This window comes from Faecalibacillus faecis (genome assembly GCF_003024675.1).
GTDB lineage: Bacteria > Bacillota_I > Bacilli_A > Erysipelotrichales > Coprobacillaceae > Faecalibacillus > Faecalibacillus faecis.
Window position 1 is genome coordinate 57,672 of sequence record NZ_PYLP01000001.1, and the last position, 115,343, is coordinate 173,014.

A 115,343-nucleotide genomic window follows, 5' to 3' on the forward strand; every position below is an offset into this window, starting at 1 on the left:
TTTCAAATAAGGCAAATGAAAAAGTTCCAGGGTTATCAAAAGGAATTATGGTAAAGAAGAATCATTATAATCAAGGGATTTGTGATCACACGGTCTTAATTGAATTTGGTGGTCAAAGTAATACCAAAGAAGAAGTACAAAATACAATAGAAGTAATGTCACAAGTAATTAAGGAGTACTTACAATGAAAGAACTTATTATTGATTTAACGATGGTTGGTCTTTTGTTGTTTGGCATGAATGGTTTACTTAATAATCATTATATTCAAAATGAAATGGTTTCTAAAAATATTGTTGCTTTTGAACAAAATGTCAAAAAACAAAAAGAAATAAAATCAGATGAAGGAAGTTATGATGATTTACAAGATAATACGCTTTCTTTAATTGTTAAAAAAATCAGTAAAATATGTATTCAAATAATTCAAACAATTGTCTTGCTTATCTCGCAATTTATTAGTAATATCTTATAGAAGGATGTGAAAAAAATGAATCAATTAAAAATCGTATTTATGGGAACAGCAACATTCTCAGAAGCTGTTTTAAAAAATTTAATTCAACACGATTACAATATCGTCCAAGTTGTTTCACAACCAGATCGTCGTGTTGGAAGAAAAAAAGAACTTAAAATGCCAGAGGTCAAAGTGGTGGCTTTAGAACATGATATACCGGTATTTCAACCACAACGTATTAAAGAAGATTATCAAGCTATCTTAGATATGCAACCTGATTTAATTATTACAGCCGCTTATGGACAGATGATTCCTCAAGAAGTTTTAGATTGTCCACGTCTTGGATGTATTAATGTACATGCTTCCTTACTTCCTAAATATCGTGGTGGAGCACCTGTTCATTACGCTATTTTAAATGGTGATGAAAAAACAGGAGTGACAATCATGTATATGGTTAAAAAGATGGATGCAGGAAATATTATCTATCAAAAAGAAACACCTATTTCTTACGATGAAACTGTAGGAGAACTTTATGATCGTTTATCAACTTTAGGAGCTGAAGCAATTGTTGAAGCAATGCCAGCTATTATTGAGGGAACAAATGCATCGATTCCTCAAGATGAATCTAAAGTAACGTATTCTCCAGTTATTTCAAGAGAACAAGAAAAAATTGATTTCAATAGACCAGCTATCGAGATTTATAATCATGTAAGAGGACTAAATCCTTGGCCTGGAGCTTATACAACGTATCAAGGAAAAACAGTAAAAATTTATCAAGGGCTTGTACATAATTGTCCAAATGCTATGACACATCACGCACACCAAGAACCTGGAACAATCGTGAAGATTTTTAAAGATGCTATTGGTGTAAAGGTACAAGATGGGGTTTATATTATTACTGAATTCCAATTAGAAGGTAAGAAACGTATGCTGGTAAAAGATTATCTTAACGGGCATAATATTTTTGAAGTTGATCAAAAGTTTGAATAGCGCTGAGGCGCTATTTTTTATATGTGACAACTTTTCGATAACCTGTTTGAAAATCAACTTCATTTTCTAAAGTTTCATGATTTTTTAAATGTTCAATATTTCTAATAACAAGCTCTGTATAATAATTACGAACACTTTGCCAAACAAAACCACCTGAACTATGAGGAGTAATTAAAACACGATCATAGCTCCATAAAGGTGAAGTTGCAGGTAAAGGTTCTTCTTCTACAACATCTAAACCAACACCATAAAGATACCCTTGATTTAATACTTCTATTAAATCTTCATTACTAATGGCACTTCCACGACCGACATTGATTAAGACAGCATCTTTTTTCATTTTTAATAATTTATCTTTGTTAAAAAGATGAATTGTTTCTTTGCTTTGTGGAAGTGATAAAATCACAAAATCACTTTGTGGTAAAATTGTATCTAAATCATTGATTGTTGCGACTTCATCAACATAAGGAAGCTCCTTTTGGACTCTTCTTTTAATAGCGGTAATATGACAATCAAAGGCTTTTAGTCTTTTCGCAATTTCATAGCCAATATCACCATAGCCAACAATACAAACACAACTATGATAAATTTCTTTTCCTTGTTTTGAAGGACGCCAATTTCCTTCCTTCATTTGTAAAGCATACGTTTTTAAGTTTTTACAGAAAGTAATCATCATACCAATAACCTGTTCACTGATGGCAATCCCATAACTTCCACTGGCATTGGTAAGTTTAGTGTTTTTATTTAAAATTCCTTTTTTAATATATTGATTGCTCCCTGCACTATTAAGTAAGATAGCTTGTAAATGTGCTTGATTTAAATTTAAATCAAGATGTGGATTTCCCACAATGACATCTGCTTGATCAATATCTTCTTGAGTTGGTCTTCTAGAAATAACAACTGTATCATTTATAAAATATTCTTGGATTTTCTTACTTTCAGCCTCTTGTAAAGGGGCACACACTAAGATTTTCATAAATCCACCTCCAAGTACATTTTATCAAAAATTATTTTTTTTCGCCAATTGGCACTAAAAGACTTGTTTTTACTTTCTTCAATACCATAACTTTCTTTTGGCTGGTACTATGTCAAGATTTTTTAATATCGCTTGAATGTTAGATGAATGTTCATTCTTCTTTAAAAGAAGACTATTTTTTACCTTATGGGATTGTTTGTAAGAAAAATTCTTCTCAAAAAATGGAAGAATTTCTTTCTATGATTGAAAAGATTCTCTCGAAGTTATGAAAGTGTTTTCAAAATAAAATAAATTATAGTAAAATAAGATTAGATTGAAATAAAGGGGAAATGACAATGAGAATGGTTGATTTAATAGAATATAAAAAGAATAATGGAGAATTTAATCAACAACAAATTCAATTTATTATAGATGGTTATGTTGATGGAAGTATTCCTGATTATCAAATGTCAGCATTATTAATGGCAATTTGTTTTCAAGGACTTACTGCAAAAGAAACGGCAATGCTTACTCAAGCGATGGAATATAGTGGAGATATTATTGATTTATCTAAAATTGAAGGTGTTAAAGTTGATAAACATTCTACCGGGGGTGTTGGTGATAAAACATCTCTTGTATTAGGACCTATCGTTGCGGCTTGCGGTGGTAAAGTAGCTAAAATGTCAGGGAGAGGTTTAGGACATACCGGTGGAACATTAGATAAATTAGAATCGATACCAGGTTTTAATATTTATGTATCAGAAGAAGATTTTATTCAACAAGTCAATGATATTGGTTTAGCTATTATTGGACAAAGTGCCACACTTGTACCCGCTGATAAAAAAATTTATGCTTTACGTGATGTAACAGGAACGGTTTCATGTATTCCTTTAATTGCTTCATCTATTATGTCTAAAAAACTTGCCAGTGGGGCAGATACGATTTTATTAGATGTTAAATATGGAAATGGTGCTTTTATGCAAACATTAGAAGATGCCAAGAAACTCGCTCAAACCATGATTGATATTGGAAAACATTGTCATAAAGATACACGTGCAACCATTTCAAGCATGTCACAACCTTTAGGAAATGCAATCGGCAATAGCTTAGAAGTTATTGAAGCAATTGAAACCCTCAAAGGAAAAGGACCTCAAGATTTAGAAGAACTTTGTTTAAAAGCAGGAAGCACAATGCTTGTTCAAGCAAAGCTTTATCAAGATGAAAGTCTTGCTTATAAGGCTTTACAAGAAGTGATTTCTGATGGAAAAGCTTTAGAAAAACTTAAAGAAATGGTTCAAAGACAAGGTGGAGATGTTTCATATATAGAAAATCCTGAACTATTTGAAAAACCAAGTGTTATAATGAAAATAACTTCAAAGAAAACAGGTTATGTTCAATCGTTAGAAGCAAAGAATTTAGGAATTGTTTCAATGAAATTAGGTGGTGGTCGAATGACAAAAGATGAAGATGTCGACCATGCTGTAGGACTTGTTTTAAATAAAAAAATAGGGGATCATGTAGAAATCGGTGAAACGTTATTGACTGTTTATGCCAGAAATGAATTAAGTCAAGAATTATTGAATGAAATTTATCAGAGCTATACAATTGTGGATGAATTTGTCGAAAAACCTATTTTGATTGAAGAAATCATGAAGTAAGAGGTAAGGAAAATGAAGTATGTATTTTTTGATATTGATGGAACAATTCGTGGGAAAAGTAGAGAAATTACAAAAAGAAATAAAGAAGCTATTCGTAAATTAAGAGAAAATGGACATAAAGCTTTCTTATGTACAGGAAGAGCTCCTGTTTCGATTACACAAGATATTTTAGATGTAGGATTTGATGGTGTTATTTCTGCAGCGGGAAGTTTTATTCAAATTGATGGTAAGTACATCTATGAAAACTTTTTAGATAGCAAACTTTTACAACAAGCCATTGTTTTATTTTCTAATGCACAAGTTGGCTTTACTCTTGAAACGAAAGATGAACTTTTTCAATCAGGTTATGCTAGAGAGTATATGGAAAGAAGACAAATCAAAGATACACAAGCTAATCCAGAATTAGCTCGTTTCTTTGAAAAACGTAATCAAGCTTTTAAACCAATTACTGAATATGATCCTGGTAGAGATAAAGTGACTAAAATTGTTTTTATTGCATATGATAAATATGCATTGCTTGATACAGTACCTCATTTAAGTAAAGATTTTAATGTCGTTGTCTTTTCTAAACCAGAAGATGATTTTATTAATGGGGAAATTATTTCAAAGAACTGTACGAAAGCAGATGCCATTGAAAGAGTGATTGACTACTATCATGCAAATATGGAAGATACAATTGCCTTTGGTGATAGTATGAATGATTATCAAATGCTTGAAAAAGCAAATCAAGGAATTGTTTTTGAAGGAGCCAAAGAAAAGCTTTTAGATATTGCTTATGATACTTTTAAAGATCCTGATCAAGATGGAATTGCTTTAAGCTTAGAAAAACTAGGCTTAATATAGAAAGGATAGGTACGTATGGGAAATGTACTACTTGCAAGAATACTTGAATACTTTAACGGAACATTGTTTTTAGATGATAATTATCGTTTTTGTGTATTCTTTATTGAAAATTATATAGATTTTTATAAAATGACATTGGAGGAAGTTGTTGAAAAATCAAAGATTTCTAAAGATGCAATTTTGAATTTTTTAAGTCATTTAGGATTTGATGATTATACGTCTTTCCAAGATAAGCTTTATGCCGATGTTATTTTAAGACAAGATCAAATTCGTTCAAGAATGCTTGGCTTAAAGATGGATGATCTTTTTAAACAAGTTCATTTATGTGATGATAAAGAAAAATTTATTGAAGATTTAGATCATATTTGTCATGACATTTCAACGTCTAAAAGAATTGTGATTATTGGGGCTCTTTATCCAATTTCTATTGCAGTTGAATTTCAAACGGATTTGATTACTTTTGGAAAACCTGTTTTCCAATATCATTCTTTTGATACACAATTGGATCTCAATAAAGATGATTATGTTATATTTGTTTCGGCAACAGGAAGAGCTTATGATGCTTTCATGAATGATCATCAAGATTTTGATATCAACAGATCTCAATTCTTACTCATTACACAAAATAAAAAATATAAGAGTCAAATTGGGGATGAACGTGTGATCTATGTTGCAAGTTCAAGACATGATAGTATTGACTTTAACTATCGTTTGATGACAATTTTTGATATCATGCGAGTAACGTATTATAAAAAATATCATTTTATTTAAAGGGGAGGATGTTATGAATATACTACTTTCAAGAATTTTAAAATATTTAAATGGCACATTGTTTCTTGATGATGCGTATCGTTTTTGTGTATTCTTTATCCTTCATTATCAAAACTTTGGAGATTATTCGTTAGAAGAAGTCGCAAATGAATTAAAGACAACACCAGAAAGTATTTTAAACTTTTTAAAATATTTAGGTTTCTATGATTATCAAACATTTGTAGAAACTTATTATAAACATAAACGAATACGTCTTGAACAGATTGAAGAACGTATGGAAAATCTCAATATTTGTACGTATGTTGAACGCATTAAGGTTTCTAATGATAATAAAGAATTTTTAAAGAAAATAGAAGAAGTCTGTACAAAAATCCATGAATCAAAACGAGTAATTCTTGTAGGGGCTCTTTATCCTATGTCTATTGCGGTAGAATTTCAAACAGATTTAATTTCTTTTGGGAAAACAGTTTTACAATATCATACGTATGATAAAGATATGATTTTTAATGAAAATGATTATGTTATTTTTACTTCTTCTTCAGGAAGGTCTTTAGAAGGCTTTATGTATACAAGAACAAATCTTTCATTACAAAATACGACATCTTTGCTTATTACCCAAAATCCAACCTATGCAAGAAGGAAATTAACTACAGATACGATTCAAGTACCAGGAAGGTTTGATGGTATTAACTTTAACTATCAAATTATGACGATCTTTGATTTAATTCGTGTGATGTATTATCAAAAATATATTGAAAAACAGGGATAAACTGTTTTTTTAAGGAGAAGCAATGAAACAAAAAATACTCAATTATCAACCTTTTAATGAACAAGAAGAAAAAGATAAAGAACTTTTACTTAAAGTGATTGAACAAAAAGATGTTCTAACACGTAAAAATACAATAGGGCACTTCACTGTTTCTTGTTGGGTTTTAAATCAAAGTCATGATAAGGTTTTAATGTGTTATCATAAAATTTATAACTCTTGGTGTTGGCTTGGAGGACATGTTGATGGGCAAAAAGATTTTAAAAAAGTGGCATTAAAAGAATTTCAAGAAGAAAGTGGTTTAAAACATGTTCAGTTTTTAAAGGATGACCCTTTTTCAATTGAAGTTTTAACTGTTAATGGACATATTAAAAATGGAGTTTATGTATCCAGTCATCTCCATTACAATATTACCTATTTAATGGAAGCCGATGATCAAGAAAAATTGATTATTAAAGAAGATGAAAATAAAGGATTACAATGGTTTGACTTTGAAGAAGCTCTAAAAGCTTCTACAGAACCATGGTTGGTCGAAAATGTTTATAAAAAATTAAATAAAAAAATAGAAAAAGGTTATCATTAAACGATAGCCTTTTTCAAATTTTCTAAATCTTCTTCATTTGGATGATTTAGTGCTTCATAGTAGTTTTCAATAAGTAAATCAATATTTTTTGGTGCCTTGTCACTTTCTTTTAAAGAAAGATAACGTTGAAGAACAGAGTCAGGCATCTTTCCTTGACACATAAAACTTCCAACAACTTCATTGGTTGAATCAATGCTTTCTTTCACTTTATTTATAATACGTTTAAAATATTCTTCACTTTTTCCAAAACCAGCAGTTCCAAAGAGAAAGATTTTTTGATGATGCAATGTTTTTAAATAATCTAAAGTTTCTTGATTGGCGTTTCCTTTATCTGTCCAAAAACCAACATAGATTGTTTTTGAATCATTGATATTGTCTTTTAAAAAATCTCCAAGGAGTTTGGTGTTTCCTGTTTGACTAAAATAATGAATCATCTTTTACAACTCCTTCAACTTTTGTAATAGGCATTGCAAAGGCAATCCCTATATTATGTTTTTTTAAACCGCCCAAAGCTTTATCAATTGTATCAAAAACAAGATCTGTTTGTTCATCATTAATAATGAAAAACATTGTTTTACTATCAGGACGTGCTTGTTCAAGGAAAAGTCTTAAAGAACCTAAGATATAACTTTCATCACTTTCTTGAATATAAGAAATCATTCCCTGAGAATCCATAATCGTTCCACCGCTTACTCCTGCTTTTTTTAAACTTGTTAATAAATTTTGTAAAAGTTCCGTTTTATGTAAAACAACAAATACTACTTGCATAATTGTCACCCCTCAATGTTATTGTACACTGATTTTAGTTTTTAAAAAAGATATTTCTCAAAGAGAAAATTATTTAAAAGTTTGAATGTGTTGGTAAAGAGCACCAATTAAATTAGCGTCATTTCTAAATTTACAAGGAACAATTTCAGGATGATAAACATCAAAGTGTAGATTATCAAAAATTTCATTCATATTTTTATTAATGAGTTCAATAAGTAATGGTTGTGCAGATATACCACCACCAATAGCCACTTTTTCACAATCAAAAATAATGTGTACATTAAAGATTTGAGTTGCGACTTCCTTGGCAAAAGCATCGATTCCTGCAATGACTTTTTCATTACCCTTATTAGCCATTTCAAAGATTTCAATTCCAGTATATTCTTTGTCTGTTTCAAGTGCCTCTTGAACACGTTGTAATAACCCAGAAATACCATTTCTCGTACACCAAGCATGATTCCAAGTAAAAGGATCTAAGTTGTTTGTTTTAATAAAAGAAAATTCACCTGCTGAAAAATGTTTTCCTGTATGAACTTTATGATCTTTAATCAAACATCCACCAATTCCTGTTCCTAAAATAACCACAGCGCCATCTTGAATATCTTGGAGATTTCCAAAACCAATTTCCGCATTGGCGGCACATTTAGCGTCATTACCAATTGTAATGTTTGTTGGACAACGCTTCTTTAAAACTTCTACAGTTTCTAATTTATCAATATAACGTAAAGCACCACCAGTATATTGATAGCCTCTTTCAGGATCAATGATACCAGGCATAGAAAGAGCCATGCCATCGATCTGATCTTGAAATTGATCATAGATTTTTCCAATTGTTTCAATAAAGTTTTCAAGGGTATCCATAGGAGTTGGTACACTTGATTTTTCTAAAATAGTTAAATCTTCTTGCAATAGCGCATATTTGATGGCACTGCCACCAACATCTAATGTTAAATATGTTTTCATAAACTTCCTCCCAGATTACTATTATATAATAGAAGGAATGAAATGGGTATCATTTTTGTTTATTCATATCTTTTAAACAAGGCCCTTCAATAAGTTTTCCATAACAATCAAAAACAGATTGATGACAGGGACAATGCCATATTTGATTTTTTTCATCAAAAGAAAGTAGACCTTTTAAATGAGGACAGTAGGGAGAAAAATAATGATTAATACCTTGCCTATCTAAATAAACAGCATAGAGTTTATGATTGATTTTCATTAATCCTCCTTGACCTCTTTGTAAATTTTTCTTGGTATGAAAATGAAATTTGACATAACCAAGATAAAGATGATGAAGCATTTGTTTCAAATATATTTTAGAATAACTTAAAGAATAATAATGACAAGAAAATAAGGAGAGATAGGCATTATCGTTATTTAAATAAAGATCTTTAATGATTTTAGACGCTAAAAAAGAATTTGTCATACCCCATTTTTGAAAACCATAAATAAAATATTCATGTTCTTTATAACGCCCCATATAAGGAATACCTCTTAAAGGAATCGTATCTTGTGCAAACCAGTCCTTACTCTTAGAATTAATAACTAAAGCATGATTTTTTAAAGGACGATAACTTTCTGTAAGATCAATAGAGAGTGTACATTGATTTCCTGTTCTTTGTTTTAAATCAACACTTTCTAAAGATTGAAACATTTTTAAAAAGTAGAAACCTTTTTTTATAAAAGGATAACGCGAGGCATGAATGAGATCTTGGCAGATAATACGATGTCCTTGTACATAGACAAGAAAATCGTTTTTTCTTTTTATGATTTTTTCAACACGACTATGTTCATAAAATTGAACATTTTTCTTTTGACAACATTCCACAAGATGATAGAGATATTTTAAAGGATGAAAAATGTATTGATGATGCAAACTGATTGTTTTTAAATGTTTTTGATTGTCAAAAACGGTTTCACCAAAGAGTTGTAAATAATGTTGTTCTTTTTCAAGTATTCCAACATTTTTTAAATCATCGGTATATAAAGACATCGTACATTCTTTTAAACAACAATCGATTTTTTCTTTTTCAATTAAATCTTTAATACCTTTTATTGCTTCTTTTTGACTTTGATAGTAGAGATAAGCTGTTTCAATATTATAATGTTTTACAAGTTTTTGATAAATAAGACCTTGTAAAAGAGTAATTTTAGCCGTTGTATGTCCACTGGTATGACTACCTAAAAGATTCTTTTCAACAATAGTTATTTGTTTACCTGTTTCTTTTAATTGATAAGCGCATGAAATGCCGGATAGACCACCACCGATAATAAGAATATCGGTTTTTATATCTTTATTTAATTGTTTAAAACAAGGATGTTGACTTGTCTTTTGCCAATAAGATTCATTCATAAAATCACCTGTTTTATTATGAAACAAAAACGCATTTTTTATACAGGAAATGATATAATAAGCAAAAAGGATAAAAAAGATTTATAAATTTTGGAGGTATACATGAATATAACAGTTTATTTAGGGGCAAGTAATGGAAATGATCAAAACCTTACTTTAGCGGCAAGAAAACTTGGAAAGTGGATTGGTGAAAATGGACATACACTTGTTTATGGAGGCTCTAAATGTGGTTTAATGGGAGAATTGGCGGAAAGTGTATTGAAAGCAAAGGGAAAAGTCATAGGTGTGGAACCACAATTTTTCATTGATGCCGGTTTTGATTATCCTAAAATAACACAATTAATTGTGACACAAGATATGAGTGAAAGAAAAACAAAAATGATTGAATTAGGGGATGCTTTTATTGCTTTTCCAGGAGGAACAGGAACTTTAGAAGAAATTACAGAAGTCATGTCTAAAGTCTCATTAAAACATTTAAAGACACCTTGTATGCTTTATAATTTAAATGGATATTATGATGATTTAAAGAAACTTTTAGATAAGATGATTACTTTTGATTTATCCTCTAAAGAAAAACAAGAAGGTATTTATTTTGTGGAAAATTTAGAGGAAATAAAAGAAATATTAAAATAAGAAGATGTTTCTAAAAAAGAAAATCGATGAAAATGATTTTCTTTTTTTACAAAATCAACTACAATAAAGGCATTGGAGGATTATTATGAAAGTACTAGCAAGTGATTATGATGGAACATTATTATTTAATGAACAATTTAAAGAAGGGGATTTAAAGAAAATCAAGGAATTTCAAAAAGTAGGCAACTTATTTGGTTTATGTAGTGGAAGACCTTTTAAAGGCATCTATGAATTTTGTAAGCCTTATATTGATTTTGATTTCTATATTTTATGTACAGGGGCACTTGTGCTTAATAAAGAAAGAGAAGTTATTTATAAAAGTACGATTTCTAAACATTTATTACATGAATTTTATGATTGTTATCAAAAAGATTACGATATTTTCATTCAAGCTAATATGCAAATTTATACATTTTTAAAAGAAGATTTAGGTTCAATGGTTAGACAAGTTATTACATCTTTAGATGAAGTGGAAGGAGATATTTATGGTTTATCCATGAATGCAAAAACGGATGAAAACGCGAGAAAAGTGTGTCTTGATATTGAAGAACATTTTCCTGAATTAACAGCACACCAAAATAAAGAATTTATTGATATTACTGAAAAAGGATGTTCTAAAGGTTTAGGAATTTTAAAATTAAAAGAATTAATGCATTTAGAGGAAGTTGCCGGAATTGGGGATTCGTATAATGACATTCCTATGTTAGAAACAGTGGATCATTCTTTTACTTTTCCAACATCACCAGAAAGTTTAACATCGATTGTTGATGATGTGGTTGATAGCGTGGAAGAAGCGCTTGATATTTTAATGAAAGAATAATGAAAATATTACAACAACTTAAAGAAAATCATTATACTGAATCAGAACAACAAGTCATTGATTATTTATTAGATCATTTAGAAGATTTAACTTTACTTTCAATCAATGATCTAGCAAAAAAAAGCTATACTTCAAATGCAACGATCATTCGTTTATGTCATAAAGTAGGCTATCAAGGTTATCGCCAATTTAAACTTGCTTTATTACAAGAACTTGAAGCCAATAAATATATGGTAAGTCAAGTAGACTATACAACCCCATTTCAAATCAATGAAACAAGTGATCAAATCATTCAAAATATGTTTTCTCTTTATCAAGAAAGTATTCAACAAGTTTATCATCATTTATCTATTAAAACCTTAAATAAAATCGCAACATTGATGGTACAAAAGAAAAGAGTTTTTATTTATGGCTATGGCGATAGCCAAATAACAGCAGCAAACTTTATTAATAAACTTGCAAAGCTTAATTTATTTCCTATCTTAGCAACTCAATATGGGGAAGAAATCTATATTTCCAAACAATTACAGCCAGGAGATTTTGCTTTGTTTATCTCTTATAGTGGAGAGAATACATCCCTTTTAGAATGTATGAAAATCTTAAATAAAAAAGGAATTCAAACAGCTTTGGTTACTGCTAATCTTCAAAGTCCACTTGTTGTTTATAGTCAATATCAAATCATTATTCCTGACTATGAAAAACAAAATAAGATTGCAACATTCTATTCTCAACTTGCCTTTATGTATATCTTAAATAATTTACATGCACTTATTTATCATCTTAAAAATAAGTGAACCAAAAGTTCAGTTTAACTGAACTTTTTTTCATTTACTTTGAACCTTATTTCCACAATGATGAACATCTCTTAAATAAAAAAAGAAGATATGATATAACAAAAGTGAGGTGAAAAAGATGACAAAAGAAGAAGTCTTACAATTAGAAAAAGAACTTTCTTTTCAAGAATTCAATAATCATGATGTTTATCAATTAGGACAAATCATTGTTAATCATATTGAAAAGAATCAATTGAAAAATGTTAGAATTCGTATTGTTTTAGAAGGAGATATTGTTTTTCAATATTTGATGGATGGTAAAAAAGGAGTCGTTTGGCTTGATCGTAAACAAAAAACAGTTGAAAAATATGGACATAGCAGTTATTACATTTATTTAGAAAATGAAGAAAATGGAACATATCAAGCAGATGAAAAAGATGAAAGTTTCGTTATTTGTGGGGGAGGTTTTCCTTTGATTATCCAAAATGAATTAAGAGGAAGCATTCTTGTTTCGGGGCTCGCACATGATGAAGATCATCAAGTCATTGTTGATTGTTTAAGGAAAATAAAAGATGAAGGCTCTTGCAAGTGATATTGATGGAACGCTTGTTTTCAATCAACAAATAAAAAAACAAGATAGAGAGGCTATTGAAAAGTACCAAAAGGAACATCTATTTGGTGTATGTAGTGGAAGACCACGATGTGCCCTGTTTGATTTAAAACAGTTAAAACTAGATTTCTATATTCTTTCTTCAGGAGCAGTGATCTTAGATAAAGATTTAAATATCATTCAAGATTTTCCAATGAAAAAAGAAATCGTTCAACAAATCTTTAATGAATATCATCAACATGCACAAATCATCTTACAAACAGGAAATGCAGATGTTTTTTATGCAACACTTAAAGAAGATTATAATCCTAAATTAAAAGTCATTTCTTCTTTTAAAGAAGTAGAGCATGAAATCATCTATGGTATATCGCTTATTTTTAAAGATGACAAAACGACTAAGAAAGTATGTTTTGAAATTAATCAAAAATATCATGAGGTCGAAGGTTTTCAAAATAGAAACTCTGTTGATATTGTAAGAAAAGGATGTTCTAAAGGAACGGGAATTAAAATCATTAAAGATCATTACCAATTAGAAAAGATGGCAGGAATAGGGGATTCCTATAATGACTTACCAATGTTAAAAGTCGTAGATACAGCCTTTACTTTTAAAACATCCCCTCAAGAAATACAAAAACAAGTACATTATTGTGTTAATGATATTGCAGAAACAATAGCGTTATTGGAGGTAGAAAAATGAATTTTGGAATTATAGGTTATGGAAACATAGCGCGTAAGTTTGTTAAAAGTATTACTTATACTAGTGGGGGAAAAGTGCATGCCATTGCCTCACATTCTTTAGATGAAAACGATAGTTACTTACAAAATCATCCTTTAGTTAAACTTTATCGTGATTATGAAGAACTTTTAAAAGATGATGATATTGAAGCTGTTTATATTGCAGTACCCCACTTTGAACATAAAAAGTGGATTATAGAAGCCATTAAACATCATAAAGCGGTTTTATGTGAAAAACCACTTGTCTTAAAAAGTGAAGATATTGATGAAATTAATCAATATGTTAAAGAATATCAAGGCTATTGTTTAGAAGCTTTTAAAACAAAGTTTAATAATGGGTTTAATCATTTAAAAGAAGATTTAAAACTGATTGGAAAATTAAAATCAATTGAAGCAAACTTTTGTTTTGATGGGACAGATAAAAAAGATTCTTACTTGTTTGATCTAAAACAAGGGGGTGCTTTAAATGATGTAGGAAGTTATGTCGTTGGTTTTGTCCTTGCTTTAGTGGATGCACCAGTTGAAAGTGTTGAATCTCATATTGAAAAAGAAAATGAGATTGAAATGAATTTTAAAGCAACTTTAAATTTTAAAAATGAAGTTCAAGGAAAAGTAGAAGGTTCAATTAATTATAATAAAGAACGTTATGCTTTAATTAAAGGGGATAAGGGGGAAATCTATGTTCCAATGTTTAACCGTGTGGTTGAATATACAATTCATTTAGAAAATGAAGTTATGCAAAAAACATATCCAATTGAAGGAGACGATATGACTTTAGAAATACAAGCTTTGATTAATCATAATCAATCAACACATACATTACATGATTCAAAAAAATTACAAGAAACAATTGAAAGAATAAGAGAGGAAGCAAAATAATGAAACTAGGAATTTTAGGAACAGGAATGATTGTTAAAGATGTTCTTACCATGTATCACGAGCTAGGTGTTGAAAAAACTTATCTTTTTTCAACAAAAAAATCAAAATCACAAGCATTAGAACTTATGGAAAAATATCATTTAGATAAAGTTTATACAGATTATGATGAATTACTTCAAAGTGATGTTGATACAATTTATTGTGCTTTACCTAATCATCTACATTATGAGTTTTCAAAAAAAGCTTTAGAAAATGGTAAAAATGTCATTATTGAAAAACCAATTACAGCGAATAGTAAAGAATTAGAAGATTTAATTGAAACAGCCAATAAAAAGAATTTAATGATTTTTGAAGCTATGAATTTACATTACACACCTGCTTTTCTTTCATTAAAAGAAGATTTAAAGAAATTAGGAGATATTAAAATTGTTTCATTTAACTATTCGCAATATTCATCAAGGTATAATGCTTTTAAAGAAGGAACAATTTTACCAGCCTTTGACTTTCATAAAGCTGGTGGAGCTTTAATGGATTTAAATGTTTATAATATTCATGCTTTAATCGATTTGTTTGGGAAACCTGTTTATCATAAATATATGGCAAATATTGAAAAAAATATTGATACAAGTGGGATGATGATTTTTGATTTTGAACATTTTAAAGCTTTATGTATTGGGGCTAAAGATTGTAAAGCACCTTTAATGAATACGATTCAAGGAAATTTAGGGGCAATCGTTGTTAAATGTCCGTTAAGTCAAATGACAGAATATGAAATCTGTTATAACGATGGGACAAGTGAAGTAAAATCTTTTGAAAAGAAACATCGTTTAATTTATGAATTTAAAGAATTTATGAGAATGATGGAAGAAAAGGATGTTAAAAAACAAAAAGAAATGTTAGATCTTTCTTTATTGATTTCTAAATTAATGGAAGAAGGAAGAATGCAAGAAGGGATCGTGTTTGATAATGATAAATAATAAAATTGTTTTAGGATATATTGGAAATGGAAAAAGTACCAATCGCTATCATTTACCTTTTGTTATGCAAAGACTGGATAAATTCATCGTTAAAACGATTTATAATCCACGTATCCATCATGATGTATGGGATAAAATTGAAGGAATCAACTATACTGAAAATCAAGATGATATTTTCTTAGATGATGAAATTGATATGGTTGTTGTTTGTACAGGTCATCATTATCATTATGAATATACTAAAAAAGCACTTGAACATAATAAACATTGTTTATGTGAAAAACCCTTTATGGAAAATAGTCAGCAAGCTAAAGAAATTTTTGCACTTGCGAAATCAAAAGGACTTTATTGTTCAGCTTATCAAAATAGAAGATATGATAGTGATTTTTTAACTGTCCAAAAAGTCATTGAATCAGGAAAATTGGGCGATTTATTAGAATTAGAAATGCATTTTGATTACTATCGCCCTGAAATACCTGAAAGTGTCGATCATTTTGATCCAGCAATGTCTTATTTATATGGACATGGTTGTCATACTTTAGATCAAGTTATTTCTTACTTTGGAAAACCTGATGATATTCATTATGACGTAAGACAACTTTTAGGAACAGGTCGTATGAATGATTATTTTGATTTAGATCTTTATTATGGAACATTAAAAGTATCCGTTAAATCAAGTTACTTTAGAGTAAAATCAAGACCATCTTTTATCGTTTATGGTAAAAAGGGAATGTTTGAAAAATATAGTAAAGATCGCCAAGAAGAACATTTAAAACTTTTCCATATGCCTATCAATAATGATTTTGGAAAAGATTTGCCTGAACATTATGGAACTCTTACTTATTATGATGATGAGGGTATTTATCACGAAGAAAAAGTTCTAACAGTTGACGGCGACTATGCGCGTGTGTATGATGGTATCTATGATAGTATTGTAAATGGTAAGGAACAAGTCATCCAACCATGGCAAACAATTCTACAAATGGAAATGTTAGAAACAGGAGTAAAGGATTTAAAATAGTATGAAAAAATATTTTTTCTTTGATATTGATGGAACATTGACTGATTTAAAAACACATCAAATTGTCCCAAGTGCGAAAGTTGCTTTAGAAAAGCTTAAACAAGCAGGTCATTTTGTTTGTTTAAATACAGGAAGAGCCCATTATAAAGCAGAAAAAACAAGAAAAGAATTTAATTTTGAAAATATGGTATGTAATGGTGGTAACGGAATTGTACTAGATGGCATTTTAAAAGAAAATATTCCTTTAGATAAACAAGGTGCCTTAAAAATCATTCAAGAAGCTAAAGAAAAAGGGATTGGTTATTTAGTAGCAATCAATGATAGTCAAGAAGTCTATGGTGAAAATGATTTATTTATTCAACAAGTAGGCTATCGTAAAGAACCAACAACCTATATTTTAGATCGAGGTTTTGATTATAAACAAGTAGAAAACTTCTATAAAATCTATCTTGCTTTAGGTGAAAAAGAAGAAGCTTCTTTTCAAAACAAAGATCAATTAGGTTCATTACGTTTTGAAAAAGAATACTTAATGTTTCAACCAGATAATAAAAAAGGCGGTATTTTCAAAATGATGAAAATACTTCAAGCACCTATTCAAGATGTGGTTGTCTTTGGCGATGATTATAACGATCTTGATATGTTTGATAAAGATTTATGGACAGGCGTTGCTATGGGGAATGCTTGTGATGCTTTAAAAGAAAAAGCAACATACATCACAGATCAAAATGTAGATGATGGTATTTATAATATCTGTGAAAAAATGGGTTGGTTTTAATAAAAAATGAAGGAACCGTAATTATGGTTCCTTTTAACATAGAAAAATATATTTTTTATACTTTTTTATTTTGATTGACGATGCTCTACAACCTGCATCAATTGTCACATTATTTTTAGCTCGTACCAGGCTAGGAGTCCAATCACCTTCCCACGGTTTGACTATCTACATCAATGATTGTGTAGGTAAACCAGTAGAATCGTATGTGTTATCTACCACACCCTAGAACTAATAAGTTCAATTATATTTTTGGAGATATCTCCTATAATAAATTTGTTTCATATTCAATCATTATGTCGTTACATTTCAATAACTTTTTTGACCTCTTAATCATGAAAATGAACCTGTTGATCAAGTTGAATTTACTGTATAAATCCTTCTTTATATAATGAAATTACAATAAAAAAAGGAGGTTTTATCATGTTAGAATTAAAGAATATAACAAAAAAATATGATGAAAAAATTATTTTTGAAAATTTAAATGTTCAATTTAATAAGACGAATACAATCAATGGGATTATTGGAAAAAGTGGTAGTGGAAAAACAACATTATTTAATATCCTATTTGGTTTAGATAATGATTACGAAGGTGTATATACCATAGATGAACAAGATGTTAAATTATTTGATTTAAAAAAGTGGGATGAAATAAGAAGAAACGAAATACACATCGTTTTTCAAGATTTTAAGCTTATTGAAAATTTTACAGTCTTAGAAAATTTAATACTCACACTTAATTGTAAAGAAGATGAAGCAAAAGATGCTTTAGAAAAGTTAGATATTTTAAGTTTAGAAAATACAAAAGTAAAGAATATCAGTGGTGGAGAGAAACAAAGACTTGCCATTGCAAGAGCACTTATAAAAAATCCCAAGATATTGTTATTAGATGAACCAACTGGAAACCTCGATGATGTTCATGCTGCAATAATTATGAAATGTATTCAATCATTAAAGAATGAACAGATGATGATTTTTATTATTAGCCATGATCAACGAGTAATAGATTATTGTGATAATATTTATGTTTTAGAAAATAAAACATTAAAATTAGAAAAAGAAAATAAAGAAGTTGTTAGTTCATATTCAAAAAAATCAACACTAGAAAAGATTAAAAGTTATAATATTAAATACGTTTTAAAGGCAATGCAAAGAAATAACAAAGATATTATTATAAATTATATACCGGTATCTATTATTTTTATGTTATTCATGACGATATTTCTATTCTTTTATAGTATTTCCATTAATGATCTTTATGAATTCTATTCAGGTATTGATAATAAAACAATTTATGTATCAACAACGCATTATACAAAACAATATCTCAATGAATGTGCAAAAAATAATTATATCATTATTTCAAATGATGGAACGAGAATCAGTTTTTCAAATAAAGATTTAAAAGATGTAAAAAATATTTTGGGAGTTAATGAAGCTAAATTATATAATGGCAATGTAGAAACAAGTGTTGATTATAAAGGAAATGAATTAAATCTAGTATTAGATAAAAATTCATTTTCAAGTAAAGTCAAGAAAACAAAGAGCTATGTCCATTTTCCGGATAAAGTTCAAATGGAGTTTAAAACATTAACAGTTCCTTATCCTTATATTAAGCATTATAATCCAAAACATATAGAACTTCTTTGTGGGAATTACCCAGTAAAAAATGAAATTCTTATTCCTGATTTTCTTGCTTATAGTTATCTTAAAAATGAAAATTTAAATACATTAGTTAAGCAATCAATTGAATTACCAATTATTGATGAAAAAAGAAATCAAGTAAATCAAAAATATAAAGTATCAGGTATCTATAAAACAAATTATGAAAATAATATTGGATTAACAGAATATATTTACACAAGCTATCAAAATTATGATTTTTTAGATCTTTTCCAAACTCAAGAAAGCTATAAAAATCATGTAAATGATTTTAATCAAGAAAATAAAATCCATGATATTCAAAAAACAGTCTTTAAAGATTATGATTCTTATTTAAAAGCTATTGGAACAGGTCTTGATGATATGATTATTGTTTGTAAATCAAAAAACGATGTAAAAAAAGTCACGAAAGAATTAAATAAACTCTTTCCTCATTTAAGATTAATGTCCCAATATGAATTTAAAAATGGTGAGTTTGGAGAGTCTTATATTCGAACGGTTTTAATCAACATAGGCATTATTGTTTTAGTTGCTTTGATATTGGGAATTATTATTTTATTTTTAAATAAAGGTTATATTCGAAAGCGTAATAAAGAATTGGCGGTTTTATATGCTTTAGGTAGGTCTAAAAAGGATGTCATTATTATTATTTTATTAGAACATTTATTGATTTCAACAATTGCATTTATTGTAGGATATTTTAGTTTATGGATGATTAGAATACTTTATTTGAGATATGTTTCAACATTTAATTTTTTATCATTGATGTTTAATGAGAAAGTAGTTCTTTATATTTATTTATATATTATTTTAATGACATTTATTTCTGTTATTTTTTCTATTCATGGCATTAATAGAAAAAAACTCAATGAGTATTTAAAATAATAACTAAAAAGAGTCATATTCAGTTATCGACTCTTTTTAATACAATTAATAAACTCGTATTACAATCATCTATGTCTTTGATTGTTACGGTGTAAGAATTCGCATTTAAGATTTTTTCTAGATGATTTGTAATTTTCTTTTCATTAATTGTTGTAGATGAAAATACAACTTTAAGTAAAAGATAATTTGTTTCACTTTTAGATTTCAATATGATTATTTTATTATCATTTTGACAAGATAAGCAAGATTGTATTGTTAATGTTAAAAGATAGTCAAACAACTGTAGTTGTAATTGATAATCTAAATTATTAAAAGAATTACTTTCGATATCTGTTTTAATATTAATATTATTATCAATAAGTGTTTGTAAATGATTGTTAATCACATAATTTAAGACAAGAGATTGACTATAAATTGCATTGAATTCTTTATAGGTTGTTTGAGTTAATTGATTTAATATTTCTTTAGCATTTTCATAATTTTGATTATCAAATTGAATATTAAGTTGACTACATGTATGAAGTAAATCATGTAAGAATTTAAAATTATAATCATAGTGTTGTTGTAATAATTCATATTTTGAATTAAATAATTCTTTTTGTTTTTTCAAAGAAATATAGTTGGTTGTAAGTAACGTAATGATAAATAGCAATAAATTTAACACAGGAATACTTAGTAAATCAAACAAATCTGTTGTACTAGTAGATAAAAAATAACTACAATCAATATCTCCAAACCAAAGAATTGTTAGAATAGGAAATATAAAAATAAATTTGATATATTTTAATGAATATAAACGTTTTAGATTTTTTAAAATGTAAATATAAATACTTATAAAAAACAAAATAAATAACGCAGCTAGAATAATTTCATAATTAAAAAATGTTTGAATATGAAAAATAAGGAATTCAAATGATATTTGAATAATATAAAACGGTATAATAATGAGTGCTTTTTGAATAAATGATTCTTTATATAATAAAAAATAAACAATAAAATATAAGAATAAAATAAATAAATATTTCAATTCAATAGTTATAAAAACTAAAGGGATAAAAAATAAAACAAAAATAAGCAAAGATTTTGTTTTGTTGTATTTTGGTGATAAAAAAGAATGAGCAAGATAAGCTAATAAAAGAAATGAAATGATATTAGAAAGAATAATCATAATGTGGCCTGTAATAGATCTATATATTTTGTTTCAAATTCTTTTTTATAATGTCTAGATAAAGGAATCATTTCACCATTAGTCATTTCTATATCTTTTTTATAAAGAGCATTGACGTATTTTAAATTAACTAAAAAAGCTTTATAGGGATAAGCAAAATGATAATCACTAAGCTTATCATACCAGTATTTTAAGGTACAATTGGTAGATAGTTTTTTTCCATCTACTTTATGAATCATTGATTTACGATCCGTAAATTCAATATAAAGAATATCTTTAATATAAATCTTAGAATCATAAATTTTCTTATCAAAAAAATAGTTTTTATCTTTTATATAATTTTTTATAAAACCATTCATTTCTAAATCAAATTCATGTTGATTGATAGGCTTAATAAAATAACGTTCAGCATGTATTTTATAGCCATCAATAGCGTATTTAGAATAATTAGTTGTAATGATAATATGACAATGATGTTCTATTTTTTGAAGTTCTAGACCAAGATTAATCCCATTTTCTTGACCGAGTTCAATATCTAAAAATAGAAAGTCATACGAATCAATATCATTTAATAATTCATCTTTATTTTGACATATAGTGATTTGATAAGAAATGTCCTTATTCTTAAAGAATGTTTTTAGGCAATTTGTTAAATGTTCTCTATCTCTTTTATTATCATCAAATATAAGTATCTTCATTAATTTATTTTCCTTTCACTCTATTATTTTATCAAATAATGAAGGTGTTTACTATGATGTAAAATTAACTATGTTATATTAGATTTTATAACTTTAGAAGTATATTATTTCATTTTGAATAAAAATAGAGATTGTATGAATATTATTTTTGTGGAAGAAGTCTATATTTAGGATTATAAACTTAATTTAATAGAATAGATAATTTTTTGAATGTTTATTAAACATTCAAAATCTTACGAAAAACAATATACGGAAATCTTCGATAAGTTATTAAATGATGATTGTTTAGATGGAATAAAGAAAACAATTGAAAAATAGAGTGCAAAAGCACTTTTTCTTTTACAAGGAAAATAATGGAGTTTAAATGGATTGTTTTGTTAAAATATAGATATATAAATGATACAATAGAGGTAGGTGATTTTATGAGATTAGAGTTATTAAGTTATGAAAATACAAATTTACTGCCTGGATGGAAGCCTTATTTTATTTATTTAATTATGGTGGATCATCAAGAAGTAGGACGTATTATTTTAAGAGAGGGAAGTAGCTTAGAAAGATATTATGATGGACACATTGGTTATTCGATAGAAGAAGAATATCGAGGACATCATTATAGTCGTGAGGCATGTTTGTTGTTGTTTGAGATTGCTAAGGAAAAAGGATTTAAAGAATTGATGATTAGTTGTTCTCCTGAAAATTTAGCTAGTAGAAAGATTATTGAATCATTGCCTTTTCATTATGTAGAAACAAAGACAGTACCTAAGGAGTTAAGAAAATACTTTGATCAAGATGATTATGTTAAAAGAATTTATCGATTAAATTTGGAGGAATTATGAAATTTATACATTTAGCGGATCTCCATTTAGGAAAGATCATTTATCAAAATAATTTAATAGATATTCAAGAAGATTTATTAAATCAAGTCATTGATTATATGAATGATCAAGACATTGATGTCTTAGTGATTGCTGGGGATATTTATGATCGAGCAGTTGCCTCAAGAGAAAGTATTACCTTATTGAATACTTTTTTATCAAAATTGATTTTAAAGTATCATAAAAAAGTATTAATGATCACCGGTAATCATGATAGTAGTGAACGTTTAAATTTTGCAACTTCTTTACTTGTAGATCAAGGGCTTTATATTGTTTGTTATCCTGAAAAAGAAATAAAACCGATTATTATTGAAGGTGTTTATTTTTATTTGGTTCCTTTCTTTAAACCTTCTTATATACGTTATTTGTATGAAAATGATGATTTAAAAACATATCAAGATGCTTTTGCTTATTATTTGAATCAACAAACCTTTGTGGAAGATCATTCAAAAGTTTTAGTAACCCATCAATTTATTGCCGGAAATAAAGAGGTCGTAAGAAGTGAAAGTGAAGTTATCTTATCAGTAGGTGGCAGTGAAATCATTGATGTAGATTTATGCAAAGGTTTTGATTATGTTGCTTTAGGACATATTCATGCGAGTCAAAAAATTAAATATGACTATGTACGTTATGCAGGAAGTCTTATGAAATATTCGTTTGATGAAGTCAATCAAGTCAAAGGCATGGTAGAAGTAACTATTGATGAAAAGGGAGTATGTAGTAAAATTATTCCTTTGAAACCTAAAAGAGATTTAATAAAACTTACAGGTAAGTATGAAGCTGTACTTCATTATCCTAATAATGAAAATGATTTTATAGCGGTAGAACTTTTAGATAAACAAATGATAGGTCATGGTTATGAACGTTTAAAAGAAAAATATCCACATTTATTACAGCTTACATACAAGAAGTTAGATATAAAAGGAGAAAATCATACAGCTTCATCCTTAGATATGGATAAAAACAGTCCATTAGATATTTTTAAAGAATTTTACGAAAAAATGAAGGGAGAAGAAATGGATTCAAAAAGTCAAGAAATCATTGAAGAACTACTAGAGGAGGATGCTCTATATGATGCCCATTAATTTAACCTTATCTGCCTTTGGTCCTTATCCAAATCAAATCAACATCAATTTTGAATCTTTTCAAGAAGATGGCCTGTTTTTAATTACAGGTCCTACCGGCAGTGGAAAAACCATGATTTTTGATGCTTTGATTTTTGCTTTATATGGTAAAACCAGTGGGCAAATGCGTCAAAGTGATAGTTTAAGATGTGATCATGCTTTAAATGAAATTCCAACTTTTGTTGAGTTGACATTTTCTTTACACCAACAAATTTATACAATTAAACGAAGTCCTAAGTATTATTTAGAAGGAAAGAAAACACCAAAACAACCCACTGCACTTTTAACTTTACCAGATGGTAAAATGGTTGAAGGAGTTAAAGAAGTGACAAGTAAAGTTATTTCTTTACTTGGCATTGATGAGCATCAATTTAAACAAATTGTGATGATTGCTCAAGGAGAATTTACTCAATTGATTATGGCTTCAAGTGATGAAAGAGAAAAAGTATTAAGAGAGTTATTTCATAGTGAAGTTTATCAAAGAATCGAAGAAAAGCTAAAAGAACGTTTAAAAACATATCAAGATCAATACTCTTTATTACTTAATAAAAGAAAAGATTATCAAGAAGAATTAAATATCGAAGAAGATGGAGATGTCTATCTTGAGCGAAAAAGAAAAATAATTCAAGAACTGGAAACAAGAATTCAAAAACAAGAAAAACAAAAAGAAGAACTTAACCAACAAATACAACTTTATCATCTTCAAAATCAACGTTTACAAAATTTAAAAGAAAACAAAAAACGTTATCAAGACTTAATTTTACAAGAAAAAGATTATCAAAAGCTCTTTAAAAAAATTCAATTACTTAAAAAAGCTAAAGAAACAAATTATGACTATCTTTCTTTAAAACAACAAGAAGCAAAAATCAATCAAATGAAAAACAAACGGGAAGAAACGTTACAAAAATATCAAACATTAGAAAAAGAGAGTCAAGTTCTTGAACAAAAATATCAAACATTGTCTTTAAAACAACAAGAAAATCAACAACTTTTTAAACAAATCCAAGAACAAAAACAATTAATTGAAGCTGTCTTACAATATCAGCACTATTATCAAAACTTACAAGAATTAAAACAAACATATCATCAACTCAAAAAAGAAAATACGTTGTTCAACCAAAAAAAAGAAAAACTACAAACATCCATTGAAAGAGACTTAGAAACGATTCAAAGTGAAAAACAAATCGAAACAACATGTAAATTACTACAACAAGATTATCAAAAAATAAATAATCAAAAAATTAAAATACATCAACTCTCTCAATACTATGATGAACTCTTACAAGCTATAGAAAAAAGAAGTGATTTACAAGAAGAATATGTTCATCTTGAAAAAGAAGTAGATGATCAAAGAAAACATTACCAACAATTAGAAAAACTCTATTTCAGAAAACAAGCAGGAATCTTTGCAAGTCAATTAAAAGACAATGAACCTTGTCCTATTTGTGGTTCCTTGTATCATCCTCATCCTGCTTTACTTGAAAAAGAAGATATTTCTAAAGAAAAATTGGATCAACAAAAGAAAGTTGTAACACGCTTTGAAAACAAACTTCAAGAACATGTACAACAGCTTCTTCTACAAAAACAAAAAATAGAGATGAAACAGCAACAAATCAAACAACTTTCTACTGAATTAGAAATAGAAGATGTGGATAAAGAAAGTTTTATTAAAGCTTTAGATGTTATCTCTAAAGATGAAAAGGAAATGAAGAAAAAATATCTTCAATATCAAGATGAGCTTAAATATATTCAAAAGCTTAAAAAGAGTGTTGAACTTTCACAAAAAGATATGGTTGTTTATCTTCAAAAGGAAGAAAAACAAAAACATCAACTTGAACAGCTTCAAATACAAATTCATCAGCTTTCTGGAAAACTTGATGATACCAAAAAAGTTTATGAAATGAATCAACTTCAAGATCAGCTACTAGAATTTGAAAGAAGTTATCAAGAAAAAATAAAAGAAGTAGAAGATCTTCAAAATAAATATACAAAGTATAAAGATTTATCTATTCAATTACAAACCCAAATTAAAAGTGATCAACAACATGTTTCTTTAGAACAAAAGCAACTAGATTTATTTAATAAAAATTATCAAGAACATCTAAAATCTTTTAAAGATGAAGAAGAATTTCTTCATTTAAAAGAAGAAATTGATCAACTTAGTCAAAAGGAAAAAAGTTATCAAGATTATCAAATGACTCTTAATTCATTGAAGCAACAAATCACTTCTTTAGAAGACGAAGTGAAAGACACAAAAGAAATAGATTTTTCTTCTTTAGAAAAACAACTTATTGAATTACAGGAAAAACTTAAACAAAATCAAGAAATCTATGAACAAGAAAAAATCAACTTTACACTTAAAGAAAAATTGATTCATCAAATTGAAACCATTAATAAAAAACTTGAAAAAGATGAAGAAATTTATCAAAGATATTTAGATCTTTATAATCTTTCAAGTGGTAAAAATGAAGCACGTGTTTCTTTAGAAAGATATGTTTTAGCGACGTATTTTGAACATATGTTGCTTTATGCGAATCGTATTTTTAAACAATTGACACAAGGAAGATATCAATTGATTCGTAAAGATGAAGCAGAAAAAGGAAGAAAGCAACAAGGTTTAGAATTAGATGTATTTGACCAAGAAAGTGGACAACTTAGAGGAATTAAGACACTTTCAGGGGGAGAATCTTTTAAAGCGGCTTTATCACTTGCTTTAGGTCTTTCAAGAATGATTCAAGAATATGCAGGAGGTATTGAACTCAATACGCTCTTTATTGATGAAGGATTTGGTTCTTTAGATAGCCAATCATTAGATCAGGCAATGAATTGTTTGATGGAACTTCATCAAGATAATAAGCTTATTGGGATTATTTCGCATGTTAGTGAACTGAAAGATCGCATTGATCGTCAAATTATTGTAGATAGAAAACAAAAACAAAGCGTGATTCATGTGAGATAACCTTGCGTGTTTGACGTTTCTATAGTAAAATAGAAAAGCATTTATGAGGAGGCAAAAAAGATGGCAAATAACAAGAAAAATGATGCAATTACAGCTAGAGATGTTGACTTTGCTAAGTGGTATACAGATGTATGTCGTAAAGCGGAATTAATGGATTATAGCGGTGTGAAAGGATTTATTATTTATCGTCCGTATGGTTATGCAATGTGGGAACAAATTCAAAAACATATGGATAAAAAATTTAAAGAATTAGGACATGAAAATGTTTATATGCCGATGTTGATCCCTCAATCTTTATTACAAAAAGAAGCTGATCACGTAGAAGGATTTGCGCCAGAATGTGCAGTTGTTACAAAAGGTGGATTGGATGATTTAGAAGAAAACTTAGTGATTCGTCCAACATCAGAAACTTTATTTTGTGAACACTATGCAAAAATTGTAAATTCTTATCGTGATTTACCAAAATTATATAATCAATGGTGTTCCGTTGTTCGTTGGGAAAAGACAACAAGACCATTTTTACGTGGTTCTGAATTCTTATGGCAAGAAGGTCATACAATTCATGCAACAGAAGAAGAAGCAAGAAAAGAAACTTTACAAATGTTAGAAGTGTATCGTTCAACAGCACAAGATCTACTTGCAATTCCAATGGTTACTGGACGTAAAACTGAAAGTGAAAAATTTGCAGGGGCTGAAGAAACATATACAATGGAAGCTTTAATGCATGACGGAAAAGCTTTACAATCAGGAACATCACATTATTTTGGCCAAGGATTCGCCAAAGCATTTGATGTTAAATTCTTAAATAAAGATAATAAACAAGAATATGTTTATCAAACTTCTTGGGGAGCATCAACACGTTTATTAGGTGCAATTATTATGGTTCATGGGGATGATAATGGACTTGTATTACCACCAAGAGTGGCACCAATTCAAGTTATGATTGTTCCAGTTATGCAACATAAAGAAGGGGTTTTAGATAAAGCTTACGAATTAGAAGCACAATTAAAAGCAGCTGGATTACGTGTTAAAGTAGATGCAAGTGATAAAACACCAGGTTATAAATTTGCGGATGCTGAAATGAGAGGAATTCCTGTAAGACTTGAAATTGGTCCTAAGGACATTGAAAAAGGACAATGTGTTATCGCTAAAAGATTAGATGGTTCTAAAGAAACTTATGCTTTAGACGATGATTTAGGTTCAAAAATTCATACTTTATTAGATCAAATTCATGATGAAATGTATGCAAAGGCTTTAAAATTTAGAGATGAAAATATTAGAACAGCACATACTTATGATGAATTTAAAGAAATTCTAGAAACAAAAGCAGGATATATTCGTATGATGTGGTGTGAAGATGATGCTTGTGAAGCAAAAATTAAAGAAGACACAGGTGCCACATCAAGATGTATTAAAGAAGATGAAGAACCATTTGGTGATGTTTGTCCAATCTGTGGAAAACCAGCTAAAAAAGTAGTTTACTTTGCAAAAGCTTATTAAAAGTATATTTTATAGTCCACTACTCAATTGAGAAGTGGGCTTTTTTCTTGACAAAAAATAGAAAATCATTTATCGTTGATATGTCAACGGTAGGAGGGACTATGAATCTAGCACGTTTAATTTCTACAGTACATAATCAAAAAAATAGTTATATGAATGGTTATTTAAAAGCACTTGGTTTATCTCATGGACAAGCGATTACTCTTAAAATTATCCATGAAGAAAACTGTATTAAACAAGATGATTTAAATAAAAGATTACAAATTGATAAAAGTGCCGTCACACGCATTTTAAAGACATTAGAAGAAAAAGGATTAATTGTTAAAACAAGATGTGAAGATGATAAAAGAAATCAACATATTGTTTTAACGGATGAAGGAAAAAAACTTTATCCTTCTATTAAACAAATTGTTTTACAAACAGCAAATGAAATGTTGGAGGGAATTGATGAAAACCAACAAAAACAATTGGAAAAATTATTATTAAAGATGAAAAAAAATTTGGAGGGAAAAGATGAATAAGAGTGATAAAATGGGAACCAAAAAAATTCTACCTCTTCTTGTAGAATTTTCGATACCTGCGATTATTGGGATGTTGGTTAATGCCATCTATAATATTGTCGATCGTATGTTTATTGGCAATGCTCCTGAACTTGGATCTGTTGGCTTAGCGGGAATTAGTATATGCTATCCTGTAACACTTGTTTTAATGGCTATTTCTTTAATGATTGGTATGGGTGGCGCTACACGTTTTTCCATCGCCTTAGGACAAGGTAAAAAAGAAGATGCAGGAATGTATATGGGAAATGGATTGACACTTACGATTATTTTAGGATTGATTTTCATGATCTTAGGAAACTTATTTCTTGATCCAATGTTAAAAGTATTAGGTGCTTCTAAAACCGTACTTCCATATGCAGAAAGTTATTTAAGTATTATTTTATACGGAGCAGTTTTTCAATGTGTGGCAATGGCTGGAAATAACTTTTCTAGAGCACAAGGAAATCCTAAAAATGCGATGATTTCTCAATTGATAGGAGCTGGTTTTAATATTCTATTTGATTATATTTTAATTTGTATTTTTCATATGGGAATGGAAGGTGCTGCTCTTGCAACAATTGGAGGGCAACTTTTAAGTGCTCTTTGGCAACTTGCCTTCTTATTTGGCAAAAGAACGCTTATTACTTTAAATATGTCTTTATTAAAACTTAACTTCTCTGTTTCAAAACAAATTATTCAAACAGGAATTCCAGCATTTTTAATGCAAATGTCGAATAGTGTTTTAAATATTATTCTCAATGCTTCTCTTGTTAAATATGGTGGAGATTTAGCTCTTAGTGCTATTGGTATTGTTACAAGTATTCAAACATTGATTCTTATGCCAATTACGGGATTGATGCAAGGACAACAACCATTGATTTCGTATAACTTTGGAGCAAGAAAGATAGACCGTGTCAAAGAAACTTTAAAATATGCAATTGTTGGAGCAACGGTTATTGCTGGTATCGGATTTATTGCGGTACAGTTTTTTACTAAAAATATTGTTTATCTATTTAATAATGAAGAAGATGTTGTTGCTTTATGTAGTCATGCTTTGCATATTTGGTTTATTTGTTTACCAGTCATCGGCGCACAAATTATGTGTGCTAACTATTTTCAAGCAATTGGTAAAATTAAGATTTCAAGTGTATTAAATCTTTTAAGACAAGTAATTATTTTAATTCCATGTATTCTTATTTTATCAACAATCTTTGGTTTAGATGGTATTTTTATGGCAGTACCGATTGCAGATTTTTCAGCGTTTGTGATAACGATTGTTTTATTAAGTTGTTCTTTAAAAAAAGAAATAAAAATGAGTTAATGATATGAACTGATTTCATATCATTTTTTTTGGACTAAGCATCCATTGAAGAAGAAAAAAAGGAAAGCTAAAATAATGATAGATAAAAATTAAATTGCCATGGTTAGAAAACACACAAATTGTCTTTGATAACATGGTACAATAACATCAGAAAAACTCCTTATAAATATGATAAACAATACAAACAAAAAGCGATGTATGAAACCTTAATAAAAAAAAATTATATAAGGAGGAAAGATGATGTGCATTAAAGAAAGAAATGTTAGTGACAGTACCTGTAAAAAACTACTTAGAGATAAAGGATGTTTTGCAGATCTTTGTAATTATGCTTTTTTTCAAGGAAGACAGGTCATTCAACCTGAAGAACTTGTTTCAAGAGAAAATGATCTGTCGACCTTGATAGGAAAGGTCGATAAGCCAACAGAGATCAAAAGATATCGAGATGTGGTAAGAAAAGCAAGTATTCATGGAGAGTATGTGATTATTGGAGTTGAACATCAAAGTACTTTTGATGAAAAAATGATCTTTCGCATACTCAACTATGATGCAACGATTTATATCAATCAGGTTGAAAGTAAACAAGAAGTCTATCCAGTAGGAAGCTTTGTGTTCTATACGGGAGATAAAGAATGGAAATCACCAGAAACATTGAAAGAAACATTGAAAAATATTCCACCAGAGATGGAACCTTATATCAATGATTGGAGATTACCTGTTGTCGAACTTAAAACAATAGATGCAAGAAAACTTATCAATCAACGATTAAAAGAAATTGTAGAAATCAGTCAAAGCATGTTTGCAGGAAATTATGATGATTTAAGAAACAATCGTAAAATCGAAATAGAAAACTTCATGATGGCGGCAACATTTACACGTACGAAAATTAAAAGAGAAGATTTACCAGAAGGAGATGAAATCAACATGTGTGAAGCAATGGACAGATTATTTCAAAGATTTGAAAATCAAGGAATGGAAAAAGGAAAAATAATAGGATTTGAAAAAGGAAAATCAGACACTTTAAAAGAACAACTTAAAGTAAAACTAGGAACCTTATCAAGACCTTTAGAAAAACAACTTACAAATACATCGCTAGAAAAACTAAATGAACTTACATTAAATATATTTAATGTAACAAGTGAAGAAGATGTTTTAAGAATTATTAATTAAAAAGAAAGCTGATTGAAGGATGTTTTATTTCAATCAGCTTTTTCATATAAAAATCTTATTTAATTTTTTGACAACGAATTGATTCGATGACAGGTTGATTTTCTTTTGCGACAGTTCCATTATTATCTTCAACTTGAACATCATCACAAATTTTATCAACAATATCCATACCTTCATAAACATAACCAAAAACAGCATATTGACCATCTAAATGAGAAGCTGTTTTTTGAACAATGAAGAATTGAGAAGAAGCACTATCATTATCTTGACTTCTTGCCATAGAAAGGGCACCACGTGTATGTTTTAAAGGATTTTCAACACCATTATCAGAGAATTCTCCTTTAATTGTTTCCTCGCTTCCACCTGTACCATCTCCGTTAGGATCGCCACCTTGAATCATAAAATCTTTAATGATTCGATGGAAAGTTAAACCATCGTAGAAATGATTCTTACAAAGATTTACAAAGTTTGTAACAGTAATTGGTGCGGTATCTGCATCAATTTCAGCATAAATTGTTCCATAATCTTTTATTTTAATTTCTACTTGGTAATTTCCTTTTAATGTTTTTGTTTTTTTTGTTTTTTCTGTTGTTTTACTTGAAGAACATCCAACAAGAGAAACAACAGTTAATAAAACAAAAAAGACTTTCATCCATTTTTTCATTTATTTCACCTCGTCTCTATTATAACAAAGATGTTTTATGAAAAAAAGGTACTCAAGTAAAGGTCAATATGTTAAAATACTTGAAAGAGGAAGTAGAAAAATGAGAGAAAAAAGAATTGTATTAGTGAATGATGTTACCGGTTTGTCACGTTGTTCAGTAGCTTGTCAATTACCAATCATTTCTTCTATGGGGATTGAAACAGCTTTTGTACCAACGGCAATCTTATCGATTAACACGTATCATAAAGATTTTTTCTTTGATGATTATACATCAAAGATGAAAGATTACATTGAAACATATAAAAAAATGAATATTGATTTTGATGGTATTTGCAGCGGCTTTTTGGGATCTGCGAAACAAATTGAAATTGTTAAAGAATTTTTCAAAGATTTTAAAACAGATAAAAATTTTATTTTAGTTGATCCTGTGATGGGTGACCATGGAAAACTCTATCCAACTTATACGCAAGAGATGCAAGAAAAGATGCGAGAATTAATGCCTTATGCGACAATTGTCACACCTAATTTAACAGAGCTTTGTGCTTTGATTGATGAAACATATCATGAAACAACGTATAAGGAAGAACTTTCAAGAATGTGTCAAAAATTGAGTCAAATGGGTCCACAATATATTGTCGTGACAGGAATTTCTGTTGACGATCAAATCTTAAATTTCATATATGATCATGGGCATATTGAAATGCTTTATGTAAAACGTATAGGAGAAGATCGTAGTGGTACAGGAGATGTCATTTCAGCAGTCATTGCGGGAAGTTATTTAAAAGGGGAGAGCTTTTTAGAAGCAGTTAGAAAATCAACAGACTTTGCTTCAAAATGTATTCAACATTCTGTTGATATTGATGCACATCCACATATGGGATTATGTTTTGAACCATTATTAAAAGAATTGGGGGATTAAGATGATTTTATACACATTATATAAAAATAGTTATATTGATATTGCACATTTAGAATCAACAAAAGGAATTACATGTTATGTGAATTCTACAAATCGTTGTACGTGTTCGTGTACTTTTTGTTTAAGACAAACAAAAGAAATGATTGAAAATAATTCATTATGGTTAAAAAAAGAACCAACTGTTGAAGAAATTAAAGCGGAATTTGATAAGTATGATTTAAACGATTTTAAAGAAGTCGTTTTCTGTGGATTTGGTGAACCGCTTATGCGCCATGATGATTTAATGCAAGTAGCGAAATACTTAAAGGAAAGAAGATCGGATTTACCAACACGTGTTAATACCAATGGGCTTTCTTCTCTTTATAATAAAAGAGATATTACACCTGAATTTAAAGGTTTATTGGATACGGTTTCAATTAGTTTAAATACAAGTAATAAAGAAGAATATTATAAACTTACACGTAGCCAATATGGAATTGACTCTTTTGATGAGCTTTTAGATTTTGCGAAAAAATGTAAACCTTATGTTTCTAAAGTTGTTTTAACAGTTGTTGATACGACAATACCGCCAGAAGAAATTGAACAATGTCAAGAAATCGCTGATAAAATTGGGGTTACTTTACGTGTAAGACCCTTTGAAAGTTAGAAAGGAATTAAACATATGATGCAATTATCACGTGAAGAGAGAATGCTTCACATAGGAAAAATGACAAATGTTAGAGATCTAGGGGGATATGAAACGCAAGAAGGATATTATACAAAATCACATAAATTTGTAAGAAGTACTTGTCCAAGTGGAATTAGTGAGGATTTAAAAGAAAAATTTTATGACTATGGTATTCGTACCGTTATTGATTTAAGAAGTGATTATGAACTCGTTCATCAACCTCATAGTTTAAAAGATTATAAAGATATGGAATATTATCATATCAATTTATTACAAAATGAAAATATGTCTGTTTTACCAGATGATATTAAAGATTATCAAGATTTAAGTGGTTTTTATATTTTTATGATTGAAGCTAATAAGAAACAATTTAAAAAGGTATTTGAAATCCTTCTAAATCATCCTTATGATTGTACACTTTTTAATTGTTCTGCAGGAAAAGATCGTACTGGAGTTCTTGCTTGTTTACTTTTAGATCTTGCGGGATGTCATGAATATGATATCGTGAAAGACTATTCAGAGTCTTATGAAAATAACATGAAAATGATGAAACAACTTGAAGAAATGTTGCCAAAGGAAGAAGAAAAATTCTTAGGTTCAGATCCTCGTGTGATGATGCGTTTTTTAGCGTATTTAAGAGAACAATATGGAAGTAGTAAAGGATATTTATTAAATATTGGTCTAGATGAAGATCAAATAGAAGAAATTAAAGAAAATTTCATAATTTAGAAGAAAAAATGCCTCCACATGACGAATAAATAAGTGGAGGTATTTTTATGAAAGCAATCACTTATAAAGAAAAAAAAGAAGAATTAGAAAAGATATTTAGAGGATATCATCAAGCACAAATGAAATTACAATATTTAAAGGAAAAAAGCTATTATCCAAGTATTCAAATGGATACCATACGAGAAAGAAAAAGCTATTATCAAGATAAAGGAACACAGTGGATTGATTCTCTTTATAGCAAAGAAGAATTAGAAAAAGCAATTCAATCTTATGAATTTATTTTAAGTTGTTTAAGTGAAGAGAGTCGGCGTATTATTGAAAAAGATTTTCTCTACAAAGATAAAAAAGATTGGTGGGTTTTGTACTATTCTAGAAGTACATATTATCGTTTGAAAACAAGAGCGATGGAAGAAATTTTATACTATTTTAATTGTTTAGAAAGATCATGAAATTTAAATAGAAGGCAAAAAAGAGCCAAAAAAGATAAGAAAGGTTTAAATAGAAAGCCATAATATTTATATCTTTAAAGGTATAAAGCATGTAGATGACGGAAATAATTAAGATTATTAATATTAAAAGAGATAAGAAATAATTTTGTAGATTAAAGAAAAAAAGAGGCCAGGTAAAATTAACTAGTAATTGAAAGCCACAAAGAATCAATGCCTTTTCTTTACTAGATGAATGACTTTGGACAATAAGATAACTTGAAAAACCCATTAAAAGATAAAAAATTGTCCAAACAATAGGAAAAAGCCATACAGGTGGATAAAAAAGAGGTTTATTTAAGGTTTCATATAAAGCTATGGAATCTTTTGTGAGAAAACTACTTAATCCACCTACAAGTAAAGAAATTAAAAGACAAAGAATCAATGTTTTTTTATTCATAGTATCACCTAATTAATTATATCCTTAAATCATTTTAATATGCTTCTTGCATATATATTATTGGAAAACATGTGATATAATAAATTTATCTGTTAGAAAAAGAGGAAAAAATATGAAATTAGTAAGTTGGAATGTTAATGGAATACGTGCTTGCCTGCAAAAAGGGTTTTTAGAAAGCTTTAAACAATTAGATGCGGATATCTTTTGTGTACAAGAAACAAAAATGCAAGAAGGACAAGCAGATATAGCTATTGAAGGCTATTATCATTATTTAAATAGTGCTGTAAAAAAGGGCTATAGTGGAACACTTATTTATACCAAAAGGAAACCAATACATGTTTTTTATGGGATGAACAAAGAAGAACATGATCAAGAAGGACGTTTGATAAGTTTAGAATTTGAAGATTATTATGTCATTACGTGTTATACACCTAATAGTCAAAATGAGCTTAAACGTTTGGATTATCGTCAAGTTTGGGAAGATGATTTTTTAGAATATTTACTTTCACTTGATAAACCAATTATTTTATGTGGAGATTTGAATGTTGCTCATCAAGAAATTGATTTAAAAAATCCAAAGGCAAATCGTAAAAATGCAGGATTTAGTGATGAAGAAAGAGCGAAGATGACACAACTTTTAAGTCATGGTTTTATTGATACCTATCGTTATTTATATCCTGATGTAGAAGGGGTGTATTCATGGTGGTCTTATCGTTTTAAAGCGAGAGAAAAAAATGCAGGGTGGCGCATTGACTATTTTATCGTTAGTGATTGTTTAAAAGATAAGATTCAAGAAGCCACAATTGAAACAACAATTATGGGAAGTGATCATTGTCCAGTGACACTTACAATTGGTTTATAGGAGGTGGAGTATGCTTATTGAAGCTGTTTATTTATCACCGCTTGTTTCTTTTTCAATTATTGCCCTTGTTATTGTTTTTTCAATTTTCGGGTATTTTTATACAAAAACAAAATATTAAAAATGCGCTTTAAAAGCGCATTTTTTGTCCTAATTGAATACTTCTTGCTAAACGGAAAGCAGCTTTGTAAACATTGACTTTCGCATTTTCTAAAGCCTCATCAATGTCACAACAATGATCTACACAACTTTCAATAGTTGTAATGAAATCATAAATATCTCCTACTGAACTTCCAATAGAGCCAACAATACAAACGGTTTCAATTCCTTGTTTTTTTGCTCTTTTAGCGACACCTGTTGGGACTTTTCCATACATTGATTGATGATCGATACGTCCTTCACCACTAATAACAAGATCACAATCTTTGATGACATTATCAAAATCTACAATATCTAAAACTGTTTCAATACCACTTTGTAAATGAGCTTTTAAAAAAGTCATTAAACCAAAACCTAAACCACCTGCAGCACCAGAGCCAGGGAAAAGGCTATAGTCTTCATAGCCTTCTTGAAGACAAATATCTACTAAATGTAAAAGCCCTTGGTCTAAAAAAATGATATCTTCTTTTGTGGCACCTTTTTGTGGACCGTAAATAGCACTCGCTCCATCTTTTCCACAAAGTGGATTAGAAACATCACACATAACAATGATTTTTGTTTCTTTGATTCTTGGATCTAGATTTGTAGAATCTATCTTTTTGATAAAAGGAAGATTTGCGGGAATTGGTTCTAGGGCTTTATTATTTTTATCTAAAAAACGTATTCCTAGATAATGGGCCATGCCTAAACCACCATCATTGGTTGCTGAACCTCCAATACCTAAATAGATTTGACGACATCCACGATTGAGGGCATCTTCAATTAATTCACCTGTTCCAATGGTATTCGCTTCTCTAATTCTTTTTTCTTTAACTAAAGGAAGCCCAGAAGCACTAGCCATTTCAATAATCGCAAAATTATCTATAAGCCCATAACTGGCTTCAATTTCTTCATTGAGAGCATTATGACAAGCTATTGAAATATATTTTCCATTTAATGATTCAACGATTGCTTGAACGGTTCCTTCACCACCATCTGCCATCGATAGGGTTTTAAAAGAAATATCCTCAAAAACTTCTTTAAAACCTTTTTGGATATATTTAGATACTTCCAAGGAAGATAAACTTCCTTTATAAGAATCACTCGCAATTAATATTTTCATAAAAACCTCCTAAATGACCACATAACGATGAATGTGTAAATAATAAACAATAGCTTCTACTTCATAGTCAGGAAACATTTGTTTCATGATTTTTTTATAATAATACATTTGCCCTTGATGAAGTTCTTCTAAAGTTTGTATAGAACTTTCTTTAGAAATTGTATCCGTTTTATAATCAATAATTGTAATTTTATCTTCATTGATACATAAAACGTCAAAGATTCCATGAATAATTTGGTTATTTTCATTTAATAAAGAAAATTCTTTTTCTTTATAACAATGTTTACTTTCTAACATTAATTGATAAACATTACTTTCCACAAAACTTTTTAAATGGATTTTATAATTATTTAATAACTTTTTTGCATCTTCATTAAAAACGTCACGTTGAAGTGTTTTTTCAAATGCTTCTTCAAAATTGAGATTCTTCTCTAAAGGAAATAATTCTAAAAATAAATGAACAAGGGTACCTCGATCCGTTGCTTTAAAAGAAGAATCTTCAATTTCATCATCTCTTTCAAAATAACGATTACCATCATCTACAATAGAAGTAACCGCTACTGTTTTATCAAAGTCACCATGACTTTGATAAACAAAAGCATTGTTTTTTAAATAAGTTTCTTCATCTTTCTTCTCTTTTAAAGAAGTAGGGTAGATATATTCATCAATTGTATGCGTATCAATAATTGAAGTATGAAACTTAGAATGACAAGTATTAAGTTGCATTTGTTTTTCTTGATACAATTGTAATTGTAACGCATTATTTTTTACTTCCGCTAAATCATAACTATTTCTAATCTTTTCATCAAATAAAGAGAGATCGATACATTGTTGAATAAAATCAGGATGACGAATCAAAGCCAACATGATCCAATTCAACATTTGGTTGGATTTGCGAATGGTCGCCGGTAAAAGATGATGTGAGGCATCTAAGGCGGAATCAATGACTTGTTTTTGCCATTTTTCAATCATCTTAAGTTCTTTTAAACCACCTGTTAATATGAGTTTTTGTGAAGCTCTGGTAAGAGCGACATAAAGAATACGCATTTCTTCATTGATGGTTTCATTATCAAGGATTGTTGAAAAAATACCACGTAAAGGATGCGAATATTCAACCAATACATTTTTAAAATCACCTAAATCTTGCTTTTGATGAGGGTTTAAAATCATACCTAAATTTTTATCTTGAATTAATGGGGCTTTGCCATCTGCAAAGTTGAATTGATGATTCATTTGATTGACAATAACAATAGGAAACTCTAAACCTTTTGATTGATGAATTGTCATAAAAGTGACGGCATCTCCATCACTTGAAAGCGTAGCAGGTTTGTAATCAATTCCTAAAGTCATCGTTTGCGTAATTTTTTGTACGATTTGGTAAAGTGAAAGATTTTCGTCTGCTTTCAGCATTTCAATGAATAATTGGATATTAGCATAACGTTGTTTTCCGTTATAAAGAGAACTAATAAACAAATCATATTCATTTTCTTTAATAAAGCTTTCTAAAACTTCATAAACAGGATGATTTTGGGCATATTCCTGTATTTCATGATAATACTTTAAAAAATCGATAGCTTCTTGATCATTTGCTTGTTTTAAAGACTCATACATGGATGTTTTTTCTATTTTATGAAGATAGAGCCAATTTTCATCAAAATGGGTCTTTGTATAATTACCTTTAAGTAAAGAAATCAAAGCAAGATCATCTAAACAATTATCTAAAGCTTTTAAAAAATAAACACAATCAAGAATTTCATTACTTTCAAAAAAGCCTTTTGTAAGAACAATAAGATTAGGAATAGAAATAGCATCAAAAACCTTTTTATAAGTAATAAAGTTAGCCACATTACGCATTAAAACAACAATATCTTTATAACTGGCTAAACGCTTTCCTGTATAAAAATCAAGTTCTAAATGACCCACCATTTCATGGATTCTTTTTCCAATCATTTTCGCTTCATATTCAACCATATCTACTTTTTCTTCTTCAGGTTTTAAAACGAGCATGATTTCACTATCAAAACGTTTTTCTTGATCTAAACGATGCATTGCTTGTTGAAGTTTTTCTTCATTTTCACACTTTTCTTTTCTTAAAAAATCATAATTAAGTTGTGCATGAGGGTCGTTGTCATATTCTAAACCACCATAACGTTGATCCATGATGGCATTAAAAATATAGTTAATACTATCAAGGACAATTTTATTAGAACGGTAATTGAATTTTAAATCAATACGTTGATTATCATCTTTAACACCATAAGTAAGATATTTTTCATTAAAGATATCTAAATCGGCTTTTCTAAAACGATAAATGGATTGTTTCATATCACCAACCATAAAACGATTGATTTCAGGCATTTGATAACGTGAAATCAATAAAATTAAATTTTCTTGAATTTCATTGGTATCTTGATATTCATCAATCATAATTTCATGAAATTGTTTATAAAGCGTTTGAGCAACGCCATTAGATTCACTTAAAAGTTGTAAAGTATATTGTTCCAAATCATTAAAATCAAGATAAGAAAGTGATTTTTTATAAGCTTGATATTCTTTTTGAAATTCTTTTAAATATTTTAAATAGATTTTTAAATGATGAGATGAGATTTTTAAGATTTCACTGAGTTCTTCAATAGAAGAAGGCATACACTTTTTATAAGCTTTACCAAATGTATTCTTTGTTTGATCAAGTAAATCTTTATAGGTTTCTTTAATAGAATCATCGACATCTTTATAACTGGCTGCGCGATGTTTTTCGATCTCAAGGTCCATTGAAAAATACTTTTCTTGATCAAATAAAACTTTTAAACTTTGAAAATAACTTTCTAATACTTGATGTGGTGAAGGAAGTTTTTTCGTTTCTTCAAAATAAAATCCTAGACCATAAGTTTGACAATAATCTTCCAATTTTAAATAATTTTCATAAGCTTCTTGATATGCTTCATGTAAAACTTTCTTTAAAGGTTTTTCAATTGGGGTTCCCTCAATTGTTTGTTCATTGATAATACGATCATAAAGATTAACTTCAATTTCTTTTAGATAATCATTAAAATGATAGACCGTGTGTGAAAGATTATCTAATTGAAAGAGGATTTCTTTAAAGGATTCAAATTGATATCCAGTATAGTTTTCTTGATAAAATGTATAGAAATCTTCTTTTTGGACCCATCTTTGTAAACATTGATTTAATATGTTTTCTTTGATAAGTGTTGGATTTTCAATAATTTCAAACTTTGAATTTAAATGAATCATATACCCATATTGACTTAATAAATCACTACAAAAAGAATGAAAGTTTGTAATATAAGCATCATTTAATAAAAGCTTTTGTTTTTCTAAATGTCCTTTTAAAGAAGCATCACAAACTTGAATTCTTTGATCTAAACTTTCTACTAAACGTTGTTTCATTTCTAAGGCGGCTGCTTTGGTAAAAGTCAAAACAAGTAAAGAATCAACATTAACATGATCATCTTCAATTAATGACATCATACGATTGACCAGAATTTTTGTTTTTCCTGAACCAGCAGGGGCAGAAACAAGAATTGAACTCCCACGACTATAAACCGCTAAATTTTGTTCATCGTTTAAACTTTTATCTTTCTTCATTTTTACCTCCTAATTCAATTTGATGATCTTCATTATAGAAAATATCATAGTTACAAATTGCCTTATAATGACAAAAACGACAAGGATTGATATGCATATCAATCGTTGGATTATCACTACGTGTTGGATAAATACGAATATCTCCAGAAATCATTTGTTGGTAAAGACCTTGAATGTGTAAAGTGATTTCTTGTAAAAGTGTATTTAATTCATCATGAGAAATGATTTTTGCGTTATTATAAGGGCTACCATCTTTTTTAAGTTTAACTTGAATAACAGAACTTTCTTGCTCCATATCATGATCAATTTCTAAATATGTTTCATCAACACTATAACCATCCATTTTATAGAGCTTAAAAAAGTTTTCAGGATATTGTTTTTCTAAAATAGATACATCACTTTTTAACATTCTTTTCCTTGTGTTGAAATATAAAACCGCACCTTTATCATAGCTTTTATTCTTTGATAACATTTCTAAATAAATCAACATCTGCATATTAAATCCTAAACGTGCCAAGTCTAAATTCAATTCTTTATTTGATGATTTATAATCAATCACTTTTAAATAATTTTGATAGAGATCCACACGATCGATAAAACCTTTTAATTCAATATCTTGAATTTGATCATAAACTCTTTCTTCGCAAACCGATAATTCAAATAAGCCTCTTTGCATCTGTTTAGAAAGTACAAGAATGGTATTATAAAGATCATCTTCAACTAGTTTTAAAAAGAATTGATTTTTAGGTAAGGCGTATTTCTTTTGAAAATGTTCATTTAAATATTTTTGAACACATAAATGAATATCTTCTTTTAAATGATCAAAGCTCTTCGCTTGATTATTATTAAAATAAAAATAATTCTTTTCTAAAACATAATGGACAAGGGTACCAATTTCATTGCTTTGTATTTTAGAATCATTGATTTGATCAACTTTCAATATATACTGTAAGTAATACTTATATGGACATTGATTATAAACCTCTAATTTACTCGCTGAAAGAGGATTATGTTGATAATCAATTTGTAGAGGAAGTACTTGATGATGCGTTTGTTTATAAGTCAGTAATTGATGATTTAAAACAAGTAGATCTTCATCTTGATTTCCACATAAATAATAGTTTTCTTTTAAAGCTTGATGAATAAGGGCATGCTTTTTAAAAACAGGTATCTCAACGAGTTTTGTCAGTTTTTTGATAATGGATGAAATAACTAAATCCCCACCATTTAAATCTCTTAATGCGTAACTTAAAACTATTTTTTCATGATGAGATGAAAAAAGATGTTTTAAATCATTTTGATGTTCTTTTAAGTCATCATAGGTTGTTGGATAATTGATGGCGAGTGCTTCTTGATTTAAAAGCAAATGTGTATTTTTAAATTCTTTAGGAACAATGGTTTCATTGAGTCCTAAACAATAGATATATTGAATTCCTAAAAGTTCGCTATAAGGTTGATTATAATTTAAAAGATAAATACTGTCATAATTTTCTTTAATAAAATGGGTTTTAGGAGAAAACATTTCTTCAAGTAAATTCATATATTCTTTTAAAGAAAGTGTTTCGCTTCCTGACAAATCAATGCTTGAAAGAAAAGCATAAACTTCTTCTGATTTATTAAAAGAAGCTTCTATAAAAGTCTTTAAAGAAAAGGAGTAAGTTGTAAGATTGGCTCCTTGAATCTTTAATACAGCTTCTTTTAAAGTATAATAAGCTTTATCATCAATAAAACCTTGCGATTTATATTTATTTTTTAAATAAGAAACATATTGAAAATCTTGAAAACCTTGTAACTGATAAGAACTTAAAGCATCAAGAAGATCTTCTTCATTATGACTTAAAACATAACGTAAAAGCATCATGACAGTTTGAAAAGTTTTATTAACAAGTGTTTCTTTTTTATTATAAGCAAAACCAAATTGATCAAGAATACGGCATAAATGGCGATAATAATCATCATTTGGATAATAGATAGCAAAATCACGCAACGTATGATTTGAAAGCAATGTATTGATATCAAAAACAACTTGTTTGACTTCCTCTTGAATTGTTGATGCTTTTAATAATTGGTAGGGATGTAAAAACGTACTTTTTTCTTGTAAAGAATCAAAGAGATGATTTGTGACATAACCGGTATAATCATCCATTTTATTTTCTTGATTGTCTTGATAAAGGAAGACATGACCATACTGATCAAGTTTTTGTATGATTTCTTGATTTTTTGAAAACTTATTTTGATTCGTCAAAAAATAATAACGATCGTGGCATTTTTCATCAATTAAAGAAAGAATAAGATCATGAACTAAGAAATGTTTTTGATCAAATTGTTGGTATAAATGAAAAAGTGTTTTGATTTTATCTTGTGAAAGGCGTGGTAAATCTTTGTCAGTTTCTTTTAAAGAATAGAGATAAAAGTTTTTAAAGATTTCTAAAATCTCTTTAGCCATTAAAACATGATTAAGACTATGATGAAATAAAGAAGAAGGATCTTCCTTATTGAGTTGCATAATTTCTAAGATATTTTCTAAATTGGTTTTTTGTTTAAAATCTTGATGATATCTTTGAAGAAGTTTTTGATAAAACGTTGAAAGTGTCATGATTTCAATATTAAAGAGTGCCTTTGTTTGTTTTAAAAAGATTTCTTCATAATATTTAGGATCATCAACGATAATATAATGAAGAACAAAAGGATTTTCTTTTGCGGATATAAGACAATCGTTAATGATTTGTTTCATTGTTGAACTATAGTGATTTGAGTTATAAATATGCATAATGTCACCTCTTGTTTTATTTTATCATAGATAGCTCTAAATATTTAGTGAAAAACTATATTAAAAGGATAAAATAGGGTGTTAAAAAAGAACTGCAGAGCAGTTCTAAATTTTTTCTACTTCATCAAGCCATATTTGAACATTGGCATCGCTTGGCATACGCCAATCTCCACGAGGAGAAAGAGCAACCGAACCAACTTTTGGACCATCAGGAATACAGCTACGTTTAAATTGTTGGCTGAAGAAACGCCAGTAGAATAAGCGTAACCATTTTTTGATAGTTTCTTTATCATATTTGTCTTTAAAAGCAAGTTTTGTCTTTTTATAAAGTTTACATGGTTCATCACCAAAACGCACCATATGGTAAATAAAGAAATCATGAAGTTCATAAGGACCTACGATATCTTCCGTTTTTTGAACAATTTTATCATCTTCTTGAGGAAGAAGTTCAGGAGATACGGGTGTATCTAAAACATCTTGTAAGATTGTTTCAAGAACTTGTCCTTGATAAAGAGATGAAACATAATCAACAAGATAACGAACAAGTGTTTTTGGAACAGAAACGTTTACAGCATACATTGACATATGATCTCCATTATACGTCGACCAGCCTAAAGCAACTTCACTTAAATCACCGGTTCCAATCACTAGTCCACCAATTTGATTGGCTTTATTCATTAAGATTTCTGTACGCTCACGGGCTTGAACATTTTCATAAGTGACATCATGAACATTTTCATCTTGATCAATGTTTTTAAATTGCATTCTTACCACATCTGCGATATTGACTGTTTGACTTGTCACGCCAAGTTCTTCCATGAGACCTAAAGCATTGTTTTTTGTACGTGATGTTGTGCCAAAACAAGGCATAGTAATGGCATAGATATTCTTTTTATCATAACCAAGTTTATCAAAAGCCATCACACATACAAGAAGGGCAAGGGTCGAATCTAATCCCCCTGAAATGCCAATGACAACTTTATCAATATGCGTTGCTTTAAGCCTTTGCATTAAACCTCTTGTTTGGATTTCAAAAACTTCTTTACAACGTAATTCTCTTAATTTTGGATTACTTGGCACAAAAGGATGAGGATCATAATAATGATTTGTTTCAATATCAATTAAATCCATATCAAAATAGACATAATCATAATCATGATGTGATTGATAAGTTGTCATTTTTCTTCTTTCGCTGACAAGTTTTTCAACATCTAAATCACCATAAATCACTTCAGCATCAAAGCCTGTACTTTCACTTACAATCGTTCCATTTTCACAAATTAAATGATGCCCAGAAAAAACAACATCCGTTGTACTTTCACCGCTTCCCGCATTACTATAAACATATCCGGAAACAAGTTTTGCTGATTGCATTGAAACAAGGTTTCGACGATAATCTTTTTTAGCTGTTAATTCATTGCTTGCGGATGTATTACAAATAACAGTTGCGCCATTTAAAGCAAGTTCATTACTTGGCGCATTAGGAAGCCATAAATCTTCACAAATTTCGACTCCTAAAGTAAAGCTTGGCAGATTTTGACAAGCAAAAACCACTTTACGTCCAAATAAAACGATTTGTCCAAAGAGTTCAATTTCAATATTATCTTCAAAACAAGGTGTAAAACGTCTTCCTTCGTAATATTCATTATAATTTGGAATATGATATTTAGGGACGATTCCTAAAATACTTCCATCATATAATACAGCTGAAACATTATATAAGTTGTTTTGATAATGGAAAGGTAAACCAATAACGACAATTTGTTGATGTCCTTTTGTATCTTTCATAATTTCTTCTAATTGAACAAGACATTCATTTAAAAGACGATTTTGTAAGAAAAGATCTTCTAATGTATAACCACTTAAAACAAGTTCAGGAAAAACAACGACTTGTGCTTTTTTTTCACGAGTTTCTTTTAAAACTTTTTTGATTTCATTAGCATTATGTTTTACGTTGCCAATAAGTGTATCAATCGATGCACTGGCAACTCTTATATATCCATCTTTCATAAAATTCCTCCATTTGCCCTTATTATAACAAAAACATAATTATTTTAGCATATCATTATGCAAAATATTCAAAATCTTTATAATAAAAGAAGAAGGAGAAATTTATGAATACATTATTATATCCATTATTTGGAACTTTATTTACTTTTTTAATGACAACATTAGGAAGCGCTCTTGTCTTTTTCTTTAAAGATGAGGTCAAATCCTTTTATCAACAACTCTTTTTAGGCTTTGCGGCAGGCATTATGATTGCTGCCTCTGTTTGGTCATTATTGATTCCTTCCATGGAAATGGCAGAAGCGAATGGACAAAACAGTGCTCTTATTTTAGGAGGAGGCTTTATTATAGGTGCTCTCTTTTTACTTTTTTTAGATCATGTAATTCCTCATCAACATTTAAATGAAGATAAGCCAGAAGGTCCTAAAAGTATGTTAGGAAAAAATACTATGCTTGTTTTAGCGGTAACCCTTCATAATATTCCTGAAGGTTTTGCGGTAGGATTAACTTTTGCGATTGCGGCAAGCAATTCAAGTATTACTCTGGCTTCCGCATTTGCTTTGGCACTAGGAATTGGATTACAAAATTTACCAGAAGGAGCAGCGATCTCCCTTCCTTTAAAACAAGGAGGAATGTCACGTACAAAAGCTTTTGTTTATGGAAGCCTTTCAGGAATTGTTGAACCGATTGCAGGAGTCATTGCCGGTTTTACGATACATATTATGCAAACGATTTTACCCGTTTGTTTATCCTTTGCAGCTGGAGCGATGATGTATGTCGTGGTAGAAGAACTCATTCCTGAAGCACAGCTTGGTAAACATAGCCACGTTGGAACTTTTGGGGTTTTAAGTGGTTTTGTGATCATGATGTTGATGGATATTTTTTTAGGTTAGGAGTGATGAAAATGTTTTATTTTTTGTTTATGATTTTGATGTTTTTTGTTTTTGGAAAATTATTTTTCTTTGGGTTAAAGGCAGCTTGGGGACTTTCAAAATTTGTTTTAACGATTATTTTATTACCAATTACTTTAATGATGATGGTTTCAGCTGGTTTAATTTATTTTGCCTTTATTTTATTGATTATTATAGGAATTATAAGTTTTTTTAAAGTAAATATCTAAATGTCAACTGTCAGTTGACAAAACGAAAAGCAGAGTTGGTAGTGCTTTTTGGATAATTGTTCTATGATAGAAACAGGAGGAAAGTTATGAACTTATCAGAAAAAATAATGCTATTAAGAAAAAAACAAGGGTGGTCACAGGAAGAATTGGCGAATCGTTTGAATATCTCAAGACAATCCATTTCCAAGTGGGAATCCGGTCAATCACAACCAGATATTGATAAAATAATTTTACTTAGCCAACTGTTTCAAGTAACGACAGATTATCTTTTATTAGATCAAGAAAATGAAGAACATCGTCAAATAGGAATTTATTTATCTTTGTCACAAGTACAAGAATATTTGACTCTTAGAAAACAATCATCTTTAAAAATTGCCTTTGCAACTTTTCTATGTGTGATTTCACCTATTCCATTAATTGGTCTTACAACGTTATCTCAGTATCAACGATTTCACATGACAGAAAATTTGGCTGTAAGTCTAGGACTTAGTTTTTTAATTATTTGTATCACAATTGCGGTGATTCTTTTTTGTTTATGTGCTTTTAAAGTAAAAAAATATGAGTTTTTAGAAAAAGAAGATTTTTCTCTTGGAAATGGTGTGAAAGAATACGCATTTAAAGAAAAAGAAGAATATCAAGATCGCTATCATCGTTATCAAATTATAGGAATTGTTTTATGTATTTTATCCGTTTTACCTATTTTTATCTTTTTAAATTATGAGTTTTTAGAAAGTATTGCGGTATGTATTCTATTATTCTTTGTAAGTATTGGTTGTTTTTTTCTTGTTTTAGCGGGAACTTATCAAAATGCATTAGATAAGATTTTACAAACAGGGGATTATACCCCTAAACAAAAAAAGAATAACATTTTAAAATCTAAAATCAGTACCATCTATTGGCTTGTTGTGACCGCTATTTTTCTTTATTATACCTTTGGTAAAAATGGTAACGGACAAATGCAATATAGTTGGATCATTTGGGCCATTGCAGGTGTTTTATTTGGTGTTTTGATGATCGTTATCGACTTAATCAATAAAAGAAGGGATTAAGATATAAGTCATTGGACTCATTATTTTATTTGTTTTTTATCTTTGTTATTTCGCTTTTAGCGATTATTATGTTTCATCTTCAAATTAAATATGTGGAAGAACCATTTTTAAAACAAGAATTTAAGGAACAATACCTTCAATATTACCAACAAGTTAATCGTTATATAGGAAAAAGGACAGGTTTTAAATAACTTGTCCTTTATATGTTTTCTTCAATAAAATGTTCATATTGATTCCAATATTTTTGATAAATCCGTTTCTTTCCATCAAGACTTATTTGATACATTCTAAAAATAACTGGAATATTTTTAGGCATCCAGTGTTCCTTGTAAGAATAACAATAATGCATACCTGATTTTTTCATAACATGACCGCTATGAATATTTTTAATATCATGGGTTGCAGTTAAATAATTAAGCCCCTCTTTTTGCGCTTGTTGAATAATGGCTTTTACAGCTTCACTTATAATTCCTTGATGCCAGTATTCTTTTTTTAGACCATAGCCTAAATCATGACTTTCATCTAAATCAATATTGATATAACCAATGGGAGTATTGTTTTCTTTTAAACAAATAGCATAAGCGTATCTCTGTTTCTTTTGATAAATAGAAGCATATCTTTCTTGATAAAAGCTTTTAGCTTCATCTAGATTTTTTAAAGGAAACCAAGGAAGAAAATGGTTGACTTCCTTATCAGAAAAAATGTCATAAAAAGCTTCTAAATCATTTTCATTGAATTTTCTTAAAATCAATCTACGTGTGTTTAATGTTGGGGTATACATACGGCTTCTTCCTTGCATTTTTGTTGAAGTTTTCTACCAATCGTTAACCACATGGTAATATAACAAGCACCACCACCGATAAAGTTACTGATAGCTTCAGCAATAAAGACACCATTAATGCCAATAAATTTTGGTAAGATGATAGTCAAAGGAGCAACAATGATTACTTTTCTAAAGATCGAAAAGAAAATCGCTTGTTTTGATTTTCCTAAACCAACGGCAGTTGATTGTCCAACCATTTGGAAGGTCATCATAAAGAAACCAAAGAAATAAAGATGTAAAGATGTGATACCATGACTAATGATTTTTTGATTATGTGTAAAGATTTGAATGAAAAATTCAGGGAATAGGGTAATTGCAAGCCATATCACAAACATCATTATAAAAGAAACAATTGTGACAAACTTAATACCTGTAAGAACACGTTTATATTCTTTAGCCCCATAGTTATAACCTAAAACTGGTTGACAGGCATTGGCCATTCCTTGACCGGGTAATTGAGCAATTTCACGAATGGAGTTGATAATTGTCATGATGGCGATATAAAGATCTCCACCGTAAGTTTGTAAAGTCGAATTACAAACAATCGTCACAACAGAATTGGTAATTCCCATCATAAAACCAGCTGTACCAAGTGAAAAAATACGTTTTACATAGTAGAAATTAAGTTTAAAATATTTTTTTCTAAGTTTCAAAATAGTTTGTTTACCTGTTAAAAATTGTAAGGTCCATAAAGCAGAAATACCTTGAGAAATGACGGTTGCAATAGCAGCTCCTTTAACATTCATATGTAAAACAAAGATAAATAGAGGATCTAAAATAATATTTAAAATAGCACCGATAAGAACTGTCATCATTCCGACTTTCGCAAAACCTTGACTATTAATAAAACTATTCATCCCTAGACTTACTAAAACAAAAATAGTTCCAATTAAGTAAATAGATAAATAATCCAAAGCATAACTAATAGTATGTTTACTGGCACCAAAAGCCCATAAAATATCTTCTTTGAAAATAAAACCAACAATCGTAAGAATAATTCCAAAGATGACAAGTAAAGAAAATGAATTACCCATGATTTCTTCAGCGTCATCATTTTTACCTTGACCTCTCGCAATTGAACAAAGAGGGGAACCACCCATACCAAAGAGGTTCGCAAAAGCCATGACAATGGAAATAATTGGTAAACAAATTCCTAGACCACCCATAGCAAGGGTTGCTACATGAGGAATACGTCCAATATAAATACGATCAATAACATTGTATAAAACATTAATGAGTTGAGCGATAATCATTGGTCCTGCAATTGACATAATATGTTTAGGAATACTTCCTATCGCAAAGTTATTTTGTGTTTCCATGTGTATCCTCCTTTTCTAAGGTATTATTCATTTGTTTAAGCAAATGAATGATTTCTCGTTGTTCTTTTTTAGAAAGTCCTTGTAAAATAAATTGGTCGCTTTCTAAACAAATTTGTTTGACAAGTTTTGCTTTTTCTTTTCCAAGTTTAGTTAGATGAATTAGAATAGAACGCTTATCATGATTTTGATTTTTCTTTTCAATATAATTCATCTTTTCCATCTTATTAAGCAAAGAGGTTGTTGTAGATTTATCTACAATACATAGTTTTCCTATTTCTTTAGGAGACAAGGGACCATGCTCATCTAAACATTGAAGGACTTTACTTTGTCCTGGTAAAACATCGATTTGTATTGTTCTTTGATTGATCCATCTTTTTTGATGGTTAAAACATTTAAGTAATTGAAAATGAAATTGATCTTCTAACATAAGTGCCTCCTATATAGTTTGAATTCAAACTATATTTTATACTTCTTTTTTTAGAAGTCAAGACTATGTTATAATAAATCAAACGGGGGAAATAGGTATGAAAAAGATAATTACAATACTTTCAACATTTTTAATAATCACGTTATTATTTACGGGAAGCTGTTATGCCAGAGCCGGTGGTGGAAGTGGTTCTGGTAGTAGTGGTGGAGGAGGCTCTTCAAGTTCTGGAGGCAATAGCTATCACGACCATTATTATGGAAGAAGAGGGCGTTCCAATCCCATAGAAGGTATCGTTATGACCGTTGTCGTTGTTTCGGGAATCTATGGATTAAATGCTTCACAAAGAAGACGTAAAGCACGGTTACTTCATCAAAGAACTAAAAAACAACTGGATATTTTAGATGATGAAGATGCTTTTTGGAATGAAGAAAGAATTAAAAAAGAAGTCAAACGTAATTATTTTATTATTCAAGAAGCATGGTCAAAAAAAGATTTAGAAACTTTAAAAGACTACTTAACACCACAACTTTTAGATGCGTTGCAAACAAAAATGAATTGGTATGAGTTTCAGGGAAGAAGAAATGAACTTACGAATATAAAACTTATAAAACAACATGTCGTTAATGTTTATGATAGTGAAAATGATGATGAGGATTGTTTTTGGGTCTATATTGAAGGAATGATGGATGATCTTACAATTGATGAGCAAAATCAAGTGATTGAAAGTTACGATGGTGTTTTTGTGGAATATTGGAAGTTTAAACGATTAGGGAATCGTATTTTATTAGATGAAATTAGACAACAAGATGAATATGAAAACTAGAGAAAATAAAGATGAATAAGAAAACAATTGGAATTATAGCTATAAGTGTTGTTTTAGGAGCTTTTATTTTAGTGTGTGTGTAAAAGAAAAAGTAGATGATTTTAATCAAAATCCTACAAAACAAATATGGGATCTTTATAAGGAAAGTGAAAAGATTTCTAAAACACCTTTAAAAGAACTCTTAAACAAAGAAGCAACCAATACAACCATTGATGAAGTGTATCTTCGTTTATGTGATTTATGTGAATATGGTTATGAATTGGATCAAATCAATGATTATCAAAGAATTTTCTGGCTTATTTATAATTTTAATGGTGAAACAGGAAATGGTGGCGTTGAACAATTCCTTTACAATTGTCATGATCAAGTCGATATTACTTTACAAACCTTACAAAATGTTCATCTGGAAAACAGTGCACGCTATTTATCTGAATCAAAAGAGATTTGTCCTGAAAAAATAGAAATGTATAGTAATGATGAAATTACAGAAAAACTCAATCAAAAAGATGATACTTATTATGATGAAAGTGAAAAGGAATGCAATGCGTTTTTGCTGCAATATTTAAAAGAAAATAAAGAACATTTTATGAAAGAAAGTTAAAAGCAGAAGGCATCAACTTTCCAAACAACAGTCGAGGACGTTATTTAGGAGACGTAAAGTTAGAATTTTTGATGGAAGAATTAAATAAATGACATGCGATTTATAATATTCATCCGCATCGTTCTAAGCTTATCAATGAAAATATTGTTGCCGCTGGACTTGTTCCTTTATTTGATTTTATTGCAGATACTACGCGAGCAGTTTTAAATTTAATAGGAAATGATGTTATTTTACGCTATCCAAATATTGCTTGGATTATTCCTCATTGTGGTTCTTTTTTACCGAATATTTATGAGAGATTTATGGGAATGTCAAAAATACTAATACCACAAAAAATGATGAAAGAAGTAGATGTTGAAGCAAGCTTTAAAAATCTTTATTTTGACATTATAGGAAATCCTGTACCATATCTTTTAAAATGATTACTTATAATTACAACAGATATGGGAGTGATTCTCCCTTTACTCCTTCGAAATATATTAAAACGAATTTAGAGGTATTACTAAAGATGTTAGATGGAGAAGATTTAAAACAATATAAAGAAATGATTTTATTTAAAGATGTGCAACAAATGTTTTTTTTAAGCGACTCAAAAGTCGTTTTTAAAATAGGAAAGCATTTCTTCCACTTCTTTTAAATTATCATTTTTATTTTTTTCTATGATCCAAGTTTCATCATGGTAGGGAATAATAAGTTTGTTGGTTTTTGAAGTAGCATTTTTTAAATAAGATGAAGGAATTTGTACAAGTTGGTTTCCTTTGCGGTCATAAAAAGTTAATCCTGATTGCCAATAGGCAAGTAAATACATTTTATGGACTCTTTTATAAGTAGCATAAAGTAAGAAAATCATTAAAATGCAACATAAAGCAACCATATCAAAATGATGTACTTGAAATTGAATGAAAATGCATAATAATAAAACGATTATTAAAATAGGACATACGAATAAAAAAGCATAAGCCTGATAATAACCAGATACAAAAAGATGAGGTTTATTAAAGATTACTTCTTCTTGTTGTATCTTTTTTTGTGCTTTTTTGGTAATGATTTTTTCTGTTTGTTTCTCAATCGCTTTGGTTATTAATTCTTGAATTATATGATTCAACATAAAATCACCTCATCTATAAAGTAACATAAAAATAAAGTGATAAAAACAATGAAAGAGGTTACATTTATATATTTTTTATGTTATTGTAAGAAACGGAGGAAATTTTATGGATTATGAATTATTAGAGAAAGCTGCCATGACAAAATATGAAATGTCTAAAAAAGATCCGTTTCGTTTTTTTATAAGAAGTATTGTGGCAGGACTTTATTTAGGTCTTGCGACCATTTTATCTTATACATTGGCAGTTTTACTTGTAGAACATCATGTAATTGCGGCTAAAATTGCATTTGCAGGAGCTTTTGGAATTGGTTTAGTGATTATTGTTTTACTTGGATCAGAGCTGTTTACGGGAAATTGTTTTACCACGATGTTTCCAGTTTACCATAAAAGATTAAAATTTTTAGATATTTTACCAATGTGGGGAATTTGTTATGTAGGAAACTTCGTGGGAATTGCCTTGATTTGTTTTTTATTTATTAAAAGTGGTGTCAATCATGAAGCGATGAATCAATATCTTGCAAACGTCGTTTCTAATAAATTAAGTTTTGATGGTTTAGAACTTTTTATTAAAGGAATTCTATGTAATTTTATTGTATGTGCGGCTGCATTTGTTGGTATGAAACTAAAAGAAGAAATGGCTAAAACATTTATTATGATGATTATTGTCATGACATTTGTTTTACCAGGATTTGAACATAGCATTGCGAATATGGGAACATTTTCTATGACCTTTACCGCTTTGGGTACAAGCATATCTTGGAGTGGAGTAGGATTACATATGTTTCTTTCGACTTTAGGAAATATTATTGGGGGAAGCATTTTTCTTGGCTTACCAATCTATTTGATGATTCGACCAAAAAAATCTAGCGAATAAGCTAGATTTTTTTAATAGCATGGTAATTAATGAATTCAATATCTTTCGTCATTTCTTTAACTTTTTGACTACATAAGAGATCTAATTCATGAGCACGTCTTAAATGATAAGAAGATATTTGGTAAAGTTTCCAATCAATCATGGCAGGATGGCACATCAATTCATAATTTTCAACATCTTTATGTAAAATCATATTAATCATTTCAAAAGTTGCATCTTGATTATAGAAAAGTTCTTCAAAATAAACCGGTTCAAAGTCTTTTTGTAAGTATGTTTCTTGACGAATAGGTAAATCATATTCATGGGCCAGTTTTAAAACGACATCCCTGTTGCTTTTAAGTAAATGAACATGATGATGAGAATCTAAATGTGTTGGTTTATGCCCTATAATTTTGATGAACTTTTCAATTTGGGCTTTCCATTCTTGATACAGTTCTTCTTGTAATACAATCGCTTCTCGATTTTTATAAGTATCTCTTGATTTGAAATTTCCTTTTTCATCAATAAAGCTAACTTTCGTTAAAGGCTTTCCAACGGTAATATTTAAATGAACTCCTAAACCTAAATTTGGATACGCTTTTGTCATTTCTAAATATTTTTCAATATTTTCCATATTCATCATACAAGTTGTTGAAGTTAAAATACCATCTCTATGTGCTTTTAAAATTCCTAAACATACACCTTCTGATAAACCAAAATCATCAGCGTTAACAATTAATTTTTTAATCATAATGAACCTCCTAAAGATATTATAAAGAAAATAAGTGAACTATTATACAAAAAATGCTAAAATACATACAAAGAAAGTGAGATGAAAATATGAAAGAACTCATAGTAGCAACAACCAATCAAGGAAAAGTTAAAGAAATTCAAGCAATGTTGAAAGATTTAAACATTGAAGTTAAATCTTTAAAAGATGTTTATGATGAAGTACCTGACATTATTGAAGATGGTAAAACATTTAAAGAAAATGCTTTGATTAAAGCTCAATACGTTGCCAATGATTTACATAAAATTGTTTTAGCGGATGATAGTGGTATTGAAATTGATGCTTTTGGAAAACTTCCAGGAATTTATTCTGCACGTTTTTTAGGAAAAGATACCCCTTATCCTATTATCAACCAAGCGATTATTGATGCTGTTGAAGGAAAAGAAAGAACATGTCGCTTTGTGTGTGCATTGGCTTTATGTATTCCTGGTCAAGAACCTATTTTAATTCAAGAAACTTTTGAGGGGGAAATCAATGATCATATTGCTGGAGTCAATGGTTTTGGTTATGATCCTATTTTCTATTTCCCACCTTGTCAAAAAACAAGTGCTGAAATGACTTTAGAAGAAAAAAATAAATACTCACACCGTGCTAAAGCACTTAAAAAATTATATGCAATTTTAAAAGAATTATAGAAGGAGATAAAAATGAATCATATTGTATTAGTACACCCAGCAATTCCTCAAAATACTGGAAATATTATGAGAACATGTGTCGCAACCAATACAGCGTTACATATTATTAAACCTATGTCATTTGAATTAGATGATAAAAAAATGAAAAGAGCGGGGCTTGATTATATTAAAGATTTAGATTTACATGTCTATGAATCTTATGAAGAATTCAAAGCTAAAAACCCAGGAGAATACCATTTTTTTACACGCTATTCAAAACTTTGTTATACTGATCAAGATTATAGTGATAGTTCTAAAGAGCATTATTTATTCTTTGGACATGAACATGATGGTATTCCAAAAGAAATTTTAAAAGAAAACTTAGATCGTTGCGTCCGCATCCCTATGTCTGATAAAGTAAGAAGTCTTAATTTATCTAACTGTGCAGCCCTTACGATTTATGAAGTCTTAAGACAACAAGATTATCCAAGCCTTTCTAAAGTAGAAGTACAAAAAGGTGAAGAGTTTTTATATGAGTTATAGTAAAAAAGATATACTGACAAGTATATCTTTCATGCTATTTATTCTTTCTTTTGCGATTGTCTTTGTTGTCTTTTTTAAACCGCTTTATTATTTTGATATTGATCATTTAAAACTTGTTGAAAATACGCGTTATACATACCAACAACTAAAAGAAAACTATCAAATTTTAATTCATTATCAATCTATCTTTTATCAAGGAAAACTCGTTTTTAAAGACTTTATTATGTCAAAAGGTGGACGTATTCATTTTGAAGAGGTAAAGCGTATTTTTGAAGTGTTACAAGTTATTTGTCTACTCACTTTTTGTACAACTTCTATTTTGGTTTATAAACAAATCAAACAAAAAGAATATCGTTTTTTTAAATTAACAGCCGTTTTAACGATTGTTATTCCTTTGATTTTAAGTTTCTTTGCCTTTGTTGATTTTGAACATTTATTTATAACTTTCCATCAACTCGTCTTTAGTAATGATTATTGGCTTTTTAATCCGAAACTTGATCCAATTATTAATATTTTACCTGAAAGCTTTTTTATGCATTGTTTTATGTTGATTGTTTTTATTGTTTTATTTAGTGCATTTATTTGTTATAAAATCTATCAACATTATCAAAAAAAGATCTTAACTATTGATAATCATGAATTGCATACTCTTTAATTTGATTATATTTTTTATAACGTAATGTTTTAAAAAACATATAAATAAATAAAAGAAGATGAATAAGAAAAATACTTAAATAAATGAGGTTTTGATATTGAAAGTGTAAATAGTAAAAAAGACAAATAATGATTAAATCAACAACATAACAATAAAGAGGAATCTGACTTGAAAAAAGTTTTGCTTTTTTAAGCATCTTTAAAAGTTTAGGACGATCAATTAATATAATATCATTTACAGAAGCAAGCTGATAAGCTGCTTCTGTGAAATAAGAATTCGTAATGACAATTGCGCAATCTAAATGATAGTAGGAAATTCCTCCATAAGCTTGTTGAATAGCACTCACACCAATATTCTTTTGATATCTTTTACACTGAAAGCCATAAGAAACTTGATTCTTTTTAGCAAGAAGATCAATGCCGTAATCACCACTTGCTTGAGTGATTTTGACAGAATGATAACCGCTTTTAATCAGGAGTTTTTGAATTAATAATTCAAATTCAAAACCGGTAAGATGATCGATTTTATTTTCATCAATATGTAGACAAAAAATATTTTTATAAAATTGGAAAATCCAATGAATAAGTGTTTTTAAAAACCAGTAAGGATATAAAAGACAAATTTTATAAATAAAAGACATAAATTCACCTCTTCGTGATTATAACATAAGGAGTATTCTATGAAAAAATTTCTTTTGAAAATTATTAGTATTTTCTTAATTATTGTTAGTGGGTTTTGTGGCTATTATGGTTATTTAGGCTATCAAATCTATCAAGATAAGATAGAAGAACGATCTTTATCTGAAAGAGTCGATCAATTAAAAAGTAAAGAAGACTATGTCACGCTCAATCAAATTTCACCGATTTATAAAGAAGCTGTTTTAGAAAGTGAAGATCGTCGTTTTTATCAGCATGGTCCGGTAGACTATTATGGTTTAGCACGTGCCATGTTTACCAATCTAACAACCTTTTCTTTTAAAGAAGGTGGTTCGACCATTACTCAACAGCTTGCTAAAAATCTATGTCTTTCATTTGAAAAGGATCTTTCACGTAAATTTGCGGAAGTCTTTATCGCTAAAGATTTAGAAGATCACTATAGTAAAGATGAAATTTTAGAAATGTATTTAAATATTACGTATCTAGGTGAAGGAAATTATGGGATTCAAGCAGCAAGTCAGCATTATTATCATATTGATGCCATTGATTTAAACAAGCAACAAAGTGAGGTATTGGTTAAAACTTTAAAAAGACCAAGTATCTATAATCCTTCTAAGATAAATTAAAAGACAGCAATTAAGCTGCCTTTTTTTCTAAGCAACTTTCACAGATGCCAGACATATTGATATCAATAACATCGATATGATGTTTATAAGTTTGTTCAAATTGTTTGATGATTTTTTCATCATTGTTATCAAGATCATAAATGGTTTGACAACAGTTACACATAAAGTGCATGTGTGGTTGAATATTACCATCATAATGAACCATGGTATCCCCTAGATCAAGTTTCTTGATTTGTTTTGTTTCAACAAGTTGATTTAAATTACGATAAACAGTTCCTAAGCTTAAATGAGGATAATCAATTTTTAAATCTTGATAAATCATTTCAGCTGTAGGATGGTCATATCTATTTTTTAAATTGTTGAAAATGAGCTCTCTTTGTTTAGAGTATCGAATCTTAATTTCTTTCATAATTTTCTCCTAATAGTAATGGTTACTATTATTATAAATAAATACCATACATCTGTCAAATCAATACAAATTGAAGAAATAGTAAACAAAGAATAAAGGAAAGAATTCCATGATAGAGACGAGAAAGAAAATATTTTTTAAAAGAATAGGGAATAGCTTCTAAAAGATTATCAGCTTGCATCATAACGGAAAAGCCACTAAAAGAGAGAAAGAAACATACAAAAGGAAGCATTTTTTTGGACTGATGAATGATTTTTAAAGAGCCACTACTAAATTCTAAAATTCCTTTAAGATAATCAAAAGAAAATTGAGGAAAAACATCTTGTAAAAAAGAAACAAAAAATTGGAAAATCAACATATATCCTAAAATAAAGAGGAAAGCATAGACACTGGAAAGAACACTTTTTTTAAAGGCTTTTACAAAAGAAAGATGTGGTTGTTTTAGAGTTTGAAGGACTTGTTTAAAAGTAAATTTTTTTTGAGGATGATGATAAAAGGAAGCGAGTATAAGACTTGGTAAAAGATGACAAATGAGGATTAAAAAAGAATAAGGTGTGTTTAAGGAAACAAAGATAAAAGAAATAGAACTAAAAGAAGCAATAGATAAAAGGTGTTGAAGTTCATCAAGGTCAATATAATTTAATTCATAAGCTTCTTTAATGATTTTTACATTGGTTGGATAGCCACAAAAAAAGGAAACAAAATAAAGAGAGGACATCATTGGCGTTAAAGAAAATAAAGCATAAAATGGTTTTTGGAGAAAATAAGCAAGAATGTCTAAAATACCTAAATTTAAACAAAGAGAAACAAGAATCATAAAAGGAAGTAAAGAAGGTAATAGATTTTTAAAGACAATGGTAATGACATCATGGCTGACATCAACAATCGTTGACATATGAAAAAAAGAAAAGAGAGTTAAAAATGTGACAAAGAGTAAAGTAAAATAGTCATTATATCTTTTCATAGAGGCTCCTAATTGGTAGAATACTTAAAGAGGTGATAGAATGAAAGCAATCTTAGTATTAACATCAACAAATCCTTTTTTTGAAGAAGAACTTAAATCTTTATGTGAGGCTTGTCATATTGAAATAGGAGATGTTGTGATTCAAAAATTAGAAAAAATAAACCCAGCAACGTATATAGGTAAAGGTAAAATTGAAGAAATTAAATTAAAACTTCAAGATGAAATGATTATCTTTGATGATGAACTGACACCATTACAAGTTAAAAACTTAACAGATTTATTAGAAACAGAAGTTACAGATCGTACAGATTTGATTTTACGTATTTTTGATGAGCGTGCTAAAACAAAAGAAGCGAAGCTTCAAGTAGAAATAGCGCGTGATCAGTATTTATTACCACGTCTTGTAGGAATGCAAGAACATATGTCTCACCAACAAGGTGGTTCTGGTTTTAGGGGTTCAGGTGAAAAACAAATTGAACTTGATCGAAGAATCATTGCTAGAAAGCTTGCCCGCTCTCGAAAAGAACTGGCTGAAATCGTCAAACAAAGACAAGTACAAAGACGAAGAAGAAAGAATAACCAAATTCCGGTTATTGCTTTAGTAGGTTATACAAATAGCGGAAAATCGACTTTATTGAATACGTTATGTCCTGATAAACAAAAGAAAGTTTTTGAAAAAGATATGTTATTTGCGACTTTAGAAACATCCACAAGACATATTAAAATAAAAAATCATGATTGTTTACTTACAGATACTGTTGGTTTTATTGAAAGATTGCCTCATCATTTAATTCAAGCTTTTCGTTCCACTTTAGAAGAAGTAAAAGAAGCAAATCTTTTATTACATGTTGTCGATACAAGTTTTGAAGACTATCAAATGCAAATAGAAACAACCAATGAAGTCTTAAAATCATTAGGGGTTGAAAATACACCAATGATTTATGTTTATAATAAAATTGATTTAAATAAATATGCTTATATCCAACCACAATCACCTTATGTTTTTATTTCAGCAAAATATAAAAGAGGTCTTGATTTATTAGAAGATGAAATCTCACATCTTCTCTTTAAAGATTATGAAGTATTTGAACTCTCTATTCCTTATAGTCAAGGAGAAGATTTTAAATATTTACAACAACATTGTTATGTAAAAGAAATAGAATACTTAGAAAAAAGTATTTATTTGAAAATAGAAGCAAGAAAACAAGAAATAAAGAACTATTTACATTATTGTTTAAAACATTAAAAAAATAAGCCAAAATTGGCTTATTTTTGATATATACGATTAAATTGGAATTTATCTTCTGAAGTTAAACGAATACCTAAACGTTTTAAAGTATCAATATCTGTTTCAGATAAGATGACTGATGAATGGGCTTCACAGTATTGTAATTGTTCAATACATGATAAAGCTTTTTTAGCGTTTTCATTATTATTTGCGGAAATAGATAATGAAAGTAAAATTTCATCTGTATGTAAACGAGGATTCTTATTTTTTAAGATTCCTTTTTTTAGTTTAGCAACAGGTTCAATAACTTCAGGTTCAATTAGTAAAATATCATCATCAATATTGGCAAGATATTTTAATGCATTTAATAAACATGCTGAAGCACTTCCAAGTAAAGATGTTGTTTTACCAGTGATAATATGTCCATCATTAAGTTCAATCGCAAATCCTGGTTCATTGGTTTTTACTTCGATTTCTAATGCATGATTGACACATTTACGATCTGTAGCTTTTAAATCTAAAGTAAGCATGATGGCTTCAATTTTAGAGATTGCTGATTTATCAACAAGACCACGTTTAAAATCGAGTTTTGTTTGATAATAACGACGAATGATTTCTTGTTTACTTGCTTCTTTACATGCTTCGTCATCAATAATCGCATTTCCAGCCATATTGACACCCATATCGGTAGGTGATTTATATGGACATGTTGACATGATTTTTTTGAATGTTGATTCTAAAACAGGAAAGATTTCAACATCTCTATTATAGTTTACAGTTGTTTCGTTATAAGCTTCTAAATGGAATGGGTCAATCATATTGACATCATTTAAATCTGCCGTAGCTGCTTCATAAGCTAAGTTTACAGGATGTTTTAAAGGAATATTCCAAATAGGGAATGTTTCAAATTTTGCATATCCTGCTTTAATACCATGAGTGTATTCATGATAAAGTTGTGATAAACAAGTCGCCATTTTTCCACTTCCTGGACCAGGTGCTGTTACGACAACAAGTGGTTTTGTTGTTTCAATGTAATCATTGATTCCAAATCCTTCTTCTGAGACGATTTTTTCAATGTCATTTGGATAACCTGCAATAGGGTAATGTCTAAAGACTTTAATACCCAAGTTTTCTAGTTTCTTTTGAAAAGCAATGGCATGTACTTGGTTTTCAAAACGGGTAATTGTGACACTTCCAACATAAAGTCCAATGTTTTGGAAAGCATCAATCAATCTTAAAACTTCTAAATCATAAGTGATTCCTAAATCACCACGCATTTTATTGTTTTCAATGTCATTGGCGTTAATGACAATAATAATTTCTGCATCTTGTTTTAATTCTAATAACATTTTTAACTTACTATCAGGTTCAAATCCTGGTAAAACACGAGATGCATGATGGTCATCAAATAATTTACCACCAAATTCTAAATAAAGCTTATTATCAAATTGTTTAATACGCTCTTTGATATATTTTGATTGTAATTCAATGTATTTTTCGTTACTAAATCCAATTTTTCTCATCTTTCATTTTCTCCCTGTCCCTTATTATATATAATTTGTCTTATTTTTAAACAAAATAATAATTATTTATCAATATTGAAGAAATATCAATATTTTGATAAAATAATTTTTATTAAAAGGGGGATTATTATGAATCTTAAAAATAGACATTTTTTAACATTAAAAGATTATTCAAAAGAAGAAATTAGATATTTATTAGACTTAGCACATCAATTAAAAGCAGATAAAAAAGCAGGGAAAATAGGACAACATTTATTAGGGAAAAATGTATGTTTGATTTTTGAAAAAACCTCAACAAGAACACGTTGTTCTTTTGAAGTAGCTGCTTTAGATGAAGGTGGACATGCTACATTTTTAAGTAACTCACAAATGGGGAAAAAAGAATCCATTGAAGATACAGCTAAAGTATTAGGTAGAATGTATGATGGTATTGAATTTAGAGGATTTAAACAAGAAACAGTAGAAGCTCTTGCTAAATATTCAGGAGTTCCTGTTTGGAATGGTTTAACTGATGTAGATCATCCAACACAAACACTTGCAGACTTTCTTACTATCGAAGAACATTTAGATAAACCATTAGAAGATATTAAATTTGTCTTTACTGGAGATATTCGTAACAATGTATGTTATGGTTTAATGTATGGAGCTGTTAAAATGGGAATGCATTTTGTTTGTCTTGGTCCAAAATCATTACATATTGATCCAGAAGTGCTTGCTTATTGTAAAGAAGAAGCAAAAAAATCAGGTGGAACAATTGAAGTGACAGATAATGTAGATGAAGCAGTTAAAGATGCAGATGTTATCTATACTGATATTTGGGTAAGTATGGGTGAAGATGAAAGTCTTTATAAACCAAGAGTAGAAATGTTATCACCATATAAAGTCACTCAAGAAATGATGAATAAAACAGGAAAAGATTCAACTTTATTTATGCACTGTTTACCATCATTCCATGATTTTGAAACAACTGTTGCGAAAACAAAACATGATGAAGGTATTGATATTCGTGAGGTTGAAGATGAAGTCTTTAGATCAAAGAATTCTGTTGTTTTTGATGAAGCAGAAAACAGAATGCATACAATTAAGGCTGTTATGGTAGCGACACTTGGAAAAGATGCTTAGCATCTTTTTTAAATTTAAGTCTTTTTTAAGCAAATTTTTTAATTTTGTGCTATGATAATTTTAGGTGATCATCATGAAAGGTAAGACATATGTACTCTCTGACATTCATGGTAATTTTGAAATATTTAAAAGAATGTTAGATAAAATACAATTTAATAGCCAAGATCAACTTTATATACTTGGAGATATTTGTGATCGTGGACCTTGTAGTTTGGATATCTATTTTTATATTCAAAAATTTGATAATATTACTTTACTTAAAGGAAACCATGAATATATGATGCAAGAAGCTTTAAAAGAATCCATTGATCATAATGATTTTGATTTTCCAAGTTGCGAATTTAAACTTTGGTCACAAAATGGTGGAGAAAAAACGATTGAAAATATTCGTCAATATCTACGTAAAAAGAAATTGTATCACTGTGATTACACCATTGTAAGAAATGTTTTTTTAAGAAATCTCTATAATTATCTTAAAAACTTACCTTTGTATTTAGAATTAACAGTCAATAATAAAGATTATATTTTAGTTCATGCTGGAATTGATCCTGAAAGAAATCTTGATGATCAAGAAGAAGATACACTTTTATGGATTCGTGATTATTTCTTTTTGAGTGAATGTGATTTAAATAAAACCTATATTTTTGGTCATACACCTCTTTGTTTTATTAATCGTGATCAAAGTTTTAGTGTCTGGTATGATGATGAATTTCATAATAAGATTGGAATTGATGGGGGACTTGCTTTAGGAGAAAGAGGTCAACTTAATTGTATTTGTTTAGATGATGAACAAGTATTTGTCCTTAAAATGAGTGAGGTAAACGATGCGTAGTGCTTTTTATGCTTTAATTAATTTTATCAATACATCAAAAGTAGATGATGTTTATTCCAATGCAGCAAAGATGATTTTAGAAAATATTAATAAAATACCAGAATATAATATTATGGATGTGGCAGAAATGTGTTTTGTTTCTACAGCAACAATTTCAAGATTATGTCGTAAGTTGAATTATGAAAGTTTTAGTGACTTTAAAATGGATGTCAAAATGAATTTACGTTATTTTAATCATGATTCTATGCGTATGCAATTTGATCATCAATTACCTGTTTTTCCTGTTGAAGGAAAAACAGCGAAAGATTTATTTATTGATCATTTTGAAAATATTGTACAAAATTTAAGATCAACTTATGAAATGATTGAATTTGAAGGATTAGAAAAACTTGTAGATCTCATTTATCAAAGCAATGAAATTTGTTTTGCAGGGAACTTTTTTACCCAATCTGTTTCCATGCAACTACAAATTGAATTATCCTATTTAGGAAAGAAATGTACAGGAATGTATCCTTTACAAAGTCAAAAAGAAGTGGTTCGTAATTTAAAAGAAAATGATCTAATTATTGTTTCTTCAATTGCAGGAGGTTATTGGCAAGATCATCCAGATATGTTAAGAGAAATTGCAAAAAGTAAAGCACATAAAATATGTGTTACCCAAGTCGAAAATATGCCATACCAAGATCAATTTGATATGATTATACAGGTAGGGACAGATCATCTATCTTTAATAGGCAAGTTTTCAATTACTTATATTTTTGAATTATTAGAAGCACTTTATCATATAAAATATGGTCGAGTATAATAAAAAGGGCGGGCTTTATGAAATAACATGATATTTTTGAAATAGAGCTAATGAGAAACCATGAGGCAAATCTCAAATGAGACACCTCATGGTTTTATATTGTCTAAAAATCTACATGTCTGAGTTCGAAAAGTTTATCTAGGATATCATAGTTTTTCAAAGCTATATTCTTTATGTCTTCCAACTCCTTGTTTAGGGCCTGTATTTTTAAATCAATTTCATCTAGCGTTATATTGCAGTTTTCATTAAACGCCTGATAATCTTCATCTACAATCACTGTATATTTTTTCATGATTCATTTTCCTTTCTTTGACTGAGTATTATATTTCCCTGCTTGTTTACACACCACATTATGCGTCTTCTTAAGCGCTCAAAGTTTTTATATCCGTTCGCATTTCTTTTGATGGTCTTAATCGTTCGGTTTATATTTTCTATGCGCCCGTTATTGATAGTTGATTCACCGATGATCGTAAAAGAATAAATGATTTCATTTTTCCAACGGGAAAGAGTACCTGCGAAGTTCTTCATTTCATCACGGTCATTTTCTTTAAAATCCTTTATTAAATTTTCAAGGTTCTCTTTTGCGGTTTCGACTGTACTGTTTTTAAAGAACATATCGAGATCATATTTTAGATTGCATATTTCTTCAAAACCATTATCACATGAACAGATATGTTCATGGATATCATAAAAATTCATATATCGGTTGAATACCCTGTTGAACTTCTTATCGTTGTTTGGATTTAAAATATCAGAATCAGTTTTATAGAAAAGCCAGCTGAATTTTTTAAAGGCGTAATAGTTGATACATGCTTCTCTATAGATTGCTTCTTCATCAGGTTTCAGTTTTCTTTTTGTTTTTTCTTTCTGATAGGCATTTTTAGTAAGTGCATATTTTTTCATTGTTTCACATCTGATTGAATTAAATTTTTTTGAAAACTCCATAAGGAGGTGGAATCTGTCAATTGTCCTGATAGTATCGGGTAAGAATATTTTTGATATGTCGTGGTAGGATACCCACATATCGGATGACATATATTCAACATTTTTTCTTTCATCAAGAGGAACGCTATGAAAATAGGCCGATAACACATTTTTATGTCTTGATGGCAGGACATCGATGATCATCTTTGTTTCAAAATCAAAAAGTATGCAGAGATATTTGTTTCTGTCATCGGTTGGAACATATACTTCATCTATTGAAAGTACAGATGGCATGGGAAGCCTTGGTGTACTGATATATCTGTCAAATATGTTGATGACTGTATTGGTGGATATATGATATCTTTCACCAACACTTTTAAATGTTTCAAATGGCTTTTTAAGATCCTGCAGAACACTATAAACGGTAGCTGACGAGATCCTTTCCGTTCCAAAAGTAAAAGGATTGGATTCATAAAAAGTCTTGTTGCATGCAGGACATCTGTAACGTCGGGCATGATAATCAATGAAACAAGAGGAAGTGGAAACAACAGAATGTTTTATTTTCTTATCTATGTAATTGACAACTTTAGTTGTTCTGGTCTGGCAAACAGGGCAACGCTGTTCTCTGTTTATAAGTTTCAAGATAATATGGACACCATCTTTTCTATGGAAGATATCGTAATGTTCAATGATGTTACTATCAATACCAAATATTTTTAATACATCACTGTTGTGATCAGTGGACATAGTATTGGTATCAGGTTTCATAGAAATCACCAGCGCTATATAAAAATTTGTTCAAATTCATTTCAAAATCATCTCCTTCTGTTTATCTTTACTTAAATGATAATGAAAAGAACAGAAAAAAAGATAAAAGTTATGTTGGAAGAAAAATAAGCATATGATTTCTTCGGTTTATTTGACAGTATGAACGGTAATTTTGTTCAACGTTATAATATTTGTTGATCAGAAAAGATCTGTGAAAGTTATCCACAGGGAAATCAGGATCATCAAGACAGTCGATGATTTGAGAGAATGTAAAAGTAGAAAAAGGAATCATATCTTCAATAAGCAGAGCATGAGTTTTACCGCATGAAGTACAGATAATACGCTGAATGGAAACTTTGATTTTTCTTCCAAGAAAATCATAGAAGCGAGAATAGGAAGAATGCATATGCCAGTTATGACTGCCACAGGTGCATTCAATAGAAGATAAAGAAAATGAAGAAATGAGATCAGAATATAGTTTTCTGAATTTTATAAGAGCATCAAAATCATTTTTAGCTTTGGAAGTATTGAGTTTTATAGAGTAATCAGTTATTATAATCATGTCTTTTGACAGAGGATGATAAGTGACGTTTGGCGATGTTGGGTATCATCCTTTTTACTTTCTATATATTTAAATAATTATGACATGATATCAAAGTAATATAAAGCAAAAAAGCAGACCTCATGAAACAGAAGAGGTCTGTTTTTACTACATATATTAAAACCACAAGATTTTGAAAAGCAGTTTCAAATATCATGGCTTGAAATAAAACCAAAGGGCGAAAGCCCTTTTTAAAATTGTTTTAAATATTCTTCATTTAAAGCGATGACTTTTTTCATCATTTCTTGACCACAGGCACCAATCGTATTTCTTTTATTGACACAAGTATTGACATCAATTGCTTGATAAACATCATCTTCAAAAACATCAGAAATATTTTTGAATTCTTCTAGAGAAAGTTCATCAAGATCTTTGTTTTGACTAATGGCATATAAGACAAGTTGTCCAATAATACCATGAGCATCTCTAAATGGAACACCTTTGTTTACTAGATAGTCAGCAGCATCGGTTGCATTTGTAAAGCCACCAGTTGCTGATTTTTTCATTTTATCTTTATTAAATGTTGTTGATTTTAACATATCACTTAATAATTGAAGACATCCCTTAGTAGTATTTAATGCATCAAAATACATTTCTTTATCTTCTTGCATATCTTTATTATAAGCAAGAGGAAGACCTTTCATAGTTGTTAAAAATCCCATAAGGGCACCATAAACACGTCCTGTTTTTCCCCTGATCAATTCGCAAATATCAGGGTTTTTCTTTTGTGGCATGATTGAAGAACCAGTTGAGAAAGTATCATCTAAATCAATAAATTGATATTCATTCGTATTCCAAATAATCATTTCTTCAGATAAACGTGACATATGCATCATCATCGTAGACATTGCACTTAAAAGTTCAATTAAATAATCACGATCAGAAACACCATCAATACTATTTAAACAAGGTCCTTTAAAACCTAAAATGTCAGCACTGTATTCTCTATCTAATGGATAAGTTGTTCCAGCAAGAGCACCAGAACCTAATGGGCAATAGTCCATTCTTTCATAAATATCATGTAAACGTGATTGATCGCGTTTAAACATTTCAAAATAAGCGCCCATATGATGCGCTAAGGTAATTGGTTGTGCTTTTTGTAGATGAGTAAAACCAGGCATGATGGTATCGACATGTTCTTTCATGATTTCATGAATAGTTTTTAGTAAATCAATAAGTAAAGTATTTAACATTTCGATTTGATCTTTTGTATAAAGTCTCATATCTAAAGCGACTTGGTCATTTCTACTTCTACCTGTATGTAATTTTTTACCGGTATCACCAATACGATCGATTAATGTGGATTCTACAAAGCTATGAATATCTTCAAAGCTTTCATCAATTTCTAATGTTTCATTTTCAACTTCATTTAAAATTTCTTTTAAAGTTTTTTCAATTAATTGACCTTCTTCTTGAGTTAAGATTTCTTGTTTTGTCAACATTTTTACATGACCAATACTTCCTTTGATATCTTGACCGGCAAAAGTTTTATCAAATTTAATAGAAGCATTAAAATCATAAACAAGTTGGTTTGTTGGTTTTGTGAATCTTCCACCCCATAAATTCATAAATTTCCTCCTTTAAATAAAAAGAGCAGTGGGCTCTTTTTATTTTTTGTTATTTAATTTCATTGCACGTACTTTAGTTGAAAGACCATATAAAGTAATGAATCCTTCAGCATCATGATGATCATATAAATCACCAGTTTTAAATGAAGCGATATCTTCATCATATAATGAGTAAGGAGAAGTTGTACCTTCTTTAATAATATTACCTTTATATAATCTAAAGTTTGTTGTACCTGTTACATATTCTTGAGTTTTATCAACAAAAGCAGTTAATGCTTCTCTAAGTGGTGAGAACCATTTAGCTGCATAAACAAGTTCAGCAAATTCAACAGAAACAAGACGTTTATATTTAAGTGTTTCTCTATCTAAGATAAGTTCTTCTAATTGTTGGTGAGCTTCCATTAAAATTGTTCCACCTGGTGTTTCATAAACACCTCTTGATTTCATACCAACAACACGGTTTTCAACGATATCAATAATTCCAATACCATGTTGACCACCAATTTCATTTAATTTTTCTAAGATTTCTCTTTGTGACATTTTTTCACCGTTTAAAGCAACAGGAACACCTTTTTCCCAATCGATTGATAAGTGTACATCTTCTTCTGGAGCTTTTTCTGGAGAATTTGATAATACTAATAAGTGATCATAATTGGGTGCACATGACGGATCTTCAAGTTCTAATCCTTCATGAGAAATATGCCAAATATTTCTATCACGTGAGTAACTATTATCAGCAGAGAAAGGTAAATTAATACCATGAGCTCTACAATATTCGATTTCAGATTCACGAGAATCCATTGTCCATTTTGGATCACGCCAAGCAGCAATGATTTTTAAATCTGGAGCTAATGCTTTAATACCTAATTCAAAACGAATTTGGTCATTTCCTTTACCAGTTGCACCATGACAAATTGCTGTTGCGCCTTCTTGACGAGCAACATCAACAAGTACTTTTGCGATTAATGGACGAGCAGTTGCAGTCCCTAATAAGTATTTGTATTCAAATACAGCATCTGCTTGAACAGTAGGCATAATGTAATTTTCTACGTATTCATCAACCACATTTTTGATATAAAGTTTACTTGCACCACAAGCTTTAGCACGTTCTTCTAGACCGTCTAATTCTTCTTTTTGACCAACGTCAATACAGCAACAAATAACTTCACAATCGTAGTTTTCTTTTAGCCATGGGATGATCGCAGTTGTATCTAATCCACCAGAATAAGCTAAAACAACTTTTTCTTTCATTTATAGTTTCCCCCTTATTTTTATATTATAAATTATTATTATCATAAACTACTTTTTTCAAATATGCAATATACTTGTCGAAATGTTGTAGACCCAAAAAGTAAGCCGCATCTTTATTATATATATTAAAAAATTTTTTTCTTAATAAATCATTATTGACAAAATGGAAATTTGTCATATAATGATTTTAAACTCGATGACTAAAAGAGTAGTCTTTATGGAAATAAGAGCAATCCTATGTTGATGGAAGATAGGAATGGAAATAAAGATGAAGCGCATTTACGAGAGGGAAGATGGAAATAAAAGTATATCTTTTGGTAGATCTGCCTTAAAGATGAAAGAGGTTGTAAGGTCAACTTGCAACAATTAGAGTGGTAACGCGGTCAATCGTCTCTATTTATAGAGACGATTTTTTATTTTTTATAGGGGGAAAAGTAGAATGATTAATGTCGGAATTGTTGGTTCAACTGGTTATGGAGGATGTGAGCTGGTAAGATTTTTGTCAACACATCCAAATGTCAATATTGAATGGGTTTCATCAAGAACATATAGTGATCAAGAATATAGTGATGTTTATAAAAGTTATTTCACTTTATTAGATCAAAAATGTGTAGATGAAGATATTGAAAAATATTTAGATCATGTTGATGTTGTTTTCTTTGCCACACCTCAAGGGGTTTGTGCAAAGATGGTCAATGAAAATGTTTTAAAGAAAGTAAAGGTTATTGATTTATCAGCGGATTATCGTATTAAAGATGTTGAAACTTATGAATCATGGTATGGAATTAAACATGCTTCACCTGAATTTATTCAAGAAGCAGTTTATGGATTATGTGAAATTAATAGGGAAGATGTTAAAAAGGCACGTTTGGTTGCTAATCCTGGATGTTATCCAACATGTTCCATTTTATCGATTTATCCACTTGCAAAAGCAGGACTTATTGATATGGATACATTGATAATTGATGCAAAAAGTGGAACAAGTGGTGCTGGTAGAGGTGCTAAAGTACAAAATCTTTATTGTGAAGTCAATGAAAGTATTAAAGCTTATGGTGTGGCAAGTCATCGACATACACCAGAAATTGAAGAACAATTAGGGTATGCTTCTTCATCAAAAGTATTACTTAACTTCACACCACATCTTATTCCGATGAATCGTGGGATTTTGATTACTGCTTATGCAAAGCTAAAAGAAGGGGTTAGCGAAGAAGAAGTTAAAAAAGCTTATGATATTTATAAGGATGAATATTTTGTACGTGTCTTAAAAGAAGGAAATGTTCCAGAAGTAAGAAATGTAAAATGTTCAAACTTTGTCGATGTTGCTTATAAAGTAGATCCTCGTACACATAGAGTTATTATGATGGGAGCTATGGATAATCTTGTTAAAGGAGCTGCTGGACAAGCAATTCAAAATATGAATATTATGTTTGGTTTAGATGAAAAAACAGGGCTTATGTTAGCACCTGCAGTATTATAAGGGGAAAAGAGTATGAAAGTAATAGATAATGGAACAGTTACTAACCCAAAAGGTTATAAAGGAACTGGATTGCATATTGGGATCAAAAAGAAAAATAAAGATTTTGCTTTAATTGTTTCAGATGTTGAAGCCAAAGCAGTGGGAACTTTTACAACAAATATGGTAAAAGCTGCCCCTGTTTTATGGGATAAACATATCGTAGAAAATTATGAAACAGTCAAAGCAATTGCTATTAATAGTGGAATTGCTAATGCTTGTACAGGTGAACTTGGAAATCAAGCAAATGAAAAATTTGCAAGTATCGTAGGGGATGCTTTAGAAGTCGATAAAGAAAAAGTTCTTATTTGTTCAACGGGAGTTATTGGGAAACAACTTCCTACAGAACCAATTGAAAAGGGAATTGGGGATGCTTTAAAACAATTAAAAGGTGATCATCAAGCAGGAATTGATGTTGCGACTTCGATTATGACAACAGATACCAAACCAAAACATCTTGCTGTAGAAATTGAAGTAGGTGGAAAAACAGTAACCATTGGTGCTTGTTGTAAAGGATCAGGAATGATTCATCCGAATATGGCAACAATGTTAGGATTCATTACAACAGATTTAAATATTTCTAAAGAGTTATTAAATAAAGCTTTAAAATCAGTTATTCCTGATACTTTTAATATGATTTCAGTAGATCGTGATACATCGACAAATGATACGGTTTTATTACTTGCTAATGGTTTAGCAGGAAATGATGAAATCACAGAAGAAAATGAAGATTATCAAATATTTAAAGAAGCTCTTTACTATGTTAATGAATATCTTGCTAAATGTATTGCTGGTGATGGGGAAGGTGCCACAAAACTTTTAGAAGTCAATGTAAAAGGGGCAAAAGATGTTAAACAAGCAAAAGTCATTGCCAAAAGTGTATGTACATCACCACTTGTTAAAACAGCTATTTATGGTAATGATGCAAACTGGGGTCGACTTTTATGTGCGATGGGATATTCTGGTGAAGAATTTGATCCTTATCAAGTTGATTTATTTATTGAAAGTGAATTTGGAAATTTACAACTTGTTGAAAATGGAATGGCTACTGATTATAGCGAAGAGTTTGCTACAAAAATCTTATCAAGTGAATATGTTAAAGCAAACATTATTATGAAAATTGCGGATGGAAAAGCCACTGCTTGGGGTTGTGACTTAACTTATGATTATGTAAAAATTAATGCTGATTATCGTTCGTAGGGGGAAATGAGATGCAACAAGAATTTAAAAAAGAAATCGATAAAGCGGAGATTCTTGTCGAAGCTTTAGGATATATGCAAAAATACGAAGGGGATATCGTTGTTATTAAATATGGCGGAAGTGCCATGACAAATGAAATTATTAAAAAGAGTGTTCTAAAAGATATCGCTGTTTTAAAATCAGTCGGGTTAAAACCGATTATTGTTCACGGTGGAGGGAAAGACATCAATCGTATGTTAGATCGTGTACAAATTAAAAGCGAATTTAAAAATGGATTACGTGTAACAGATAAAGATACTTTAGAAATTGCAGAAATGGTTTTATCAGGTAAAATCAATAAAGGTCTTGTTACTCATTTGGAACAAATTGGAACACATGCTGTTGGTCTATCTGGAAAAGATGGCAATATGATCACAGTAGAAAAAGTGATGCCTCAAGGTGAAGATATTGGTTTTGTTGGAAAGATTACTTATGTGGATACAACACTTATCAATACTTTATTAGATCAAGGATATACTCCAATTATTTCGACAATTGGTCTTGATGAAAAATATCATGCTTATAATATTAATGCCGATGATGTTGCAACCGCAATCGCTCGCGCTGTAAAAGCAAGTAAACTTGTTTTCTTAACAGATATTGAAGGTGTCTTAGAAAATCCAAGTGATCCAAGTACACTTATTTCTAAAATTGATACTGAATCTGCTAAAGAACTCTTTGAAAGTGGTATTATTACCGGCGGTATGATTCCTAAACTTAAAAACTGTTTAGATGCGGTGCAAAATGATGTTAAACGTGTTCATATTTTAGATGGACGTTTAGAACATAGTTTATTAATTGAAATCTTTACAAAAAAAGGTGTTGGAACAATGATAAAAAGATAGTGCAAATGCACTATCTTTTTAATGTAATTATATTCACTTCATCACGCGTTAAAAAACGATGATTTTCACTACTTTCTTTATTGAAACCATTAGAAATCAATAAAGTTGTCTTATTTTTTGTATGCTTTCCATTTACATAATTCTTACCTTTATCCTTCGTTTCAATCCCACCAATAAATGGTATTTTATAATAACCACCTAATGTATGCCCAGATAATTGTAATTGAATGGAGTACTGACTTATTTCTTTAAAATAATCAGGTTGATGAATAAGTGCTATTTTATAACTCTTTTCGTTGGTTTCATTAATCAAACCAGAACAATCTCCTGTATTTTCTAAACCAATTAATTGAATAATATCTTCTTTATAATAGATATTTCTAACTTCGTTATGCAATACTTCAAAACCAGCTTCTGTTAAAATATTTGAACAGGTAGAAGAATCATTTTGATCTTTATCTCCTAGTACTGCAAATTTTCCATAATGGCTTTGAAGTTTCTTTAATACTTTTGAAACTTGATTGTTTTCAAAACTACTTTCGTTAAAAATATCGCCACCAAAAAGGATCATATCTAAGTTTTTAGCGTTTAAATCTTGAATAATACTGTTTAATCTTGTTAAATCGTTTTTTTTAGATAAATTCAAATCTGAAAGATATCCAATTGTAAACCCATTAAATTGTTTCGGTAATGAATTTTCTGTAAATGTTGTTTTTGTAATTGAACAGCGATCTTGGCTTTGTTCATACCATTGAAAAATACATAAAGCAACAAGAACACAAAGAACAATAAGAAATAGTTTTTTAAATTTCTTGATTAATTTTTTCATTGTTTTTTATTCATAATAACAGGAATAATCATTGGATTTCTTTTTGTCTTACGATAAAAATATTGAGACAATACATCACGTGTTGTATTTTTAATTTCACCAAAAGTTGTCTTACCTGCAAGTAATTGACTTAAAGCTTGACCAACAAGATTTTCTGCTTCACGAATCATAGGAAAACTATCTTTCATATAAACAAAACCACGAGAAATAATAACTGGTTTGGCAAGAAGTTTTCCTTCATGAGAATCCATAGAAATTAATACGGAAACCATTCCATCTTCTGATAAAATTTGACGATCTCTTAAAACCGCTGTTGATAAACCAGATAAATCATTTCCATCAACATAAATATCATCGACATGGATTCTTGGTCCTAAACGGGCTGTTCCTTTATTTAAAAGAATGGTATCTCCATTACTTAAAACAAAGGAATTTTCTTTAGGAATACCTACTTCTTCAGCAAGTTCCGCATGAATCTTCAACATACGATATTCTCCATGTACTGGGAAGAAATATTTTGGTTTTGTAAGTAACATCATTAATTTTTGTTCTTCTTGACTCGCATGTCCTGAAGTATGAAGGTTGTTGAAAGCAGTATTAACTAATACTTTAGCACCTGCTCTAAATAAACGATTAACAACAACATTAATACTTGAAGCATTTCCTGGAATTGGACTTGATGAAAAAACAACAGTATCTCCCGGTTTAATTTTAACGAATTTATGTGTTCCATTAGCGATACGACTTAAGGCTGCTAAAGCTTCGCCTTGACTTCCCGTACATAAAATCAAAATTTCATTATCAGGAAGTTTCTTTGCTTCATTATTACTAATAAAGAAAGAATCAGGCGCTTTGATATAACCCATTTGACGTGATACTTGGATATTGTTTTCCATAGAACGTCCAAATACTAAAATTTTACGATTAAACTTAACAGCAGCCTCTACAATTTGTTGAACACGATGGACGTTAGAGGCAAAGGTTGCTACAATTAAACGACCTTCTGTTTTTCTAAATTCTTCTTGAACAGCGTAAGCTACTTGTTTTTCACTTTTAGAGAAAGTAGGGACTTCCGCATTTGTTGAATCACTTAATAATAAAGTAACACCTGTTTCTCCTAAAAAAGACATCTTTTGAAAATCTGCTGGTTCTCCAACAGGAGTTAAATCAAATTTGAAATCTCCAGTAGAAACAATGCGTCCATTAGGAGAATTAATAATAATTCCTAAACTTTCTGGAATAGAATGGTTGGTTTTAAAGAAACCAATATTAAAATATTTTGTTTTAATTTGATATTCGTCGTCAATACGAATTAAATGTGTTGCATTTGTTAGACGTTTTTCTTCAAGCTTTCTTGTAATCATGGCGCAAGCTAAAGGAGAAGCATAAATAAATGGAATCTTTACAACTTGTAATAAGAAAGGAATTCCACCAATATGATCTTCATGACCATGAGTAATTAATAATCCTCTGATTTTGTGTTCATTTCTTTTTAAATAACTATAATCAGGGATGACATAATCAATTCCTGGTAATCCTTCTTCAGCAAATTTAACACCTGCATCAATGATAATAATTTCATTATCATGTTCTACACAATACATATTTTTACCAATTTCATTTAAACCACCAAGAGCATAAACCCTTGTGTCTTGACTTCTATTATGTTTAACAGGTTTATGAGGTTTATGTGTTGTGTTTTTGCGTTGATGATATTTGTTTGTTTTATTGCCACGCGTTTTATTATAATTTGGCTTTTCTTGCATATTTTTCCTCCTTGTTTTTTTGTTTTATTATAACATACACTTAAAATGTATTATAGACTATCAAAAGAAAAAAAGTCAAATGAATTATACCCTAATAAAAAAGATTCTCGAATGAGAATCTAAATTTTTTTACATATAGCGATTGCTAGTGAATGAGGTCCAATATGACATGAAACACTTAAAGAAAGTGGATCACAAATAATCTCTTCACCTGGATACATTTCTTCAAGCTCTTTCTTTAAAGCAAGAGCAGGTTCTTGATCATAAGTGTAAGCAACACAGATATGGACATTATGATAATCATTACCAAAGCGTTCTTCAATATCTTTAGCGATCGCTTCTTTCATGATTTTTGTACCTTTTGCCATCGTTCTTGTTTTCGCAAAAGAATCTAATTTTTCTCCTTGAATTTGTAAGATAGGTTTAATCTTTAACATTCCTCCAAGAAGGGCAACTGCAGGAGTAATACGTCCACCTTTTTTTAAGTAATCAAGTGTATTTACTGTAATATAAATAGAAGCATTTAATTTATTTTCAGTTAAAATATCATAGATTTCTTGTCCGCTTTTACCTTCGTCAGCCATTCTTTTAGCATCAATAACATCATATTTTTGAGTGACGGAAATACGTTGACTATCAACCACAAAAACACGGTTGTCATATTCTTGGGCCAGCATACAAGCAGTTTGACATGAACCACTTAATCCACTAGACATTGGAATATGAACGATTTCATCATAATCTTTTAAGATTTGATCCCATAATTCTTTCACATTTCCTACAACAGGTTGTGAAGTGAAAATTTCAGCTCCTGAAATTTGTTTTTCAAAAAACTCCTCTTGAGTTAAATTGATATCTTCATAATATGTTTGATCATCAATAGTAAAAGGCATCGGTAAAACAAAAATCCCAAGTTCTTTTGCTTCTTCTTGACGTATACCAGCGTTACTATCAGTCACGATTGCGACTTTTTTCATAACATCACTCCGTTTCTAGTCTAATTACAAAGACATCATAACAGTTATAGAGATAAAATTCAAATATTATAAGCATATCCCTTGTAAAAAAAAGGAGTTTTGGCATAATATACATGAGGTGAAAAGAATGAAAATTATTAATAGTACACAATTTGATGAAGTAACATCAGAAGGAATTGTTGTTGTTGATTTTTTTGCAAATTGGTGTGGACCTTGTAAAATGTTAGCACCTGTTTTAGAAGAAATGGCAGACGAATATAAACAAGTAAAATTTGTAAAAGTAGATGTAGATCAAGATGTTGATTTAGCACGAAGATATGGAATCCAATCAATTCCAAACGTTATTTTCTTTAAAGATGGTAAAGCCGTTGATCAATTAGTTGGATTCGCGGGAAAAGATGGCGTTTTAGAAAAATTGAATCCTTTATTATAATAGTATCAAGCCTATTTTCTTCAATGATAAAAAATATAGTTTTAGATATGGGGAATGTTTGTTGTAAGTGGGATGTTGATTATATTTCTTCTAAACTTACAACAAACAAAGAAGATCAAGAATTTTTAATCAAATATCTTTTTCAAAGTCCACAATGGCTACAATTAGATAAAGGAAGTATTTCTTTAAAAGAAGCTAAACAACAATTATTAGAGAGTGTTTCAAAAGAAAAAAGAGAATTGATAGAATATGGTTTTGAACATTGGTTTGAGTATTTTGAACAATTTGATGAAATGGAAGAGTTTATTAAGGAATATAAACAAAAAGGATACCATTTCTATTTATTATCCAACTGTTCTTTACAATTCAATCAATATTATCAAACCAAATCAATTTTTCAACATTTAGAAGGTCTTTACATTTCAGCGGCACATCAAAAAATAAAACCGAATTTAGATATTTTTGAAGATTTCTTAAAAGAATATCATCTTCAAGCAAACGAATGTTTCTTTGTGGATGATTTAAAAGAAAATGTTGAAGGCGCAAAAAAAATCGGAATGCAAGGACTTGTTTATCATGGAAATGTTCAAGAATTGAAACAGTTGATAAAGTAAAGTGTGGTATTTATCAAAAATGATGATAAATACCATACTTTTTTCTTTACCAATGTAGAAAATGTGGTAGAATAGGTCCTGAAATGTCGAAATAGACGAGGGAGAGATATGTTGTGGAAAAAATGAAAAAATGGTATAAAAGCCATCAAAAACCGGCATTAATTGGTACAATTACAATTTTATTATTATTAATAGGATATCTTGCTGGAAGAATTTATTTTAATGATAAGTTTTTAAAGGGTACAGTCATTAATGATTGTTCAGTTGAAACGTTATCATTAAAACAAGCAAATCAAAAATTAGAAAAGCAAGTTTCTTCAAAATCATTAACACTTGTTTTTAATGATGGACAAAGTGAAGTCTTACAAGCTAATCAATTAGGGATAAGTTATAATGAAAAGAATTCATTACAAAAAGTCCTGGATCAACAAAATAAATGGTTATGGTTTACAGGTTTCTTTAGCCAAAATAAACAAACATTGACAGATTTAATTAATGTAAATGATGAAAGCTTAAGCCAAGGAATTCAATCATTAGAACATGCTCAAGCAGATAAACAAGTAGATCCAACCGATGCTTATCTTCAATACCAAGATAAACAATTTAGTATCGTCAAAGAAACATTAGGATCAAAATTTAATAATGAACAATTAATAAATAATATTAAAGTTTATATTAGTGAAGGAAAAACTTCTTTAGATCTTACAAAATCAAAAAGTTATGTTTTACCAACAGTTTATGAAGATGATCAAGATTTAAAAAACCATTTAGAGGCTGCTAACCAATACTGTTTATCTTCTATTCATTATACAACCCCTAAAGGAAAAGAAATTACTTTAGATGGTAGTGAAACTATGAATTGGCTTACTAAAAATGATGATGGAACATATACAAAAGATGAAAGTACATTTAAAAGTAAATTAAATGAATTCGTTAAAAGTCTTGCAAGTCAATACAATTCCATTGGTTCATCAAGAACTTTTACTGGACAAGATGGACAAAGTCATACCGTCAGTGGTGGTACATATGGTTTTAGAGTTTCACAAGATAAAGAAGTCAGTGCATTATTTGCTTTAATGAGTGAAAATAAAAGTGAAGAAAGTCGTGTTCCTGAACATACTGGACAACTTCCAAGTGAAGGTAATGGGGGACTTGGTTCAAGTTATATTGAAGTAAATATTACTAAACAACATTTATGGCTTGTTAAAGATGGTTCTGTTGTTTTAGAATCAGATTTTGTCAGTGGTAAAGAAAGTGATTCTTCAAGACTTACACCAAATGGAACTTATTATATATATAATAAGGAAAGAAATCGTGTGTTAAGAGGAACTAAACAAGCAAATGGTAAATATGAATATGAATCACCTGTTTCTTATTGGATGCCTTTTAATAAAGGAATCGGTTTCCATGATGCTTCATGGCGTAGTACATTTGGTGGAGATATTTATATTAATAGTGGATCTCATGGATGTATCAACTTACCAACAAGTTTTGCAGGTTCGCTATACTCACAAATCTATGTTAATTTACCAGTTGTTGTTTATCGATAAAAAAAGAGAGATTGCTAAGCAATCTCCTTTTTAATGGATTATGTTATTTTACAACAACGTTTTGAGCTTGAGGACCACGATCAGTTTCAGTTACATCGTAATCAACAGTTTGTCCTTCTTCTAAAGATTTGTATCCATCAGCTTGAATAGCAGAGAAGTGAACGAAAATATCTTTTCCTTCTTCACTAGTAATGAATCCAAATCCTTTTTCAGCGTTAAACCATTTAACTTTTCCTACAGCCATGTCTGTACCTCCTAATAAAATTACAAATGAAAATACTCTATGTATAAAATCGCAAATATGAGATTGTGTACATAAAGTGAAATACAACTTCCTTCATATTTGTGATATTTTAGAAAATTATATAAAACCTTTGCATATCTATTATATCATCACAAAAAATATTTTGTAAACATTTTCATTTTATTTTTTTAATGATAAAATAGAAAGAAAGGAGGGTAAAAAATGCCTTATATTTCATTTAAAACAAATCACAAATTAACACTTAGACAAGAAAATATGATTAAAGAAAAATCAGGGGAATTAATTTCTCTTATTCCGGGAAAATCAGAGAAAGCATTAATGATTCATATGGAAGATGATCAAATTATGTATTTTAAAGGAGAAGAATTAACATGCATGATGATTGAAATCAATCTCTATCGAAATGCTGAATTTGAAGATAAGAAAAAACTTACAGAAGCAATGATTCAAATGATTCATGAAACAACAAAAATTGATCCAAATAATATTTACGTGATTTTCCACGAATTTGACCATTGGGGACTCAATCAAACATTAATTTAAAATGAGAGCAATTTTTTATTGCTCTCATTTGCTTACATGTCCACTATTTAAACCTTCATCCTTTTTATTTAAAGGAAGCCAATCAAGTATTTTTAAAATATAACGATCCCAGAAATCCCATTCATGATTACCTGGACCTTCTTCATAAGTAAGATCTATTTTTTCTTTAAGTAAATAATTACGATACTTACGATTTGTTTCAAGTAAAAAGTCATCGATACCAATGCACATATACATTTTAGGAAGTTGATCGTGAGGGATTTTCTTCACTAAAGCATAATAATCTTTATCACTTCCTTGAAGTTTTGAAATATCACCAAATAAACTTTCATAATATTTTTTAGCGTCAACACCTTGAATAATTGGTGGTTTACAATTGACCCAATCTTCTAACATTAAAGCGCTAGAAAGACCGGCAATATATCCAAATGTTTGATAATATTTTAAACCATTAACAATGGCTCCATAACCACCCATCGAAAGACCTGCAATAAAAGTATCTTCTTTTTTATGAGAAAGAGGGAACATTGCTCTAGTCATTTCTACAAGTTCTTCGCCAATAAATTGACTATAGTGATTATGGGGATGTTCTTGATCGACATAGAACATATTTTCACCACTAGGCATCACTACACATAAACCTCTTTCATTCGCAAAACGTTGAATGCGTGTTCCATAAAGCCAATCATTTTGATCACCAAAAATCCCGTGAAGTAAATAAAGTGTCTTATATTCTTTTCTTTTTGTATACGTCATACTTTCCATGTCTAAGGTATCAACGGGTAAAACCACCGTAACATCAACTGTACGAAGTAATGCTTTTGATAAATAATTTAATTGAATAACAGCCATAACTATACCTTCCTTAATATATCTAATGTATGAGAACTTGCTCCAATAAGATCTTGTCTTTCACAAGTTGATAAATGATATTGCATAAAGAGTTCAAAAGTTTCATCATCCATCTTGTTTAAAATAGGGCGCATGTAATCTGCCGGCCCATCAGCCGCAATAATTTTAATTCTTTCCAAATTTAAATCTTTATTCAGTTTTTCGATCAATTCTAGACGTACATAACTATAAAGATCATCAATATTTGTTTGGGTTTGGAAATTTTTATCAATCTTACCATTTTTTAAAGCTTCTTTAATATGTCCATCTCTAAAACCATGAACTAAAACGCTGTAATCATTCATGACATAAGCAACAAGAATGATACCACCGGTTTTAGTTACACGTTTTGCTTCTGATAAAGCTTTTAATTTATCTTCATAACTAAATAAATGATACATTGGACCAAATAAAAGAGTGACATCAAAAGTTTCATCTTGATATCTTGATAAATCTAAAGCTGTTCCTTGATAAGCTTTGACATTACTTTTTTTAGCTTTCAACATACCTAAATTATATTTAACAAGTTCGATGGCGTCGACTTCATAGCCTTCTTGACTTAAGGATACAGAATACCTTCCTGTTCCAGCCCCAATATCTAAAAGACGATCTCCGGGTTTTAAATAATCATGAATATATTTCATTGATGTACGATATTCAACTTGGCCATGTTTTCTCGTTAGACGTTTATCTTCACAAAACTTTCCATAATAATTTTCTAATTCGTTCATATACTTATCCTTTTCTTTTATATTCTTCTTTATTGTATAATAATTTCTAGAAAGAATGTAGATATTTTTATAAAAAATGCTTTACAAAGTCTTTGAAATAGTGTAGATTATTATATGCAGTTGATACGGCGGACGTGGCGAAGTGGTTAACGCACCGGATTGTGGCTCCGGCATTCGTGAGTTCGATTCTCATCGTCCGCCCCATATTTTAACTGTTTTATATAGATACTTGGCGGACGTGGCGAAGTGGTTAACGCACCGGATTGTGGCTCCGGCATTCGTGAGTTCGATTCTCATCGTCCGCCCCATTTTTATGAAGTCTTGATGAAGGCTTTTTTTGTTTATAGGGGAGAAATATGATTAAATTAGTACAACCTCAAATTGAAGAATTAAAATACCGTAAAAAGCTCTTAAAAGATCCTCAAACCATGGCCTTTAATAAAAACAATGGGGGAACTGTTGATTTCAATGAAAAAATCTGGCAACCTTGGTATGCTTTATGGATGAATGATGCTAAATATTACTATGCCTATATTTATGATGATATTTTAAAAAAATATATTGGAGAAGTTTCTTACTATTTTGAAGAAGAATATCGTGAGTATGTTCTTAATATTATTGTTGAAGCTAAATATCGTCATTTAGGTAAAGGAAAAGAAGCTTTAGAACTTTTATGTCAACAAGCTAAAGAAAATGGTCTTCGCTTTTTATGTGATGATATTGAAATAAATAATCCAGCTAAAAATCTTTTTCTTGATTTAGGCTTTAAAGAAGTTTGGGCAAGAGAAAATATTACAATGTTGAAAAAACGTCTTTAGAACCATTTTGGTTCTTTTTTTCACAAGATTTACACATTTCTTTTATATACTTAAATAAAGGAAGGGTGAAGTCTTATGAAAAAAAAGCTAGGCATGTATTTGATTTGTCTTATTTATATTTTTGAATTAATTTATACAATGAGTGCCATGTATTTTAATAGTTTTATGGTAACACATAAAATAGAAATCTTTGAAAATATTTATCAAATTGCTTATTGTATGATTTTTATTGTAGGAATTCTTTATATCTTGTTGCTTATTTATAAAGTAGGGCATCATGAAAGTATTGATCTAAAGAAAAATACAGGTTTATTATTTGGAATCGTTTTTATGGATCTTGTATTATATGGCTTTTTTATTATTCCTATGTTAGTAAGTTCACCTGCTATGAAAATGGTTTGTATTTGTTTTTTAGTTCATTTACTTGTTTATATTAAAGAGAAACAATTATTTGTTTTAGAAAAATAATTTAAAGATGAAAGTGGCTACTTTCATCTTTTTTTCATTTAAGCATGGTATGATAGAGATGGTGATAATTATGAAAAAAATATTAATTGTAGAAGATGATGAAAGTATCGCAGATTCTTTAAAGGAAATGTTGGAGAATAGGGATTATATTGTGGAAGTTTCTTATTCTAAAAAAGAAACTTTAGAGAAATTAAATGAATATATTGATCTCATTCTTTTAGATATTCAATTACCTGATGGTAATGGAATTTCTTTATGTAAAGAAATTAAAGAAAAGTATGAGATGCCAATTATTTTTTTAAGTTGTTTAAATGATGAAGAAACAATTGTAAGGGGATTAAACGAAGGTGGTGATGATTATGTATGTAAGCCTTTTGGTATTAAAGAACTTTGTGCCAGAATTGAATGTAACCTTAGAAAAGTAACAAAGCAACAAGGGGTTTATTATATAGATGATTTAATTATTGATACGTTAAAACATAAAGTTTTTAAAGATAATAAGGAATTAGAATTGAGTACGATTACTTTTGCTTTATTAAGGGCTCTGGTAGAAGGACATGGAAGGGTGCTTACTAGAGATTATTTATTAATGTTGATTGAAGATATAACTGGGCATGTGGTGGAAGATAATACATTAACAGCTCATTTAAAAAGATTAAGACAAACATTAGGAGAATATCAAAATCGAAAATATATTGAAACATTAAGGGGTGTAGGGTATCGATGGAAAATATAAAAAAAGAAAAGAATAATCATGTTTGCCTGATTATTTCAATTGTATTAATGATTGTTGTAGAAATCTATTCTTTTTTGGTAAGTAATATTTTTAATGTCTTTATTATTACAAGTATTCTTTTTTATTTTTTGGAACAAAAAAATAAAAAGAAACAAATGAATTATTTAATACAGTGTTGTGATGCCATTATTGAACAAAAAGATTTTTCTATCATTGATGGTGAATCCAAAGAAAGTTTATTATCTAATAAATTATTTCTACTTAATAAAAGATATCATCAATCCTTAAAAGCTATCAAAAAAGAACAGCTAAAACTAAAGGATTATATCGAAGATATCTCTCATCAATTAAAAACACCAATTACTTCTATCCGTATACAAACAGAGCTTTTACTTGAAGAAAACCAAAATGAAAAACTCTATGCAATAGAACATCAAATACAACGAATACAACTTTTAGTCAATGACTTACAAACCATCGCCTTATTAAACTCTCATAATATCCAATATTGTTTTAAAGAATATGATTTAGAAATGCTTATTGATGAAATAGAAGAAGATCTTGACTATTTAAATCCGCAAATACATTTAAATAAAAATATAAAATTATTATGTGATGAAAAATGGTTTATAGAAGCATTAGAAAATATTATCAAGAATTGTTTAGAAAAAAATTCTACACCGCTTTCTATTTTTGTTTATGAAAATGAAACAACTTTAAAAATGATAATCCAAGATCAAGGAAATGGTTTTAAGGAAAAAGATTTGCCTTTTTTATTTCAAAGATTTTATCGTGGGGAAAATTCAAAAGGGACAGGATTAGGGCTTTATATAGCTAAAGAAATAATAGAGGCCCATCATGGTTTTATAAAAGCCTATAATCAACAAGGGGCTTGCTTTGAAATTGTACTTCCTCAAATGAAAATGAAGAAAAAAATCTAATTTCACTTAGTTTTCATGATTGAATCGTAAGATAAAGTTAGAGGAGGAAAGAATATGTCACATACGATCAATATGCTCGCAAAAAGAAATATTCAAAAGTATAAAAAGCATTATCTTATTGTTTTAATCGTTCTTTTAATTGTTTCTACTCTTATTTTTTCAAGTTTTTTTATTGTTGATAATCTGTATCAAATGAAAAAGAACTATCATATTTCAACCTATGGTTCTTGGTATACACGAATAGAAAATATTGATGAACAAACCAAAAAAGGAATTGAAATCTACAGCAAAGACTATTTTAAAGATATCATTAAATATGGTTATGTAGATTTTCAAGGAAAATATGATAATTACCAAGTAGGTCATATTGAAAAGAATATTTATTCATTGTGTCGAGTAAAAATTATTAAAGGAAGAAAAATACAAAATGATCAAGAAATTTTAATCAATCAAAAAGTTTCTAAAAAGTATAAACTTTATGATCAAATAGAAATAGAAGGAAAAAATTATACGATTGTTGGTATTATACAAACCGCCAATAAAAACTTACCTGATATTTATACAAACTTAGAGACGTATCAAACAAAAGATTATTATTCGAATATGTCTGTTTTATCAGATAATCATTATATTCAATTTAATGATGGAAATAACTATCAAGAAATAGAAATTCATTATGATTATAATCCTTATGGTTATGATCAAAATGAAATTCATGATCAAGTAGAAAAAGCAACCAATCAGCTCCAACAAACGTTTGAATTTATTATAATTATACTTTTTGTTTTATTCGCTTTAACTTCTACTTCCCTAAAAAAGAGAATGAAAGAAATGGCTCTTTATCGAGGAATAGGAATGACAACAAATCAATTAATGATGATGGTCATGCAAGAAAACATGCTGATCTCTTTTCTTTCTATTTTAATAGGATTGTTAATAGGTGTATGTGTATCTTTAGGTTATCTCTATCTTCAAAGTAAAACCTATCATACATTTATTTATCAAATTTCATTTAAAGAAACATTATTTTTAGTATTGGTATTGATGAGTTGTATTTTTATAACGATTCTCATTCCCATTTATTCAAGCTCTAAGAATGCTTTGGCAGGTACTTTTGATAGCAAAAAGTTTAATTATATTCAAGTAAGATATAAAAAATTAAAAAAACAAACACTTGCTTCTTTAGCTACAAGAGAATTATGGGCAAATAAAAGAATGAATATCTGTTTTTATGTATTTGTTTTAATACTTTCTTTATATGGACTTGTTTATTTCTATCAAGGACATCCCATTCAAACAAAAGATCAAAATGAACAAAGTCAGGTAGAACTTATTATGGCAACTCAAAAAGAAGCAAATTTATTTTTAAAAGAATTTTCTCAAAATGACATTATTATTAATCATCATTATATTGATGAAGGAATAACTATGACCTATCGAGAAATTCCTCAATCTGTTTATAAACTTTGCCAACTTTATTATTATCAAAGTAATAAAGATGATTTAAAAGGAAGATTTCCTCAAAAAAGTCATGAAATTGTCGTGGGCAATCATTTTAATCATGTTATTCTTTCAAAAGAATGGTATCCAAATCTTAAAGTTGAAGCGAATCAAGTAACTTTTAAAGGAAAGAAATATCGAGTAGAAAGTTCAACATCTTCTCATAATGATCAAGGAAATTATTTAGGAGATGACAATTATGAGATTGCTCTTGATGAAGTAAAACTTAATGAAAAAGTGATCATTGCAGGTGAAGAATATACCATTGTTGGAATCAATGAAAATGAATATTATAATGATTCAATGATTTATATGTTTGAAGATGATTTAAAACGATTCAATACAAGTGATGAATATTATTCAGGATATCATTGGTATCCAATAAAAGATGTTATAAAAGTAGAAAAGTTCATGAAAAAACATTATAAAGCAAGAGTTTATGAAATGGTAACAAGTGATGAACTTTCAGTAAGTTTGTTTTCTACATTAAATATTCCTAAACATCTTTTAATGCTTGCATTAGCTGTAGGTTTTATTTTAATGATGTTTTTAAATTACAATCATATTGAAAATAATTATCAAGATTATCTTATGTATCATATTATAGGTTTAAGTTATCGGGAAATTAAAATAAAACAAGTATGGAAATCAATAAAAATGTTTTTATGTACACTTATTCCTTGTGTTTTTTATGAGTTGATTTTATTAAGAGGAAGTATCGATCATTATTTTCCAATAGCGCAATTAATGATTTTAGTAGGGATTATTTTTCTAGTTTATTTATGTGTTTATAATATTCCTTTATTAATTGTTTTAAAAGCACATCAAAATGAAGAAATAAGAAAGGAAGATAACTAATATGAATGTTATTTTAGAAGCGAAAGATATTGTTAAAACATATGGTTATGAAGATAATAAAATCTATGCAACCAATCATATTGATTTACAAATAGAAGAAGGCTCTTTTGTAGCCATTGTTGGAAGAAGTGGAAGTGGAAAAAGTACACTTCTTCATATCTTGGCAGGTTTAGTAAAACCAACAAAAGGAGAAGTTTATTTAGAAGGAAAGTCTCTTTATGAAATGAATGATCATACTTTAACGCGTTTTAGACGAAGAAGAATGGGTTTTGTCTTTCAATTCTTCAATCTTATTTCCACACAAAATGTTTTAGAGAATATAGTTTTACCAATTCATTTAGATGATGGCGAGATTGATGATGATTATTTAAATGAAATTATTAATCTATTAGGTCTAGAAGAAAAGAAGAATTCTTTTATTTATGAACTTTCAGGAGGACAACAACAAAGAGTTGCCCTTGCAAGAGCCCTTGCAAGTAAGCCAGCGATTATTTTCGCGGATGAACCTACGGGAAACCTCGATGCTAAAAGTTCTAAAGAAGTTGTTGATTTATTAAAAATCGCCCAAAGAAAATATCATGAAACAGTTATTTTAGTAACTCATGATCAAGAAATTGCCTCTATTGCTGATCGTGTTATTACGATTGAAGATGGAAAAATTATTCAAGATACAAATCATATTTAAATACGTTTATTTGTGGTTTAACTAAAGATAAAAACATCTATAATATTTTCTTTTTGTTAGAGTAAAGCTATGGAGGAAAATTATGGATGATTTAACGATTTATGAAACAGAAATAATTGTCGTAAAAATGGACGAAGAGTCCATTTTTTTGATAGAATAGAGAAAAGGAGAGAATAATTATGGAAGTAACAATTAATGGTGTAAAAAAAGAAGTCAGTAAAGAAGAAATGAAAGATCGTGTGATAGGTTATTATGATGCAGTAGGGATCAAACATTTTTATTTAGAAGTTGATGAAATGGATGATGAAGAACTAAAATCACTCTATATTAATTCTTTTGCAAAGGAGTAGCAAGATATGTATGAAATTAAAGAAAGTGATTGGAAAATATTTAGAAAGAAAATTATTGGTTGGCAAGAAAATTATATGCAAAAACTCAATAAGGAATATATAGAAATCCTACAAAGAGATGAAAATCCAGCAAAAAATTTTTGGGATCTAGAAAATAGAATTTTTCATGATAAAAAAAGTGTTGGTGTTGTTATTGATATGAGAAGATCAATGATGTTTAATAATATTCTTTCTTTATTAAATGAAGAAATTATACAGCTTGATGATTTAAATGATTTTAGTGAAGAATTTCAAAATGATATTAAAGATGTTGTTAATATGTTAGGATAATTGAATGAAATTAATTAAGCAAAAAAACAGACCTCATGAAACGGAAGAAGTCTGTTTTTACTGCATATATTAAAACTACAAAATTTTGAAAAGTATTTTCAAATATCATATCTTGAAATAAAAATGTTATGAAAAGGTAATACGAAAGTATTACCTTTTTACTAAAATTATAATTTATTAATTAATATTTAGTAAAATATATTGATAAAGTTTACTAAAGTGATAAAATGAGATTGAGAAAGAATGGGGGATAGAAAATGAATCATCAAATTAATCGACTTATTCATTTTGGTTTACAACATCATTTAATTAGCGAAGATGATGAAATTTATGCAGTGAACTTATTATTAGATTTATTTCATTTAGATCATTTTACTAAAGAAGAAATGAGTGAAGAATTAGAAGTGGCGACAGATATTTTAGAAGAAATGTTAGATTATGCTTGTCAAGAAGGCCTCATTGAAAATAATATTACAGAACGAGATCTTTTTGATACACGCATTATGAATTGTTTAATGCCTCGTCCAAGTGAAGTGATTCAAACATTTAAAGAGTATTATAAAGAAGATTCTAAAAAAGCAACAAAGTATTTCTATGATTTATCTATTGCATCGAATTATATTCGAAAAACAAGAACAGATAAAAATATTCGTTTCAAACAATTTTATAAATATGGCGATATTGAAATTACCATTAATTTATCTAAACCAGAAAAAGATCCAAAAGAAATCATGAAGGCAAAAACAATCAAAGCCAGTGGTTATCCCAAATGCCTTTTATGTAAAGAAAATGTGGGTTTTGCAGGAAACTTTAATCATCCCGCAAGACAAAATCATCGTATTATCCCATTAGTGTTAAATGGATATCGTTACTACATGCAATATTCACCTTATGTTTATTATAACGAACATTGCATTATTTTTAATGAAAACCATCAACCAATGGTCATTAATGAAAATACTTTTAGATCATTATTTTCATTTGTTAAACAATTTCCACATTATATGCTAGGTTCAAATGCGGATTTACCAATTGTAGGAGGATCTATTTTAACACACGATCATTTCCAAGGAGGACATTATATCTTTCCAATAGAAGGAGCGACAGTTGTTAAAGATATATCTTTAGATAAATATCCGGATTTACAAATCAGTGTTTTAAATTGGCCTTTATCAACCATTCGTGTACGTTCAACAAATGATGAACAAATGATTCGATTTGCTTTAGATACTTTAAATAAATGGATCAATTATTCTAATGAAAAATTGGATATTATCGCTTATAGCCATGAAACAAGACATAATACCATTACTCCAATTGTAAGAAAGAAAAATGGATTGTATGAAATGGATCTTGTTTTAAGAAACAATCGAACAAGTGAAAAATATCCTGATGGTATTTTCCATCCTCATCAAAACTTACATCATATTAAAAAAGAAAATATTGGTTTAATTGAAGTGATGGGACTTGCGGTTTTACCGGCAAGATTAAAAGATGAATTAGAAGTTTTAAAAGAATGTTTATTAGGAAAAAAGAATATTTTAGAAATTTCAAATATGAAAAAGCATGTGGCATGGTATAATGAATTAAAGAGCCATGATTTTAATGAAGGTACAGTGGATCAATTACTAAAAGAAGAATTAACACATAAATTCGTTAATGTATTAGAAGATGCAGGTGTCTTTAAAATGAATGAAGAAGGAAAAGAAGCTTTTATTAAATTTGTAGAAATGGTAGGAGAAAAAGAATGAAAAAAGCAAGTTTAGTGATTAAAGAGATTCAAGAAGGAACTTATAATGATGTTTTAAAAGAAGTCTATATTGATGAAAGTCGTATTGAAAAACAACCTCAAAGATATGTAGCAGCAATTGAAAAATTTATTTCACTTTATGGAGATCAAGAAATTGAAATCTATAGTACACCAGGAAGAAGTGAAGTGAGCGGGAATCATACGGATCATCAAAATGGTGAAGTTTTAGCGGCAGCCATCAACTTAGATATTATTGCGGTTGTTTCTAAAAATGATGTGGTGAAAGTTTTATCAGATGATTATGATTTAAAACCTATTTCTTTAGATGATTTATCAAAAAAAGAAGATGAAGTAGGAACATCTGAAGGACTAATGAGAGGAGTTCTTGCCCGTTTTAAAGAATTAGGTTATGCCATTGGTGGATTTAACGGCTATATGACAAGTGATGTTTTACAAGGCTCAGGGTTATCTTCATCTGCAGCTTTTGAAGTCATGATTGGAACCATTCTTTCAGGTCTTTATAATGAAATGAAAGTCGATCCTGTCGTGATTGGACAAGTGGGACAATATAGTGAAAATGTATATTTTGGAAAACCATGTGGTTTAATGGATCAAAGTGCTTGTTCAGTAGGAAGTTTGATTCATATTGATTTTAAGGATAATAGTAAACCTGTTGTCGAAAAAGTAGATGTTGAATTTTCTTCATTTAAACATAGTTTATGTATTGTAGATGTCCATGCATCTCATGCAGATTTAACAGATGATTATGCAGCTGTTCCTTATGAAATGAAAAAAGTAGCTCAATTCTTTGGCAAAGAAGTTTTAAGAGAAGTAGATGAAAAAGATTTTTATAATCAATTAGTAGAAGTAAGAAAAGAAGTTGGAGATCGTGCGATTTTAAGAGCAATTCATTTATTTAATGAAAATAAACGTGTGGAAAAAGCAGTATCTTCTTTAAAAAATAATGATTTTGATACGTTTAAACAAGTTATTAAAGATTCAGGAGATTCTTCGTATAAATACTTACAAAATGTTTATTCAAATAAATATCCAGATAATCAAGCTGTTTCTTTGGCTCTTGCTTTATCAGAAGGTATTTTAGAAAATCATGGTGTATGTCGTGTTCATGGAGGTGGATTTGCGGGAACAATCCAATCCTTTGTGGAAGATGAATACGTTGATCATTATAAAGAAGAAATTGAAAAGTATTTTGGTGAAGATTCTTGTCATGTCTTAAAAGTAAGAAAATTTGGTGGAATGAAGGTACTTTAAGATGATTAAAATAGAGAAAGTAGAAAATAATATTGATTTAATTACACTTAAAAATGATGAATTAGAAGTTGTTGTTTCTAATTATGGATGTACACTTGTTAAAGTGTTGATGAAAGATCAAGCAGGAAATGTTGATGATGTGGTTTTAGGATATGATGATTTTAAATCTTATCAAACATTAGATGCCTATATTGGGGCGCTTGTTGGAAGAGTTGCTAATCGAATTAAAAAAGGAACTTTTGAATTAAACGGTCAAACTTATCATTTACCAATTAATAATGGACCTAACTCCTTACACGGAGGAATCAAAGGTTTTTCTTATCAAGTATTTGATTATCAAGTGCTTGATGAAACAAGTGTTGAATTCCATTATGTTTCTAAAGATGGGGAAGAAGGATATCCTGGTGAGTTAGATTTTAAAGCAGACTATTCACTTGAAGGCGATACACTTACCATGCATTATCATGCAACTACTTCGAAAGATACGCTTATTAATATTACGAATCATTCGTATTTTAACTTATCTGGCAAAAAAGAAAATGTATACCAACATTTATTAAAAGTTCATGCTGATCGTTTTGCTTGCATTGATCCTGATGGACTTCCTACAGGTGAAATAAAAGATGTCAAAGGAACATCCTTTGATTTCAATGAATTTGCCTATATTGGAGATCGTGTCGATAATGATGATGAACAATTACAACTTGGTAAAGGATTTGATCATCCAATGATTTTCAATACAAAAGAAAACCAAGTTGAATTGGTTCATGAAAAAACAGGAAGAAAATTAACCGTTTCAACGACTTTACCACAAGCACAAATCTATACAGCGAATTATTTAGATGGTCGTCTTGGTAAATATGGACAACATTACAATGCTCGTGATGCCATTTGTATTGAAACACAAAATATGCCGGATGCGATTCATCTAGAAGAAAACCCAAGTACGATTTTAAAAGCAGGCGACACTTATGATGAAAAAACATCTTATAAATTTGAAGTTATAAAAAATCTCTAGAGAAAAAATCTAGAGATTTTTAAATACACGAATTTCTTTCGATTAAAAAACAAGGTAAAAGAATTTTAATCGGTGAAATATTTTCATTATGTTTAAAAGCATCAAAAAGTTGTCTAGCAGCCATAAAGCCCATATCAAACGTTGGCGCAAAGACTGTTGTAAGCGGTGGATCGGTATAATTGGTTGTTTCAATATTATCAAAACCAATGATTGATATATCTTCAGGTATTTTGATGTCATATTGTTTTAAAGCACGCATGGCGCCAATAGCGATAGGATCGCTTGCTGCAAAAATAGCGGAAGGAAGTTTCTTGTTTTTAATAAGTTCATAAGTCATATTAAAACCAGATTCAATTGAAAACGCTTCTTCGCTCATAGAATAATCAATGTTGTATTCTTTACAATAGTGTTCAAAATATTCTTTTCTTTGATCATGATAGAGCTTATCATGAATTATTTCTTTACCACCTAAATAGGCAATTGAAGTATGTTTTTGACTTAAATAAGAAACCACATCTTTAACTGCATTTTTAAAATCAAGTAAAATACAACATTCATGAATAGGATCAATATTCATATCTAAAAAAATAACATTTGAACATATCTTTTTATATGTTTCAATATCTTCTTGACTATATTTTCCAATACATACTAAACCTTGAATATCTTCTAATTGATTTAAATAATCAATATCTGTCTTAAAAACACGTTTGATAGCAATCTTGTTTTTAAAACAATATTCTTCTACTCCTTGACGAATACTTAAATAATAAGGGTCATTGGATTCTTCAATAGGAGATATCCATTGAATGATTCCTAATGTCATCACTGTATCATAGATTTTTTTATTTTTCTTTTTATAACCAAGCTGATTAGCTGCATCAAGAACACGTTGTCTTGTTTCTTTAGGAACAGACAAAGTAGGATCATTATTTAAAATACGTGAAACGCTGGCGCTTGATACTTTTGCTAATTCAGCAATATCTTTTATTGTTGCCATAAAAAACCTCCAATCTATAGTTATTTTATCATTTAGTAAATTTGAAATCAATGTTTACTAAAATATTGTCTTCGTTTACAAAATGTCTATTCAAAGGTAAAATAAAGTGTAAAGAAATGAGGTAGTACAATGAAAATAAATGAATCAAAACATGGCTTTGTCGTTAAAAAAAAGGTAGAAGTCAGTGAACTTAATGCAATAATGTATGAAATGGAACATATAAAAACCCATTTAAAACTTGTTTGGTTAAAACGGGATGAAGAAAATAAAACATTTGGTATTGCGTTTAAAACCTTACCAAGTGATGATAGTGGGGTTTTTCATATTTTAGAACATTCGGTCTTATGTGGTTCTAAAAAATACCCTGTTAAAGAACCTTTTGTAGAATTAATGAAAAGTTCAATGAGCACTTTTTTAAATGCCTTGACTTTTGAAGATAAAACCTTTTATCCTATTTCATCTAGAAATAATCAAGATTTTATGAATCTAACAAAAGTTTATTTAGATGCAGTTTTCAATCCTTTGATTTTAAATAAAAAAGAAATCTTTTTACAAGAAGGATGGCATATTGAAGCTACAGAAAAACCAACTTATAAAGGGGTTGTTTTAAATGAAATGAAGGGGGCTTTTTCAAGTTCTCGTGAAATTATGATGAATGCGTTGAATCGTGCTTTATTTAAAGACAACTGTTATCAATATGTTTCAGGGGGTGCTCCTGAAGCTATCACCGATTTAACCTATGAACAATTTATCCAAACTTATCAAAAATATTATCATCCTTCTAATGCCTTTGTCTTTTTAGATGGAGATGTCCCACTTGATGACGTTTTAAAACTTTTAAATCAAGAATATCTTTCTTCAATGGAAGCGAATTTACCAATAGAAGGGCCAATTTATCAACAACCTGTTCAAATTTCTAGACAAGTGGTAGATTATGAAATAGGGGAAGAAGAAAACGCTGAAAATAAATATCGCATGGCATGGGGAAATGTGATTGGGAGTTATCAAGACTATGAAAAAGTTATTGCAATGCAAGTATTAAGTGATGTTTTATGTGGTGATAACCAAGCGGTTTTAAATAAAGCCCTTTTGGAAAAAGGACTAGCTGAAAATGTTTATTTAGCGATTAATGATGGTGAATTACAAAATTGGTGTCAATTAGAAGTTGATCATATAAAAGAAGAAAACTTAGATCAAGTTAAAGAAATTGTTTTTGATACACTTCGAACACTGATTAAGAAAGGTATTGATCGTCAACAACTTGATGCAACACTTGCTTATTTAGAATTAAATTTAAAAGAAAGAAACTTTGGAGGATATCCTCAAGGAATTATTTTTGGTTTCCAAGTATTAGAAAGTTGGCTTTATGGAGGAAAACCAGAAGCCCATTTAGAATATGGAAAGATCTTTGATGATTTGAAAAAGAAAGTAAATGAAGGATATTTTGAAAATCTTATCCAAGAAGTTCTTTTAGAAAATAAACATAGTTGTGAAATTGTATTAAAACCTTCAAAAGAGTTAGGAAAGATTCGTCGTGAAAAAGAAGAAAAGAAATTAACAAATGTTTTAAATTCTATGACAGATGTTCAAAAACAACAATTACAAATAGAACAAAAACAATTAGATGCTTTCCAACAAGCACCAGACACTTTAGAAAACTTAAATACTTTACCAAAATTAAATCTTGAAGATATTGAAGCAAAAGTACAAAAGATTCCTTCAAAGTTGATAGATTTAGAAGGATGCAAAGTTTTAAAACATTTAACAGAAACTAATGGTATTTATTATTATGCTCTTTATTTTAATATAGATCATTTAGATTTAGATCAAATCAGTACTTTATCTTTTATTTGTTCTTTATTAGGGAATGTCTCTACAATAAAACATAGTGCTAAAGATCTTTCTACAAAGATTCGACTTCTTTGTGGAACAATGAATTATTCTATTAATACATATGAAAAAACTAATAAAGAAAATCAAGTTTACTTCAAAACTTCATTTTCTACTTTAGAAGAAAATGAAAAAGAAGCTTTACAACTTCTTGTTGAAATCTTACAAGAATCTGTTTTTGATCAAGAAAAAATGATTCATGACATTTTAAAACAACGTATTATTTCATTAAAACAAGCGATTACTATGTCGGGACATAGTTTATCTATGAAAAGAGTTTTAGCGATGGTAAGTCCTTCGGGGGTTATTGATGAATATAGTAGTGGAATTGCTTATTATAAATGGTTAAAAGAATTAGATGATCATTTTGATTTTGTTGCTTTAAAACAAAAATTAGAAAGTGTTTATCAAAATGTTTGTTTCTATAATCGTTTGACTTTATCTTTTACTGGAAATGATGATACAAACTTAGAAAAACAAGCTCTTTATTTAAAAGAAACATTAAAAATCTCTGATGCTTTAGAAAAAGCAATCATAAAACCTTTTTCTATTAAAAAAGAAGGAATTATTATTCCTTCAGATATTGCTTATGCCTCTAAAGGAGGTTATCTATTAGAGACTTCTAAAATAACACCACTTGCTTCAAACATTATTTCTTTAGCGTATTTATGGAATGTGGTAAGAGTACAAGGAGGTGCTTATGGTACAGGTTTAGTATCGCGTGCTTCAGGATTTACATGTTGTTATTCTTATCGTGATCCAAATGGAAAAGAATCTTTAAAGAAATATGAAAAATGTGGAACATTTTTAAAAGATTATTTAAAGGAAAATCATGATTTAACAGGATTTATTATTGGCACACTTTCAGGATTAATGCCACTTATGATGCCTTATAATATTGGCAAATATGGTGATTTGTATTATTTTAATCAAAAAGATGAAAAAGCAAGACAAGAACAATTGGAAGCTATTTTAAATGTAGATAAGGATGAGCTATTAGAAATTGCGAAAGAAATCGATGAAACTTTAGAAAAAGGTGGAATATGTATTATTGGTGGTAAAAATCAAATAGATCAATGTGATCTTGATGAAGTTATTTCATTATAAAAGAGGTGTTTTTAATGTTAGAGAAATATGATGTTTATTTAAGACCATTTAACTGTCAAAGAACATTGCATATTTATTTACCTAATGATTATTATCAAAGTGATGAAAGATATCCAGTTGTTTATATGTTTGATGGACATAATTTGTTTTTGAATAGTGATGCTACTTATGGTAAATCATGGGGCTTAGCTGATTTTTTAGATCATTATGATAAGAAATTGATTATTGTAGGGATTGAATGTAATCATGAAGGGAATGAAAGATTAAGTGAGTATTGTCCTTATAACTTAAATAGTCGTTATTTTGGACATGTTCAAGGAAAGGGTATTCAAACATTAGATTGGCTTGTTTATGAACTAAAGCCGATGATTGATCAAAAATATAGAACATATCCTTTTAGAGAATGTACAGCCATTGCAGGAAGTTCTATGGGTGGTTTGATGGCATTTTATGGAATTATCAAATACAACCAATATATTTCTAAAGCCGCTTGTTTGTCACCAGCCTTTGGCTTATGTAAAAAACGTTTAGAAAGAGATCTTTTACAAAATTTAAATCCTGATACACGTATTTATATGTCTTTAGGAACGAAAGAATTTAAAAGAACACAACGTTATATTAAAACCATTCAAGAGTTTAATGATTATATTGTATCTAAAGGTGCAACAAGTTATATCAATATTATTCCTGGAGGTCATCATAATGAAGCTGAGTGGGAAAAACAAAATGAGTTGTATATGAATGTGATGTGGAAATAAAATGAACATTGAATTATACGATAAAATCAAAAATCTTTATTTAAAATATCATAAAGAAAAAACATGGAATCATGTAGAAAGTGTGGCCAAAGAAGCTAAAAAACTTGCAATTCAATATCATCTAAATATTGAAAAATGTACGATAGCAGCTTTGGTGCATGATATCAGTGCAATCCTTTCACCAGATGATATGTATAAATACGCTAAAGAATTAGGGTATCAAATAGATCCAAGTGAAGAAAAATATCATTTCTTATTGCATCAAAGAATTTCTAAAGAAATTGCATATGGCTATTTTCATATTGAAGATGAAGATATTTTATCAGCAATTGAATGTCATACAACTTTGAAAAAAGAAATGAATGATTATGACAAAATTATTTTCTTAGCGGATAAGCTTGCATGGGATCAAGGAGGGATACCTCCTTATTACCAGCAATTAAAAAATGCAATCAATATTTCTTTAGATAAAGGATGTTATTGGTTTATCAATTATCAGTTTGAAACACATCAACTTCTTATGCCTCATACTTGGTTATTAGAAGTCTATGAAAAATTAAAACAAATCAATGAAGAATAATAAAAAAGTCTCTAATAGAGTTATTTTCTATTAGAGATTTTTATTGGATAAGATATCAATTAAAAATGGAACAAATTTTTCATCAGACATTTCATCTAGAGAAGAAATAAGACGGTATTCACTATGTTCTTCGGGATCTAATTGAATTATATAATCATTTGTATTTTTTAAAGTACAAATATAAACAAGACGAGTAAACATCGTATTTTTACCTTTATCAAAATTACTATCTTCATGAATGATTTGTTTTACTTCAACATCTAAATTAACTTCTTCTTTGGCTTCTCTGATTAAAGCTTCTACAGGTGTTTCAAAGTCTTCTACGGAGCCTCCAGGAATATCCCAATATTCAGGATATACATTTGGTTTACCTCTTTTGATAATACTTCTTTTAATGACAAGGTATTTATCATTGATTTTCATTAAACCATGGACAATAAGTTTGTTTCGAAATTCTTTCATATGATTTTCCTCCTTATGGGTAAGTTTTATTATAAATCTGTTTTCAATAAAAATGCAATGAGAAAAATATGATATAATAAAATCAATAAAGATTAGAGGAAATGTGTATGGATAAAAATAAAAAATGGATTGATTATATTATTGAATTGCAAAGTTTAGCACAAGCCGGACTTACTTATGGAAAAGATGTTTATGATCAAGAACGCTATGAACGTATTCGCCAACTTTCCGCTATGATGATGGCAGATATTTCAAATAAACCAGTAGAACAAGTAGAAGGGCTTTTTTGTAATGAAGTAGGGTATCAAACACCCAAAATTGATACACGTGCTGCTATTTTTAAAGAAGATAAAATCTTACTTGTACAAGAGAAAAATGGAACATGGTCATTACCTGGTGGTTGGTGTGATGTCAATGTCTCAGTTATGGAAAATACGATAAAGGAAGTAAAAGAAGAAGCAGGACTTGATGTTGTTGTTAAAAATGTCATTGCAATTCAAGATAGAGAAAAACATAATCAACCAATCTATGCTTATAAAGTATGTAAAATATTTATGCTTTGTGAAGTAGAAGGTGGTGTTTTTAAAGAAAATAGTGAAACAATAGGTTTTGATTATTTTACAAAAGACAATCTTCCAATACTTGCTACAGAAAAGAATAATGAAGAACAAATTCAAATGTGTTTTGATGCTTATAAGGCAGGAGAAAAATGGAAAACATATTTTGATTAAGGAGGCATATTTATGGGATTTTTTACGAAGAAAAAACAAACACTATCATTTCCTTTTGATGATCAACAAAATACAGCATGCATTGTATGTTGTCATATTTTAGAAGGACATCCTATTTTATATGTAAGTCATGATGAAGATGACGGTATGTGGCAATTTTTATGTGGAAGCAATCATAATATAGAAGATGCAAGTATTGTTTCTTTATTTGAAGTTTATAACATTGATTATTCTATTTGCTTATTAAAAGACATGCCACGAGGTTATTATGCAATAAGAGAAAATGTAGAAAGTGATTGGATTGTTAAGAAATAATAATGCTGGAGGTGTTATCTATGACAATAAAGTTTAGAGGTTATTTAAAAAATAATAATCAGTTAAAAAGCGTTGATGAATCACGATTGGAGAAAATGGCTATTGGATGGATTGACTATCTATTTGTTTTTTTGATTATTTTATATCCTTTAACAAAAAGCTTAAAATTATTAATTTCTAAATATAATGGAAAAATTTTAAATGTATTTTTAATAGATATATTGGGTTTTATTATTGTAATTTTATTAATGATTGTCCATGAATACTTTCATGCAAAAACTTTTTCTAAAAAAGAAGATATTTATATTTGGTTTCAGGGGTTTGGAATGATAACACATTGCACAGAAATAAAGAATGTAAAAGAGTATCTTTATACTTTATTGTTACCTAATTTACGTATTACATTGCCATTATCGATTTTTGTAATATTTGTAAAACTATCAAATCCATTGATTTTAAAAATGATAGGATTAGTTTCAAGTATTATAATTTTAGGAGCAATTAATGATCTTGCTACTATAGTTTATATAATTAGAAATAGGAAGCAGATAGAGTATTTACAATTAAGTGGTAAATACATGTATTATAAGAAGAAATAGCATATAGAGGAAAGGTAGAAAAATGAAAAAAAGATATTATTTTATTATTATTTTAGTTATTTTGATTCCTATTTTGATCGTTACGTATTTAATAAAAGATTCTAATCAAAAACCAGCTATTAAAATTAAAGATAATGAAATCATTACATCTGTACCTAATTGTAGTGAACCAACAATTAAAATAGATAAAATACGAAATATTAAATTATTGGATAATGTTGAAATTGGAAATAAACAAGTAGGTTATAAAGAAGATAAGTGCTATGCAGGTTATTTTGATACACAATTTGGAACATGTTTTATTTATATAAATCCAAATATTCATTCATATATTTATTTTGAAACTAAAGATGACAATTGTTTGATTAATTATGAAAATGAAGAAAAAACGAAGGAATTGTATGGAATTATGAACAATAAATAAAAGAAGAAATTTTTAAGTGCTTCTTTTATTTATGTGATATAATTTTGATTAGTCAAAGGAGTTGATTTATATGAAAATATTAGCTTTTACAGGAGCAGGAATATCAAAACAAAGTAATATTCCAACATTTATGGAAAGACCAGATGTAAGGGAAAAACTATTTAGAAGTTATGCCAATACACATCATGAAGAATATAATGAAGTTATTAAACAACTTAAAGCCAATATGAATGGTGCTAAACCCAATGACGCTCATATTGCTTTGGCTGAATATCATGTACCAATTATTACTATGAATATTGATGGGCTGCATAAACTTGCTGGAAGTGATGCTTTAGAATTACATGGTGGTTTACCAGAAGATGATGAAATGGATATTGCGTATTCTTTATATAATAAACCGGTACTTTATGGTGATCCAGCACCAAATTATCAAAAGGCTTATGAAATGGTTTATAAATTACAACCAGGAGATATCTTTTTAGTAGTAGGATGTTCATTTCATACAGGAATATCTGTTGATTTAAGAGAAGTTGCGAAAGCTAGAGGAGCAAGAATTATCGAAATACAAGAAGATGCTGCTCATAATGTAAGAAAAGTATTAGAAGAATTATTAAATAATAATTAACTTTTAATGTAGAATAAAAGGAATGGAGGAAATTATTGATATGCAAATGCCGGTATTATTATGTGCGATTTTATTAATAGTTATTTCTATTCCTTTATATTTTGGAAAAGGTTCAAATATGATTGCTGGATATAATGATTTGAGCCAAGTTGATAAAGAAAAAATAAATAGGTTGAGATTATGCAGGGTGTTGGCAATGACACTTGATATAACTGCTATCATTTTAATGTTAGGAGCTTATTCTATTATTAGTATGAATGATACAATAATTTTAGGTGTTATCACACTAATTGTAGGAACTATTTTGAGTAATGTTGTTTCCAAAAATAAGTGAATTAATTGCTATAAAAAATATTAGAAGAATTAATGAAAGGAAGATTAATGAATGAACTCAATTTTAATTAAACCACATCATTTTATTGATATTATTAAATTATATGGATCTGGGATAGATAGATTTGTTCCTGATGAAAAAATGGGACATGATTTTTATAAGGTTGCTAATGAAATTATTGATAACCCATCTGTTGATTTAAAACTAACAATTGATGGAGATGACATTTGTAAACCTTGTAAAAAGTATCATGAACAATGTGTTGATCCATTAACGCATATACAAGGATATACGAGTAAAGATGTTTATAATAAAACTTTAGATAAAAGAATTATAAAATTATATAACTTAAATGATGAATATTATACGGCAAAACAATTATGCTCTATAATTCAAAATAATAAAGAATATATCTTTGAAGTCTGGGACGAAGAAGATAATGAGGTAACACAAAAAAGATATGAATTATTTTTACAAGGGGCTCATAAATTTTTAGATAACATTTAAAGAATAAATATAGGAAGAGGTGATAGACTTGTCAAAAAGGGAAAAAGCGTATTTTCATTTACCAGGATTATTTGAATTTTATGAATTATATAAAGTTTTTTTACCATTATTCTATCATCATCGTGAATATTTTTATGATTGGTGTGAAATAGGTTCTATTTATGGAAGTCCTGAAGATTGTTTATGGGGTGGAGGACGTCTTGGTGAAGGAAATCAAAATTCTTATGAAGTTCTTTCACTTATGAATCAATATCATATTTCTTCGCGCCTTACTTTCAGTAATTCATTACTTCAAGAAAAACATCTTCAAGATAAAAGATGTAATGATCTTTGTACTTTATTTGAAAAAAGTGAGGTTCAAAGTGGGATAATCATTCATTCTGATTTATTGCTAGAGTATTTAAAAAAGAAATATCCACGTTTTTATTTTGTTTCTTCAACAACGAAAGTTCTTACAAAATTTGGAGAATTAGTTGACGAATTAAAGAAAGATGACTTTTTATATGTTGTTCCTGATTTTCGTTTAAATAAAGTTCAACAATTAGAAAATCTTTTACAAAAAGATAAGGATAAAGTTGAATTTTTATGTAATGAATGTTGTTTTATAGGCTGCCTTGAACGAAAAAAATGTTATGAAACGGTTAGCCGTCAAAATCTTGGAGAAGATTGTTTAGATCATGTATGCAAAGCTCCGAATTCTCAAGAGGGGTATCGTTTTTCTAAAGCTATGCAAAATTCGAGTTTTATTAGTGTTGAAGATATTCAAAATAATTATCTACCAAAAGGCTTTTCTCAATTTAAAATAGAAGGTAGAAGTTTAGGGAGTGCTTTAGTATTAGAATTTTTACTTTATTATATGGTAAAGCCCGAGTATCAAATACATATAAGAGAAGCTATTTATTTAGATAATATGTTAGATTTGTTTTAAAAAATAAGAAGGATAAAACATGTAAAGTGTATAAATTATTAAAGAAATAAAAAGGAGAACATATATGAAAATAGAATATAAAGAAGGTCTTATTGTTTTAAAAGATCAGGAGGAAGAAGTAGGTTATATTAAATATGTTAAAAAAGAAGAAAATGTGATTGATGTTATTTCAACAGTTGTTCATGAAAGATATCAAGGTCAAGGAATGGCAGGAAAGCTATTTAATGCTTTGATGAAATATGTAAAAGATAATTCTTTGAAAATCATTCCATCTTGTAGTTATATTGAAAAGAAGCTTTCAAAGCTTGCAAATTCTTGCGATTTTTTGCATAAATGGGCGTAATTATTATATTATACTCAAAAAATTAATAAATATGCTTAAAAATAACAATATTTTCTTGCAATTAAGAAATAATCTCTATATAATACTTTTGTAAATTAAGAGTCAAAGGGGGGAATCATCATGGCAAAAACTGTAGTAAGAGAAAACGAATCTTTAGATGACGCTTTACGTCGTTTTAAAAGACAAGTATCTAGAACAGGTACCCTTGCTGAAGCTCGTAAAAGAGAATTCTATGTTAAACCAGGATTAAAAAGAAAATTAAAATCTGAAGCAGCAAGAAAAAATAATAAAAAAAGATAATAAAATTACAGCCTATTTGGCTGTTTTTTTATGCTGTTTTTTCATTGAAAAAGATGTTATCATTTAGTATACTTTATATGATAAAAATAAAGATGTTTTTAATCAAAAAAGGGAGAAACTATGAAAACAGTATTAAAAAATGGAAATGTTTTTTACCAAAATAAAATACAAAAATTAGATGTAGAAATTGATGGGGAAACAATTAGTCGAATTGGAAAAGAATTAGATGGAGACAATGTTATTGATTGTACAGATTTATTAGTAACACCAGGTTTTGTTGACCTTCATGTTCATTTACGTGAACCAGGATTTGAGCATAAAGGAACTATTAAAACAGAAACTTTATCCGCTAAATATGGAGGCTATACGCATATTGTTGCTATGGCAAATACGAATCCATGTATGGATGATAAAGAAACGATTGAAGACTTTATTCAAAGAGTTAAAAAAGATAGCTCAATTCATACTTACACTTATAGTGCGATTACAAAAGATTTAAAAGGACAAGAACTTGTTAATTTTAAAGAAAATAATGCTTTTGATATTGTCCAAGGATTTTCTGATGATGGAAAAGGTGTACAAAGTAAAGAAATGATGGAAAAAGCCATGAAAGAAGCAAAAGCAAACAAGAGTATTATTGTTGCTCATTGTGAAGATGAAGGAGAACTTGAAAAAGGAGCATGTATTAACTTAGGCCGTGTTTCTAAAGAAAATGGTCTTGTAGGAATCAACAATGCTTCAGAATATAATCACGCTTTACGTGATTTGCAATTATCTAAAGAAATTGGCAATCGTTATCATATTTGTCATATTTCTACCAAAGAAACAGTGGCAGGATTAAGAGAATATCGAAAACAAGGTTTACCTGTTTCAGGAGAAGCCTGTCCACATCATTTGATTTTAACAGATGAAAATATTAAAAACTTAAATCCAAATTATAAAATGAATCCACCACTTCGAAGTAAAGAAGATTTAGATGCTTTGATTGAAGGATTAAAAGATGGTACAGTGACATGTATTTCAACAGATCATGCACCGCATAGTGATGAAGAAAAATTAAAACCAATTGATCAAGCACCATTTGGTATTATTGGTAACCAACATGCCTTCAGTCTTGTTTATACGTATTTAGTTAAAAAGAATCTATTAGATTTAGAAACAGTTTTAAAATGTATGACAATCAATCCTAGTCAAGTGATTGGTTTAGATCATGATATGGCTGTTGGTAAAAAGGCCAATATTGCCATCATTGATTTAAATGAGGAATATACAATTACCAGAGATAATATTTATTCAAAAGCAAAAAATACACCATTTTTGGATACAAAATGTTTTGGTTTAGTGAAATATCATATTTTAGATGGAAAGATTGAAAAATTATAGGAGGAATTTATGAACTATCAAGGGTTAATGGAAATTACAAAAATTGAAAACATTGCAGATGATGTTTATGAAATGACTTTAAAAGGAGAAGGGGCTAAATATATTAGTCAACCAGGTCAATTCATTAATATTAAGATTAATGAAAGTTTACAACCTTATCTTAGAAGACCGATGTCTATTTCGGATTATGATGAAAATACCATTGTGATTGTTTTTAAGGTTGTTGGTCAAGGAACAGAAATCTTAAAGAATAAACAAATTGGAGATCAATTGGATTGTTTAATTGGTTTAGGAAATGGTTTTACAGTTCAAGAAGGAAAAGCTCTTCTTATCGGGGGAGGACTTGGAACACCACCGCTTTATAATTTAGGTAAGAAATTAAAAGAAAAAGGAATTGAAGTGACAACTGTTTTAGGATTTTCTTCTAAAAAAGATGTTTTCTATATTGATAAATTCCAAGAATTTGGAGATGTTTTAATTGCGACAATGGATGGTTCTTTAGGGGTTAAAGGAACAGTTATTGATGTGATCAAAAACGCAAATCTTACTTTTGATCATTACTATACATGTGGACCTGAACCTATGTTAGATGCCCTTGCTTTAAATTATCCAGAACATGGACAACTTTCTTTTGAAGCAAGAATGGGATGTGGTTTTGGAGCATGTATGGGATGTTCATGTAAAGTGAAAACAAAACCTTATAAACGTATTTGTGTAGAAGGACCAATTTTATTAAGTGAGGAGGTTATTGTAAATGGTTAATTTAAAAGTTAATCTTCCAGGTTTAGAAATGAAAAATCCAGTGATTCCAGCGTCAGGAACTTTTGGATTTGGATATGAATTTACAAGATTCTATGATATTAATGTTTTAGGAAGTATCATGATTAAAGGAACAACACTTGAGCCACGTTATGGAAATCCTTTGCCACGTATTGCGGAAGGACCAAGTGGGATGCTTAATGCAATTGGACTCCAAAATCCTGGTGTTGATGCCGTCATGTCACATGAGCTAGAAGAACTACGTAAGTGTTATAATGATAAAGTCATCGCAAATATTGGTGGAAGCTGTATTGATGATTATGTTGAAACTGCAAAACGTATTTCTACTCATGATATGGTAGGTGCTTTAGAATTGAATATTTCTTGTCCAAACGTTCATAGTGGCGGAATTCAATTTGGGACAAATCCACAAATGGCAGCGGATGTTACACGTAAAGTCAAAGCTGTTTCTCAAAAACCAGTTTACGTTAAACTTTCGCCAAATGTCACAGACATTGTAGAAATGGCAAAAGCAGTCGAAGAAGCAGGTGCTGATGGTATTACGATGATTAATACTTTAGTGGGTATGCGTTTTAATATCAAAACAGGAAAACCAATTATCGCAAATGGAACAGGTGGTTATTCTGGACCAGCTATTTTCCCAGTAGCTTTACGTATGGTTCATCAAGTAAGTAAAGCAGTTAAAATTCCTGTAATTGGTATGGGTGGTATTTCAAGTGCCCATGATGTTATTGAAATGATGGTTGCTGGTGCCAGTGCGGTAGCCATTGGTTGTCAAAACTTAGTAGATCCATATGCTTGTTATAAAATCATTCAGGATTTACCAAAAGAACTTGAAAAACTCGGTGTTCAAGATATTAATGAAATCGTTGGGTTATCACATCAAGATTAAAAGAGAAATGAAGATTTCTCTTTTTCTATCGTTATCCATGTAATATAATAAGATAAATAGGGGTGAAGCAAATGGATTTAGATACATTGTTAAATAAAAATCAAAAAGAGGCAGCAACGTATTTAGATAGTCACTTAAGAATCATTGCGGGGGCAGGTTCTGGAAAAACAAGAGTTGTGACTTATCGTATTGCACATTTAATACAAGATATTGGAATTGATCCGCGTTCTATTTTGGCAATAACTTTTACAAATAAAGCTGCCAATGAAATGAAAGAAAGGGTCAATGAAATTGTTGGTATTCATGGAAGTGGAACACTTATTTGTACCATTCATTCTCTTTGTGTAAGACTTTTAAGACAACATATTAATGTCTTAAATTATCCAAGTAATTTTACAATTATGGATGAAGAAGATCAAAAAGCACTTATTAAAAAGCTTTATACTCAATTAGAAATCGACGCTAAAGTTATTTCTATTAAAAGTATGATCAATACAATTTCATCTTATAAAACAGCAAGAGTCTCACCACAAAGAGCCATTGAACTTGCAGGACAATTTTCTGGAGAACTTAAAAAAGCTAAAGTTTATGAAGCTTATGAAAATTATAAAGAAGATCATTTCTTATTAGATTTTGATGATTTATTATTAAAAGCCGTTTATATTTTAGATAATTATCCTGATATATTAGAAAAATGGCAAAGAAAATTTCAATACATTCATGTTGATGAATTTCAAGATGTTGGAGAAATTGAATATCATTTAGTTCAACTCTTATCTAAATATGCCATTGTTTGTGTTGTTGGTGATCCAGATCAAACAATTTATAGTTTCAGGGGGGCAGATGTTCATTTTATTTTAGATTTTGATAAAGACTTTAAACCAAATAAAACAATTATTCTTGATCAAAACTATCGTTCTACAGGAAATATTTTAAAAGTGTCCAATAACCTAATTCGTAAAAACAGTCAACGTTTAGAAAAAAATCTTTATACAAAGCAAACAGGTGGGGAAGATGTTATTCATCATGTCGCTAAAAGTGAAGAAGAAGAAGCCAATTGGATTGCAAGTAAAATAGAAGATATTGTAAGTAATCAAGAAGGCGTTAATTATCGTGATATTGCTATTTTATATCGTGCCAACTATTTATCACGTACGATTGAGCAAGTATTGATTCGTAAAGGAATTGATTATCGTATTTTTGGTGGTTTAAAATTCTTTAATCGCAAAGAAGTTAAAGATGCTTTAAGTTATTTAAGACTTGTTTGTAATCAAGAAGATTTAGCTTTTGAAAGAATTATTAATACACCAGCTAGAGGAATTGGTAAAAAGACATTAGAGAATATTCAATTAGTGGCTTTAAATTATCAAATTTCTCTTTATGAAGCATTAACACTTCATAGTGAAGAAATTCGTCTTTCAAATAAATCTAAAAAAGAAGTTAGAGGATTTGTAGAAGCCATTGAAAAAGCAAGACAATCAAAATTACCACTTCATGAAATGTTTGAACAATTAATGATTGATGTAGGCTACATCGATATGTTAAAAAATGATTTAGAAGACAATCGAATTGATAATATTCATGAATTACAACGTTCTATTTATGATTTCCAAGTTTCTCATGAAGATGCACCAACTTTAGAGAACTATTTACAAGATATTTCTTTATATACTGATAATGATTCTATTGATCAAGGGCAATATGTTTCTTTAATGTCTATTCATATGGCAAAAGGACTTGAATTTGATTATGTCTTTGTTTTAGGACTTTCAGAAGGCATTTTCCCAAGTTTTAGAAGTTTGGCCGATGATGGAGATGAAGGGCTTGAAGAAGAAAGAAGATTAGCTTATGTAGCTTTTACTAGAGCAAAAAAACAACTTTTCTTAACGGATAGTGAAGGCTTTAGTTTTGTAACGGATTCGCCAAAAGTGTCAAGTCGTTTCATTGATGAAGTAGGAAATGAAGGAATTGTGCATAGTGGAAGTAAGCCACGTTTTAAAACAAGTGACTATATTCCAAAACAAACCGTTTCTAAAGAAGAATTAATTGGGGATAATAAAGTTGATGATTGGAAAGTAGGTGACCTTGTTAACCATGATGTCTTTGGTAAAGGGGTTGTTGTTAAGGTCAATAAGACAATTTTAGATATTGCTTTTGAACTTCCTGTAGGACTTAAATCCTTAATGGCCAATCATAAAGCATTAAAAAAACTTACAAACTAGAGAATATAATATTCTCTTTTTTGTATGTCATTATTTTGTTATAATAAAAAAGATTTTAAAGGAGAGAAAATGATGGATGATTTAAAAAGATATGAAGAATTAGTAAAAACAATTGAATATCATAATGATCGTTATTATAACCAAGATGATCCAGAAATAAGTGATTATGACTATGATATGATGATGAAAGAACTTAAAAAAATAGAAAAGGATCATCCTGAATATGTCACACCAAATTCACCAACTCAACATGTTGGAGGAAGTGCTAAAAGAGAAGCAGGTGTTTTGGTAAGACATCGTGTACCGATGCTTTCTTTACAAGATGTTTTTTCTAAAGAAGAAGTCCAAGAATTTGTGGAATCAATGCAAGAAACTTTAGTCGATCCTGTTTTTATCGTTGAATATAAAATTGATGGTCTTTCAATGGCTTTAAGATATGAAAATGGTGACTTAACAACAGCGATTACACGTGGTGATGGAATTATCCAAGGTGAAGATGTTACAGTTAATGCAAGAGTCATCAAAGATGTAAAAAATAAATTAAAAGAACCAATAGAATACTTAGAAGTACGTGGTGAAGTCTATATGACGAATGAGGCTTTTGATAAAGTCAACGAGATTCAAGAATTAAATAATAAAAAGACTTTTGCAAATCCAAGAAACTGTGCAGCTGGAACGCTTCGTCAATTAGATAGTCGTATTACCAAACAAAGAAATCTTTCTATGTTTATCTTTAATATTCAAGATATTCGAGGAAAAGAAATTACGACGCATAGTCAAGGTTATGAATATTTGAAAAAACAAGGAATGAAAGTTATTGATAATTATCAAATTTGTCACAGCTTTGAAGAAGTATGGAAAGCAATTGAAATGATTGGTGAAAGTAGAGATCAATTAGGCTATGACATTGATGGAGCGGTTGTTAAAATTGATAGCTATGAACAAAGACAACAATTAGGACAAACAGCTAAAGTACCGCGTTGGGCAGTTGCTTATAAATACCCACCAGAAGAAAAAGAAACAAAACTTTTAGATATTGAGTTGTCTGTTGGAAGAACAGGTAGAATTACACCAACAGCTATCTTTGAACCAGTTCGTTTATGTGGAACAACGGTTTCTAGAGCAACCCTTCATAATCAAGATTTTATAGATAGCCTAGATGTTCGTATTGGTGATACAATTATTGTTTATAAATCAGGAGAAATCATTCCTAAAGTAAAAGGTGTCAATAAAGATAAAAGGCCGGCTGATAGTGTTCCTTATCAAATAGGAAATGTCTGTCCAGTATGTGGAGCACCAACATATCAAGAAGAAGGAACGGTAGATATTAAGTGTTCCAATCCAACATGTCCAAGTAAGTTAGTAAGAAATGTTGTAAATTTTGTTGGAAGAGATGCAATGGATATTAAAGGCTTTGGTTTATCTTATGTAGAAACCTTGATAGATCAAGGATATATTCATGATGTGAGTGATATTTATACATTAAAAGATAAAAGACAAGATCTTTTAGACAAAAAAGTAATCGGTCTTGTAAAGAGTACCGATAATTTATTAAATGCGATTGAAAAAAGTAAAGAAAATGATGCAACAAAAATATTAACAGCTTTAGGTATTTCTAATATTGGAAAATCAGCTGCAAAATCATTAATGAAAAAATTTAAAACCATGGATCAATTAATGAATGCAAGCTATGAACAACTCATTGAAGTCAATGATATTGGTGCTACGAGTGCGCAAATTCTTATTGATTATTTTAAAGATGAAAAAAATAAAGAAATCATTCATAAATTAGAAAACTATGGATTGAAAATGGAAATAGAAGATACTCAAAGTTCTTCTCTATTAGAAAATATGACTTTTGTTGTAACAGGAACGCTTCCAACTTTATCTCGTAAGGAAGCTGCAACACTTATTGAAAATAACGGGGGTAAAGTATCAGGTTCCGTTTCTAAAAAGACAACATATTTATTAGCGGGAGAAAATGCCGGAAGCAAGCTTGCTAAAGCACAATCCTTAAATATTCCGGTTCTTAGTGAAGAAATGTTTATGGAAATGATAAAATCATAATTTTATGCTATAATGTGCAAAAAAAGGAGGTCCTTATGAAAAAACTATTAATTGGTATATTATGTTTACTTCTTTGTACAGGGTGTACATCAAAATCAAGCAAAAAAGAAACAAAAAGCAGCCAAGATATTTCTTCAACAGATTCGTTAGATGATTCATTTTATCCAATTGTTAATCTTGGGACAAATTTGATTAGAGAAACATTTTATCAAGATTTTTCTTCATCAGATGATTTTCAAACAATTGGACGAGAATTACAAGTTTTATCGACAGAATATTTTTCAACATCAGATTATTATATGTCTGAAGGTTTACAACTTGTAAAAAAAGATAAAGATGAACTTTTATTAAGAAATAAAAAACATTCTTTACAACCGGCAACAGGGGAAACTGTTGATGGTAAAGAAGTAAGTAAGATGGTTGAAAATATCAGTGAACAAGATTACTATGAAAAAAGTGGTGATAAATATACTTTAAAAGGAATGTCTATCGCAATTATTTTAGATGCAACAGGTGGTACAAATGACGTACTATCAGATGATAGTGTTAATAATTATGGAAAAGAAGTGATTTCTAAACTTTATAACTATCTTCAAACAAAGAAAAGTGTTAAAGATATTCCGACTTTAATTGCGGTTTATCGTAAAAATGTTAAAGATGAAAATAGTTATAATGGACACTATATTTATAGTAGTTATTGTAAAAATGGTAAAGTAGGTTCAATTAAATTATTAGACTATAATACGTATATTTTTACAAGTGATGAGGCTAATAAAGCAGACGAATCGCTATATTCTCAATTCTCTGTATTTAAAAACAATGTCAAAAATGCTTCAACAGAAGCAGTTGGGGTTGTTGGATATGGAAAATATAAAGATGGTTCGATTCAAACTATGAAAATTCAAGTAAAAGTGAGTGTGAAAAGTTATACAGAACTTATTTACATGGTAGAAACAGTGGCTGATGAAATGGATAGTCATTTTAGTGGTGTGGATACATATGCCATTATCAATGATCAAGATGGTTTAAAAGCTGTTGTTATTAAAAATGCTGGAGAGGATGCACAAAGTACATTACTTTATTAAGGATATACATTTGCTATATTTTTTGATAAAATAAGGTATAAGAAGGTGAAATAATGGCAAGAGAAAGATTTTCATTTAATGATACTAAAGAATATAATAAAGATGATTTACAACCAAATAATGATTTACATGCAGGACAAACAGGTAAATTTACATTTGATGATGAAATAGAAGAAAAACCAAAGAAAGTAAAAAAAGTAAAGAAAACAAAACAACCAAAAAATGGAAAGAAATTAAAGCTTAAAAAATGGCATATTTTTATTACAGTACTTGTTGTTTTAATTGTTGCTTTCCTACTTTATATTTTTGTTTTCTCTGGTAATAATAAAGGGCCTGTCTATGGACAAAGATGTGTGAAATTATTATCAGTAGATCAAAATACGGTGAGTCAAGTTGAAAGTCAAATTGAACAAGATGATCGTATTCAAGATTTGGCTGTAAAAGTTGATTGTCGTACAATTAAATTAACTTATCAACTTGTCGATAATGTTTCTGCAGATGATGCGAAGTCTTTAGTTGAAGATTCTGTTCATACATTTGATGATGCAATGGGTCAACAAAAGGATGATGGAGCTGCTTGGTCACAACTTTTAAATAAAGCTAATGGACGTCTTCAGTATGATTTAGAAATTATTGTTAAATCAAATGGGGATAGTGATTTCCCATTATTTGGTACAAAACATGCGGGCATTGATGATATTACCTATACAGGACAAAATGTTAAAGATCAAAGTGCTGCCGATAAAGCAATTCAAAGACAGGCAGAAGTAGATGCTGCCAATGCTGCAAATCAATAAACGAGCCTAGCTCGTTTTTTTGGAGGAAAAAATGAAAAAAAATGATTATTTTATAGGAAAATGTGTTGATCAATCTCATGATGGAAAAGGAATTGTTAAATATGAAGGTTTTACTTATTTTGTAAATGGGATGATCACAGGAGAAGTAGGACAAATTAAATGTATTAAAATGTTAAAGAATTATGGGGTAGGACGTTTAATTGAATTACAAAAACCTTCACCTGAAAGAGTGAATCCTAAATGTCATATTTATCAAGGCTGTGGTGGTTGTCATTTAATGCATTTATCTAGTCTAGGACAACAAGAATTTAAAACAAAAAGAGTAAAGGATTGTATGGAAAGAATTGGACATTTAGAAGTTGATGTTCAACCTTGTTTAATGCAAGAAGATCCTTGGTATTATCGTAATAAAGTTCAAATGCCTTTAGGCTATGATAAAAACGGTCAATTAGTGACAGGTTTTTATAAACAAAGAACCAATGATATTATTGCTTGTGATGAATGTCTTATTCAAAATGAAGAATCAAATGCAGTGATTCAAAGAGTGAAAGAACTTTTTGTACAATATGATATAAAACCTTATGATAAAACAACACATCAAGGAAATATTAAACATGTTCTTACTAAAAAAGGCTATCATAGTGAAGAATTTATGTTATGTTTCATTACTTATCAAAAAACAATCAAACATATTGATCAAATTGTAGAAATACTTGTTCAAGAATTTCCACATATTAAAACCATTATCCAAAATATCAATGACAGACATGATAATGTTATTTTAGGTGATGAAGAAAAGATTCTTTACGGTCAAGGTTATATTTATGATACTTTACTTAAAAATCAATATAAGATATCTTTGAAATCATTTTATCAAATCAATCCAATTCAAGTAGAAGTTCTTTACCAAACAGCCATTGATTTAGCTCATTTAAATCAAGACTCTGTTGTTTTAGATGCTTATTGTGGAATTGGAACAATTACCCTTTCACTTGCAAAATATGTAAAGAAAGTTTATGGGGTCGAAGTTGTTCCTCAAGCTATAGAGGATGCTAAAAATAATGCTTTACTTAATAAAATAGATAATGTAGATTTTGTCTGTGATGATGCTGGAAAATATATGGTCGAGCTTGTTAAGAAAAATACTCATTTAGATGTTGTTTTTGTTGATCCACCACGAAAAGGATGTTCAGAAGAATTCTTAGAACATTTATTACAGGCAAGTCCAAAAGAAATTATTTATATTTCATGTGATGTAGCCACTCAAGCAAGAGATGCTAAGTATTTAAATGAACATGGTTATACAATCACAAATTGTCAACCAGTAGATATGTTTCCACATACTTTCCACATCGAAAATATTTTAAGATTTGAGAAATCCTAGTGATTTCTTTTTCTTATATCAAGTTATAACAAACATTTATTTGTCATATTATAAAGAGTGATTTACAATAAAAATAGGAGGAAAAAGGAAATGAAAGTATTATTAGTTAATGGGGGACCACACCCTAAAGGATGTACCAATCGTGCTTTAGAAGAAGTAGAAAAAGCATTAAAGGAAGAAGGAATAGAAACGCTTATTTATGATATTCCTAATGTTCCATTACAAGATTGTGTTGCTTGTGGATCATGCGCTAAAACAGGTAAATGTGTTTTTGATGATTGTGTCAATGAATTTGCCTCAATGGCAAAAGATGCTGATGGCTTTATCTTTGGAACACCTGTTTATTATGCACATCCAACAGGTAAAATTCAAAGCTTTATGGATCGTGTTTTTTACAGTGCTAAATCAGCTTTTGTTCATAAACCAGCAGCAGTAATTTCTTCATCGAGAAGAGCAGGGAGTGTCACAAGTATGGATGTTTTAAATAAACATTTAAGTATTTCAGAAATGCCAATTGTCACATCAAATTATTGGAATGAAGTGCATGGACATACACCAAGTGATGTTGAACAAGATAGAGAGGGATTAGATACAATGTGTGCATTAGGTAAAAATATGGCTTGGATGTTAAAATGTATTGAAGCTGGTAAAAAAGCAGGAATTGAAGTTCCTCAAAATAAAAAGAGAACGACAAACTTTATTCGTTAAAATGAAAACACTGTATGTTTCTGATTTAGACGGTACGCTTTTAAATAGTCAACAACAAACATCAACTTATACCAATCAAACAATTGAAAAACTTGTTGATCAAGGAATGTTGTTTTCTTATGCAACCGCAAGATCTTATTATTCAGCCAAACCAGCAACCAAAGGCTTAAGTGCAAAAATTCCTTTGATTCTTTATAATGGCGCCTTTATTATTGATAATCAAAGCCAAGAAATTTTAGTATCTAATTTCTTTTTAAAAGAAGAAGTCAATGATTTAGCTCATTATTTTAATCAAAAAGACTTTTATCCTATTGTTTATGCTTTTATAAATGAACAAGAAAAATTTAGTTATATTCCTGGTAAATCAACCAAACAACAACTAGATTTTATAAGTACACGTAATGATAAAAGAAAAAATCCAACTGAAAATGATCTCTATCAAGGAGATGTTTTCTATGTTTCATGTATTGCTTCAAAAAAACAGCTAGAAAGTTTTTATCATGATTTAAAAGACCGTTATCAATGCTTATTTTCTAAAGATATCTATAGTCAAGATTGGTGGCTTGAAATCT

At 29.2% G+C, this 115,343-nt stretch carries 120 protein-coding genes, 2 tRNA genes and 1 other annotated feature (2 of these 123 cut by a window edge); of the genes, 87 read left to right on the forward strand and 35 right to left on the reverse strand.

Annotated features, from left to right (window positions below):
• The 3 genes in view from spoIIP to fmt are tightly spaced (at most 15 nt apart) and all read left to right on the forward strand, a layout consistent with a single transcriptional unit that may run on beyond the window.
• Positions 1-188 carry the final stretch of a stage II sporulation protein P gene (gene spoIIP / locus C7U55_RS00325; RefSeq protein ID WP_106986830.1) on the forward strand. It extends 529 nt beyond the left edge of the window, so the window shows 188 of its 717 coding nt (coding positions 530-717); the start codon falls outside the window, past its left edge; it ends in the stop codon at positions 186-188.
• Positions 185-469, forward strand: a complete 285-nt coding sequence (locus tag C7U55_RS00330) for a hypothetical protein (protein WP_106986831.1) — start codon at positions 185-187, stop codon at positions 467-469. Before spoIIP ends, C7U55_RS00330 begins: the two co-directional genes overlap by 4 nt.
• A gap of 15 nt (positions 470-484) precedes the next feature.
• Positions 485-1,438, forward strand: coding sequence for a methionyl-tRNA formyltransferase (gene fmt / locus C7U55_RS00335; protein ID WP_106986832.1), 954 nt, complete (start codon positions 485-487; stop codon positions 1,436-1,438).
• A gap of 10 nt (positions 1,439-1,448) precedes the next feature.
• Here fmt and C7U55_RS00340 read toward each other — a convergent pair whose 3' ends face one another.
• The gene (locus C7U55_RS00340) at positions 1,449-2,414 is read right to left on the reverse strand and encodes a D-2-hydroxyacid dehydrogenase (protein ID WP_106986833.1); all 966 of its coding nucleotides are present in this window, start codon (positions 2,412-2,414) and stop codon (positions 1,449-1,451) included.
• A gap of 335 nt (positions 2,415-2,749) precedes the next feature.
• On the opposite strand from C7U55_RS00340, the gene C7U55_RS00345 reads away from it, so the two are divergent.
• From C7U55_RS00345 to C7U55_RS00365, 5 genes are read left to right on the forward strand one after another with little or no spacing between them, the layout of a single operon-like run.
• Entirely contained in the window at positions 2,750-4,051 is a 1,302-nt protein-coding gene (locus tag C7U55_RS00345) for a pyrimidine-nucleoside phosphorylase (protein ID WP_106986834.1), read from the forward strand.
• A gap of 12 nt (positions 4,052-4,063) precedes the next feature.
• Positions 4,064-4,894 carry a Cof-type HAD-IIB family hydrolase gene (locus tag C7U55_RS00350; protein WP_106986835.1) on the forward strand — a complete coding sequence of 277 codons (831 nt, stop codon included), beginning with the start codon at positions 4,064-4,066 and terminating at the stop codon, positions 4,892-4,894.
• Between the two features lie 15 nt (positions 4,895-4,909).
• Positions 4,910-5,665: a MurR/RpiR family transcriptional regulator gene (locus tag C7U55_RS00355; protein ID WP_106986836.1), complete on the forward strand. Its 756-nt coding sequence runs from the start codon at positions 4,910-4,912 to the stop codon at positions 5,663-5,665.
• A 13-nt stretch (positions 5,666-5,678) separates the two neighbouring features.
• A complete protein-coding gene (locus C7U55_RS00360; protein ID WP_032090355.1) occupies positions 5,679-6,434 on the forward strand; it encodes a MurR/RpiR family transcriptional regulator in 756 nt (251 codons plus the stop codon).
• Positions 6,435-6,456: 22 nt separating this feature from the next.
• Positions 6,457-7,014, forward strand: a complete 558-nt coding sequence (locus tag C7U55_RS00365) for an NUDIX hydrolase (RefSeq protein ID WP_106986837.1) — start codon at positions 6,457-6,459, stop codon at positions 7,012-7,014.
• Here the strand turns inward: C7U55_RS00365 and bilS are convergent.
• From bilS to C7U55_RS00385, 4 genes are all read right to left on the reverse strand, one after another.
• A complete protein-coding gene (gene bilS / locus C7U55_RS00370; protein WP_106986838.1) occupies positions 7,011-7,448 on the reverse strand; it encodes a flavodoxin family protein BilS in 438 nt (145 codons plus the stop codon). The genes C7U55_RS00365 and bilS overlap by 4 nt on opposite strands.
• Positions 7,432-7,782: a hypothetical protein gene (locus tag C7U55_RS00375; protein ID WP_106986839.1), complete on the reverse strand. Its 351-nt coding sequence runs from the start codon at positions 7,780-7,782 to the stop codon at positions 7,432-7,434. Before C7U55_RS00375 ends, bilS begins: the two co-directional genes overlap by 17 nt.
• A gap of 69 nt (positions 7,783-7,851) precedes the next feature.
• Positions 7,852-8,745: an ROK family protein gene (locus C7U55_RS00380; RefSeq protein ID WP_106986840.1), complete on the reverse strand. Its 894-nt coding sequence runs from the start codon at positions 8,743-8,745 to the stop codon at positions 7,852-7,854.
• Between the two features lie 49 nt (positions 8,746-8,794).
• A complete protein-coding gene (locus C7U55_RS00385) occupies positions 8,795-10,138 on the reverse strand; it encodes an FAD-dependent oxidoreductase (protein ID WP_106986841.1) in 1,344 nt (447 codons plus the stop codon).
• A gap of 102 nt (positions 10,139-10,240) precedes the next feature.
• Between C7U55_RS00385 and C7U55_RS00390 the strand changes: the two genes are divergently transcribed.
• From C7U55_RS00390 to C7U55_RS00435, 10 genes are all read left to right on the forward strand, one after another.
• On the forward strand, positions 10,241-10,771 hold the full coding sequence (locus C7U55_RS00390) for an LOG family protein (protein WP_106986842.1): 531 nt from the start codon (positions 10,241-10,243) through the stop codon (positions 10,769-10,771).
• Positions 10,772-10,856: 85 nt separating this feature from the next.
• A complete protein-coding gene (locus C7U55_RS00395) occupies positions 10,857-11,591 on the forward strand; it encodes an HAD family hydrolase (RefSeq protein WP_106986843.1) in 735 nt (244 codons plus the stop codon).
• A complete protein-coding gene (locus C7U55_RS00400; protein WP_106986844.1) occupies positions 11,591-12,385 on the forward strand; it encodes a MurR/RpiR family transcriptional regulator in 795 nt (264 codons plus the stop codon). The genes C7U55_RS00395 and C7U55_RS00400 overlap by 1 nt, the downstream gene beginning before the upstream one ends.
• Positions 12,386-12,503: 118 nt before the next feature.
• The gene (locus C7U55_RS00405) at positions 12,504-12,956 is read left to right on the forward strand and encodes a heme-binding protein (protein ID WP_106986845.1); all 453 of its coding nucleotides are present in this window, start codon (positions 12,504-12,506) and stop codon (positions 12,954-12,956) included.
• Positions 12,937-13,671 carry an HAD-IIB family hydrolase gene (locus C7U55_RS00410; protein WP_106986846.1) on the forward strand — a complete coding sequence of 245 codons (735 nt, stop codon included), beginning with the start codon at positions 12,937-12,939 and terminating at the stop codon, positions 13,669-13,671. The genes C7U55_RS00405 and C7U55_RS00410 overlap by 20 nt, the downstream gene beginning before the upstream one ends.
• Positions 13,668-14,588: a Gfo/Idh/MocA family protein gene (locus tag C7U55_RS00415; protein WP_106986847.1), complete on the forward strand. Its 921-nt coding sequence runs from the start codon at positions 13,668-13,670 to the stop codon at positions 14,586-14,588. The genes C7U55_RS00410 and C7U55_RS00415 overlap by 4 nt, the downstream gene beginning before the upstream one ends.
• Positions 14,588-15,565: a Gfo/Idh/MocA family protein gene (locus C7U55_RS00420; RefSeq protein ID WP_106986848.1), complete on the forward strand. Its 978-nt coding sequence runs from the start codon at positions 14,588-14,590 to the stop codon at positions 15,563-15,565. The genes C7U55_RS00415 and C7U55_RS00420 overlap by 1 nt, the downstream gene beginning before the upstream one ends.
• Complete coding sequence (locus C7U55_RS00425) at positions 15,555-16,586, forward strand: Gfo/Idh/MocA family oxidoreductase (RefSeq protein WP_106986849.1); 1,032 nt, start codon at positions 15,555-15,557, stop codon at positions 16,584-16,586. The genes C7U55_RS00420 and C7U55_RS00425 overlap by 11 nt, the downstream gene beginning before the upstream one ends.
• A gap of 1 nt (position 16,587) precedes the next feature.
• The gene (locus C7U55_RS00430; protein ID WP_106986850.1) at positions 16,588-17,361 is read left to right on the forward strand and encodes an HAD-IIB family hydrolase; all 774 of its coding nucleotides are present in this window, start codon (positions 16,588-16,590) and stop codon (positions 17,359-17,361) included.
• 420 nt (positions 17,362-17,781) lie between these two features.
• On the forward strand, positions 17,782-19,905 hold the full coding sequence (locus tag C7U55_RS00435; protein ID WP_106986851.1) for an ATP-binding cassette domain-containing protein: 2,124 nt from the start codon (positions 17,782-17,784) through the stop codon (positions 19,903-19,905).
• Between the two features lie 19 nt (positions 19,906-19,924).
• Here C7U55_RS00435 and C7U55_RS00440 read toward each other — a convergent pair whose 3' ends face one another.
• Positions 19,925-21,073 (reverse strand): hypothetical protein, encoded by a 1,149-nt coding sequence (locus C7U55_RS00440; RefSeq protein ID WP_106986852.1) that lies wholly within the window; start codon positions 21,071-21,073, stop codon positions 19,925-19,927.
• Entirely contained in the window at positions 21,070-21,771 is a 702-nt protein-coding gene (locus C7U55_RS00445) for a LytR/AlgR family response regulator transcription factor (protein WP_106986853.1), read from the reverse strand. The genes C7U55_RS00440 and C7U55_RS00445 overlap by 4 nt, the downstream gene beginning before the upstream one ends.
• A 422-nt stretch (positions 21,772-22,193) precedes the next feature.
• Here C7U55_RS00445 and C7U55_RS00450 point away from each other — a divergent pair, with 422 nt between their 5' ends.
• From C7U55_RS00450 to C7U55_RS00480, 7 genes are all read left to right on the forward strand, one after another.
• Positions 22,194-22,607 (forward strand): GNAT family N-acetyltransferase, encoded by a 414-nt coding sequence (locus C7U55_RS00450; RefSeq protein ID WP_106986854.1) that lies wholly within the window; start codon positions 22,194-22,196, stop codon positions 22,605-22,607.
• The gene (locus tag C7U55_RS00455; RefSeq protein ID WP_106986855.1) at positions 22,604-23,731 is read left to right on the forward strand and encodes an exonuclease SbcCD subunit D; all 1,128 of its coding nucleotides are present in this window, start codon (positions 22,604-22,606) and stop codon (positions 23,729-23,731) included. Before C7U55_RS00450 ends, C7U55_RS00455 begins: the two co-directional genes overlap by 4 nt.
• Complete coding sequence (locus tag C7U55_RS00460) at positions 23,718-26,729, forward strand: AAA family ATPase (RefSeq protein WP_162297377.1); 3,012 nt, start codon at positions 23,718-23,720, stop codon at positions 26,727-26,729. Before C7U55_RS00455 ends, C7U55_RS00460 begins: the two co-directional genes overlap by 14 nt.
• A gap of 60 nt (positions 26,730-26,789) precedes the next feature.
• A complete protein-coding gene (proS, locus tag C7U55_RS00465; protein WP_106986857.1) occupies positions 26,790-28,229 on the forward strand; it encodes a proline--tRNA ligase in 1,440 nt (479 codons plus the stop codon).
• 101 nt (positions 28,230-28,330) lie between these two features.
• Positions 28,331-28,750 (forward strand): MarR family winged helix-turn-helix transcriptional regulator, encoded by a 420-nt coding sequence (locus C7U55_RS00470; protein WP_162297378.1) that lies wholly within the window; start codon positions 28,331-28,333, stop codon positions 28,748-28,750.
• A complete protein-coding gene (locus C7U55_RS00475) occupies positions 28,743-30,089 on the forward strand; it encodes an MATE family efflux transporter (RefSeq protein ID WP_106986859.1) in 1,347 nt (448 codons plus the stop codon). The genes C7U55_RS00470 and C7U55_RS00475 overlap by 8 nt, the downstream gene beginning before the upstream one ends.
• Before the next feature lie 240 nt (positions 30,090-30,329).
• On the forward strand, positions 30,330-31,256 hold the full coding sequence (locus C7U55_RS00480) for an Rpn family recombination-promoting nuclease/putative transposase (protein WP_162297379.1): 927 nt from the start codon (positions 30,330-30,332) through the stop codon (positions 31,254-31,256).
• A 55-nt stretch (positions 31,257-31,311) separates the two neighbouring features.
• Here C7U55_RS00480 and C7U55_RS00485 read toward each other — a convergent pair whose 3' ends face one another.
• Positions 31,312-31,920, reverse strand: coding sequence for a peptidylprolyl isomerase (locus tag C7U55_RS00485; RefSeq protein WP_106986861.1), 609 nt, complete (start codon positions 31,918-31,920; stop codon positions 31,312-31,314).
• A 100-nt stretch (positions 31,921-32,020) separates the two neighbouring features.
• Between C7U55_RS00485 and C7U55_RS00490 the strand changes: the two genes are divergently transcribed.
• Genes C7U55_RS00490 through C7U55_RS00505 form a run of 4 tightly spaced genes read left to right on the forward strand, consistent with a single transcriptional unit; the run spans position 32,021 to position 34,684 of the window.
• On the forward strand, positions 32,021-32,839 hold the full coding sequence (locus C7U55_RS00490) for a pyridoxamine kinase (protein ID WP_106986862.1): 819 nt from the start codon (positions 32,021-32,023) through the stop codon (positions 32,837-32,839).
• A gap of 1 nt (position 32,840) precedes the next feature.
• Positions 32,841-33,485, forward strand: a complete 645-nt coding sequence (locus C7U55_RS00495) for a TatD family nuclease-associated radical SAM protein (protein ID WP_106986863.1) — start codon at positions 32,841-32,843, stop codon at positions 33,483-33,485.
• A gap of 15 nt (positions 33,486-33,500) precedes the next feature.
• Positions 33,501-34,235 carry a tyrosine-protein phosphatase gene (locus C7U55_RS00500; RefSeq protein ID WP_106986864.1) on the forward strand — a complete coding sequence of 245 codons (735 nt, stop codon included), beginning with the start codon at positions 33,501-33,503 and terminating at the stop codon, positions 34,233-34,235.
• Positions 34,236-34,282: 47 nt separating this feature from the next.
• The gene (locus C7U55_RS00505) at positions 34,283-34,684 is read left to right on the forward strand and encodes an MG284/MPN403 family protein (RefSeq protein ID WP_106986865.1); all 402 of its coding nucleotides are present in this window, start codon (positions 34,283-34,285) and stop codon (positions 34,682-34,684) included.
• On the opposite strand, the gene C7U55_RS00510 is transcribed toward C7U55_RS00505, so the two are convergent.
• Entirely contained in the window at positions 34,662-35,120 is a 459-nt protein-coding gene (locus C7U55_RS00510) for a TspO/MBR family protein (protein ID WP_106986866.1), read from the reverse strand. The genes C7U55_RS00505 and C7U55_RS00510 overlap by 23 nt on opposite strands.
• 112 nt (positions 35,121-35,232) lie before the next feature.
• On the opposite strand from C7U55_RS00510, the gene C7U55_RS00515 reads away from it, so the two are divergent.
• Positions 35,233-35,982 (forward strand): exodeoxyribonuclease III, encoded by a 750-nt coding sequence (locus C7U55_RS00515; protein ID WP_106986867.1) that lies wholly within the window; start codon positions 35,233-35,235, stop codon positions 35,980-35,982.
• A 127-nt stretch (positions 35,983-36,109) separates the two neighbouring features.
• Here C7U55_RS00515 and C7U55_RS00520 read toward each other — a convergent pair whose 3' ends face one another.
• From C7U55_RS00520 to C7U55_RS00535, 4 genes are all read right to left on the reverse strand, one after another.
• Positions 36,110-37,240, reverse strand: coding sequence for a glycerate kinase (locus C7U55_RS00520; RefSeq protein WP_106986868.1), 1,131 nt, complete (start codon positions 37,238-37,240; stop codon positions 36,110-36,112).
• A gap of 9 nt (positions 37,241-37,249) precedes the next feature.
• Positions 37,250-40,846, reverse strand: a complete 3,597-nt coding sequence (locus C7U55_RS00525; RefSeq protein WP_106986869.1) for a UvrD-helicase domain-containing protein — start codon at positions 40,844-40,846, stop codon at positions 37,250-37,252.
• Positions 40,833-43,616, reverse strand: a complete 2,784-nt coding sequence (locus C7U55_RS00530) for a PD-(D/E)XK nuclease family protein (RefSeq protein ID WP_106986870.1) — start codon at positions 43,614-43,616, stop codon at positions 40,833-40,835. The genes C7U55_RS00525 and C7U55_RS00530 overlap by 14 nt, the downstream gene beginning before the upstream one ends.
• Positions 43,617-43,721: 105 nt before the next feature.
• Positions 43,722-45,626: an NAD(+) synthase gene (locus C7U55_RS00535; protein WP_106986871.1), complete on the reverse strand. Its 1,905-nt coding sequence runs from the start codon at positions 45,624-45,626 to the stop codon at positions 43,722-43,724.
• 104 nt (positions 45,627-45,730) lie between these two features.
• Between C7U55_RS00535 and C7U55_RS00540 the strand changes: the two genes are divergently transcribed.
• The 3 genes from C7U55_RS00540 (at position 45,731) to C7U55_RS00550 (ending at position 47,792) form a co-directional block, all read left to right on the forward strand.
• Positions 45,731-46,516, forward strand: a complete 786-nt coding sequence (locus C7U55_RS00540; RefSeq protein WP_106986872.1) for a ZIP family metal transporter — start codon at positions 45,731-45,733, stop codon at positions 46,514-46,516.
• An 11-nt stretch (positions 46,517-46,527) separates the two neighbouring features.
• Entirely contained in the window at positions 46,528-46,743 is a 216-nt protein-coding gene (locus C7U55_RS00545; RefSeq protein WP_106986873.1) for a hypothetical protein, read from the forward strand.
• Positions 46,744-46,829: 86 nt separating this feature from the next.
• On the forward strand, positions 46,830-47,792 hold the full coding sequence (locus C7U55_RS00550) for a helix-turn-helix domain-containing protein (RefSeq protein WP_106986874.1): 963 nt from the start codon (positions 46,830-46,832) through the stop codon (positions 47,790-47,792).
• A 199-nt stretch (positions 47,793-47,991) separates the two neighbouring features.
• Here the strand turns inward: C7U55_RS00550 and C7U55_RS00555 are convergent, their stop codons facing one another.
• Genes C7U55_RS00555 through C7U55_RS00565 form a run of 3 tightly spaced genes read right to left on the reverse strand, consistent with a single transcriptional unit; the run spans position 47,992 to position 50,361 of the window.
• Positions 47,992-48,573, reverse strand: coding sequence for a GNAT family N-acetyltransferase (locus C7U55_RS00555; RefSeq protein WP_106986875.1), 582 nt, complete (start codon positions 48,571-48,573; stop codon positions 47,992-47,994).
• On the reverse strand, positions 48,555-49,934 hold the full coding sequence (locus C7U55_RS00560; protein ID WP_106986876.1) for an MATE family efflux transporter: 1,380 nt from the start codon (positions 49,932-49,934) through the stop codon (positions 48,555-48,557). Before C7U55_RS00560 ends, C7U55_RS00555 begins: the two co-directional genes overlap by 19 nt.
• On the reverse strand, positions 49,918-50,361 hold the full coding sequence (locus tag C7U55_RS00565) for a MarR family winged helix-turn-helix transcriptional regulator (RefSeq protein ID WP_106986877.1): 444 nt from the start codon (positions 50,359-50,361) through the stop codon (positions 49,918-49,920). The genes C7U55_RS00560 and C7U55_RS00565 overlap by 17 nt, the downstream gene beginning before the upstream one ends.
• Positions 50,362-50,458: 97 nt before the next feature.
• On the opposite strand from C7U55_RS00565, the gene C7U55_RS00570 reads away from it, so the two are divergent.
• Both C7U55_RS00570 and C7U55_RS00575 read left to right on the forward strand, forming a co-directional pair.
• Entirely contained in the window at positions 50,459-51,184 is a 726-nt protein-coding gene (locus tag C7U55_RS00570) for a Tim44 domain-containing protein (RefSeq protein WP_106986878.1), read from the forward strand.
• A gap of 73 nt (positions 51,185-51,257) precedes the next feature.
• The gene (locus C7U55_RS00575; RefSeq protein WP_106986879.1) at positions 51,258-51,785 is read left to right on the forward strand and encodes a DMP19 family protein; all 528 of its coding nucleotides are present in this window, start codon (positions 51,258-51,260) and stop codon (positions 51,783-51,785) included.
• Between the two features lie 589 nt (positions 51,786-52,374).
• Here C7U55_RS00575 and C7U55_RS00580 read toward each other — a convergent pair.
• Entirely contained in the window at positions 52,375-52,893 is a 519-nt protein-coding gene (locus C7U55_RS00580; RefSeq protein ID WP_106986880.1) for a hypothetical protein, read from the reverse strand.
• A 106-nt stretch (positions 52,894-52,999) separates the two neighbouring features.
• On the opposite strand from C7U55_RS00580, the gene C7U55_RS00585 reads away from it, so the two are divergent.
• Positions 53,000-53,767 (forward strand): formate/nitrite transporter family protein, encoded by a 768-nt coding sequence (locus C7U55_RS00585; protein WP_106986881.1) that lies wholly within the window; start codon positions 53,000-53,002, stop codon positions 53,765-53,767.
• Between the two features lies 1 nt (position 53,768).
• On the opposite strand, the gene chbG is transcribed toward C7U55_RS00585, so the two are convergent.
• On the reverse strand, positions 53,769-54,497 hold the full coding sequence (chbG, locus tag C7U55_RS00590) for a chitin disaccharide deacetylase (RefSeq protein WP_106986882.1): 729 nt from the start codon (positions 54,495-54,497) through the stop codon (positions 53,769-53,771).
• A gap of 89 nt (positions 54,498-54,586) precedes the next feature.
• On the opposite strand from chbG, the gene rdgB reads away from it, so the two are divergent.
• The 3 genes from rdgB to C7U55_RS00605 are packed head-to-tail and all read left to right on the forward strand — an operon-like array spanning position 54,587 to position 56,348.
• Positions 54,587-55,171 carry an RdgB/HAM1 family non-canonical purine NTP pyrophosphatase gene (rdgB, locus tag C7U55_RS00595; RefSeq protein ID WP_048923376.1) on the forward strand — a complete coding sequence of 195 codons (585 nt, stop codon included), beginning with the start codon at positions 54,587-54,589 and terminating at the stop codon, positions 55,169-55,171.
• A gap of 12 nt (positions 55,172-55,183) precedes the next feature.
• On the forward strand, positions 55,184-55,693 hold the full coding sequence (locus C7U55_RS00600; RefSeq protein ID WP_106986883.1) for a tRNA (cytidine(34)-2'-O)-methyltransferase: 510 nt from the start codon (positions 55,184-55,186) through the stop codon (positions 55,691-55,693).
• Entirely contained in the window at positions 55,683-56,348 is a 666-nt protein-coding gene (locus tag C7U55_RS00605) for a TIGR01906 family membrane protein (RefSeq protein WP_106986884.1), read from the forward strand. Before C7U55_RS00600 ends, C7U55_RS00605 begins: the two co-directional genes overlap by 11 nt.
• Here the strand turns inward: C7U55_RS00605 and C7U55_RS00610 are convergent.
• Positions 56,317-56,988, reverse strand: a complete 672-nt coding sequence (locus tag C7U55_RS00610; protein WP_106986885.1) for a restriction endonuclease — start codon at positions 56,986-56,988, stop codon at positions 56,317-56,319. The two genes, C7U55_RS00605 and C7U55_RS00610, sit on opposite strands and share 32 nt — an antisense overlap.
• 39 nt (positions 56,989-57,027) lie before the next feature.
• On the opposite strand from C7U55_RS00610, the gene C7U55_RS00615 reads away from it, so the two are divergent.
• On the forward strand, positions 57,028-57,630 hold the full coding sequence (locus C7U55_RS00615; RefSeq protein WP_106986886.1) for a biosynthetic peptidoglycan transglycosylase: 603 nt from the start codon (positions 57,028-57,030) through the stop codon (positions 57,628-57,630).
• Positions 57,631-57,640: 10 nt separating this feature from the next.
• Here C7U55_RS00615 and C7U55_RS00620 read toward each other — a convergent pair whose 3' ends face one another.
• A complete protein-coding gene (locus C7U55_RS00620) occupies positions 57,641-58,039 on the reverse strand; it encodes a Fur family transcriptional regulator (protein ID WP_106986887.1) in 399 nt (132 codons plus the stop codon).
• A gap of 55 nt (positions 58,040-58,094) precedes the next feature.
• Entirely contained in the window at positions 58,095-59,003 is a 909-nt protein-coding gene (locus C7U55_RS00625; protein WP_106986888.1) for a hypothetical protein, read from the reverse strand.
• 40 nt (positions 59,004-59,043) lie between these two features.
• Here C7U55_RS00625 and hflX point away from each other — a divergent pair, with 40 nt between their 5' ends.
• Entirely contained in the window at positions 59,044-60,249 is a 1,206-nt protein-coding gene (hflX, locus tag C7U55_RS00630) for a GTPase HflX (RefSeq protein WP_106986889.1), read from the forward strand.
• 20 nt (positions 60,250-60,269) lie between these two features.
• Here hflX and C7U55_RS00635 read toward each other — a convergent pair whose 3' ends face one another.
• Complete coding sequence (locus C7U55_RS00635) at positions 60,270-61,754, reverse strand: DUF1846 domain-containing protein (RefSeq protein ID WP_106986890.1); 1,485 nt, start codon at positions 61,752-61,754, stop codon at positions 60,270-60,272.
• 129 nt (positions 61,755-61,883) lie between these two features.
• On the opposite strand from C7U55_RS00635, the gene argF reads away from it, so the two are divergent.
• The 3 genes from argF (at position 61,884) to C7U55_RS00650 (ending at position 64,513) form a co-directional block, all read left to right on the forward strand.
• Complete coding sequence (argF, locus tag C7U55_RS00640; RefSeq protein ID WP_106986891.1) at positions 61,884-62,876, forward strand: ornithine carbamoyltransferase; 993 nt, start codon at positions 61,884-61,886, stop codon at positions 62,874-62,876.
• Positions 62,877-62,949: 73 nt separating this feature from the next.
• Entirely contained in the window at positions 62,950-63,708 is a 759-nt protein-coding gene (locus C7U55_RS00645) for a metallophosphoesterase (protein WP_106986892.1), read from the forward strand.
• Positions 63,701-64,513 (forward strand): MurR/RpiR family transcriptional regulator, encoded by an 813-nt coding sequence (locus tag C7U55_RS00650; RefSeq protein ID WP_106986893.1) that lies wholly within the window; start codon positions 63,701-63,703, stop codon positions 64,511-64,513. The genes C7U55_RS00645 and C7U55_RS00650 overlap by 8 nt, the downstream gene beginning before the upstream one ends.
• A gap of 103 nt (positions 64,514-64,616) precedes the next feature.
• Here the strand turns inward: C7U55_RS00650 and C7U55_RS00655 are convergent, their stop codons facing one another.
• From C7U55_RS00655 to C7U55_RS00670, 5 genes are all read right to left on the reverse strand, one after another.
• The gene (locus tag C7U55_RS00655; RefSeq protein WP_048922995.1) at positions 64,617-64,805 is read right to left on the reverse strand and encodes a hypothetical protein; all 189 of its coding nucleotides are present in this window, start codon (positions 64,803-64,805) and stop codon (positions 64,617-64,619) included.
• Positions 64,802-66,205: an ISL3 family transposase gene (locus C7U55_RS00660; RefSeq protein ID WP_106986894.1), complete on the reverse strand. Its 1,404-nt coding sequence runs from the start codon at positions 66,203-66,205 to the stop codon at positions 64,802-64,804. Before C7U55_RS00660 ends, C7U55_RS00655 begins: the two co-directional genes overlap by 4 nt.
• A 109-nt stretch (positions 66,206-66,314) precedes the next feature.
• Complete coding sequence (locus C7U55_RS14185) at positions 66,315-66,767, reverse strand: DUF6431 domain-containing protein (RefSeq protein ID WP_396129953.1); 453 nt, start codon at positions 66,765-66,767, stop codon at positions 66,315-66,317.
• Positions 66,768-66,997: 230 nt separating this feature from the next.
• On the reverse strand, positions 66,998-68,374 hold the full coding sequence (argH, locus tag C7U55_RS00665; RefSeq protein ID WP_106986895.1) for an argininosuccinate lyase: 1,377 nt from the start codon (positions 68,372-68,374) through the stop codon (positions 66,998-67,000).
• 39 nt (positions 68,375-68,413) lie between these two features.
• A complete protein-coding gene (locus tag C7U55_RS00670; protein WP_032090484.1) occupies positions 68,414-69,625 on the reverse strand; it encodes an argininosuccinate synthase in 1,212 nt (403 codons plus the stop codon).
• Positions 69,626-69,812: 187 nt separating this feature from the next.
• Positions 69,813-70,023 (forward strand) — a binding site (T-box leader).
• A gap of 41 nt (positions 70,024-70,064) precedes the next feature.
• On the opposite strand from C7U55_RS00670, the gene argC reads away from it, so the two are divergent.
• Genes argC through argB form a run of 3 tightly spaced genes read left to right on the forward strand, consistent with a single transcriptional unit; the run spans position 70,065 to position 73,222 of the window.
• The gene (gene argC, locus C7U55_RS00675) at positions 70,065-71,102 is read left to right on the forward strand and encodes an N-acetyl-gamma-glutamyl-phosphate reductase (protein WP_106986896.1); all 1,038 of its coding nucleotides are present in this window, start codon (positions 70,065-70,067) and stop codon (positions 71,100-71,102) included.
• 12 nt (positions 71,103-71,114) lie between these two features.
• The gene (gene argJ / locus C7U55_RS00680) at positions 71,115-72,338 is read left to right on the forward strand and encodes a bifunctional ornithine acetyltransferase/N-acetylglutamate synthase (protein WP_106986897.1); all 1,224 of its coding nucleotides are present in this window, start codon (positions 71,115-71,117) and stop codon (positions 72,336-72,338) included.
• An 11-nt stretch (positions 72,339-72,349) separates the two neighbouring features.
• Complete coding sequence (argB, locus tag C7U55_RS00685) at positions 72,350-73,222, forward strand: acetylglutamate kinase (protein WP_106986898.1); 873 nt, start codon at positions 72,350-72,352, stop codon at positions 73,220-73,222.
• Positions 73,223-73,232: 10 nt separating this feature from the next.
• Here the strand turns inward: argB and C7U55_RS00690 are convergent, their stop codons facing one another.
• The 3 genes from C7U55_RS00690 to C7U55_RS00700 form a co-directional block, all read right to left on the reverse strand.
• Complete coding sequence (locus C7U55_RS00690) at positions 73,233-74,051, reverse strand: metallophosphoesterase (RefSeq protein ID WP_106986899.1); 819 nt, start codon at positions 74,049-74,051, stop codon at positions 73,233-73,235.
• Positions 74,048-75,817, reverse strand: coding sequence for a ribonuclease J1 (gene rnjA, locus C7U55_RS00695; RefSeq protein ID WP_106986900.1), 1,770 nt, complete (start codon positions 75,815-75,817; stop codon positions 74,048-74,050). Before rnjA ends, C7U55_RS00690 begins: the two co-directional genes overlap by 4 nt.
• Positions 75,818-75,936: 119 nt before the next feature.
• Complete coding sequence (locus C7U55_RS00700) at positions 75,937-76,794, reverse strand: DegV family protein (RefSeq protein ID WP_048923357.1); 858 nt, start codon at positions 76,792-76,794, stop codon at positions 75,937-75,939.
• Positions 76,795-76,921: 127 nt separating this feature from the next.
• Between C7U55_RS00700 and trxA the strand changes: the two genes are divergently transcribed.
• The 3 genes from trxA to C7U55_RS00715 all read left to right on the forward strand — a co-directional run bounded on the left by trxA (position 76,922) and on the right by C7U55_RS00715 (position 79,391).
• Complete coding sequence (gene trxA / locus C7U55_RS00705; RefSeq protein ID WP_106986901.1) at positions 76,922-77,227, forward strand: thioredoxin; 306 nt, start codon at positions 76,922-76,924, stop codon at positions 77,225-77,227.
• A 23-nt stretch (positions 77,228-77,250) separates the two neighbouring features.
• Entirely contained in the window at positions 77,251-77,841 is a 591-nt protein-coding gene (locus tag C7U55_RS00710; RefSeq protein WP_106986902.1) for an HAD family hydrolase, read from the forward strand.
• Between the two features lie 122 nt (positions 77,842-77,963).
• Positions 77,964-79,391 (forward strand): L,D-transpeptidase family protein, encoded by a 1,428-nt coding sequence (locus C7U55_RS00715; RefSeq protein ID WP_227213504.1) that lies wholly within the window; start codon positions 77,964-77,966, stop codon positions 79,389-79,391.
• A 43-nt stretch (positions 79,392-79,434) separates the two neighbouring features.
• On the opposite strand, the gene C7U55_RS00720 is transcribed toward C7U55_RS00715, so the two are convergent.
• Positions 79,435-79,635 carry a cold-shock protein gene (locus C7U55_RS00720; protein WP_048923353.1) on the reverse strand — a complete coding sequence of 67 codons (201 nt, stop codon included), beginning with the start codon at positions 79,633-79,635 and terminating at the stop codon, positions 79,435-79,437.
• A gap of 222 nt (positions 79,636-79,857) precedes the next feature.
• On the opposite strand from C7U55_RS00720, the gene C7U55_RS00725 reads away from it, so the two are divergent.
• Positions 79,858-80,199 carry a tautomerase family protein gene (locus C7U55_RS00725; RefSeq protein ID WP_048923352.1) on the forward strand — a complete coding sequence of 114 codons (342 nt, stop codon included), beginning with the start codon at positions 79,858-79,860 and terminating at the stop codon, positions 80,197-80,199.
• 24 nt (positions 80,200-80,223) lie between these two features.
• On the opposite strand, the gene C7U55_RS00730 is transcribed toward C7U55_RS00725, so the two are convergent.
• Positions 80,224-81,051, reverse strand: a complete 828-nt coding sequence (locus C7U55_RS00730) for an alpha/beta hydrolase (protein WP_106986904.1) — start codon at positions 81,049-81,051, stop codon at positions 80,224-80,226.
• Between the two features lie 2 nt (positions 81,052-81,053).
• On the reverse strand, positions 81,054-81,821 hold the full coding sequence (locus C7U55_RS00735) for a class I SAM-dependent methyltransferase (protein WP_106986905.1): 768 nt from the start codon (positions 81,819-81,821) through the stop codon (positions 81,054-81,056).
• A gap of 128 nt (positions 81,822-81,949) precedes the next feature.
• Between C7U55_RS00735 and C7U55_RS00740 the strand changes: the two genes are divergently transcribed.
• The 13 genes from C7U55_RS00740 to C7U55_RS00795 all read left to right on the forward strand — a co-directional run bounded on the left by C7U55_RS00740 (position 81,950) and on the right by C7U55_RS00795 (position 92,547).
• Positions 81,950-82,025: transfer RNA gene (locus tag C7U55_RS00740), tRNA-His, on the forward strand.
• Positions 82,026-82,053: 28 nt separating this feature from the next.
• Positions 82,054-82,129 (forward strand) — tRNA-His (locus tag C7U55_RS00745).
• 48 nt (positions 82,130-82,177) lie between these two features.
• Positions 82,178-82,639 (forward strand): GNAT family N-acetyltransferase, encoded by a 462-nt coding sequence (locus C7U55_RS00750; RefSeq protein WP_106986906.1) that lies wholly within the window; start codon positions 82,178-82,180, stop codon positions 82,637-82,639.
• Positions 82,640-82,714: 75 nt separating this feature from the next.
• Positions 82,715-83,107, forward strand: coding sequence for a hypothetical protein (locus C7U55_RS00755; protein ID WP_106986907.1), 393 nt, complete (start codon positions 82,715-82,717; stop codon positions 83,105-83,107).
• A 70-nt stretch (positions 83,108-83,177) separates the two neighbouring features.
• Positions 83,178-83,843, forward strand: coding sequence for a response regulator transcription factor (locus C7U55_RS00760; protein ID WP_106986908.1), 666 nt, complete (start codon positions 83,178-83,180; stop codon positions 83,841-83,843).
• A complete protein-coding gene (locus C7U55_RS00765) occupies positions 83,831-84,784 on the forward strand; it encodes a sensor histidine kinase (RefSeq protein WP_106986909.1) in 954 nt (317 codons plus the stop codon). Before C7U55_RS00760 ends, C7U55_RS00765 begins: the two co-directional genes overlap by 13 nt.
• A 54-nt stretch (positions 84,785-84,838) precedes the next feature.
• The gene (locus tag C7U55_RS00770; RefSeq protein WP_106986910.1) at positions 84,839-87,142 is read left to right on the forward strand and encodes an ABC transporter permease; all 2,304 of its coding nucleotides are present in this window, start codon (positions 84,839-84,841) and stop codon (positions 87,140-87,142) included.
• Between the two features lies 1 nt (position 87,143).
• Positions 87,144-87,827, forward strand: a complete 684-nt coding sequence (locus C7U55_RS00775; protein ID WP_032090463.1) for an ABC transporter ATP-binding protein — start codon at positions 87,144-87,146, stop codon at positions 87,825-87,827.
• A 179-nt stretch (positions 87,828-88,006) separates the two neighbouring features.
• A complete protein-coding gene (locus C7U55_RS13475) occupies positions 88,007-88,177 on the forward strand; it encodes a hypothetical protein (RefSeq protein WP_155522368.1) in 171 nt (56 codons plus the stop codon).
• Positions 88,178-88,183: 6 nt separating this feature from the next.
• Complete coding sequence (locus C7U55_RS00780; protein ID WP_106986911.1) at positions 88,184-88,507, forward strand: multidrug transporter; 324 nt, start codon at positions 88,184-88,186, stop codon at positions 88,505-88,507.
• 257 nt (positions 88,508-88,764) lie between these two features.
• Positions 88,765-90,258: a UDP-glucose--hexose-1-phosphate uridylyltransferase gene (locus tag C7U55_RS00785; protein ID WP_106986912.1), complete on the forward strand. Its 1,494-nt coding sequence runs from the start codon at positions 88,765-88,767 to the stop codon at positions 90,256-90,258.
• Entirely contained in the window at positions 90,255-91,529 is a 1,275-nt protein-coding gene (locus tag C7U55_RS00790) for a galactokinase (RefSeq protein ID WP_106986913.1), read from the forward strand. The genes C7U55_RS00785 and C7U55_RS00790 overlap by 4 nt, the downstream gene beginning before the upstream one ends.
• Position 91,530: 1 nt before the next feature.
• Positions 91,531-92,547: an aldose epimerase family protein gene (locus tag C7U55_RS00795; protein ID WP_106986914.1), complete on the forward strand. Its 1,017-nt coding sequence runs from the start codon at positions 91,531-91,533 to the stop codon at positions 92,545-92,547.
• 19 nt (positions 92,548-92,566) lie between these two features.
• On the opposite strand, the gene C7U55_RS00800 is transcribed toward C7U55_RS00795, so the two are convergent.
• A complete protein-coding gene (locus C7U55_RS00800; RefSeq protein ID WP_106986915.1) occupies positions 92,567-93,547 on the reverse strand; it encodes a LacI family DNA-binding transcriptional regulator in 981 nt (326 codons plus the stop codon).
• 129 nt (positions 93,548-93,676) lie between these two features.
• On the opposite strand from C7U55_RS00800, the gene C7U55_RS00805 reads away from it, so the two are divergent.
• From C7U55_RS00805 to yqeK, 3 genes are read left to right on the forward strand one after another with little or no spacing between them, the layout of a single operon-like run.
• Entirely contained in the window at positions 93,677-96,544 is a 2,868-nt protein-coding gene (locus C7U55_RS00805) for an insulinase family protein (RefSeq protein ID WP_106986916.1), read from the forward strand.
• A gap of 14 nt (positions 96,545-96,558) precedes the next feature.
• Entirely contained in the window at positions 96,559-97,302 is a 744-nt protein-coding gene (locus C7U55_RS00810; RefSeq protein WP_106986917.1) for an alpha/beta hydrolase, read from the forward strand.
• Between the two features lies 1 nt (position 97,303).
• A complete protein-coding gene (gene yqeK, locus C7U55_RS00815; protein WP_106986918.1) occupies positions 97,304-97,882 on the forward strand; it encodes a bis(5'-nucleosyl)-tetraphosphatase (symmetrical) YqeK in 579 nt (192 codons plus the stop codon).
• 30 nt (positions 97,883-97,912) lie between these two features.
• Here the strand turns inward: yqeK and C7U55_RS00820 are convergent, their stop codons facing one another.
• A complete protein-coding gene (locus tag C7U55_RS00820) occupies positions 97,913-98,344 on the reverse strand; it encodes an NUDIX hydrolase (protein WP_106986919.1) in 432 nt (143 codons plus the stop codon).
• 107 nt (positions 98,345-98,451) lie between these two features.
• Between C7U55_RS00820 and C7U55_RS00825 the strand changes: the two genes are divergently transcribed.
• The 20 genes from C7U55_RS00825 to C7U55_RS00920 all read left to right on the forward strand — a co-directional run.
• Complete coding sequence (locus C7U55_RS00825) at positions 98,452-99,075, forward strand: NUDIX hydrolase N-terminal domain-containing protein (RefSeq protein WP_106986920.1); 624 nt, start codon at positions 98,452-98,454, stop codon at positions 99,073-99,075.
• A 12-nt stretch (positions 99,076-99,087) separates the two neighbouring features.
• Positions 99,088-99,390: a hypothetical protein gene (locus C7U55_RS00830; RefSeq protein WP_106986921.1), complete on the forward strand. Its 303-nt coding sequence runs from the start codon at positions 99,088-99,090 to the stop codon at positions 99,388-99,390.
• 20 nt (positions 99,391-99,410) lie between these two features.
• Entirely contained in the window at positions 99,411-99,989 is a 579-nt protein-coding gene (locus tag C7U55_RS00835; protein WP_162297380.1) for a metalloprotease family protein, read from the forward strand.
• A 22-nt stretch (positions 99,990-100,011) separates the two neighbouring features.
• Positions 100,012-100,413: a hypothetical protein gene (locus tag C7U55_RS00840; RefSeq protein ID WP_106986923.1), complete on the forward strand. Its 402-nt coding sequence runs from the start codon at positions 100,012-100,014 to the stop codon at positions 100,411-100,413.
• A 70-nt stretch (positions 100,414-100,483) separates the two neighbouring features.
• Positions 100,484-101,041, forward strand: a complete 558-nt coding sequence (locus C7U55_RS00845; RefSeq protein WP_106986924.1) for a Sir2 family NAD-dependent protein deacetylase — start codon at positions 100,484-100,486, stop codon at positions 101,039-101,041.
• 40 nt (positions 101,042-101,081) lie between these two features.
• On the forward strand, positions 101,082-101,375 hold the full coding sequence (locus tag C7U55_RS00850; protein WP_162297381.1) for a DUF3784 domain-containing protein: 294 nt from the start codon (positions 101,082-101,084) through the stop codon (positions 101,373-101,375).
• A gap of 51 nt (positions 101,376-101,426) precedes the next feature.
• Positions 101,427-101,882: a hypothetical protein gene (locus C7U55_RS00855; protein ID WP_106986926.1), complete on the forward strand. Its 456-nt coding sequence runs from the start codon at positions 101,427-101,429 to the stop codon at positions 101,880-101,882.
• 28 nt (positions 101,883-101,910) lie between these two features.
• Positions 101,911-102,810: a hypothetical protein gene (locus C7U55_RS00860; protein WP_106986927.1), complete on the forward strand. Its 900-nt coding sequence runs from the start codon at positions 101,911-101,913 to the stop codon at positions 102,808-102,810.
• Positions 102,811-102,874: 64 nt separating this feature from the next.
• A complete protein-coding gene (locus tag C7U55_RS00865; protein WP_106986928.1) occupies positions 102,875-103,153 on the forward strand; it encodes a GNAT family N-acetyltransferase in 279 nt (92 codons plus the stop codon).
• A gap of 120 nt (positions 103,154-103,273) precedes the next feature.
• The gene (gene rpsU, locus C7U55_RS00870; RefSeq protein ID WP_022002829.1) at positions 103,274-103,453 is read left to right on the forward strand and encodes a 30S ribosomal protein S21; all 180 of its coding nucleotides are present in this window, start codon (positions 103,274-103,276) and stop codon (positions 103,451-103,453) included.
• Positions 103,454-103,573: 120 nt separating this feature from the next.
• Positions 103,574-104,836, forward strand: coding sequence for a dihydroorotase (locus C7U55_RS00875; protein WP_106986929.1), 1,263 nt, complete (start codon positions 103,574-103,576; stop codon positions 104,834-104,836).
• A 9-nt stretch (positions 104,837-104,845) separates the two neighbouring features.
• The gene (locus C7U55_RS00880) at positions 104,846-105,598 is read left to right on the forward strand and encodes a dihydroorotate dehydrogenase electron transfer subunit (protein ID WP_106986930.1); all 753 of its coding nucleotides are present in this window, start codon (positions 104,846-104,848) and stop codon (positions 105,596-105,598) included.
• Positions 105,591-106,508, forward strand: coding sequence for a dihydroorotate dehydrogenase (locus tag C7U55_RS00885; RefSeq protein WP_106986931.1), 918 nt, complete (start codon positions 105,591-105,593; stop codon positions 106,506-106,508). Before C7U55_RS00880 ends, C7U55_RS00885 begins: the two co-directional genes overlap by 8 nt.
• Positions 106,509-106,579: 71 nt before the next feature.
• Positions 106,580-108,730, forward strand: a complete 2,151-nt coding sequence (locus C7U55_RS00890) for an ATP-dependent helicase (protein ID WP_048923315.1) — start codon at positions 106,580-106,582, stop codon at positions 108,728-108,730.
• Positions 108,731-108,802: 72 nt separating this feature from the next.
• Positions 108,803-110,797 (forward strand): NAD-dependent DNA ligase LigA, encoded by a 1,995-nt coding sequence (gene ligA, locus C7U55_RS00895; RefSeq protein ID WP_106986932.1) that lies wholly within the window; start codon positions 108,803-108,805, stop codon positions 110,795-110,797.
• Between the two features lie 35 nt (positions 110,798-110,832).
• Positions 110,833-111,882, forward strand: coding sequence for a CamS family sex pheromone protein (locus tag C7U55_RS00900; protein WP_106986933.1), 1,050 nt, complete (start codon positions 110,833-110,835; stop codon positions 111,880-111,882).
• A 53-nt stretch (positions 111,883-111,935) separates the two neighbouring features.
• The gene (locus C7U55_RS00905; RefSeq protein ID WP_106986934.1) at positions 111,936-112,679 is read left to right on the forward strand and encodes a hypothetical protein; all 744 of its coding nucleotides are present in this window, start codon (positions 111,936-111,938) and stop codon (positions 112,677-112,679) included.
• A gap of 31 nt (positions 112,680-112,710) precedes the next feature.
• Positions 112,711-114,063, forward strand: coding sequence for a 23S rRNA (uracil(1939)-C(5))-methyltransferase RlmD (rlmD, locus tag C7U55_RS00910; protein WP_106986935.1), 1,353 nt, complete (start codon positions 112,711-112,713; stop codon positions 114,061-114,063).
• A gap of 90 nt (positions 114,064-114,153) precedes the next feature.
• Entirely contained in the window at positions 114,154-114,771 is a 618-nt protein-coding gene (locus tag C7U55_RS00915) for a flavodoxin family protein (RefSeq protein WP_106986936.1), read from the forward strand.
• 1 nt (position 114,772) lies between these two features.
• Positions 114,773-115,343 carry the 5' portion of an HAD family hydrolase gene (locus tag C7U55_RS00920; protein ID WP_106986937.1) on the forward strand. 236 nt of this gene lie beyond the right edge of the window, so only the first 571 of its 807 coding nucleotides appear in the window; its start codon is at positions 114,773-114,775; the stop codon falls past the right edge of the window.

Coding starts and splice junctions, on each gene's coding strand:
- C7U55_RS00330 (WP_106986831.1), top strand. CDS start 185: ATGAAAGAACTTATTATTGATTTAACGATGGTTGGTCTTTTGTTGTTT.
- fmt (WP_106986832.1), top strand. CDS start 485: ATGAATCAATTAAAAATCGTATTTATGGGAACAGCAACATTCTCAGAA.
- C7U55_RS00340 (WP_106986833.1), bottom strand. CDS start 2,414: ATGAAAATCTTAGTGTGTGCCCCTTTACAAGAGGCTGAAAGTAAGAAA.
- C7U55_RS00345 (WP_106986834.1), top strand. CDS start 2,750: ATGAGAATGGTTGATTTAATAGAATATAAAAAGAATAATGGAGAATTT.
- C7U55_RS00350 (WP_106986835.1), top strand. CDS start 4,064: ATGAAGTATGTATTTTTTGATATTGATGGAACAATTCGTGGGAAAAGT.
- C7U55_RS00355 (WP_106986836.1), top strand. CDS start 4,910: ATGGGAAATGTACTACTTGCAAGAATACTTGAATACTTTAACGGAACA.
- C7U55_RS00360 (WP_032090355.1), top strand. CDS start 5,679: ATGAATATACTACTTTCAAGAATTTTAAAATATTTAAATGGCACATTG.
- C7U55_RS00365 (WP_106986837.1), top strand. CDS start 6,457: ATGAAACAAAAAATACTCAATTATCAACCTTTTAATGAACAAGAAGAA.
- bilS (WP_106986838.1), bottom strand. CDS start 7,448: ATGATTCATTATTTTAGTCAAACAGGAAACACCAAACTCCTTGGAGAT.
- C7U55_RS00375 (WP_106986839.1), bottom strand. CDS start 7,782: ATGCAAGTAGTATTTGTTGTTTTACATAAAACGGAACTTTTACAAAAT.
- C7U55_RS00380 (WP_106986840.1), bottom strand. CDS start 8,745: ATGAAAACATATTTAACATTAGATGTTGGTGGCAGTGCCATCAAATAT.
- C7U55_RS00385 (WP_106986841.1), bottom strand. CDS start 10,138: ATGAATGAATCTTATTGGCAAAAGACAAGTCAACATCCTTGTTTTAAA.
- C7U55_RS00390 (WP_106986842.1), top strand. CDS start 10,241: ATGAATATAACAGTTTATTTAGGGGCAAGTAATGGAAATGATCAAAAC.
- C7U55_RS00395 (WP_106986843.1), top strand. CDS start 10,857: ATGAAAGTACTAGCAAGTGATTATGATGGAACATTATTATTTAATGAA.
- C7U55_RS00400 (WP_106986844.1), top strand. CDS start 11,591: ATGAAAATATTACAACAACTTAAAGAAAATCATTATACTGAATCAGAA.
- C7U55_RS00405 (WP_106986845.1), top strand. CDS start 12,504: ATGACAAAAGAAGAAGTCTTACAATTAGAAAAAGAACTTTCTTTTCAA.
- C7U55_RS00410 (WP_106986846.1), top strand. CDS start 12,937: ATGAAGGCTCTTGCAAGTGATATTGATGGAACGCTTGTTTTCAATCAA.
- C7U55_RS00415 (WP_106986847.1), top strand. CDS start 13,668: ATGAATTTTGGAATTATAGGTTATGGAAACATAGCGCGTAAGTTTGTT.
- C7U55_RS00420 (WP_106986848.1), top strand. CDS start 14,588: ATGAAACTAGGAATTTTAGGAACAGGAATGATTGTTAAAGATGTTCTT.
- C7U55_RS00425 (WP_106986849.1), top strand. CDS start 15,555: ATGATAAATAATAAAATTGTTTTAGGATATATTGGAAATGGAAAAAGT.
- C7U55_RS00430 (WP_106986850.1), top strand. CDS start 16,588: ATGAAAAAATATTTTTTCTTTGATATTGATGGAACATTGACTGATTTA.
- C7U55_RS00435 (WP_106986851.1), top strand. CDS start 17,782: ATGTTAGAATTAAAGAATATAACAAAAAAATATGATGAAAAAATTATT.
- C7U55_RS00440 (WP_106986852.1), bottom strand. CDS start 21,073: ATGATTATTCTTTCTAATATCATTTCATTTCTTTTATTAGCTTATCTT.
- C7U55_RS00445 (WP_106986853.1), bottom strand. CDS start 21,771: ATGAAGATACTTATATTTGATGATAATAAAAGAGATAGAGAACATTTA.
- C7U55_RS00450 (WP_106986854.1), top strand. CDS start 22,194: ATGAGATTAGAGTTATTAAGTTATGAAAATACAAATTTACTGCCTGGA.
- C7U55_RS00455 (WP_106986855.1), top strand. CDS start 22,604: ATGAAATTTATACATTTAGCGGATCTCCATTTAGGAAAGATCATTTAT.
- C7U55_RS00460 (WP_162297377.1), top strand. CDS start 23,718: ATGATGCCCATTAATTTAACCTTATCTGCCTTTGGTCCTTATCCAAAT.
- proS (WP_106986857.1), top strand. CDS start 26,790: ATGGCAAATAACAAGAAAAATGATGCAATTACAGCTAGAGATGTTGAC.
- C7U55_RS00470 (WP_162297378.1), top strand. CDS start 28,331: ATGAATCTAGCACGTTTAATTTCTACAGTACATAATCAAAAAAATAGT.
- C7U55_RS00475 (WP_106986859.1), top strand. CDS start 28,743: ATGAATAAGAGTGATAAAATGGGAACCAAAAAAATTCTACCTCTTCTT.
- C7U55_RS00480 (WP_162297379.1), top strand. CDS start 30,330: ATGTGCATTAAAGAAAGAAATGTTAGTGACAGTACCTGTAAAAAACTA.
- C7U55_RS00485 (WP_106986861.1), bottom strand. CDS start 31,920: ATGAAAAAATGGATGAAAGTCTTTTTTGTTTTATTAACTGTTGTTTCT.
- C7U55_RS00490 (WP_106986862.1), top strand. CDS start 32,021: ATGAGAGAAAAAAGAATTGTATTAGTGAATGATGTTACCGGTTTGTCA.
- C7U55_RS00495 (WP_106986863.1), top strand. CDS start 32,841: ATGATTTTATACACATTATATAAAAATAGTTATATTGATATTGCACAT.
- C7U55_RS00500 (WP_106986864.1), top strand. CDS start 33,501: ATGATGCAATTATCACGTGAAGAGAGAATGCTTCACATAGGAAAAATG.
- C7U55_RS00505 (WP_106986865.1), top strand. CDS start 34,283: ATGAAAGCAATCACTTATAAAGAAAAAAAAGAAGAATTAGAAAAGATA.
- C7U55_RS00510 (WP_106986866.1), bottom strand. CDS start 35,120: ATGAATAAAAAAACATTGATTCTTTGTCTTTTAATTTCTTTACTTGTA.
- C7U55_RS00515 (WP_106986867.1), top strand. CDS start 35,233: ATGAAATTAGTAAGTTGGAATGTTAATGGAATACGTGCTTGCCTGCAA.
- C7U55_RS00520 (WP_106986868.1), bottom strand. CDS start 37,240: ATGAAAATATTAATTGCGAGTGATTCTTATAAAGGAAGTTTATCTTCC.
- C7U55_RS00525 (WP_106986869.1), bottom strand. CDS start 40,846: ATGAAGAAAGATAAAAGTTTAAACGATGAACAAAATTTAGCGGTTTAT.
- C7U55_RS00530 (WP_106986870.1), bottom strand. CDS start 43,616: ATGCATATTTATAACTCAAATCACTATAGTTCAACAATGAAACAAATC.
- C7U55_RS00535 (WP_106986871.1), bottom strand. CDS start 45,626: ATGAAAGATGGATATATAAGAGTTGCCAGTGCATCGATTGATACACTT.
- C7U55_RS00540 (WP_106986872.1), top strand. CDS start 45,731: ATGAATACATTATTATATCCATTATTTGGAACTTTATTTACTTTTTTA.
- C7U55_RS00545 (WP_106986873.1), top strand. CDS start 46,528: ATGTTTTATTTTTTGTTTATGATTTTGATGTTTTTTGTTTTTGGAAAA.
- C7U55_RS00550 (WP_106986874.1), top strand. CDS start 46,830: ATGAACTTATCAGAAAAAATAATGCTATTAAGAAAAAAACAAGGGTGG.
- C7U55_RS00555 (WP_106986875.1), bottom strand. CDS start 48,573: ATGTATACCCCAACATTAAACACACGTAGATTGATTTTAAGAAAATTC.
- C7U55_RS00560 (WP_106986876.1), bottom strand. CDS start 49,934: ATGGAAACACAAAATAACTTTGCGATAGGAAGTATTCCTAAACATATT.
- C7U55_RS00565 (WP_106986877.1), bottom strand. CDS start 50,361: ATGTTAGAAGATCAATTTCATTTTCAATTACTTAAATGTTTTAACCAT.
- C7U55_RS00570 (WP_106986878.1), top strand. CDS start 50,459: ATGAAAAAGATAATTACAATACTTTCAACATTTTTAATAATCACGTTA.
- C7U55_RS00580 (WP_106986880.1), bottom strand. CDS start 52,893: ATGTTGAATCATATAATTCAAGAATTAATAACCAAAGCGATTGAGAAA.
- C7U55_RS00585 (WP_106986881.1), top strand. CDS start 53,000: ATGGATTATGAATTATTAGAGAAAGCTGCCATGACAAAATATGAAATG.
- chbG (WP_106986882.1), bottom strand. CDS start 54,497: ATGATTAAAAAATTAATTGTTAACGCTGATGATTTTGGTTTATCAGAA.
- rdgB (WP_048923376.1), top strand. CDS start 54,587: ATGAAAGAACTCATAGTAGCAACAACCAATCAAGGAAAAGTTAAAGAA.
- C7U55_RS00600 (WP_106986883.1), top strand. CDS start 55,184: ATGAATCATATTGTATTAGTACACCCAGCAATTCCTCAAAATACTGGA.
- C7U55_RS00605 (WP_106986884.1), top strand. CDS start 55,683: ATGAGTTATAGTAAAAAAGATATACTGACAAGTATATCTTTCATGCTA.
- C7U55_RS00610 (WP_106986885.1), bottom strand. CDS start 56,988: ATGTCTTTTATTTATAAAATTTGTCTTTTATATCCTTACTGGTTTTTA.
- C7U55_RS00615 (WP_106986886.1), top strand. CDS start 57,028: ATGAAAAAATTTCTTTTGAAAATTATTAGTATTTTCTTAATTATTGTT.
- C7U55_RS00620 (WP_106986887.1), bottom strand. CDS start 58,039: ATGAAAGAAATTAAGATTCGATACTCTAAACAAAGAGAGCTCATTTTC.
- C7U55_RS00625 (WP_106986888.1), bottom strand. CDS start 59,003: ATGAAAAGATATAATGACTATTTTACTTTACTCTTTGTCACATTTTTA.
- hflX (WP_106986889.1), top strand. CDS start 59,044: ATGAAAGCAATCTTAGTATTAACATCAACAAATCCTTTTTTTGAAGAA.
- C7U55_RS00635 (WP_106986890.1), bottom strand. CDS start 61,754: ATGAGAAAAATTGGATTTAGTAACGAAAAATACATTGAATTACAATCA.
- argF (WP_106986891.1), top strand. CDS start 61,884: ATGAATCTTAAAAATAGACATTTTTTAACATTAAAAGATTATTCAAAA.
- C7U55_RS00645 (WP_106986892.1), top strand. CDS start 62,950: ATGAAAGGTAAGACATATGTACTCTCTGACATTCATGGTAATTTTGAA.
- C7U55_RS00650 (WP_106986893.1), top strand. CDS start 63,701: ATGCGTAGTGCTTTTTATGCTTTAATTAATTTTATCAATACATCAAAA.
- C7U55_RS00655 (WP_048922995.1), bottom strand. CDS start 64,805: ATGAAAAAATATACAGTGATTGTAGATGAAGATTATCAGGCGTTTAAT.
- C7U55_RS00660 (WP_106986894.1), bottom strand. CDS start 66,205: ATGAAACCTGATACCAATACTATGTCCACTGATCACAACAGTGATGTA.
- C7U55_RS14185 (WP_396129953.1), bottom strand. CDS start 66,767: ATGATTATAATAACTGATTACTCTATAAAACTCAATACTTCCAAAGCT.
- argH (WP_106986895.1), bottom strand. CDS start 68,374: ATGAATTTATGGGGTGGAAGATTCACAAAACCAACAAACCAACTTGTT.
- C7U55_RS00670 (WP_032090484.1), bottom strand. CDS start 69,625: ATGAAAGAAAAAGTTGTTTTAGCTTATTCTGGTGGATTAGATACAACT.
- argC (WP_106986896.1), top strand. CDS start 70,065: ATGATTAATGTCGGAATTGTTGGTTCAACTGGTTATGGAGGATGTGAG.
- argJ (WP_106986897.1), top strand. CDS start 71,115: ATGAAAGTAATAGATAATGGAACAGTTACTAACCCAAAAGGTTATAAA.
- argB (WP_106986898.1), top strand. CDS start 72,350: ATGCAACAAGAATTTAAAAAAGAAATCGATAAAGCGGAGATTCTTGTC.
- C7U55_RS00690 (WP_106986899.1), bottom strand. CDS start 74,051: ATGAAAAAATTAATCAAGAAATTTAAAAAACTATTTCTTATTGTTCTT.
- rnjA (WP_106986900.1), bottom strand. CDS start 75,817: ATGCAAGAAAAGCCAAATTATAATAAAACGCGTGGCAATAAAACAAAC.
- C7U55_RS00700 (WP_048923357.1), bottom strand. CDS start 76,794: ATGAAAAAAGTCGCAATCGTGACTGATAGTAACGCTGGTATACGTCAA.
- trxA (WP_106986901.1), top strand. CDS start 76,922: ATGAAAATTATTAATAGTACACAATTTGATGAAGTAACATCAGAAGGA.
- C7U55_RS00710 (WP_106986902.1), top strand. CDS start 77,251: ATGATAAAAAATATAGTTTTAGATATGGGGAATGTTTGTTGTAAGTGG.
- C7U55_RS00715 (WP_227213504.1), top strand. CDS start 77,964: ATGAAAAAATGGTATAAAAGCCATCAAAAACCGGCATTAATTGGTACA.
- C7U55_RS00720 (WP_048923353.1), bottom strand. CDS start 79,635: ATGGCTGTAGGAAAAGTTAAATGGTTTAACGCTGAAAAAGGATTTGGA.
- C7U55_RS00725 (WP_048923352.1), top strand. CDS start 79,858: ATGCCTTATATTTCATTTAAAACAAATCACAAATTAACACTTAGACAA.
- C7U55_RS00730 (WP_106986904.1), bottom strand. CDS start 81,051: ATGGCTGTTATTCAATTAAATTATTTATCAAAAGCATTACTTCGTACA.
- C7U55_RS00735 (WP_106986905.1), bottom strand. CDS start 81,821: ATGAACGAATTAGAAAATTATTATGGAAAGTTTTGTGAAGATAAACGT.
- C7U55_RS00750 (WP_106986906.1), top strand. CDS start 82,178: ATGATTAAATTAGTACAACCTCAAATTGAAGAATTAAAATACCGTAAA.
- C7U55_RS00755 (WP_106986907.1), top strand. CDS start 82,715: ATGAAAAAAAAGCTAGGCATGTATTTGATTTGTCTTATTTATATTTTT.
- C7U55_RS00760 (WP_106986908.1), top strand. CDS start 83,178: ATGAAAAAAATATTAATTGTAGAAGATGATGAAAGTATCGCAGATTCT.
- C7U55_RS00765 (WP_106986909.1), top strand. CDS start 83,831: ATGGAAAATATAAAAAAAGAAAAGAATAATCATGTTTGCCTGATTATT.
- C7U55_RS00770 (WP_106986910.1), top strand. CDS start 84,839: ATGTCACATACGATCAATATGCTCGCAAAAAGAAATATTCAAAAGTAT.
- C7U55_RS00775 (WP_032090463.1), top strand. CDS start 87,144: ATGAATGTTATTTTAGAAGCGAAAGATATTGTTAAAACATATGGTTAT.
- C7U55_RS13475 (WP_155522368.1), top strand. CDS start 88,007: ATGGAAGTAACAATTAATGGTGTAAAAAAAGAAGTCAGTAAAGAAGAA.
- C7U55_RS00780 (WP_106986911.1), top strand. CDS start 88,184: ATGTATGAAATTAAAGAAAGTGATTGGAAAATATTTAGAAAGAAAATT.
- C7U55_RS00785 (WP_106986912.1), top strand. CDS start 88,765: ATGAATCATCAAATTAATCGACTTATTCATTTTGGTTTACAACATCAT.
- C7U55_RS00790 (WP_106986913.1), top strand. CDS start 90,255: ATGAAAAAAGCAAGTTTAGTGATTAAAGAGATTCAAGAAGGAACTTAT.
- C7U55_RS00795 (WP_106986914.1), top strand. CDS start 91,531: ATGATTAAAATAGAGAAAGTAGAAAATAATATTGATTTAATTACACTT.
- C7U55_RS00800 (WP_106986915.1), bottom strand. CDS start 93,547: ATGGCAACAATAAAAGATATTGCTGAATTAGCAAAAGTATCAAGCGCC.
- C7U55_RS00805 (WP_106986916.1), top strand. CDS start 93,677: ATGAAAATAAATGAATCAAAACATGGCTTTGTCGTTAAAAAAAAGGTA.
- C7U55_RS00810 (WP_106986917.1), top strand. CDS start 96,559: ATGTTAGAGAAATATGATGTTTATTTAAGACCATTTAACTGTCAAAGA.
- yqeK (WP_106986918.1), top strand. CDS start 97,304: ATGAACATTGAATTATACGATAAAATCAAAAATCTTTATTTAAAATAT.
- C7U55_RS00820 (WP_106986919.1), bottom strand. CDS start 98,344: ATGAAAGAATTTCGAAACAAACTTATTGTCCATGGTTTAATGAAAATC.
- C7U55_RS00825 (WP_106986920.1), top strand. CDS start 98,452: ATGGATAAAAATAAAAAATGGATTGATTATATTATTGAATTGCAAAGT.
- C7U55_RS00830 (WP_106986921.1), top strand. CDS start 99,088: ATGGGATTTTTTACGAAGAAAAAACAAACACTATCATTTCCTTTTGAT.
- C7U55_RS00835 (WP_162297380.1), top strand. CDS start 99,411: ATGACAATAAAGTTTAGAGGTTATTTAAAAAATAATAATCAGTTAAAA.
- C7U55_RS00840 (WP_106986923.1), top strand. CDS start 100,012: ATGAAAAAAAGATATTATTTTATTATTATTTTAGTTATTTTGATTCCT.
- C7U55_RS00845 (WP_106986924.1), top strand. CDS start 100,484: ATGAAAATATTAGCTTTTACAGGAGCAGGAATATCAAAACAAAGTAAT.
- C7U55_RS00850 (WP_162297381.1), top strand. CDS start 101,082: ATGCAAATGCCGGTATTATTATGTGCGATTTTATTAATAGTTATTTCT.
- C7U55_RS00855 (WP_106986926.1), top strand. CDS start 101,427: ATGAACTCAATTTTAATTAAACCACATCATTTTATTGATATTATTAAA.
- C7U55_RS00865 (WP_106986928.1), top strand. CDS start 102,875: ATGAAAATAGAATATAAAGAAGGTCTTATTGTTTTAAAAGATCAGGAG.
- rpsU (WP_022002829.1), top strand. CDS start 103,274: ATGGCAAAAACTGTAGTAAGAGAAAACGAATCTTTAGATGACGCTTTA.
- C7U55_RS00875 (WP_106986929.1), top strand. CDS start 103,574: ATGAAAACAGTATTAAAAAATGGAAATGTTTTTTACCAAAATAAAATA.
- C7U55_RS00880 (WP_106986930.1), top strand. CDS start 104,846: ATGAACTATCAAGGGTTAATGGAAATTACAAAAATTGAAAACATTGCA.
- C7U55_RS00885 (WP_106986931.1), top strand. CDS start 105,591: ATGGTTAATTTAAAAGTTAATCTTCCAGGTTTAGAAATGAAAAATCCA.
- C7U55_RS00890 (WP_048923315.1), top strand. CDS start 106,580: ATGGATTTAGATACATTGTTAAATAAAAATCAAAAAGAGGCAGCAACG.
- ligA (WP_106986932.1), top strand. CDS start 108,803: ATGGATGATTTAAAAAGATATGAAGAATTAGTAAAAACAATTGAATAT.
- C7U55_RS00900 (WP_106986933.1), top strand. CDS start 110,833: ATGAAAAAACTATTAATTGGTATATTATGTTTACTTCTTTGTACAGGG.
- C7U55_RS00905 (WP_106986934.1), top strand. CDS start 111,936: ATGGCAAGAGAAAGATTTTCATTTAATGATACTAAAGAATATAATAAA.
- rlmD (WP_106986935.1), top strand. CDS start 112,711: ATGAAAAAAAATGATTATTTTATAGGAAAATGTGTTGATCAATCTCAT.
- C7U55_RS00915 (WP_106986936.1), top strand. CDS start 114,154: ATGAAAGTATTATTAGTTAATGGGGGACCACACCCTAAAGGATGTACC.